Genomic DNA, 115,343 nt, shown 5'->3' with positions numbered 1-115,343 from the left:
TATGTCGCTATCCTCAGATATGACGTCCTTGTACTTCTCTGGGATAGGTATCTCAGGGGTAGTCTCTTCAGGTATCTTCCTGGCAACCATGGAGCTCAGTTTTATCAATAATGATGATATTGGAATCCTAGCTGGGCAGACACCATCGCATAGCCCACACTTATGGCAACCAGATATCTCAGCTATGGCACTGTCAGGTACGTCGATCTTTCCTGTAAGCTCGTACATCGAAATCAGACCTTTGGTGAAGTCAAACATCCCCTTTGGAGCGTATGGCCACTGAGGGATTAGCTTATACTGGGGGCACACTGTCACGCACATGGCGCAATCTATGCACTTTATGGAGTAGTCGACAAAGATGTCGAGATATTTCTTAGTAACCTTATACCCGTCCACCTCTCCTCCAGGCACTACCCTCTTGGCGAAGCCTATACCGAACCTATACCTCAGGGCATCGTTCTGCTTCCTCACTATATCTAATACCTCCAATGCCCTCTTCTTTGGCTCGAAAACCTTTCCAGGATTGACCAGTTCCTCAGGATCCAGCTCCTCCTTGTACTTCCTCATGGCCTCGTATCTGTCGACACCCATTTCCTGGAATACCTTACCCATGGTGGTAAGCCTGTTCTTAGCGTATTTGTGTACGAAGATCCCTATTGAAAGCATTGAACCTCCCAGCTTGATGTATTGCTCCATCATCAGCGTGTTCTTGGCCAGTTCGAAAAGTATTTTCTTGTCCACTGGGAGCAGAGACACCTGAGTGAAGGAATTCACAAGGAGGACTTCCCTCCTCTCCAGGTCTATGTCAAGATCGAAACCACCGTCAGGGGCCAAGTCCCCTAGTTTACCTAAGTTCTCCTGAAGTCCTTTAATGAGATCTGTTATTTTAGTATAATGTATAAGTCCGTGTTGATGAATTAAGAGCCCCTTAGTCCTCAGGGCAGCATTCACACCGTGATTGAAGGACCACCAACCTGTCCACTCCCCCTCAAAGGTCTTGGCTCCAGTGGCCTGTGCTACCCTGTAGAGCTTAGGCTCAACAATGCTGGATACGTTTGATGGGTACAGAACCACCATATTCCACTTATCAGGTGCTAAGGAAGCCTTGAAGTTCTCAGCAATGTAAGTTGAGATTGCAGGACCTCTAACCTGGACGTGCCAAGCAGGGATGGACTCCCTGTAGAACTCTCCTATTCCCCTGTAAGCCTGCTCGAAGCTATCGTAAGAAAGTACCAAAGACTCAGTGGGAGAGAAAGGTCTCAGTCTCATTCCCACCCTGTAAATCAACCCCGTTGTCCCCTCTGCACCGCAAACTAAAGCCAGGTCCTTACCCTCTAACCTGACTAACTCTCCCTTAGGGTTGACCATCTCAACGAAGGCCACGTTGTCGCAAATGAAGCCATACTGATAGGATCCGACACCCAGGGCGTCCCCCGCGACTCCTCCACCTATGGTGGAATCGTAGGAGGAAGGAAAAGTTCTAAGTTGGAGACCTCTACTTTGGGCTGCTATATCAATTAGTTTCCACGTAGCACCGGCCTCAGCGATAGCTAATTTGTTTACGTCGTCTATTTGGATCTTATCCATCTTGGATAGATCAACCAGGATCCCACCATCTGCGGGGATGGCGTTACCGTACCTGTTTGTGCCCCTTCCGTAAGGAGTAATGGGCACCTTGTGCCTGGCCGATATCTTAATGAGGTCAATTAGATCTTCAACGTTCCTAGGATACACCACGTAATCTGGGACTATATTGATTTTTATCCCGGTCCAAACTAGTTGGGGTACGAAGCCCATATCAGCTGTATGGGATAAGCGTTCAACCAATGAGTCAGAGAAGTTGTCCCCAAAACGAGCTTCTAGCTCTTCCTTAATCCCCAATCGATTCACCTTAATTAATTTCTTTCTCCATGCTACTTTTGATATATTGGCTTATAACTTTTTGCAACGAAATATAGTATGACTGTTCTTGGACTCTCCTTGGCTCAAAGTTGGAGAATACCTCTGGAATTTTTTCCCAACTAGGAATAATATGAATATGAGTGTGAAATATTACTTGACCTGAAGTGGTCCCCACATTGCTCAGTATCCTGACTCCAGTAGCGTTGAGGGCCTCCGTTATGGCCTTAGCTATGAATATGGTTTTGCTCGTCAGTTTGCAAGCTAATGTAGGGTCCGTGACTAAGATGTTCTGATAGTGCCTGTTTGGTATTACCAATGTATGTCCCGGCGCTGAAGGGTACTTATCTAGAATTGCCGAAACGTCCTCATCCCTGTAGACGAAGTACCCTTGCTCCATCCCTGAGACGATGTTACAGAAGAGACACATGTTTTAGGTTAATTTTAAGACGGTTTTATGTTTACATGAAAATACACTTTATGGGTCAACCTACAGTCGTAAGACTCATCTCTCCATATTGAGGCATGGGTTTCCAAACGGCGGATCTCCTTGAAGTTAGGAAAAGGGATCTGCCTTGTTGATGCAATACGATAAAGTCCTGTTTAAGAGGTTATGTAGGGATCGTCTCCTCCCCTTTCCTCCTCAAACAGAGCACCGTCCACGAGGGAGAGTAGCCATCTACCTCAGTAAATCCCTCGCCCTTAGGGTAGAGAAGCTCAGGTATTCATCAGACCTACGTTGTAGGATCCACAAAAGGTTAAATAAAGATTTTTCTTATGAATTTTAGTTTAAATTAAAAATCAAGTAATAAATAAATGAAAATAATTCCTTATATAACCAATTAACTTGTCAATGTACCAAGTCTTTAATATTATAATAATGAATAATAGGGAGGGATTGGGTTGGCCTACAGAGAGACCCCCAAAATGATGATCATAAGGGGACTGTTACAAGTCATTGTCATTTATCTACTTTGCAGATATGGGGATATGTACGGATACCAGCTTAAATTAAAGATAGAGGAATTACATAAAAAGAAAATACCGCACGGTGTGATGTATACCACCTTAAAAAGGATGGTCAAGAACGGGCTTCTTACCTCCTACGAGAGAGACGGAAAGACAATGTATACAGTAACAGAGGGAGGGAAAAAATTCATGAGGAACCACGTATCTATCTTGCAAAACGTCGAAGAAATAATCCACGAGATTATTAGTTATTATTCCTCTCCTCCAAAATAGTTAGAGATTCTATGGTCAGGTATTGACCTGGATCGAATGAAGCTATTTAAACCTTGGAATTAGTAATTAATTATGCAAAAACTAATAAAAGATGGTCTAGGTTCGTTGGACTATGCCAGGGTAACATCAGTTTTGGTAAACCGACTAAGGGAGTACATAGATAAAAGTGGGAAGAAAGGTGGGATAGTTGGGGTCAGCGGAGGAATAGATTCCGCTGTTACCGCGACCCTATTGAGTATGGCAACTCAGAACTTCTACTTCTTAGTCATGCCCTCCAGTTCAACCCCCCAGGACGACGTCGAGGACGCCTTAGGTCTTATTAAAAAACTTGGGGGCGAGTTAAAACATAGGGTTATTCCCATAGACGATGTTGTAGACAAGTTTTCAGACAAAATTGAGTCCAAGGACAAGGTGATAGTGGGGAACATTAAGGCCAGGACTAGAATGATCCTGCTCTATGCTATGGCTCAGAAGCTTGACTACCTTGTAATAGGCACTGGGGATAAATCAGAGCTCATGTTAGGCTACTTCACAAAATACGGTGATGGAGGGGTTGACGTATTACCCATTGGTGGCCTTTTCAAGACCCAGGTTAGGAAACTAGGGGAGTACTTGAAAGTCCCAGAAAGTATAGTTAAGAAGCCCAGTTCTCCTGCCCTTTGGGAGGGGCAGACCGCAGAGGGAGAGTTGGGAGTATCTTATGAGGTGGCAGACCCAGTTCTTTACCTCCTAGAAAAGGGAAAGAAGGAAGAAGAGATAGCTGTGGAGACACAGGTTGACCTTAGCCTAGTCTTAAGGATTAAGGAAATGGTCAAAAGGTCTCAACATAAGAGACAACCACCGGAGATCTTCGACATAGAGAACCTTTCAGCTTAAGGTAAATTAGAGCCGTTGGAATTTTCTCTTGTTGCATTCCTTAAATTTTGCGTTATTTCCTTGGGAATTAACCTTGGAGATGGGAATTAAATGTTTTCAATAAGTTTTGGACAATACGAGGTTACTATATAGCGTATAACTAAATACAAAAGAGGTTTTCATCGGATTTCATAATATTTTGAGCCCAACGCTCAACCTTAGGGCTTCACGTGGGTCAAGCGGATTCCCCGCTTTCATCCTCCTCCACCCCATTAGCGGTGTCCCCAGCCCCCTAGACGATGGGGGAACGCACATCTTGGACTGTCCATATGTCTTACCAGCCTTTAGGGGTACAGACTCACACCTGAGGCAAGACCCTTTTGCTGTATATAAAGTCCTCAGTGACCAAGATTATACATTCATAATGGTCTCACGGAAATTGTTGATTATGGCTACTCTTTATCTTGTTTATTACTTCGTTCACCTTTTCAACTTTCACGTTAGAACTGATCAAATCTCTTATCTCTCTAGCATACTTCTTGTGCTCTTTGTTATTGCTGGAGTTCATGAAATCGTTTAGGTTCTTTATAAGAGATTCCCTTATTGTAATTAAATCGTAATCGTTACTTATAATGATAAGAGTTTCACAAACCCTTCCTTTTACAGCTAAAAGGATTTCATAAAAGATTACCAGGTCACCAAGACCAACATTTTTTACTTTTCCAAACTCACGCATAAATATTGTATGCTTAAGGTATTCCTCAAAAGAATTAGTAATGGTTACTGAAGGAGGAAATGTCGAAAATTTCTTCGATATTTTCTCAGTTAAATATTCTTCCTGATCCTTTATCTTATTTTCTGTAAGTATATCGTCTCTAATTTCGGAAAGCCTTTTATCTATAAGTTGACTAGCAAGGGTAGAGAAAACCCTCTTTGCTATAGATAATCTGATACCTTTAGAAGTGTTCGGATAGAACTTTTTTCGAATGTCATCAAATAACTGGTCGAAGTCATTTCTAGTCCTATCCAAAATGTTCAGACGATCCTTTACAGAAAGGTTATCCCAGTCATTTTTCCGCATTTCTAATATAATTAAATCTCTCAATATCATAAAGGATTCAGCTATTACCTTGAGTACTTCGAATTCTACGCCATTAGGGATGTAAATACTAGATGCGGTTTTCTTTAAGGTTTTAACTAGTTCCCGGGCTTGTAAATGCTTATTTTTATCTATGTAGTCAAATAAGTAATCAAGAAGTACATTGGTGTCCAATACATAACATTCATCCAAAAATTGCCTCACCGATTAGTATACTATACTTGTCCTTTAACGCAGAAGGCTTCGCAAAGGTTACTATTAAGTACGTAAGGATCTCATAATCTACTTTTTCCCCCTGCAAATATGCAAGTATTGGATAAGAGAGAGTCAAGAGAAGAATGTTAGCTCTAGACACTAATGCTCGGAGCTTTACGTCGTCTTTTGCCTTTACTTCCCCAGCCTCGTGGTGTCTAATACTCTGTATTAGCTCGGTCAATATCCCAATGAAGACTTTATAGTAAAACTCCATTAGAGTGTTCGTTCCTTCCCTCTGTTCAACGGTCTTTAGGAACTCTCCCTCTACATTTACGAGTTTTTGAAGTACCTCATAATATTTTTTTAACCAGTATTCTTTGTATTCCTTAGCAGGAAGTCTTTCTAGTAACTTGTGGAGCCTGTTAAGCTGTTCCAACTTTTGCGAGTATTTCTCTTCCAGGAAGCTCTGTAAATTAGCTAAATCGCCAATATCATGTGACGATAAAAAGTTGAAGAGACCGGCCATGACCCTTAATATATCCTTCTCGAACTCTTCATCGTTAAGTAGTCTCTCTACGTGCTCATCTATCCTTTCAGTATGGTAGTTGTATGGAACCCCAATCAGTCTCGACTGTTTTTCAGTAGCGGTCAGCGAGTAAACTTCTCCAATAGCATCCTTAAGTTCCAGTGATAACGTCATTTTAAAATAATATCGCACTAAACATTAATAAAGTTTAGGAACCTTACTAAACATTAATAAAGTTTAGGATCTGACAAAGGAAGGACAAGCCTTGCCCTTCTGGCAAGGTAGCCTCTTTAAGCTTTTAGTGGAGGACTTTTTGGGGGGCAAAAAAGCAAGTAGTAAAAAATATGTCCCTCCTTCTCAATACATATCCCCGAGCCCCTAGGAGGGTGGAGTGAAAGCTCCTCTACCCAAGGGATAGGGGTAACCTGGCTGAGGGCCCAGCCTTTGGTCTACCGCTGGACGAGTGAAGCGTTGTGGGCGTTAAAGCCAACTAGCAATGAAGCGGTGATGAAGGCGGTAATCCATAGACCGGTGAACTGCTCTAAGGGAGCCTCGCCCTTTAGCGCGGGGAGGAGGTCAGATCTATGCCGTATTTACTCCTTAGTTTTTTTAAAAAAAAATAATGTTCCAAATACATATAAAATGGTGTTATGAACGTGGAATCTTTGTCTTACCCTTCCTTTTAGACTTGATTAGGACAATCACCCTATTCCTTTAAGCTCATCTCAATAACAAGGAAAAACGATACTACAACAGACCTTTAGACAAGGTCGTGGAATCTCGCTTTAAGTGTGAGTGCGGGGGGCGGGATTTGAACCCGCGCAGGACTACTCCAGTGGAGCCTCAGTCCACCCCCTTTGGCCTAGCTCGGGCACCCCCGCTCTGCAATAAATTCCTAGAGATCAAATAATAACGTTTTCGTATCAGACTTGAACCTCTTTAACATGACACCTAATCAACGAATTCAGATAAGCTGAACGTCTCCTCATGGTCAACAAGGACTTAAGGAGCTACCATTCCCTAATCCGCTACCTCAATTAACGTGGTTTTGTTTGACTAACCGCGTTGAAGTCAGTTTTATATATGTAGCGGAAGGAAAGTAGTATTGATCAGGGATGAGTCTTTGACAAGTACCTCTTAAGTAGACAAGAGTTGAAAGTCCTTCTCAGGGAGCTAAAAAAGTGGAGTGCTCCTGCGACTGTCCTACTTTCGCTCTACATACCTCCCAACAGGCCGGTGTCAGACGTCGTCAACATGCTGAGACAGGAGGCTTCCATATCCCAAAACATTAAGTTGAAGAGGACTAGGGACGCGGTGGAGTCAGCCATAACATCAGCCATAGACAGACTAGTTACGCTTAACAAGGTTCCAGAGAACGGTCTAGTTCTCTTTTGTGGGGAGAACTTCGACAACGGAGACTTCAGGTGTTACATGTTCACTCCACCGGAGAAGGTCAACGTATACTTTTACAGGACTGATAAACAGTTCCACACGGAGTTCCTGGAGGACATGGTCGAAGTCTCTGAGATCTACGGTTTGCTTATTGTGGAGAGAGACCAAGGAACCATTGGGGTACTGAGGGGCTCTAGAATTGAGGTACTTGAAGAGATGGAGGGTTACGTCCCAGGGAAGCATATGATGGGAGGACAGAGCCAAAGAAGAATTGATAGAATAATAGAAGAGCTCTATCACGACTTTCTCAAGTCCTTTGGAGAGAAGGTAAACAACTATCTCCTTCCGTATCTGGAAGGGGGTAAACTGAAGGGTATACTGCTGGGCGGTCCAGGCTATGCCAAGAAGGACTTCTATGATTCAGATTACATAGACTATAGGCTGAAGAAGTTGATAATGCTTCCCCTCGTGGATATAGGTTACCAAGGGGAGGCTGGGCTCAGGGAGATGGTGATGAAATCCAAGGACCAACTAAAGAATCAGAAGTACATAGAGGTGGAGGACCTAATAGAGGAACTGAAGTTCCACCTAGCTAAGGACGACGGTTTGGTCATTTATGGAAAGGAGGAAATCCTGAAGGCTTTACAAATGGGAGCTGTGGATAGACTTATCATATTTGATGACGGGAACCCTGAGAACGAGAAGCTGATGCAGGAGGCTGAAAAATACGGTACCACAGTTTACCTTGTTGGGGATGAGATCCCAGAGGCTGAGTGGGTTAGGAAGACCTTCAATGGAATGATAGGGAAGTTGAGGTACAAAGTCTAGTTATTAAAAGATTTTTCTTCTCCTCATCTCCTCTAGAATCTTCACCAGCGGGACGGGCGGATCCACCCCGTAGTCTTCCCTAAAACGCTCCTTTAGTACTTCAAGGTCCTTTGATTTTTTCTCATCGATTATTTTCCTAACCAGGTTGATCTCGTCCTCCCAATAATTCCAGGGATACATGAACCAAGCCCATTCCGTGATCTCCTGCGCGTAATAGTCCGGGACAAATTTAGAGGACGTCTTTATGTGTTGTAACGTAGCAGTTTTCATTGAGTATGGAGAGAAGTTCTCTTTAACGTAACTGCTGGTCAATATTAGACTGTCTCCCGTGTCCGTTATGTCGTCAATTATTAGAACCTTCTTGTCGTTTAGGTCTACCTTATAAGGATACTTTATCCTCGCCTCGGTTGTGTGGTTTGCTGTCGTAATCCAGTGTTCGACCTTAAGAGAGAGGACGTCAACTACACCAAGAGAGTCTGCTAACAATCTGGCAGGAACCAAACCTCCTCTAGCGACAGCAATTATAACGTCCGGAGAGTAGCTGTTCTTTATTATCTCGCTTAACTTTTCAGCTAAGACTACAATGTCCTCCCAAGTGACTACCTTCACGGGAATTTTAGGCAACTTTCAGTAAACCCCTTTTCCCTTCTTTTTGATTCCTTAATCAAGTTTACGGTCTAAGCGAAATAGGAGGAAAAGCCGTGATAAGCAGTTTCAGTGGGAGAATTAAGTTTATGTAACTCCATATTGATATCTTACACGACAGAAAAGGTCTTACCCCAGATGTGGGTATGTGTCCCGAAAGGGAGTAAGATAACTTGAGATGTGAGGGTTTCCCACTTAGGTGGTATCCCATCTAGGTGGGTTGGGGTTACCCACTAATGGGGCGGAGGAGGATAAAGGAAGACCCGCTCGACCCCCGTGACAAGGGTTGAGGGTTGATATCAAGCATGAGACCCGATGAAACCCAAACTCCTCTCTGACATGATGAACCTTACGTAGCGGTTTATGGTAGAAACTGACCTATCCTCCCATCATACTTCCCTCACCAATCTTACAACTGGAACGTTGAAGAGAAGTACTAAGTCGAGGGTCACGGTTAAAGGACGATGCGTTAAGTTATAGGATGAGGCAGGGTGATGAGTCTGACTTTCCCCAGCTCTAAAGAGGAACGCATTCGTCAATTATAAAACCCAAATATTTTTATGGGATTTTTCAAATAAACTCCGAACTTTTGCCAAAATGTATCGTATTGGAAAAATTTAGCGCACTTATCTGGGGGTATTACTTCAATTTTTCATCAAGCCATTGTTCCCATTTTGTCCCATTTTCGTCCATCCCGCTTTCCACTTCGTACCCCATCGACATCCAACCCACCATTCCTCCTATCATGTAGATTGACCTTTTCTTGTATAGATGAGGCATCCCGTAAGTAGCGTATCGGGCCCTATTGCCGTGTTCGCAAACCACAGCAACTTCCTTGTCGCTGAAGTACTCTGAGAGGACTTCCAGATAATCCATTGGTATTAGGACGGATCCTGGTATGTGGTGTTCAATATACTCTTGCGGAGTCCTTATGTCTAAAATCATGATCTTATTTCCTTTCCACAGTTTTCTAACCATAGATGGAGGGAGATCTACTATATTTTTGTAGAAAGGTGTGGAGTACTGCTCTATTATCTGCATATGTTCTTATCGTAAAGAGTGGTTTAAATATTTACTTTCAAAAGAGATCTAATACCTATTCTCTGAACAATATATGAAATTATATTAAATGTTTTTATATGAAGAATTCATATTAAAGGCAACTTTTTAAAACTGAAAATCAATGTGTTAAGTAGATGGTTAAGATTGGCTGACTTATTTGAGAGATTCAGAGAAAACCTTTCAAAGTACAAGAAAATGGGTCTTAATCCTCTCTCTCTTGCAACAGGATGCGCTGTCAAGGTCGACCTAATAGATACAGTCTACCCTGCGTTGGAGAAACTGAGGGAAAAACTTCTCGAGAACAACATAGACGTAATGCCAAGGGAGGACGCTGACATCTTCGTGACCAGAAACCGCATCGAGGTTAAACGAGTGATAAACGGAGGGGAATTCGACGCTGATAGGGCAGTGAGCCTAATACAGGTAAATCAGGAAACTGCGGGAAATCCGGAGAAGTTCGCTAACTTTCTACTTAGGATGTATACCTCAGTGAAGACCAAAAGGAGGCTGGTAGTGGGCAAGGGTCACTCAATTGTGACCACAAACCCTAAGGCTGAGGTGGCTGTTCTAGACCTATTTAAACTCGATGGAGAACCTTTGAAGTCCTACACCCTGGCCAACAACGATACCATTCAGATAGTGGATCCTCTAGATGACCCGGGGTCCCAAATGCAGGTTGACGTAGGGGTATCAAACTCCCTCAACGACCTGTTCACCAAGGGAGCCTTCAGCGATTTAAAAATGATTCCTGTGGCAGACGCCCCCGACCCAGAGTTAAAGGAGAGGTTACTCAAGAACTTCGAAAGCTTCGGGAAGAGGTACAACGTGGAGCTAATTCCCGAGGTTCAGCCAGACACCAAGACCCTCCTGATAGGTGCCACAGTTATAGGTAAGTCCGACCACGAACTCCCCACGTATTACGATAAGGTCGACGAAACTATGGAGATCCTTGTGACCAGACCCGTAGGTGAGCTTACCCCGATAAACGTACACATGTGGTTACTTACGGTCCCAGAGCTTCTGGAGACCATGGAGGAGAGGGGTATAACCCTTCAGAGGGTCGAGGAGGCCAAGAAGAGGGCCTTGGACTACATGACTAAGCCCAACTTCGCTACGGCTAAGACGATTTACCACCACCTTCCTGAGTTCGGCAAACAGTTCGACCCTCAATCTCACGTAGCAATGACAACTGACGTTACAGGACCGGGGATATTCGTAGTGAAGGAATTTGCTGAGAAGGCTTCTGCGGATGTGGAGCTCTACGACGTTCCGGTCATTGATAAGGAGATAAGCGAGTTTGCCACAGAGAACTTCATCATTCCTAACTCCACTGCAGGGACCAACGGAGCCATAGTTATTTTCGCTTCGAGGAAAGTGATAGATGACGTTGCTCAGTCGCTGAGCAGAGAGGGCCTTGAGCCGAGAGTTATTGGTAGAGTACTGAGAAGAGGTAGCGGAGTCGTTTACGTCAAAAAAGACGTTTGCAAGTTGATCCATAGAGAGAACATTCTCAAGTACTTTAAGGTAAAAGACTCTCAGGTCTAATCGGGAGTCTATGTAGTTTTTTGCTCACTGCCTTCTCTGCTGCCCTTATGAGTGCAGGGGGAGTCCCGATAGTAGCACCTTCTCCTATACCCTTTGCGGGGAGAGGAGCGTTGGACTTTCCCTCCTCTAGGTAGTCCCACCTCATGCTAAAGGCCTCAACTGCTGTGGGAATAGCGTAATCGGAGAAGTTGCCTGTGAGTAAGTTACCGAACTGAGTGTAAGACACTTCCTCTAAGATCGTCTCACCAAACCCTTGAATTATACCTCCCCTAACCTGTCCTTCAGCCAGGAGCGGGTTTACTACTAGACCTATATCGTCAATTGCATAGTAGTCCAACACCCTGGGCTTTCCATCCACTATCTCTACCATTACGACGTGGCTCCCGTAGGGATAGGTGTAGTTATCAAGTCCGAAGTAGGCTGTACCTTCCAGTCCTGGTTCCTCCCTGTATCTCCAAATTCCCCCTAGGCTGGACATAGACTTGGAGGCTATCTCCTTCAAGGTCATGAACTTCCCTGTCTTCAGATTGGTTACCTTTCCCTGCTCATACCTCAATTCCTGAACGTCGCTTCTCAGAAACTGTGAGGCTAGCTTCAGGGCCTTCTCCTTAACTTTCCTTGACGCCAGGAGGGCGGCATTTCCTGCAAGGGTAAGACTCCTGCTCCCGTAGGTCCCATAACCCTCACCTATCATGGAAGTGTCACCCCATCTGACCTCGACGTCCCTCATGTCAACGCCCAATTCCTCAGCCACTATTTGGGCCACGCCTGTAGCTGTCCCCTGGCCGTGGGGAGCCGCACCGATGATCACTGTGACCTTACCGTCGCCTCTTACTCTGACTGATGCGCTTTCCCATGGACCGAAGTTGTTCTGCTCTAGGTAAAAATCGAAGCCCACTCCCACCTGTCTTCCAGCGCTTCTTAGCTCCTCAGCCTTAGCTACCATTTCCCTATAGACCTTCTCCGCCCTCTCAAGTAGGCTGAGGTAATTTCCGGAGTCATATAGAAGACCGAACGGGTTCTTGTAGGGAACCTCCCTGATCAAGTTCTTTTTCCTAAGTTCCACAGGGTCCATCCCAAGCTCGTCAGCCAGCGAGTCCATAATCCTCTCTATTACAAACGACGCCTCCGGTCTTCCAGCCCCTCTGTACTGGTCCAGTGGGGTCTTATTGGTGTACACTCCGTAGACCATGACCTTTACATCTCTGACAGAGTACGGACCTGGTAGCATGGTTGCCGCTATGTCCGCCAAGTAGGTACCATGACTGGCAGCTCCAAGATCGATGAAGAGATCGTCCATAATTCCCATCAACGTTCCGTCCTTCTTAGCTCCAGCCTTAACTTTGTGTACCTGTCCTCTAGCGTGGTAAGTGGACCTCATATCCTCGCTCCTAGTTGATATCCACTTGATCGGTCTTCTTAGCCTCAAGGACGCATGTACCGTGATGTAGTCCTCAGGGTATGGGAAAAGTTTGGATCCAAAAGCCCCGCCCACGTCAGGTTGGACTACCCTTATGTCCTGGATTTGGTCGGAAAAGGCTTGAAGGAGGTATCTCCTCATGAAATGGGGGGACTGCGTTGGAGCATACACTGTCAAGGAGTTGGGCGAATAAACTACGAGCAGACCTCTTGTCTCCATTGCTGCTGGATATACCCTGGAAATCTCTAGGTCGAGCTCCACCACCTTATCTGATTTCTCAATGGCTTCTTCTGCGTTACCTGAGGAATAAGTCCTTGAATATACCAGGTTTTTTTGGTTTTCCACTGCGCTAATCTTCTCCTCGATCGCACTCACCGGATCTGTCACTGCAGGCAGTTCCTCATATTCCAACTGAACGCTCTCGAGTGCGTCGTAGGCAAGGTACCTATCCGTGGCAACTACTGCCGCGATTGGTTGTCCCTCGTAAAGGATCTCATCTGATGCCATGGGGAAATTCCTAGGCCTGTTCTCCACCTTGATGTTGAGACCGGAAAAGGCGTCCACTACTCCTTGAATTTTCAAGACGTCCGATAGGTCAACTCTCCTCAACTTGGCGTGGGCAACTTGACTCCTTAATATTGCAAGGTAGAGGGTTCCAGGAAGTTCAATATCATCAATGTACTGTCCTTTTCCGGAGATAAGTCTTTCATCCTCAATCCGTCTCACTCTTGAACCTACGTAGGTCATGGGTTAGTCATAGAATAAAATGGTTTTTAAAACTTAATTGCGACTATGGTAAGTTGCACAAGTTTCTTGAGTCTCTCGTTGAATTTACCCCTTAAAGGGGGAGTCGGTAGGGTCTTTTAATAAACTTTACGGTGACGTCATGGTATGTTTCACATGATAAAATCAAGAATAAAGAAGGTCATCCCGGAGACCCCATTCCCTGCTGTACTGAGTACCTTAAAGACGAGTAACGCTTCAGACCTCAGTGGAATTCTCTCAATACTGTGTGGTCAGAATTTCATATAGACATTTATTCTTAGGGACATCAAGATGGTCTATGTCCGCAGCAGGTGAGGAAGCAACTCTGAAGGTTTTCGAGTCTGATTTTTACATTAGCGAAATGACTAAGGTCTGGGACGAGGGTCAGAAGTGGTCTGAGTGGGTAAAGGAGCTGATCAAAAGGTTCAACCTAGGAAGGAGCGTATTAGACGTTCCGTGCGGCGTTGGAAGGGTAAGCTATTTCCTATCCAAGGAGGGCTTTAACGTCCTTGGAGTGGATATCTCGGACAGGATGATCTCCTTGGCTAGGAAGAACGTCCCTGACGTCAGCTTCCTGAAGGGGGATATGAGGAAGCTGGGAGATATAGTCGGGGGTCAGAAGTTTGACGTCGTTCTCAACCTCTTTAATAGCCTAGGATACTACAGCGAAGAGGAGGACCTTCAGATCTTATCCTCCCTGAGACAAGTCACAAAAGGAGTCGCAGTTATAAATCTTGATAACAGGGATTACGTTCTCTTCAATCTTCCGGATGTCAAGTATGCCTACATCCCACCATATATGGTAATTGATAACTCTAGATTTGATCCTATGACTTCTAGAGTCCAGGTGATTAGAAAATACGTGGACGGTAAGGGGAACGAAGTTGGATCCATCGAGTACAGTCAGAGGTTCTACAGCCTCCATGAAATGGTTAACATGGTCAAAAAGGCTGGATTTGAGGTCTTGGGAGTGTTCTCGGGTTATTCATGGAAAAACTTCGAAATAGTGGATCCTGAGATGACGCTTATCCTATCTCCCTCAACTTAAGGTAAGTGCGGCGGAGCTAAGTTTAACTAGCTCGACATCCCTTGGACCGAAAGCTTGTGGAAAGGTTTTTGTACTTATGAAACTAGATTATACTGGATCAAGGTAGGGAAATTGAGTATTTTGCAAGTGATTTCAGATTCGAGAGTCCCTAAAGTTACTTGCTCCCTAGTGGATAGCTCAGGGTCAGAGAGAGACATACTGACCATATCATTACAAGATAATGGCATTCACGTCCATAAAACCTTGGAGAAGGAAGACCACTACATCATACCTCCCATACCCCAGATCGGTTCCCTAATAAAGGAGGTCATAGAGGAGGTTGCTGAGGAGTTGAACGCCAAGGCAATTGTCTTCAGGTATGGGGAGGAGAGCAGGGAAGAGGTGGACGACTTAATCCTAAGCGAGGCTTGGTACGACCTCGAGAGGTTGGCCTTAGCTGCCTCTAAACACGCTGCCTTATCTGGGGATTTTGAGACAAAAGTTATACTTGGAATCGTCAAGTTTTCAGCCTCAGTTTACGCTGCCACCGCAATAAGGAAAGAGGACACTTTCCCCCTCTTTCAAATATTCATGGATTCTTCCTCTGGAGTGCCCCTCATTAAGGTATACAACGAGTTGGGTCAACTGGTGGAGGAGAGAAGGGAGAGCGTAGACGACTTTGAAACTTACGTTAAGGACATGGTCTCCTCTGAGGACGTTGCTGTGGTTTACGGTGACTCGGAGGTCGGATTTCCTTCACCCAAGGAAATTACGTTGGAGGATGGCTCGCGGTATTACGTAGGGGTAATCTTCAAGTACTTTCTAGGCTTCTTCCCGTCCTCCTCGGTCAAGGAAGTCTCCAGTAGGAGACTGTTGGTCAAGAACAAGGGTAAGCTCGTGAGGACCTTGAGGGCTCTTCTATATGTCGAGAAATTAGGAAAGGATGAGGGAGTGGAGATCGTTATGAGCAGTCACGCCATCCCGTTGAATTTACTTCCAGAAGAGTTGAACAGGTTAACGAACAGGGTTACCAGATCCCTGAAGAAGAGAGGTTTATCCTACGACTTGAAGGAGGTTCTAGAAGACCCTTACGTAGAGGAACTGCGAAACTACAGACCTGAATATGGGTCAGGCGAGGTCTACTTGGGGATAAGGGTTATACCAGTTGGTTTCGTCATAGTAACCAAGAGTAAGGAGGAGTTTGAGCAGGTGACGTCTAGGATAGCCAATGGACCGACCAACGACGGAGCGGAAATCCTTGACGAGCTCGTGAAAAAGTCAGTGTCAGGTTACTTCATAGGTTACTTGATGAGCCTGAAGGAAGCTTTAATTATATACTCTGATATTACTTCGGAGTTGATGAAGGGTGACAAATGAAGTCTTTATGCAAGTGTTGTCGATAAAATTCTTGCCTAGCTGGTGGGCTCTAAGCAAGGGGCAGAGGTCTAGGATCATCGGGATGGCCAAGGAGGTGGAAAAAGACACCGAAAAGGATGTAATATCGTTGAAGAGATACGCGTCCCTGAACAGACCCTCCTCCCTGGTTTACTGGTTATCTAGTGACCATACAACCCCTCTAGTTAAATTTAGGTCCTCCCTACTCTCCTCATTATCGGGCTACGCTGAGGAGGACGTTTTACTGCTCTCAGTGTTTAGGCCTTCCCCCTACGTTAAGGGTAGCTTCGACCCCAGGAGCGTCCTTAAGTCGCCCCCAATGAAGTATTTTGTGGCATACCCAATGAAAAAGGACGTGAGCTGGTACCTGTTACCCTTCAAGGAGAGGGAGGAAATAATGGCGGAACATATAAAGATGGCGAAGGAGCATCCAGCCAATAATGGGATAAAGTCCTACACAACCTACTCCTTTGGGGTTGCTGATTACGAGTTCGTAGTGATCTATGAGATGTCCTCACTACCAGAGTGGATAGAGGTTGTGGAGAGCCTTAGGGAAGCTAAGGCCAGGAAATGGATAACTAAGGAGGAACCTCTCATCACTGGAGAGCTCATGGATCCAGAATTCCTTTATTCATGAGATAATAGATGGCAATTAAGGTCTTTCCATCCTCTATTTCCCCCTTGTCAAGGAGATTCTTGACCTCTGTGAACTTCAAGGGTATTACTTGAATTACCTCATATTCCTCAGGCTTTGCCCCAACGTACTTCAGACCATGAGCCAAATATAGGTGCATTAGTTCAGTTGTTATCCCTGGAGATGGGTAGAACCTCAAGATCTCCCTTAGATCCTCTGCCTCGTACCCAGTCTCCTCCACGAGCTCTCTCTTAGCCGTCGATAACGGGTCTTCCTCTTCTTCCACCGATCCTGCTGGTAGCTCATATATCCATTTTCCTATTACTGGTCTGTATTGGCGTATGAGAATTAACTTGTCCTCAAGTATGGGTATGATCACTGCGGAGCCCCTATGTTTCACGTACTCCAATTCCCTCTCTTTCCCGTTTGGGAGACCCACTTTGTCCACGTGTACTTCGAACTTCTTCCCGGAGAAAACTTTCATGATACACCAGAGGTGCGAGATTTTAAGTATCTTTCTACTCTTTGGTGGAGGCTCTCCCAGTCTATCTTAAAAATAAACACTCCAAGAACGAGGAACACTACGGATGATATTATGCCGATATTCACAGGGCTTACGTTTATAACCTTGCTTATCTGGACTATTCCCTCTACCTCGATGCCGATCTCAAGTATGCTTTTCAGTATTTTAGAGATCACGGCGACCTCCAGCATCTTGAACAGGGAAGTTTTACCTGCCCCTCCCATGAGGAACACAACATCGTCTAAGGGTAGGAACGGAATTATGGACGTCACGAACAGAATGAGATAGAAGGACCTCCCTTTAGCTACTCTGTGGAAATACATGACGTTCTTGTTGTGTTTTAGCCTCGAGCCAACTCCAAAGCCCACCCCATACATTACAGACTTGGCCGTGGAAGCGCCAATGCCTGAGACTAATACCACTTCAACGAAGTTTACTATCGAAACTCCAAATTTCAGGAGAAATGTTGTCGCGATTAAGGTGTATGGTGCTCCGAAGAACGGTGTCGCGTTTGAGATGAAGGAAATGGCGAATATCAATAGGAGGTAGTACAGATCCATCGTATAACATGGAGATGTCTCCTTTAATTAGTTATCCGGAACAAGGATGTCACTAATGAAATTAATTATCCCGATGGAACGAGACATGTATGGTTTGAAACTTATTGCCATAAATGTAGACAGAGAACCTGTCATGGACTTTAGGGATGAAGTAATTGGAGATAAGGAGAAGAGACTAATGATTGAGCTCAAGGGTCCATATAAGGGGGGAGAACACACCTTAGAGCTGTTACTTGAGAAAGGAGTTTATAGGAAGTACACCTTTAAAGTCTGATCCTCTGAGTCCGTAAAATTGATTTGATCTTTTTTCTATATCCTTAAATACGTAACCTTTTATAGTTACTGAAATGTACGAGGTCGCTACCCTTGGGGGTGGATGTTTCTGGTGCACTGAGGCTGTGTTTTCCAGGCTAAAGGGAGTCATTAAGGTAGTTCCAGGGTACTCAGGTGGCTGGGTTCCAAACCCCACGTACGAGGAGGTGTGCTCGGATAATACAGGTCACGCAGAGGTTGTTCAAATAACTTATGATCCTGCCGTGATATCCTACAGGACATTATTGGAGGTATTTTTCGAGATTCATGACCCCACAACACCGAACAGGCAGGGAAACGACGTTGGGAGCCAGTACAGATCCATAATTCTCTATCATAATGAGGAGCAGAGGAAAATAGCGGAAGAGGTAATACAGGAGCTAACCCAGAGCAGAAAGTTCAGGGATCCCATCGTAACCGAGGTGGTCCCATTCAAGGCTTTCTACGAGGCAGAGGAGTACCACCATAACTTTTACGATAGGAATAGGTATTATCCCTACTGTAGGGTTATAATAAGCCCTAAGGTAAGGAAGCTGATGAGTCACTTCGCTCCCCTAGTGAAAGAGGGAGCCAGGGTAGATGCGTGACAAAACGACTAGACTTGCCCTTTATGACTGGAGGATGTGAGCTTTGTCATACCTCAATAATGGGTTTGCTATGACTATATCAATAATGATAGAAACACAACAAACAGCAATAAGTTAAATTACTTTAACACCATCTCCCTCATATGTCTTTAAAATCTAGGTCAAACAAGACTTACGGAGGTTACGAGAAGGCACCTAATAGGGCTTTTTTGAAGGCAATGGGACTAACCGACGAGGATATTTCAAAACCTTTGGTAGGTGTAGCCGTAGCCTGGAATGAGGCAGGGCCGTGCAACATCCACCTCCTAGGCATGTCCCAGGTAGTAAAGGAAGGGATCAGGGAAGCTGGAGGAACTCCCAGAACCTTCACGACACCTGTTGTGATAGACGGTATAGCCATGGGAAGCGAAGGAATGAAGTACTCCCTTGTGAGCAGGGAGGTTATAGCTAACACGGTGGAGCTAACAGTTAACGCTCACGGTTATGACGGTTTCGTTGCTCTGGGGGGATGTGACAAAACTCAGCCAGGGCTCATGATGTCAATGGCCAGGCTCAACATACCCTCAGTTTACATGTACGGGGGAACAACTCTCCCTGGGAGCTTCAGAGGGAAGGAGATCGCTATCGGGGACGTGTACGAGGCAGTAGGATCCTTCTCTGCAGGCAAGATTACCGCTGATGATTTGAGACTAATGGAGGACGAAGCGGTGCCCGGACCTGGGGCTTGCGGTGGACTTTATACAGCCAACACCATGGCGATGCTATCCGAGGCTCTGGGTATAGCCTTACCAGGCAGCTCCGCACCGCCCGCCGTGAGCTCTGATAGGGTAAAGTTCGCCAAGGAGACTGGAAAGGCATTGATGAAGGTCTTGGAGTTAGGACTGAAGCCTAGGGACGTTTTAACCTTTGAGGCCTTTGAAAACGGTATAGCTGTCCTGATGGCATCAGGTGGATCAACCAACGCTGTCCTACACCTTCTAGCCATTGCCCATGAGGCTGGTGTTTCCTTGTCCCTTGACGACTTCGATAGGATCAGCAGGAAGGTACCTGAGATAGTTAATATGAAACCTGGTGGAGACTACGTTATGGCAGACCTATACAAGGTCGGCGGTACTCCAGTAATACTTAGGAAACTCCTCAACGCCGGCTTGATCCATGGAGAAGTAATGACAGTGACCGGTAAGACAATGGCGCAAAACATCTCTGAGATGAAGTTCCCTGATGTCAAGCATGACCACGTAGTAAGGGAATTGTCTAATCCGTTCACCCCAGCTGGAGGGATCAGGATCCTAAAGGGCTCATTGGCTCCGGAGGGTGCTGTGGTGAAGATATCGGCATCAAAGATAAAGTACCACAAGGGTACGGCAGTCGTATTCAACTCTGAAGAGGAGGCCTTTAAGAGCGTCATAGAGAGGAAGATAAAGGAGGGAGACGTAGTGGTCATAAGGTATGAGGGACCTAAGGGAGGGCCGGGAATGAGGGAAATGTTGGCTGTGACAAGCGCCATAGTAGGTCAGGGACTTGGAGAGAAAGTGGCCTTAGTTACGGACGGTAGGTTCTCTGGAGCGACCAGGGGCCTCATGGTAGGTCATGTCGCACCGGAGGCCGCTGCGGGTGGACCCATAGCCCTTATCAAGGACGGAGATACAATTGTTATTGACGGGGAAAAAGGTAGAATAGACGTACTAGTCGAGGAGGAAGAGATGAAGGCTAGGGCAAAGGCTTGGACCCCTCCAGAGCCAAGGTATAAAAGCGGTTTGCTTTCCCAGTATTCCAAGCTTGTTACTTCGTCCTCAAGAGGGGCAGTTCTAGTGTAACTTCTCTAAAGTGGAGATTCCTGAGCACAAAAGCCCTTTTTATGGGAACCTGGAGAGGATCCTTTTTCCCTCTGGTTTGCAAAGGAGGTGAAGGGAGTAGCTGTGAAGATTGAAGTTTTGTCCTTTGGGAAATCCTTTTTTGTTTAGGAATTAAGAGTATGATATGGACATAGGCAGAATAAAGCTCTACTTCATTATTCTTATTGTAAATATTACGTTGCTTTTCGTAATAGCCTCACTGCCCTCATCACCCCAGGTGGGGCAACAGATAGTGAACTCCCTCAACTCTACGGTATCGCCTTCTGAGGGCCTCGTGGGGATGGGGACTTCCATAGCTGGGCATAACTTCTTTCTTTCTCTCTTCATGTCGCTCCCGTTCCTTGGGATTCCGGCTGGACTTTTCATTTTGGGCGACACTGGGTACGCATTTGCGTCCATAGGATCCTTTGAAGGAGTGCCAGGGATCTCTCTTCCAACGGTAGAGGCGTTCCTACCTTTCTTTTGGATGGAATTCGTGTCATACACAGCCATGATGACTGAGAGTTATTACATGACAAAGGCAATCCTAAACGGAAACTGGAGGAAAGAGGTTTACAATTACGCCATAGTTGTGGGACTAGTGGCTGTAACCCTCACTGTGAGCGGATTTGTGGAAGCATTTTTTATTTCTATAGGAGCTTAAAGTGTAGAGCTTATACGGTTAAAGTAAGTTTATATTCTACTATTGCATATATGGTATTGATACTTATGAGGAGAACCTTAAAGGCGGCCATATTGGGAGCCACCGGTTTGGTGGGAATAGAATATGTAAGAATGTTAGCTGACCACCCTTACATTAAACCGGCCTACCTTGCGGGTAAGGGGTCTGTGGGTAAACCTTACGGGGAGATAGTAAGGTGGCAGACGACAGGTAATATACCCAAGGATATTGCCAATCAGGAGGTGAAACCGACTGAACCGAAGATGATGGACGACGTAGACATTGTGTTCTCCCCTCTACCGCAGGGCGCTGCGGGACCTGTGGAGGAGCAGTTCGCGAAGCTCGGATTTCATGTTGTAAGCAACTCCCCAGACCATAGGTTTGACATGGACGTTCCCATGATAATCCCTGAGGTGAACCCACATACCGTGACCCTCATAGATGAGCAGAGGAAAAAGAGGGACTGGAAGGGATTCATTGTAACCACTCCCCTGTGCACAGCTCAGGGCGCTGCGATACCATTGACGCCTATCTACCAGAATTTCAAGATGAGCGGGGTAATGATAACCACCATGCAGTCGCTCTCTGGTGCAGGGTACCCTGGGATAGCCTCTCTAGACATAGTGGACAACGCTCTACCCTTAGGTGATGGATATGACGCCAAGACCGTTAAGGAAATTACAAGAATCCTTAGCGAGGTCAAGAGGAACGTTGAAGATCCGAAGGTAAGCGAGCTGACCTTGGACGCTACAACCCATAGGATAGGTACAATTCACGGTCACTATGAGGTAGCCTACGTCAGCTTCAAGGAGGACACTGACGTTCATAAGGTAATGGACGCCATGGATGAGTTCAAGGGAGAACCTCAGGCTCTTAAGTTGCCCACTGCGCCAGACAAGCCCATCATAATTACCACTCAGGACGCCAGGCCACAGGTGTACTTCGATAGGTGGGCAGGCAATCCTCCAGGGATGAGTATTGTTGTAGGTAGGCTCAAGCAGGTCAACTCCAGAACCATAAGGTTCGTATCCCTAATTCACAATACAGTCAGGGGTGCAGCTGGAGGCGGTATCCTGACTGCAGAACTTCTTGTGGAGAAGGGATACGTCGACAAGAGGTAAGACACTCTTTTTAAACTGGACCATCTCTTTTTTCATAAGACGGTAATTTGGATTTTATAGAGTTAGCTATAAAGGCAGGGATAGACAGGGAGAAGTCCATTTCAGTATACAGGAGACTTAACGGCGGTTATTACATGAGTATATACTACGCTAGGACCCCAATAATGTATAAGATCGCGGACTGGCCTCAGCAGTACTTGAGGGCTAAGAAGCACTTCCCACTATTGAGCCAAAGGCATTATAACGAGGCTGTTAACCTTCTAGTGACCCTGGACGTAGTCTCCATTTTGGGGGCTTCATCAGTGATTCTCAATAAACCTCTACAGGTCCAAATGGTGAGGGAAGAAGTAGAGAATGTGTTCAAAATAATAAAGGAAGATTCCTTGAACTCTTCGATCCACAGCTATCCAGAAAAGGAAGACATCAAGATAACCCAAGACTTCTTTCCATTTATCAGCGACCTTGTCAGAAAAAGAGAGGAAGATTCCAAGAGAGACCTCACTGACGCCCTCAACGACATGGCCTATGAGAGCGAGACTATGTTGGAGATGAAGAGAACTACCCCTTGGGCTAAGACTGTAACTAGATCTGACTCTTTGAAGGCTCTAGGACTGTCTGGAAAGATGGACAATTTCCTTATAGAGAAGGAACTGGAGATCCTAATACTGGCGGCTGAGAGAACAAAATGTTTGGACAAGGTCTTAACTGAGATGGGAATAATGGAGGGCCTAAAACTTATAAAAGAGAAAGGTCAGGGCATCGATCCTGAGCTAAGCGCAGAGATCACGAGGATAAAGGAGATTATTGCCTCAGTGTCTAACTACATTTGACCTGAGTCTTCAAGTAAGTGAAACACTTCCACAAGAAGGCTAGAGACGTCTTAGAGGACTCTGCAAAAAAAGTGAATTGTAATCCCGCATTACCTAGACTTTTTCTATGATATATTGGAAAGCCTGGAAGTAGGGTGATGGTTGGGACTGGATTAATACGACGTACTTCCCGTTTAATCCTACGTTGTAGTAAACTTGCCCAAACGTACCGTTAACTGAGATGTTGAAGTACTTGATCCCGCCAAGACTTCCATTAACCGCGAGTTTGGATGCAGTAGAGTACAGATAATTATACAAGACGGTAGAGTTATCCCCCTTAAGGACGTTTATCCCCACAGATTCTCCTCCAAGTGTGCTAGAATTCAATAGATACTCGGAGTACTGGGTGAAGTTTCCCTGAGGCGAGGTAATATTAGTTTGAACGTACTCGACAACAGGTAAGGTTGAAGAGTTCGGGTACATGAAAGAAGGAATAGTAATCTCAATACCATTGCCAGATGAGAGGACGGACTTCTCCAGGCTAAGCAAGTTAGTGAGGACCTGCGAGGATACGTTACCTGTCGAATTGACCAAGATCAGATAGTGACCCAACACTGCGTGGGGAATAGTCTGATTTCCGTTCGGAGTCCCAGAGTAGTGAACTACAGTGATGGATATTACTGAATTGTTATTATTGTTCTGTTCCAGAAACTCTTGGTAAACCGAGTCAGCGTTGGGATATAATCCGCTCACTAGGGAAGGAGAGACCACTTCTCCTAGCGACACTATTTTCCAGCCAGGTTGAGTGGACTGAACCTGCACTTCGGTCGGAAAGTATGGTCCAGCGGAGGACTGGGTTAAGGTTAAACTTGATCCACTCCCAGATCTGTAATGGATTACAAGGACTGATGCAACGACGATAACGAGGATTACAGCTATTAACGCTACTTGAAATGTTTTCATTGTAAACCTAGCTTCAACAGTTTATAAAAACTCTTTGGCAATACCAAATAAGACGTAATACTCCACGCCTTATTGGGACTTGATACTCCAGGATGGTTACCACACCTAGTACTCTTCCAATATTCAATGAGACTTCGGAGGGAAGAGACAAAGGCTTTCCAATCCTTGTCCGATTCCTGTGACCTTAGTCTCCGCTTGTGGGAAGTTGACTCAAAGTATAAGCATAAGTACAGAAGCTCAGATGATACCGTTTCAAGAGGAGTCTTCCTTTGGAGAATTTTAACTTAAGAATTCACAAAAGGTAGAGGAAGCTTCGCCCTTTAGGGTGGAGTTGTGAAAGATTTTAACCCCTTTTTCATTCGTCCATTTATGGGTAGAGGGGGTAAAAAGAGTGGGAAAGAAATAGGAGCTACGGTTTCGATGAGGGTTTCCCCATCGCCCCCTGCTCAGCCTTGTTTCAGACTGTTAAAATACACACAAGGGTACTTATGAGACACTAAGGCAAAAGTTCAATCTACCCTCCAAGTTAGCTGTAGACTGATATAGAGACGCCATAGCAGAGTACAAGTCATGTTAAACAACCCTAAACGCGGTAGGCCTAGTGTCCGCAACGTCTTTATATGACTAACCCCAGTACAGTCATACTCCGTCGACTCCAACAAGATGATCGTGAGGATAGCAAGAGTCGGTGTGTTACTAATACTAGGTTATCCAAGGAACTTTTCTGGGTACAAGGACTGGGAAGTGAGGGAGGCTAGGCTGTTGCTGAGGGATGGAAAGGTATTTCTGAAGGTCTCATTCCTCAAGGGATGGAAGGAACCAGAAGTTAAGGAAGGTCTCGCCGTAGACGTGAACATGGCTGAGGTAGTTGTAGGTAAGGACGACGAAAAGTGCTTTAGGATACCAACACGTTTGGAGGACGCCCACCACTACAAGTCACTAGCTGAGTCATTACAGAAGAAGTACGAGAAGAGGTGGAAGGAGAACGAGAGGATCCTTAGCAGGATAAGGTCGTACCACAAGAAGGCTAGAGACGTATTAGAGGACTCAGCAAGGAAGGTCGGGGAGTGGGTCGTAAAGGTCACCAACTCGCTTAACGCCTCATCCTCCTTCTTAGAGGACTTAAACAACCTCATCTAGGTGAAGGACCTACCATCTAAGCTCAGGGATAAACTCTACCTCATGCATTACCGTAGGCTTCAGTACTGGGTTGAGCGGCAAACTAAAAAACACGGACTTGAGGTAGTCTACGTTGACCCACACTACTCCTCTACTTCATGTCCTAAATGCGGTAAAGAGGTGGAGGAAGTAGCCCATAGGTACTTCCGCTGTCCGTGTGGTTATGAGGACCACCGCGACGTCATCTCAGTCATGAACTTGTATAGGAGTCCTCTTCCCTCTCGACTACCCCCACATGAGAGATATAGCCCCGAGCCGATGAGGGGAACCCCCGTCATTGCGGGGAGGAAGTCAGATTGATTTACATTACCGACCTATCCATGCAGTTTGGCGCTGGTAAAGCCCCTTAGATCTGTGTCCAAGCTAACTTTCCTCCGCAACTAAGGCAAATAGCCGATACACATCCCCTTAAGGTTTTATGTGGCGTATTCGATGAAGCGTTGATCCTATCGTTTAGGTAACCTTGACAAAATTTACAATAATCTTTTTATGCCTGGTTCATGTCGCTGATAACATGAAGATAAACTACTATGATATATTTTTGGACTTCAACTTTAAGGAGTTAACATATCAGGGGCATGAAATTATAAATATTGAAACCGACCAGGATCTAGAGCTGGACGCTGTTGACCTTAAAATTGACAATGTGACATTGGACGGGAAAAAAGTAAGGTATGAGGTAGCTAATAACAAGGTAAAGGTTAACACTGGAAGCTATCGTGGTAACCTGGAGGTGGACTTTAGGGGGAAAGTCAAGGATTCCCTAGTAGGGATCTATAGAGCACCTTACAACGGGTCATATGTCATTTCTACGCAGTTTGAATCAAGCCACGCCAGAGAGTTCATACCTTGCGTGGACCATCCTTCCTATAAGGCTAAGTTTAAGTTATCTGTAACAGTTGAAAGGGAACTTCAGGTAATATCCAACATGGACGTAGAGAGGGTGGAAGAGAAAGGAGATAAGGTAACCTACATCTTCAAGGAAACTCCACCAATGTCAACTTACCTTCTCTATCTCGGTATCGGAAACTTCGAAGAGCTGAAAATCAACAACACTCCAGAAATCATTGTGGCCACCGTACCCGGGAAGATCTCCAAAGGAAAGGTACCTGGGGAGATGGCCAAGAAGTTCATTGCTGCCTATGAAGATTACTTCGGAATAAAGTACATATTACCCAAGGTCCACCTGATAGCAGTCCCAGAGTTCGCTTTCGGAGCTATGGAGAACTGGGGAGCTATCACATTTAGGGAGACGGCTTTACTGGCGGATGAGAAGTCAGGCTTCTCAAACATTAGGAGGGTAGCAGAGGTCGTAGCCCATGAACTCGCCCACCAGTGGTTTGGGGACTTGGTTACCATGAAGTGGTGGAACGACCTTTGGTTAAATGAGAGCTTCGCGACCTTTATGAGTTACAAAATAATTGATTCCCTTTACCCGGACTGGTATATGTGGGGGGAGTTCCTGATGGACGAGACTGGAGGTGCCTTACTGAAGGACTCCATTCCCACAACCCACCCAATTCAGGTCAAGGTAAACACAACAGAGGAGATAGAGCAGATTTTCGATGACATTAGTTACGGAAAGGGGGCTTCAATCCTGAGAATGATAGAGTCCTACATAGGAAAGGAGAACTTCAGGAGTGGGATCCATAACTATTTGACTAAGTTCAGCTTCTCCAACGCTGAGGGGAACGACCTTTGGTTGAGCTTAGAGGAGGCGTCAGGAAAACCAGTGTCCAAGATAATGTCGTACTGGGTTCTTAACGAGGGGTATCCAATGGTCGAAGTGGAGGCGAGGGGTTCTAGGATCTCCTTCAGGCAAGAACGATTCGGTATTTTGAACGTAAGGGACATGACTTATCCTATTCCCTTAACGTTCGAGATCAACGGTAAGAGGCAAGAGCTTCTCCTGGAGAGCGAGAGGATTGAGCTTGAGGCTGAGGACCTGAAGTCGCTCAAGGTAAACCTGGACAAGGCCGGATTTTACAGGGTCCTATATAAGGACCTAAACCCAGTTTTATCCAGTGACCTAAATCTAGAGGAGGAATGGGGACTTGCCAACGACTACTTCGCCTTCCTGATAGCCGGTAAAGTAGACTATAGCGACTACGAAAAGGTTGTGAGGCACCTCATGAACTCGGACAATCACCTTGTCGTCCTGGAGTTATCGGATCAGCTATCATTCCTGTACTCAATAAACCCTGAAAAGTATGGAAAAATATCCCTAGACTTTCATAGGCTTCAGACCCCTAAGTGGGCCAAAAGGGAGGACCCTATAGGCGTCAGAACGTTTTCTACTTTAGCGTCAAGCCTAGCCAAGATGGACGAAGGTTACGCAAGGGAGCTGTCGCTGAAATTTAGTCAGTACAACGAACTTGACGGTGACGTGAAGAGAGCAGTGGCAATTGCCTACTCCGTATCTCAGGGAGCTAAGGCTTTGGACACTTTACTTAAGATGTACAAGGAGTCCAAATTTGACGAAGAGAAGAACAGAATACTCACTGCATTACTGTCTATGAAGTCAGCCCATACTGTGGTCAACGTCCTAAGCATGGTTTTCACTGGGGAAATGAAGAAGCAGGATATCATAAGGTCACTACAGTACTCTCTCTTCTTCCCCTCAGTTAGAGAAGCTGTGTGGGAGTGGATAAAGATTCACATAAACAAGGTCGCTGAAATTTACAGTGGGACCGGGATATTTGGTAGGGTAATGTCAGACGTAATTCCTCTCCTAGGGGTGGGCAGGGAAGTAGAAGTGAGCGAGTTCTTCCAGAAGAACAAAATAAAGGGGGCTGAGAGGGGGATCCAGCAGGGCCTGGAGTTACTTAAGGCTGTTTCGAAGCTCGCTTAGACTGAATGTGGTCTACTATTTTCATAGCGTCGTCCCTAGATATGTCTGTCACAACGTGGTAACCCTTCTCTTTTCCTGTACTCAGCGGTGTTGAGGTTATCACAGCCTCATTATCCGACACTATGACCGTGAAGCTCACCTCGAATTCAATTTCGTCAATGTGTAGATGCTTTGACAGGCTCTCCCTTACCCCTTTATACTCGTCAGCTATTCTCTGTTTGTTTTCAAACTTAACCGTTATTTCCTGAGTACAGCTGCTTCTCTTCCTAAGCGAGAAGAAGGTGATACCAAAGAGAGCGGCGAGCCCAATCAAGATTGCCAGGAGTATTTCAGCGCCCTTAACTCCTCTTATCAAAAGGATGATCCAGATCGCCCCAATTACCGTCAATGTAATCCAAGGGATCCTACCATAAAGTTCTATCCTTTCAGATAGAGCCCGGATTTCCTGGGATATCTTCTCCTCTTCATCTTTCATATAGCCAGTGGCTTTATTTTCGAGCCATCTGGCCCAGTTTAGGTCACCTGTAATTAAAGTGACGTCAACTCCGCTCCCTGCCTTTCGCAGTAGGTCTTCCGCTATGAAGTCGCTGATCTTATCTGTAAGTAAGATCAACGTTTGGGAGGACGAATTTATCATACTTCTTATTCTTTCAAAGAGCTCTTGAGTCTCCAAAAGTTCCAAAAAATCACCCTAAATTATGACTATACCGGGCATCATGGGCAAGGCAGTGGACTTCTTCTCCTTAATGTCTGGAGCACTCGGATCGTCGGACCTGTAGACCTGGATCTCGTCGACGTCCAACCTTCTCATTAGGAAGTTAACGTTATCTGTAATTGTCTTAAACTCGTCCACAGGATATGTAGTTATAAATTCCCTTATTACCTTGGGTAAGGCCTGGATTCTCTCAACTAAAGTCTTAAGGTATTCTTCCCTTTGCCCGGTCATTGCACTCAACTCTCTGAAGTTCTTCCTTTCCTTGAGTCCTCTAAGTATTGCCCTCAATATACCCAACTCGTCGGAGTTGGAGACGTAGATAATCACCTTCTCGGGTTGCTTATTCGCCAACGAGGAGACTTGTCTAACCTGTTCAATTACATGCCTGATATACTCCAATTGTAGCATGGCTTCACCGTCAACTGGTAACTCCTCCGGAGATGGGTACCTCTCCGTAGAAACGTAGCTGTTGTTGAAGATGTGCCAAATCTCCTCTGCAATGTGTGGAGCACCAGGGGCTATGAGTCTAGACCACACTTCCACAGACTTCCTCAAGACTGACTTGTTTGGCGAATTTACCATACTGAGGTAATCTCTTATTATCTCGTATACATCGTATAAGATAACGTTAAACGCCGACCTAAGGTCTAGAGAATCCATGAGGTTGTTAACTTCCTCCACCTTATAATGAAGGATTGAAAGTAACCACTTCTCCGGGAGCCCTAGGGTCTCGTTATCCTTTAGCTTGGTAAGGTTCACCGCCAGGTCGTGAATTCTTCTCAGCTGTTCCGTAACGCTCTTAACCTGTTTTGGATCGAAGTCCGTATCTTCCTTCAGCTGGGATGACACGGTCAGGGCCAGCCTCACAGGATCAACGCCATATTCTTGGACAGCCTTGTACAGAGGGTATATATTCCTGAAGCTCTTGCTCATCTTTTTGCCTCCTACCCTTACAAAACCGTTCACCACGAGCTGTTTTGGGAGGTAATCCTCCCCGAATATGGCCAAGTGGTTATATATGAGGTAGGGTAGGTGGTTCTGAATGAGGTCCCTCCCACTGTGTCTGGAATCCAAGGGGTACCAGTAGGTAAACTCCTTCCTCAGTGAAGTGAGCTCCTCGTGGCTTAAACCTGTAGCCTTTTGGACTTCAGAGGGGTCTCCTCTTCCCAGAAGCACAAAATCCCAGAAGGCATCACTGAGCTTCTCTGGTTCAACGTTGAGCTGATGGGCTATTGTATAGAAAGCTGTGTAGATCGTTGAATCACTTAGGCTGTCCACGATCTGGGAGTCATCCCAAGGTAATCTAACTCCTAACCCTCTACTCCTGGAGCAGGCCCTCTTCCTCATTGAAAATACAGCCTTTGCCAAGTCTCTCTTGGTGTCCTCCGGTATTACGTTGACTCTCTCTAGGGCTTTCATTGTCCAGGACTTCCATAGCGGGTTATCATAGGCTATGTACCATTGGTTCCTTAACACCTTCACCACTATCTCTGTTCCGCATCTACAGTAGACAGGTCCATTTGCGATCTCGAATATAGAATCGTGTTTCCCTATGTTCCTGAGCAGTTCCACTGTAGCTTTCCTAGCCTCGGGCACCCTCTTACCGGCTATCCTTTCCTTAACGAAAGGCCTCATGAAGTCTGGAACTAGGTCCACAACGTCCTCTCTCACAGCGCCTTTATAGTACTCCTCCCTATACAGGGTGTCTATGTAGTCCTTGAGCTCAGCGGGGTTCTTGGTTCCTGCAGTAGCCAAAGCTTCAGGCCCAGGGAAATCGCCGTAACCTTCAGTTGTGATGACCGGTATCACTTCCACCTCATTCATCAACTCTGACAGACCAAGATAGTGAAGAGGCTCATGGGCAGGAACCGCCATTACGCACCCTGTACCCACCCCTGAGTCCACGTACTTGCTCCCGTAAACCTTAACCTCTTTACCTGTGATCGGGTTTTTTGCCTTCTTTCCTATCAGATCGCTCCCCTTGATCTCACTCTCCACAACGAGTTCCCTCTGATAGGATATTTTTTCAAAGGTGTCCTTGGATAATACCCACTTAGATCCCTTGACCACTACGTAATTGGCCTCTGGGTTTACCAGAATTGCCGTAGCTCCGAAAACCGTCTCAGGTCTGGCTGTCGCTGTTGGAAAAACCAGGTCCTCCCCCTCAAACTCAACAACGTCTATCTCCTGAATTTCAGGCTCAACGTCTCCCTTAGTGTCATGCATCCCTACGGGGAAGTTGTCGTTTGGACAAAAACCCACAGCGTCGGTCTCCGTGACAATGAATCCCTTCTCTCTCAATTTCCTAAACTGCCACTTCACGAACTGCTCAAAGCGTGGGTCAACAGTTGTGAACTCCCTCCTCCAATCGACGCTCAGTCCTAACGCCTTGGCCATTCTTTTCATGTCCTCCCTAAAGTACTCAGCCAACCTGTACGGGTCCTCAAATTCCTTAATCTTTTCCTCACTAATGTTGTAGAGGTTTATGAAGTCTGAGATAATGTCCTTATCTCCTCTCTTTATGGACTCTGCTATGGACAGGATTGGCGTACCGGTAAATTGAAAGGCGAAAGGGAACAGCACGTTCCTTCCCTTCATTCTTTGGTACCTGGCCACTATGTCTGCCGTGACGTAAGTCCTACCGTGACCTATGTGAAGTGGGCTGTTGGTGTATGGGAAGGCGACCGTGATGAAATACTTCTCCTTGTCTGATGGATTTGCGTCAAAGAGCTTGGCCTTCTCCCACTCCCTTTGCCATCTCTCAGCTACTTCGTTAAAGAATCCGGAGGAATCCATAATCACTATAAAAGTGTCGGGCGTTAATTACTTTGTTGGTGTTTCAAGGGAGACTCAGGGTATTACTTCCGTGGAATCCTGCGTGGGATCGTACCTGAGATCGGATAGGGAAATTACCCCTTTCTTGAGTAGTTGGTCAATCTTAGGTATCAGGGACAGAACGGTTCTAAGGTATTCCTTATTTATCTCATCCGTTATCTTAAAACCTTCCTCTCCCCAATACTTCTCCTTGGAGGCATAGAGGCATCTTCCTCCGCAATACCTTTTGAATTCACAGTTCATACACTCTTTAGGTAATGGCTCGTCCATAAGAGAAAATCCAGAGTTCACGTCCCCGAGCTCAGCCCACTTCTCCCTGACAGCGATCGGGCAGGACAAGATTCTCCCATCTGTTGTGACTGAAACTGAGTTGTACCCAGCTCCGCACGGAGAACCTCTGTACCCTCCGAAGTAGTGAGCACTAATTACGCCCAGGATGGGGATTATCTTGAGCACCTTACCTCTCTCCAGGTTGGAGGCAAACAGATCAACTAGGGACCTAATACCTGGGAGATAAACGTTTTTAGACCAAGTTTCCACATCCCACCTATCGGTCCACACTATGTTCAGTTGCCAGTGAATCTTGTCGAAAACACCCGTTTCAAGAAGATGGGAGACTTCCATTAAGATATCACTGTCCATCGTAACGGTCATCCTTGCTATGGTCTCTACGCCAAGCGATTTTAAGTAGCCTGCATTCTTTATTACCCTATCGTAAATGCCCTTTCCCCTATGTTTATCAGTCACCTCCCTCCTACCATCAATGGAAAGGAGAGCCACGTTAATTCTCCTCCAGTAATTTTCTGGTAACAATTTCACTAAGGTACCGTTAGTCTGGATACCGTATCGAGTGGCTTTGATCTCATCCATAAAAGTCTCAATGAACTTGGGATTTGACAGGGGCTCTCCTCCGTAGAAGATAACTGTCGGTTTTGGGTCCCTCTCGATCAGTCCTTTGATCTTTTTGATATCATACTTAACGCTCCACGGGACTACAGTCTTCTCAAAGGATCCCCCACAGTAGTCGCAGACCAAGTTGCACTTCCCTGACGTAAATACCAGCCACAGCATTTGAGCAAAGAGACGATACTCGTTTAAAAATCGCTTTTTTAAAAACTTCTCGTTCTCACATATACGTCCTTTTCCCTTCCTCCTCTAAGTTCTGAAGGGTTTTGTTTCCTTTTATCACGGCCATCTGGAGAGGGAGTCATTGGTTTCAATGGTTTTAAGATTTCACGTGAAAATGTATTTGACCTCCTCTCCGTCCTAAAGGGCGAGGGTTGGCATTCTTTTATGACAATTAGCGGAGGTTTTTAAGACCTACAACCCTCACGAGAAACAGAGAAAAATGCCAGAGCAAGGTGCAGATAGAGACGCCTATAGGTAACAAGGCAGCTTCAATAGACTTAGGCATAAACATGTTAGCCACAATTACCTTAGGCGACGTAACTCCCGTAAAGGGGAGTAACACCTTTAATTTCCTCTCTCCTCTTCTAGGGCTTTTACGATCGCGCCCCCAACTACGCGTTTCAACCGTTACTGGGCAACTCTGTGAACGGCATCCCAGTAAGCTAGCCTCAAACTAAACTCCCGCTCCTCGTAGAGAAGAAGACAGCGTCATAGGAAAGGTCGTCGAACGGCTTGCCTCCCCTTTGTGAAGGCGGCAAGAGAAACAGAAATTATGAAGAACTATCGTTAATCAAATTTATGTCCTTTGCCTTAAAATAGACAAAAGCGCTGGGGATAACCACCCCTAACGTCACTATGACTAAGGAGAGGGTGACGCTAACGTTTTGGGCAAGATATCCGATCCCTATTAGGGAAGCGTCTGAGAGGAGGAGGGACATCACGCTCTCTATGCTAGTTATGTGGCCGAAATATTCTTTGGGGACGACTACATCAGATATCATATTTAACGCTATTATTAATGCATTCGCTATGTAGACTATTGGTAATAAAAGGGCGAAATAGACGTAGGGAGTAAACTTTAGCGTATATACTGCTATTAGATATACGAAGAAACAGATAGACGACATTAGGAGCACGAGGGATCCGTTTGACAGCGTCTTTAGACTTTTCATGAGTTCAGACGCTGTCAAAATTGCTGCAACTATCCCTACGATTCCCACTATGTTCCAAATTGAAGCAAATAGATAGTAGTCAGCCGAACTACCGAACAACGAGTAAAAGTATAGCGAAGAAGCTGATACTAATACAAAGGGAATACGTAAGAGGAATACCCCGTAAAAATAACGTTTGTTCTTCCTCAGTATCTCCCAGTACTTTGAGAGGGCTTCCTTACTTATGGAAAAACCCTTTCCCCCGTTGTTGGTTCTCTCTATGTCTATTTTCAACGCTAGAAATATGTTCACTATTAAGTAATAAACTCCGAGGAATATAAATGAGAACGTTATTACGGCTACGCCGTATAGCCCTATGAGGAAAAGGAGTAGTGACTCCACCAATGCAGAAGAGATGTACATAGCCCTCTGGATTTGAGAGAGCGCCATATATTCCTGCTCCTCCTTTAACACCCTCTTAAACACTCCAAACGCCAGAGTGCCCATGATTGAACCCGGAGCCACTGTGGTGAACAGAAGGACTAAGGCCGCAACAAGCGAAGCCAGTGAGAGCTCCTTAACTAGGAAGCCAATCAATATCAAGGAAGTCGCAGATATGGAGGAAAGTAAGACCCAGCTCGCCCTTGGGCTCCTTATGTAATCCCCTAAAAACCTAACGCTCTGAGCTATGTAGATTATGGGCTGAAGGTACGATAGAACAAGGGACTGTAAAAATAGGTCTCTGTGTATGATCCCGGTCTGAAAAAGATAGTACGAGATGACCCCAGTTACGACCTCGCTCAATATTATTGGCCTCAAAACCGTGAGCAGCATTACCTCTTTCTTCGCCAACAATTTCTTAATGCCTTTAACTGAATCAGACATCTCTTATTACTGTAAAATGGGCATCTTAAGGCGTTAATATCTTTACTACATATACCGCTTATCCACCACTTATGCTTTTCCAGATCTATTTCTAATCCTCCGTCTTCTTTCAATCTGCCAATTATTCTTAACACACTATACATATCAACAGTATTTTTGCTATAGAGCCATCTGGTTTGATAACGTAACTTCTAGGATGTGAGGCATAACGCGTATACTCTTTGTCTGTCTCAGCTATGTCGCTAGTGCCGCATATGCTCACCAAGTTTGATGTGCTCCTCTCGCTAATTGCTTACGAAAAGAAGTCCGTCTTGGTGACTATCCAGTTGGTCATGTAGCCCCCGTAGGAGCCCCCGTAAAGCCGAACTTCCTTTGAGGTTGAACTCCTCGTTGACTAGCTTTACGAAGGCCATTATCTGCTGGAAGTCCTTCCCTCCTCAGTCCCCGACTACGTCCTTTGCGAACTCCTCCCCATAACCCTGACTCCCCACTGGATTACAGTAGACGACGTTCTGACTTCCTCGCCGCCACGGCGGGGTTCCCCTTATCGGTTCGGAGTTACATCTCTCATCTGGGGGCAGTCGAGAGGGTCAGAAACTCCCTCCCATACAAGTTCATGACCGCGATAACGTCACAGTCATCCCCATAACCATAACAAGGACAACGAAAATACCTATATCACATTTCCTCCATTTCTTTCCCACACTTAGGACAGCGAGTAGAGGAGTATTGTGGGTCAACGTATACTACCTTAAGTCCGTGTTTCTTAGTATGTTACTCAACCCAGTCTGAAGCCTACGGTACTGCATAAGATAGAGTTTATCCCTAAACCGCGGTGATCGCTTCTTCACGCTCTTGATGAGGTCATTTAAGTCCTCTAAGAGTATGGCTAAGACGTTGAACGACTTAGCTATCTCTACTATCCACTTTCCGATTTTCCTAGCTGAGTCCTCTAAGACGTTCCTAGGTTTTTTATGGTACGCCCTAATCCTGCTAAGGACCCTCTCGTTTTCCTTCCACCTCCCCTCGTACTTCTTCTGTAGTGACTCAGCTAGTGACTTGTAGTGGTGTGCATCCTCTAAACGCGCTCTAAACGCGTTGGTATTCTGACGTACTACTTATAGTCTTTGCCTACAACTACATCAGCCATGTTTATGTCTACGGCGACACCGTCTTTAGCCTCTGGCTCCTCCCAGTCCTTGAGGAAAGAGACCTTCAGAAACGCCTTTCCATCTCTTAAATCTAGCCTAGCCTCCCTCATCTCCCAGCCCTTGTATTCTGGCAAGTTCCTTGGATAACCCTCTATTGGTAACTCGCCAACCCTAGCTATCCTCACTGTTATCTTGTTGAAGTCAATGGAGTATAACGGTTCTTGCGTCAACCAGACATAGGCCCTCTTTATTACTGGGTACCTACCGCGTTTAGGGTTCTTCAACCACGACTTGTACTCTACTATGGCGTCCCTATAACAGTCTATAGCTAACTTGGAGGTAGATCAAACTTTTTCCTTAGTGTCTCATAGATCCCTTTGTGTGTCTCTTTTAACAACTTGTTTGGTCTGTTCTTTCTTAACCACCCTAAAACGAAACGTAGATCTTTCTCATAGTTTGAGATATGGCTGAGCAGAGGACGGTAGGGGAAATCCTCATCGAAACCGTATCCCAATTCACCTATCGCCCAGCACATATAAACAACGATTGTAACACCAGCTATAAGTCCAAACAGAAGGGCAACTACAATAGTCTCAGTTAGCCTTTTTTACACAACATGGACTAATAATTCTTTTTGATTTTGGTTTATTAAGGTATACTCTACATTCATTTTGATGGAGAGTATTAATCTACTATCTGCTTCGGATGTTTTAATTGAGGAAGCTGATAACTTAATAGAGAAGGGAGATGTTTTACAAGCTCCAGAGAAATATTACAAGGCAGCTGAAGAGGCAATAAAACTACTAGTAAAAACACTAAACCTTAAGGACGTAATAGAAAAAGTAAAAGAAGAAGGTTATTGGAGTTTGGGAGTTTTACACGACGCTGTAATCGAGATAGCTAAAAGGCTGCGTGATGAGGAAATTATTGACCTATGGAAATCAGCTGTAGTGATTTTAACTGTAAATCTGCCTAAAGATATTCTAGCCATAGAAGCTGAAAAAGTGAAAAAACTTGTCGAGCTCTCAGATAAAACCGCTAATCTTAGAGTGGATTGAGGAAGCTGATAACTTAATAGAGAAGGGAGATGTTTTACAAGCTCCAGAGAAATATTACAAGGCAGCTGAAGAGGCAATAAAACTACTAGTAAAAACACTAAACCTTAAGGACGTAATAGAAAAAGTAAAGGCTAATAGGAGATGGACGTCTTCCTTACTATTTGAAGCTTCAGGAAGGGTTTTCTCAAGATATGTATCTAATTTTATCTTGTGATCTATTCAGAAGTAGCCAGACAGCTATAGTACAGACGGCCCCTCCGGTATTGCGCGAGAGATCGGCTCCCGCTCCTCATGTTTTAGGAGTTTACCGGATGGGAGTGCCATAGAGCAGAGTTATGTCAAGGCTTGAAAAACAAGATACCGCCTAGAAGGCGAGATTCGCCCTTCCTTTATCAACTGAGGGTCAAATCCCTTTGAGAAAAAGTTATTACTAAAATAAGAGATAGGCAACTCAGCCTTATGAAAATAATTAACGTTGAAAACTTGTGGAAAGTTTACAATAAGAGGAAAGAGGCCTTAAAGGGGATAACGTTCCACGTGGATCATGGGGAGGTGTTCTCCCTTCTAGGTCCGAACGGTGCGGGAAAGACCACTACCGTGAAGATACTGTCCTGTATGATTAAGCCTAGCCAAGGTAAGGTTGAAGTTCTTGGTTTTAACGTGCCCCAAGAGTGTAATAAGATAAGGGAAAAAATAGGAGTAGTCCCCCAGGAGTTTCAGGGCTTCTCGGATCTAACAGCTGAGGAGAACCTTAGGTACTTCGTCAAGCTCTACAACGGGGATGAGTCCCAGGTTGAAGAGCTGATGAAAACTGTGGACTTGCTTGAGTACAGGAAGACTAGATATAGGAACCTTTCAGGGGGCTACAAAAGGAGGTTAGCCATTGCGTGCTCTTTAGCCGGAGACCCCAAGTTGCTTTTCATGGATGAACCGACCGTGGGGTTAGATCCGAGATCAAGGAGGGATCTCTGGGACCTCATTACCGAGGTTAAGAGGAGGGGTGTGACCGTGCTCCTAACAACCCATTATCTGGACGAGGCCCAGAGGCTCTCCGATAGAGTAGGGGTAATTTTTGACGGGAAATTAGTAAGGCTTTCTAGCCCGAGAGAATTAATGGAAGAGTTCAGGAAACAGACTTTAGAGGAAGCGTACTTAGCCCTAATGGAACTTCTGGGTGATACTTCATGAGGAAAGCCTTAATCACTGCACTAGCAATAATAAAAGACAACCTGAGCAGTAGGACAACCCTTTTCTTTGTAATATTCTTCCCATTGTTCCTTACCTTAATCTTTGCCTTGGGCTTCGGTTCAGCTGCTCAACCTCACGTTACCGTAGTCGTTCAGGGGAACTCTTCTTTGGCTCATTTCCTCGATTCCTCATCGCTCTTTACAGGAACGACGGGAATGGGAATGAGGGAAGCCCTGCTCCATAATTACATATTTGCGCAAGTCAATGGGGATAAGGTATACCTCTACTATCCCCAGGATGACTCTTACCTGATTCCCTCACTTGAAGCCCTAGTACAGGAGTTCTTCTCTGGGAATAAGGCAGTTACTTTTCAAAACCTCCCACAAGAGGGATTCTCCTACTACGGATACGTCATCTCAGGAATGATCGGAGTAGTGTCTCTCTCAAATGGGCTCTTTGGTATTACTGGAGTAGCTGCCGGTTACTACAGAGATAGACTAGTTGACAGGCTGGCTGCGTCTCCACTTAGGAGTTACGAGTGGGTAATGGGGCTGATAATTTACGAGATAGTCATAACGTTGATCTCCATAGTGCCTATTCTCCTCTTGGGAATAGCGTTTGGGTTTTTACCCCTGATCAGTCTTTCTTTCATAGTCTTCCTTATTATCTCAACTTTGATGTTCGCTGGTCTAGGCTCGGTGATCTTCGGATTAAGCCCCAAGGACAAGCTCTTCGTAGCCCAGACAGCTGCCAATATCCTTGTATTCCCCCTTATGTTCCTCAGTAACGCGTTCTTCCAGATAGAGGCATTTCCGACAGTGCTCAGACCCCTAGTTGCATATCAGCCCTTATCCATAATAAACGACGTGATAAGGGACTTAGTGGTGTATAACACCCTGCCTTCCTTTGCCCAAGTAGTTTACATAGGAGTGGCTACTGTCGCGTTCGTTTACGCCGGAGGGAAATTGATGAAGTTAAGAGAAACTGACTGAAGTCCATGATGGAGAAGTTTTGGACAGATAAGAGCCTATTCCCTCCCTAGCCTCGTCAGTGATTACTTGGGTCGACAGCTCTTCGAAGGCCTTGTCTAAGTAAGGGATTAGGGAAAATAGGATCAATTTCCTCATCCTGACGAGAGAGGAGGGGGACATCTGCTTCATCCTCTCCAGTATCTCGACCAGTCCCTTATCGAGATCCTCTACTTCCTGATCTATCAGACCTACCCCCAAAGCCCTTTTAGTGTCAAGTTCTTCTCCTAACATTGCCAGCTTTCTCGATGCCCTATGTCCTAAGATGTAAGGACCTATTGAAACCAGAACAGGCGGGAAAACTCCCAACTTCCCACCAGGGGCAGCGAACCTAGTTCCAGACTTGGCCAACACAACGTCAAGGATTAGAAGCAACTCCATGGAGGCTCCAAAAGCAACGTTTTCCACTAGCCCTATGGTGACCTTATTTATTGACATCATCTTTACGAAAAGGTCCTTCATATGCCCAAAAAAGACCTTAGCATACTCCTTATCGGTTGAGGCCTTTAGGAGCTCCCTTATGTCTGCCCCAGAACCGAAGTTACCGTTCTCCCCTCTCACTACCAGATAGTGAACGTCACGAACCTTCTCGACCTTGTCTAAGGCATCTATCATATCTATCATAAACCTTGAGTTAAAAACGTTATACTTACCTTCCGTATTGAACGAAAGGAGAAGGTAATTCTTTCTCCTCTCTAGATTCACTACCATGTAGGGTAATTAGGAGGAAGGGTTAAATCTCTTTCACTTTGATCAATACAAGGGATGAATGAATGGTCTCTAATTGTTGTACTTCGGTTAGGGATCTAGGTGAAAGTCTTACAAGGTAAGGAAAGCCTCGCATATATGAATCCTCTAGCAACAGTTGCAAGCAATAACATAAATTTTGAACGAAATAAACAGTAGAACTGGTTCTCCTTAACAACCCTTAAATACATCGAGATCCCTTAGTTTAACAGAGAAGGGCAATGGATTATTTTCCCATTTTTCTACTGATAGCTGGTCTAATGGCAGCATTCTCAATTTATCTCATTTATCTAGTTAAAAGAGGGATAGATGGTGTTGGCTTCCTGCTGGTACTGTACCTGACAGGTAGCATGGTCGTCATGTTCGCTTCCCTATCAGTTTTCTTTTCGTCACCCAACCAGGTCACGGAGGCAGTAGCCCTAGCTTCAAATTCAGCCTATATGATTTTCGGTCTTATCCCCATTCTCTTTAACATCAACAAGAAGGTAAAAGTAAGGCGTTGGTACACCATCTTGGTTTTCGCTGGACTTATGGCTCTTTCCGAGGCGTTTATGGGTCAGACGTTCTTTACCATGGTCACGAAACAACTTGGGAACCCACTACTGGGTGTTGAGAACTACTGGTACTACGCTGTTATGATATCAGAGATGTTATTTACTCTCCTTTACTCCTTCAAGAGTTTGACCCAACCCTTGAGAAATTACCTCATTATTGCACTTCCAATCATGGGAATATCACCCGTTATCCTCCCACAAGTTACCCAATATGTGAACGACACCATATGGTTTAACGCAAGCCTAATGATCATAGCCACAATTCTCATCTATGAATCACTATATAGAGACAGACTGAAGAGAACCCAAGAGACCATGACCTCCCTTGAACTGATGTTAGTTTTTTCGTTCATGATGGCTGGAATATTTACCTACTTTTTGACAGGTTCCTGGTACCTCTTTGACGCCTCAATGCTAGGAGGAATGACGTGGTTCATATACAGAGCAATTAACGGACCAAATCACGTTAAAGGAAACTATATGAAGGACTCCAAGTGGACCTTCTCTTTCATACTAGTAACTTTTATCATGGAGTGGCTAATGGGAGGGGTTTTGGACTTCGCTTCAGGGAATTTCTCAACAGGAGTGAGGGGTTTCTTGTCCTCACTTGGTTTAGGCTTCGTGAACCCGCTCTCTTATTACGGACTAGGTTCCCTGTTCGATTTCCTCTCGATCTTCGGCTCAGTCACCGGGTCGACTTGGTTTCTAGTCATGATGGGAACGGAAATGGGGATGTTAGCGTTATTTAGGATAAGGGAGGTGAAGTTTAGGGAGAACAAGATCAGGTTAGCCCTAATGGTATCAGCCTACGCCATTTATACCATTTACCTTCCGAATTTTTCCCCCTTATCTTCCAAGATAGCTTTCATCCCCTATATGTGGAGCATGGGCTTGGGTACTCTGGGACCAGTTGCCTCCAACTATCTCATCCCAGGTATAATTGGAACTTACGTGGTGAGCGCGGTTCTATCGTTCCTATTCGGCTCCAGACAAATCTGTTCAGTAACCTGCACCGCCCCCACCATGTATCAGGGTACGTTTTATGAGTCCTTGAAGTCATATAACAGGACCTCAAGGTTGGGAAGGAAAACGTTATCAAGTAGGCTGAGACCTTGGTATAAGGTTATTGCCCTAGTTGTATGGGGATCACTCTTAGCCTTCGCCGTCCTATCGTTCTTAAACCAGGATGGGGTAATAAATGTCACCATCCTGGGAAACGACCCGACAGTGTTTCTTTACTCCTTCTACTTTAACTTCCTTTGGTACGTTGTTTTCATTTCCATCCCCTTCATGGGTTCTTATGCCTGCGTAACTCAGGGATGGTGCTCTTGGGGCACCTTCAACCAGTTCTTTGGCGGGCTGGGACTATTCAGGTTGAGGGTTAAGAACCCTGATCTCTGCGTAAAGTGCGAGACCAAAGCTTGTAGTGAAGCTTGCCCAGTAGGTAACACTGACCTCCCTGGAAAATTCATCAAGGAGGGAGAATTCAAATCCATGAGGTGTATTGGGGTCGGTGACTGTATGGAGGCGTGCCCGTACGAAAATATCAGGATCTATGACTTCAGATCTTGGATAAGGGAGAAATTAGGAAGCAATGGTACTTAATATAAGTCAAAAATTTATTTTTTGAAAAAAAGAATTCAATACATTTAATTGGGAACTATTTTTAGCTTTTATAAGATAAACGTATATATAGGTAGCCCCGTTAATGTAAGATATGGAAACTCCACTAAGCGGGTTGGTAAATTTTGTTAAAAGTGTGTTTCAACTTGACAAGGACTGGCTCTCAAGAATTACAATGGCTATGATTGTGATGAGCCTAGTGTGGGGGATCTTGGGTATCATAGACGCTCTCATGGCTAGGATTCAGGAAGTGGTGTGGGCAAGCTCCTCTAACTTCATCCTCACCTCCCAGGAGTATTATGGATCGATTACCCTGCATGGCGCTAGGGACCTTTTCGGTTTCGCAGTCCAGCTCGAGATAGCAATATTCGCGTTCCTCTCCCTTAGGATGCTTAACCTACAGCCTAGAGCTAAATGGTTCATGAACTTAGCCTTCGTAATTTTTAACATATCTTTTATGCTTCTGGAGGGACCAATAGTCCTCTACCCTACCTTCAATGACAACTACTTCTCCGCAGGATCTTGGTACTACCTCGCTCCACTGGGTCTTCCAAACGTATCTCAGTACGTTTTGAGCCCTCTGTGGTACATCGGTATGGAACTCTTGGACATAGGGACTTACATGTTTGTAATTTGGCTCATATATCACTTCTACCTCGCCTCAAAGACTACAAAGGAAAAGCTACCGATCTTCGCGGTGTTCGCCCTAGTAACAGCCCTTATGATAGCATTGGGATGGAGCGGAGAAGCTGCAGCTAACACTTGGGATCTACTGGCAATAGCTGGCGTCACTGGAATGAACGTGATAGCTAATCAGATTGCCTTTTGGATACTAGGTCACTCCATTGTGTACATAGTGTGGATGCCTGCCATAGCGTCCATGTATTACTTGATCCCTCTGTTGGCCAATAAACCCCTATATAGTGACAAGATGGCGAGGATAGCTGCCTTAATGTACCTAATATTCTCCAATAACGTCCCCATTCACCACCTCTACATGGTCGACTTCCCCGTTTCACTGAAGGTTCTTCAGGAAGTATTGACCTACGCTGTAGTTGTCCCCTCTATGCTTACCTTCTTCAATCTGTGGGCGACCGTGAAGGGAGCTTCAGTCAAGATGAACTTAATCTCAGCTTGGATAGCCATATCCTTTGCCGGATCCATAGCTGCAGGTGTCACTGGTATATCTAACGCGGACATAGCCTTCAACTCCATTATACACAACACGATGTGGGTTCCTGGCCACTTCCACGCCATGATATTCTGGTCCATAGTTCCTGCCGGTTTCGCTACTCTATATTACTTAATTCCGATGCTGACTGGCAGAATGTGGTTCTCCACTAAGTTAGGATGGATCCATATGGCCGGATATATGGTGGGTACTGCGATGGTAGTGTACGGATTTGACGCTCTAGGGCTGGCAGGATTGACCAGGAGGGCTGAGGTCTTCCCCAGAACTCCAGTATATGTCACCCCTGAGGTTATATCAGCCTTCGGAGCGCTAATTGCAGACGCAGCTACAATGCTTTGGTTAGGGAACGTGCTGCTCACCTTACTGAAAGGGAGGACTGCTAACCTAGGTTCCCTCTCAATAGGGGAAACCATTAGTACCATATCCCTTCAACTAGGTGCTCCAGAGTTAAGTTTCAGCAGTCCAAACCTGTTAAAGACCATAAGAATGGAAGAGATGAAGCTAAAACATATTTTCGATAGGATGAGAACTAGAGTTTAAAAAGAAAGTCAAGTTACCTGTTTTTTCTTACCTATTTCCATTAGGATTTCCTGGATTTCTGGGAACCTCTTGAGTTGATATCTGGACAACTTCAGCTCTCCGTCGACGTATACGTCAAAAATACCGTTTTTCCCCTGTTCCAACTCTACCTTAACGTCCTCGAAATAGGACAGGATTTCCCTCGCTGTATCCAGGGCTCTATCCAGATAACCGCACGGTCTACAATATACGATTTTAACGTTATGCATACCAGAAATCGTGTAAAGAGGTTAAATAACTTAAGTATTAGTTTAATATCCTCTTAGTCTACGTGATGATAGCGATCTTGTACTTTTGTGGAGATAGATGTCCTGAGAAAGTGACTAAAACTCTCATCTGGTAGGAAGTAAAGGACGTGACCGACACTCCCGTCCTCCATGTTCCTTTTATGCGTTGCCTTAGCGTTAAACCCAAGTTGCGAGGGACTAGGAATCTTAGGGCTGGCGTCATTCCTAACAAACGATTTATGCAAAATTTGCATTTAACGAAATATTCAAAGGAATCCCGAATCCATTAAATTTCACAATGTCTGATCTAAAGTTAGGCGAAAAGGTGAAGGTGGGTATTTTCTCCCTGGTAGGAACAACCATCGAGTACTATGATTTCTTTCTTTACGCCCTTCTCTCGGTTCTAGTTTTCCCAAAGATATTCTTCCCTCCAGGTTACAGTCAATTGAGCGCTATGCTGATATCCCTAAGCACATACTTTGTCTCCTTTTTGGCAAGACCAGTGGGAGCTATGATCTTTGGGAATATGGGAGATAAGCAAGGTAGGAGGACAGGACTATCCCTTAACATGGTATTAGTTGGTGCCTCGTACGTTTTGATTGGTTCACTTCCAGGTTATAGCGCTCTAGGCTTTGACTCAGTTCTTTTACTGGTCTTGCTTAGATTCCTATTTGGTCTAGGGATAGGAGGTGAATATGGTGGAGCTATAGCTATAGTTTTAGAGTGCAACTGGAAAAGCGAGAACAAGGGGCTGTGGTCCTGGTTCGTCCAATCTGGACCTGCCTTAGGGGAGATGTTTGCGTTACTCGGTCTCTTAGTGTTTCATCGGGATTTAACTTTGTGGTGGAGAGTGCTAGTTTTACTTGGTGGCATAATAGCTATAATAAACTTCTTCGTTAGAAAAAACATTAGCGAGAGCCCTGCATTCCTTGAAGTTTTAAGGTTAAGGAGGATGACACCTTTAGCTCGGGCTATTAAGAATTATTACAAGCAAATTTTAGTTTCCTCAGCGTTGGTGAGTTTGGGTGCGTCAGTTACCACTTTGATAGCTACTTATGCTCTTCCCATAATGAAATTGGACAACGTATCTCTGGCCGTCGGCATACAGTATCTAATGGTTGGGGACACCGTCGTGCTGATATCCCTCCTTCCATTAACGTGGCTTGGGACCACATTGAGGAGATCACTGGTAGCAATGTCATTCTTAGTCCTCTTGGGAGCGTTAGTCTCTTTACCAGGTCTATACTTCCTTTTTTCAGGCAAGGACTTACTCCTAGCTATCGTGTTACTTAAGCTTTCAACAATATCATGGGCTCAATATGGGCTCTTGAACGCCTCGAGCTTTCCTGTGGAAGTTAGATATACAGCTAGCGGGTTCTCTTATCAAATTGGGGCAATGTACGCTGGTGGTCTATCTCCTTTGATTTCCTCATTTTTCGTGGTTCACGGATCATTCCTGGATGTCTACTTCATAGTTTTAGGATATACCATGGTCTCAGGGATAGGCCTCGTACTGTACAGAATATTAAGCGTCCAGCGGTAAAGGACAGAGACGATTTTTAATCGGGAATTGCCACATAATGACACATGGAGGAACAAGAACGGAGGGAAGTTCTAACAGAACTTCAGGACGCATTAAAGGTCTTCTCCTCCAACGAGAGGTCTTACTTACTGATACCTGAAGTGAGAACAAACTTGGGATATGCTGTCAATGGCGCAAAAAATGTTTTTGATGTTGCAGCTGTGCCTGGAAGGGTATCAGTAGCATTTCAAAGGATACTTTATTGCCTGCCTCCTGCCTTCGGGGCCTCAGATCACATAGCCAGAGTGATCTTAACTGCTATGGAGTTTGACCAGCGGATGAGGAGTGCGATGAACGTCATATTTCATCCAAAATTTTTGACATTGAACCCTTACGTTTTTGATAGAGCGTCGGAGTCCACTTCAGATAAACAAGTGGAGAGGAGGACAATGAACTTCATGGTAAGAAAGGCGTTTGAGGAAACTGGGGCGATTCCGGAGCTCATAGTAGATAAGGGAGATTTTGGAAAGGAGCCAGGGACCTTTATTCTAGGTAGAAACCCAAAGGAGGTTGTGGAAAGGGCTTTTCACCTGTTATCCCTGATAGAGGAAAGATAAACCTCGCCTTTTAATGCGGGGAGGAGCTCGATCGAGCTTCCAACGTCTCCTCCAGCTTAGTTCTACACTCCATTAGGATTGCGTTGATCTTATCATACACTTCTTGATCGGCGAGCTTATCTTTGTAGTTGTAGATGACTAGGCTCATGTCAAATAGGGAAGAAATAACTCTTCTGTAACCAGAGTTTGAGGAGAATACGCTTTTGATTTCGCTCTTTCCCTTTTCCCATTTCTCTCTACCTAACTGGGTTATTTCATAGACCTTCCTTCCGTTTACCTCCTTTACTTCGACTAGACCTTCTCCTATGAGGGTCTTAAGCACAGGGTAAATTGAGCCAGGGCTAGGCTTATACACCCCATTAAATTTCTTCTCTATGGACTTCATTATTTCATAAACATGCATAGGTTTACCGACGAGGGCGTCTAGTATCAACATTTTTAGTGCCCCTCTCCTTAACCTTTCTATATTCATTTTCATATCCTAGAATTAGCTTCATATCAAAAATATCTTCTCTTTTCCCAACTACAGAGGTTTGGAAGAAACTCACCTTCCTGGATAGCCCATAATACCTGGTCCCAAATATCACACACTTCTCTAGTCTCTAGACTACAGAGAGATCAGCAACTGACCTAGGACTATCGATAGCAGACCTGACATGAATATCCCGTCAAAAGTCCCCATGCCCCCTACACTTATGAGCTGGGGTCTGGCCTCTAGAATCTTCCTTAAATTTAGGAGGTCAGCACCAATGAGAGTCCCTAAGACGCTACCTATGTATGCTGAAGTTGGAACCAGTATTGGGTCCCTGAAAAATAGTAGATAACTTACCGTGACCGAGAAAAGCGGTGCTATAAGAGGGTTCATTACAACCCCCACTCCCTTAGAGACCTTGGAAAATAACTTCGAGATAACGACTATTACCAATACATTGACGAGAATAAGGAGCTTCTCAGAAACGAGGTAAAGAAGGGTTAACGACAGGAAAGCCGGGATTATGGCTCCGCCGACGTTGAAAGCCAGAAGAGTGTAGGTAGGCATCTCAATCCTACGATAGTAAACCGGAAATCCGAACACGTAAATCACTTCATACTCTGGCTCAATAGGTGGTGTCCTCAATTCCTTGACTATCACGTTGACAGGACTAGTAGCTAAGCTGAGAAACGAAATCTCCACTGCTAGGGCATACCCAATCTCTTTTGGCAGTCCTGTCTGCACTAGAAGGTACTCAAAGTAACTTATGGAGACGAGGAGAAGGAGTAGTCCCAGCACGAGATAGATCGGAAAGAAGACTCCCCTAACTGGGGAGACAATGAGGATCCTCTTCAACTGAACCAGATTATAAATTAGAGCATAGTTTATTAGCTTTCTCCAATTCGTCTATCGTATTCACGTTAATTATATCCTTATGGAAGTGAATAGTCTCGTAGTCGTTTAAATTCAAAGAATTCCACAGACTCATTCCCACAAACCCAGATCCCGTGTACAGGGAACAAATGGAAGACCTACATCTCCTCAATAGGGTCTCAAAGGCCTCTCTCGGTATGAAGGGAAGGTCGCATGAGAGCACGAGGGCTGGCAACTTGACCTGCCTTAATGCCTCGACGACATCCTCTTCGTAACCCTTCCCTGATGTGTAAATGATCTCCTTGGACAATAAGGAGAGCTCCTCCTCTGCAGGATGCCCCCTCACAGTGGCTACAATAACCCTCTCGGAGAATTTCTCCGCTACGTCTATGATCCACTGGATCATTGGTCTTCCGCAGACCTTTAGTACAGGCTTCATGGGGGAAAGCCGCGATCCCTTGCCCCCAGCCATTATTACAGCCGTTGGTACCTTCAGGGTTATCTCATCAAATTGAGGAGAAGAGTTTTCTTCGAGCTCAGGCTTTTCCCTCAAGTTTTCTCCCCTAGAGTGAACCATGAAAACCAAAAAACAATTAGTTTGCAGCTAATATTAACTACTTGTCACAAGCCGACTTCCGCCACGCCTCGAAGGCGAGGGTTTCTCCCATCGATTTTGGGTAAACTCTAATCCAAGGGGCAGTGGGGAAGCTCAGAGAACCCCTCTCATCTAGCTCTCTGCTCAAGGAGAAGGGACAGGAGAAGGGTTTCATATGCCTTCAATTTCCGTCTCGTGGGCGAGGCTTTCCACAGGAAGGCTAGGAACATGTTGGAGGACTCAGCCAGAAAAGTCTATAGATGGGTTGTTGACGTAGCTAACTCTATTTACGTCTCAGCGATCTTCTCAGAGGACTTTAACGACATGGTCAAGGACGTGAAGAAGTTGTCAAAAGAGTTCAGGGACAATCTCTACCTCGTGCAGTACCCCATGTCCGGTACTGGGTTGAGAGGCAAGCTAGAAAGCATGGTTTGAAAGTTGTGTACGCAGGCCCCTCTTCCTCTACTCACTGCCCCAAGCGTGGGGAAAGGATAGAAGAGGTTAGTCATAGGTTCTTCGGTTGTCCCAACTACGGTTATGAAAACCACCGTGACGTAGTCACAGTCATGGACCTTTATAGGGGGTCCTCTGGGCCTCTCGACTGCTCCCACACCAGAGACGTAAACCCAAACCGGTGAGGGGAACCCTAGTCCTTTAAGGCGGGGAGGAAGTCAGTTTTTGGAAAAACAGAGTTTATCTTAAATATTCTTTCTTCAATATAAACGATGATAATATGGTTCAGAAAGTAGTTATAGTTGGAGGAGGCAACGGGGGAGCGGTTGTCGCTAATAGGCTTAGGAGCAGAGAGCTAGATGTCACGGTAGTAGACCCCTCTCCTTACCACTTGTACCAACCTGGCATAGTGGACTACGTTTTTGGAGTGGAGAGCGAAGAGTCCATAGTGAAGAGAGTAGACCAGGTAATATCTGCCAGCCTAATTCAAGGAAAAGTTACCAAAGTAGAGGTAGATAATCACACTGTTTTTGTCGGGGATAGGAAATTGGAGTACGACTACCTTGTATTGGCTCCTGGGGTGAGAAGCAAAAATCCACCTGACGTACCCTCATGGCACACCCTGGAAGAGGGGAAAAAACTCAAGGAGCAGTTGTCCTCATTCAATGGAAAGAGGATAGTGGTAGGCTATTGGGGAGTTATAAAGTGCCCCGCAGCGCCCTTTGAGTTCTCCTTCCTATTAAAGGAGAGGTTTAAGGACGCTCAGGTCACCCTATTGAACCCTGTTACAAACCCCCCAGAGATTCAGAGACCCATGGCTGAGAGATTAGGCAAGAGGGCTAAGGAGCTAGGAATAGAAATAAAGAGGGGGTTCAAAATAAGGAGCGTTAACACCAAGGAGAAGGAGGTAGAATCGGAGGACGGGGAGAAAGTAAAGTACGACCTCGCCCTTCTAGATGCCCCCGTTAAGGTCAGCGAAGAGTTCTCAGGACTAGTTGACCAGTCTGGCTTCATTCCTGTGGACAAGACTACGTTAAGGTATAGAAATTACGATAACGTATTCGTAGTGGGAGACGCTAACAACATTATCGTTCCACCTAAAACAGGCTCCAAGGCTCACTATGAGGCAAAGACAGTTGCCAACAACATTCTGGCTAAGGTGGAAGGTGGGGAAGAGAAGAAATATGACGGGAGCGCCATGTGCGCTGTGTACTCCGGTTTCACTAAGGGCCTTTTCATAACCATGAACTTTGAGAGAAGCAGGGCTTACAATGAGTCTGTAGCCTTTAACAGGATGAAGAGGATGTTTACCCACATTTACTGGACGTCACTGAAGGGATATATCCCATAAAGATAACATGAGGATAAGCCTTGCGCTTTAGGGGAGGCCATCTGCTAGCCTGAAGCTGGATAAACAAGTAGAAATCTAAAATTAGTTAAGAGAAATCTAAAATTAGTTAAGTTGCGGAACAGTCTATCTAAGTAGTCCCTTATCTTTCGCTATTTTCTCGGCCTTGGAATAAAGATCAGGGAAAAGTTGTCTCATACCTATCTCCAATGCGTCTTTCGCCATTTTGCTCATTTTGAACCCTGGCTTAGTATGAAACAGGTATTGAAGGACCATGTAACTCGGATAGCTCCATACACCTATTTTTGGATCCTTATCCAGAAAGTTTCCCATTAACTTCTCGACTTCGTCTATGCCAGAGGACGGGGTCTCCGTATTTTCCTGGGCGTCATCCCTAGGTGGGAGGTCGGGCTTTACGTTTCCGATTGTAACGACGTTTAATTCTACTTCATGTATATTTGGTCTCTCTACGCTCTCTCCACTCTGCACTCTTCCCTCCGTTCTCTTCTCTACGCTCTCTCCACTCTGCACTCTTCCCTCCGTTCTCTTCTCTACGCTCTCTCCACTCTGCACTCTTCCCTCCGTTCTCTTCTCTACGCTCTCTCCACTCTGCACTCTTCCCTCCGTTCTCTTCTCTACGCTCTCTCCACTCTGCACTCTTCCCTCCGTTCTCTTCTCTACGCTCTCTCCACTCTGCACTCTTCCCTCCGTTCTCTTCTCTACGCTCTCTCCACTCTGCACTCTTCCCTCCGTTCTCTTCTCTACGCTCTCTCCACTCTGCACTCTTCCCTCCGTTCTCTTCTCTACGCTCTCTCCACTCTTCTGTTCATCCTTCTTTTTCCGCTTAAGTAAAAAATCTAGTTCGCTCACTCCAATACCACCTTACCTAGTTCCTCGTAGAGTTTTCCTATCCTAGCCTTCTTGAATCTCACTTCCTCATATCTTGATGCAGGTACTCCAAGTCTAGAGGATTCAGAGAAGAGTTTAGACGGCGGTATGGCGACGTGCACGAACTTGACAGACTTTAGCTCAAGCTCTACAGCTTTCTTGGACATGTTTGTGAAAGCAGACGCGGATTTCCCTAGACTCTGTAGTCTAGAGTCTAAGTTCCTTACAGCCTCCATAGCCAAGGGTTGGGGAGTAACGGGGGATATGACCTTATCCGCCGCAATCATGGAGGCAACTGCCAAGGTTCCCAGGTTAGGCGGAGTATCTATTACTAACACGTCGTAATCCTTTCCTAACGCCTTTATCTCCTTGACCACATCCTCCACCTCACCGCCGAGCTCTAGCTTAAGGAGACCTAAGTGGGCTGGGAAAACCTCCACGTTAAATATATTGACGCTTTTCCCTCCGATGGGAAACTCCCTCTTATCCCTCCTAATACCAAAGGAGAACGAGGTTCCCCCTTCTGGATCCATGTCCAGAAGACCTACGTTCTTGTCTTTAGCCATAATGTATGCTAGGTTTACAGCAGTCGTAGTCTTCCCTACTCCTCCCTTCTGATTAATGACCGTTACAATCATGTCTAGAGTATTCACAGAATACTTTTAAAAAGGAGAATTCACGATAATATGGATTTCATTTACAAAAATACTTAAATTAATAATAATAACTTAAACTATCGTAATGTATATATATTAGATACTTAAAGAGTATAAACATGTATGTTCTCGAAAGGGACGTGATCCGGGCTTATTTCAACGCCAATGCGTTCTCTGAGATCGTCATGAAAAGACCATTAGGGCCTGAGGAAATAGGGGGCATGTTCATATCCATGAAAAGGGACTACCCAGTTGTTGGTAAGAATTTAGGGGTAGCATTTCTTAGGTTAGGCTTAGATGCAATAAAGTGGTTCCTCCCCTCAGGTTCGGTGGCTATGGCTAAAGCAAAACTTTTTGCACTACCCGTTCCTTACAGGAGGCAGATTTGCATAGGATGTGACTGGGGGATTGCCGTTAGGGCCTCAGAGAGTGGGGTAGATCTTCAGGATCTAAGGGAAGCCAGGGAGTGTCCTAGGATCTACGTGAGCAATGAAATAGGGAAGGAAGTTCTGGAAGTTGCGCAAGAGAACGGGTATGACCTAGAGAGGGAGAGGGAAAGGGCCAGGCTAGAGATCTTAACTGCCATGGGACAGGATATCGGCTAGATGAACGGGTTTAAGTCCCTTAAAGGCCAGGGCTATAGAACACACTGGGTTGGTTGACAAGACCAACTCAGTACCTGATTTTCTAACCTTTCTAGCTTTCTCCTCCATGACCTGGTCAGCTATTTCAGGATGGAAGATGAAATAGCCTCCGCCTGCACCGCACTCAAAGGACGGTTCGTCCATCTCTCTGACCTTTACGTTAAGTCTTTTCAACACCTCTCTGGTAACCTTGGTCAACCCCACAAGGTTAGCATGGCACGGATCGTGGACCGTTAACTCAATGTCCACCCTTTTTTCCTTAATATGCTTCAGAGCGAACTCGGAGAAGTCCTCAATCTCAAGCCCCATTTCCTTCATGTGGGCTGAACAGTTCGCTGAGAGGGAGACTACTCTCTTACCCTGAAACCTAGACCTCAGCCTCTCGATCAACAAACTGCTTCTCCCTTTCTCCCCCTCACTATAGTGAGAAAGCCCGCAGCACCCGTTGACTATCTCCACCTTGTAACCTAACGACTTAATGAAATTTAATGCGTTCTCCACGGTTTTCCTGAACGAGATTGACGTAACGCACCCGGGGAACAACAGTAGGTCTGGGGTCTCCTCTCTATACTCTAGAGGTTCGCTTGGATCAGGTAGAAAGGTCCTTATTCTGCTCAAGAGCCTGGAGTTGGTACCCCTGGCCGACCTAATTATCTTGTATGCAAGTGCTGGATTCTCCATTACGAGGTTCACGGCGAACTTAAGGGGTGTAGGCCTTCTAACGTTATGGAGGAGCTTTCCGTATTCCACTCCGCTGGGACAGGCCAGCTCGCATCTCCTGCAAAACATGCAGGTCTCTATCCCTTCAGTGGGAACACCGAGCTTTACGGCAGTTATCCTACCCCTTGGGGAATGTACCTCAGACCTGGTCACAACGTATGTAGGACAAGCCTCCAGGCAGAAACCACAGTGGACGCACTGGCTCTCTAGTCCCATTCCCACATCCACCTCGTGACTTCGTTTATTGGGGTACAACCGCCGAGTAATTTGCACGGATTTATGAGGTTCTCTGGATCAAAGGCGCTCTTTACCCTCCTTAATACCTCCAATTCCGTCTCTGTGTAAAAGAGGTCCATGAACTTGAGCTTTTCGATTCCTATCCCGTGTTCACCTGATGGTACGCCACCGTGGGATAGGGCAAGTTTCATGATTTCCGAGCTCGCCTCTAAGGCCTGCTTGAGACTTTCAGGTCTGTTTGGATCGTAAGGTATCAGGGGGTGAAGGTTCCCGTCCCCCGCATGAAATACGTTGGCTACGAACACCCTCTTCGTCTCTGAGATCCTGGATATTCCCGTAAGTACCTCTGGTAGGGCCACCCTGGGAACGTTACAGTCCAACGTTAGGTAGGCAGGGGACACCACGCCCATCGCTGGGAAGGCCCCCTTCCTGGCGTTCCATATCCTCTCACCATTTTGTGAGGGTAAAGTCTCACCCCCCAAGTTCCTTATTACGTTGAGCACTAACCTTTCCTGTTCCCTAACCGAGTCCTCGCTTCCGTCCAACTCTATGAGTAGGAGGGCCTCTACGTCTGGTAGTCCTGCCTTGTATCTACTTTTTTCCACCACTCTTATGGCGTTTTTATCCATCATCTCCAACGCTGAGGGTATTACTCCGGTCCTGAATATTCCCACCACCGCGTCTCCCGCGTCCTTTACGCTGTTGAAGGTAGCGAATACGCTTACCTTTGACTGGGGTTTTGGAAACAACCTCAAGGTAGCCCTTAGGATAGCCCCGAGGGTCCCCTCTGCTCCTATGAAAATAGGAAGGGGGGAGAGGAAAGGCCCTGCGGTCAAGTCCTCCACCGATCCGTTGGGGAGAATCACCCTTAACCCAAGGACGCTGTTGGACGTAGGACCATACTTTACGACATGGACGCCTCCAGAGTCATGGGAGACGTTACCTCCTATGGAAGACACAGTGTAACTCGATGGGTCTGGAGCGTAAAACAGGTGAGGGGGAGCGTTTCTAGTCACCATCACGTTGGCAATACCAGGGCCAACCTCGATCTCCAGTCCATCTACCCTATGGACTCTATTCAATCTGGTCATGGAAACAACGACCTCGTTGTTAATAGGTACTGTGGCCCCGCTTAGACTAGTCCCAGTCCCCCTTATGAGAAACTTCTTCCTCCTTTCTAGGAGTAACCTTATCACTTTGACTGCCTGTTCCTCATCTCCAGGGAGGACTACAAGAGAGGGCTCGGCCTCCACTGCGGTGAAACCGTCATAGGAGTATAGTCTCCTGTCCTCCCCTGAAATAACCCAATTCTCCCCGACTATGGAAGCCAACTCGTCAACAATATTCATCAATTTAAAGATTTGGATACACCAATACTAAAGCGTATGTGGATCGATGAGCTTGAGAAGATCACCAAGGTACGTGTGCTGAATAGAGAAGACTCTAGACCTAGAGCTTTAGTGGAGCCCAGTAGCGAGGAGGAAGTTTCAGAGGTCATCCACCTCCTTTCCTCCGAGGGGCTTAAGGGCCATTTTATCGGTACTGGGACTCACCACATAGGAGAGAGGGTAGAAGCTGACGTGTACTTATCTATGTCCTTCTTCACTGGGTTAAGGGAAGCATCCATGGCTGACCTCTACGTCAAAGTTGGAGCCGGTACACTATTCAAGGACCTAAACGCAGCGCTAAGGCGTGAGCAGATGTGGCTACCCTTTGCCTATCACGGGTCAGTCGGGGGCTTCGCCTCCTTGAACATCCCTGACCACTTCAGTCTTTTCTATGGATACCCGAGGGACTGGCTACTGGGGGCTAGGATAGTTACGGGCAAAGGTGAGGTAATCAACACCGGGAGCAAGAACCCAAAGTTCTCTTCTGGTTACAAGATATGGAAAGCTATGTCTGGATCTCTAGGTAAACTGGGAGGGTACCTGGAGATCACGCTTAAGACAGTGCCTCTACCTGAGGAGGTAGTGCCTGTGGAGGTTAAGTACGAACAGGTCGCGGACGTGATTTCAAGGGGTGCACATGGGATAACCCTGTTAAAAGCTGATCGAGAGACCATCGTGGCGTGGTTCGCAGGTCACTCCAGCTACGTTAGGAGGTCAATTGAGAACTTCAGGGTAGCTGAGGTAGAGGAGTGCTCAGGAGACAGGGTAAATTCAGTACTGACAGCAAGGGGTAAGGAGATAGAGGTAGCCCGGCGCTTGAAGGGCGAGTGTATAGTTTCATATTACGGCACCGGATACTCTAGAGTCTTCAATGGGGAGGAATTGGAGGAACTGAGGAGTAAGGGATATACAGCGTATGGGGAGAAGGGTTGCACGAAGGACTGTCTTCCTTCACTCGGGCAAGCTTTTCATCTCCTAAAATCGGCATTGGACCCAGAAGGTGTCCTAGTCTAACTGGTTTGCAAAATATACTCATTTAAATAAACATGTTTGTTTATCTAGCCAATCATAAGCTTTTAAACAACTATTTATCCATATGAATTATGGACGTTAGAAGGCTTCAGAAAATTAAGGGAGGGAGCTACATTATCTCCTTACCTAGTCAATGGGTAAGGAAGATGAACTTGGACGTCAAGAGCGAACTGAAGGTATACGAGGTTTTCGACGGCTTGAAAATAAGACCCCCCTTAAAGCCATCCCTGGAAAAAGAGTTACCGTTGACCAATTTGGAAACGACCAAGTATCTTATCGTCACGTACTATATGCAAGGCGTCGAAAGGATTGTGGTCAAGTCCAGTTCTGTCATTCCCTTGGAGGCTAAGAAAGAGTTAAGGGAACTCCAGCTTCAATGTTATGGTCTTGAGGTGGAATCGGAAACCTTTGACAGTATTTCGTTCAAGGTAAACGTCAAAGTAGACGGTGACCTAAACGGGTCTATGAAGTCCTTTGTGATCAAGATCAACTCCATCCTGAGCGACGTGGAGCTTCTGCTGTCAAACTTCAGCCCAGAAATGAGGGAGGACCTCCTTGCAAGGGTCTCCATCCTAAACAAGGACTACAGGTTGCTCATAAGACAAATAGCTGTTGGAGTACAGAGAGACGATGAGATTAACTTTAAGATGCAGACTAAGGACGTGATCCTTTTCGCAATCACCATGAGAGATCTGGGAAGGTTCATCACTCATCTTACCCTCTTCCTCAAGGAGTTGAGAGGTGAGGAAATACTTAGACTCACCCCCAGCTTTCAGCTTCTACGGGAGATGTTCGTAATGTCAACCAACATGTTCCTGACGGAGGACCTCTCACCCATGGCAAAGATCAGGGAGGGATTCAGGAGATTGGAGGACGATGCCCCTAAGACGGAAAGCGGGAGGGAACTAGTAAAGATGGGATCATATTGTGTGGCAATAATGGACAACGCTGTCAACAAGAGCGTTAGGCTCTTTGACGTGCCTCCTTCTGAAGGTTCTTGAGCAGTTCCTGGGTTATATCGTCCCCTAGATTCGACCCCAGTTCACGGGATTTGTCCTCGCTAAGGACGAGAATAGTTAAGTTGAAGCTCTCACCATACTTGTAAACTTCGTCCAGTACTGCATCAACGAGTTTTGACTTCTGACTACAGCTAGCGTTCATAAAACCTACGAATGTCACCTGGTCCTCCATTTTAAAGGCCCTAGCTCCCTTCACCAGCTCTTTGAACTTCATAAAACCGGCTGTTATTCCGTCCATACAATATATAGTCTATAGTAGGGTATAAAAGTATATTAACAAACATTGAGCAATATGCTCTAATATTATGAATAAAAATATCTAAGCTAAAGAGATAATTGTATAAACTTTTGCGTCGATTTAAATTTAAAAATAAAAATTGAATATTTTCTAGAGTAACCTGATATGGGATGATTTTAAAAATACTCGGAGTTTACTCTCTTTGATAATCATGAGTGTAATACTAACTTTTTTACTTATACTTATATTCAGTATTCTGGCAGGTTTCTTGGGATCCTTGACCGGGCTGGGCGGAGGAACAGTCCTAGTCCCCATCCTAACGTTGTATTTGGGTATACCAATTATTTACGCAACTGGTTCAAGTCTAATCTCTACCATAGCTACATCTAGCGGTTCTGCCTCAGCTTACGTAAAGGAGAGGATAACCAGCGTCAGGATAGGGATCTCCCTTGAAATCGCTACAACAACTGGATCAATAGTTGGGTCGCTCACGGTTGCGTACATATACTCTCTTCATCTAGAATACTTGGTGTACATCGTTTTCGGGATAGTTCTACTTTTCTCCATTTACCCTACTCTCAAGAAGATGTCAGGTGAGTTTCCCTCTCCCCGCCCTCCAGATTGGACCACTAAGCTACTGAACCTTTACGGTGAGTATTACGATCCGGCTAACAATACCACGGTAAAATATTGGGGAGTGAGGTGGTGGCTAGGACTCATAGTAATGTTCTTCGCAGGTTTTATCTCCGGGCTCTTGGGGATCGGTTCTGGAGCCCTCAAGGTATTGGGCATGGACTACGCCATGAACCTACCCATGAAGGTCACGACTACAACAAGCAACTTTATGATAGGAGTGACTGCAGCGACTGGTAGCGGGATCTATTGGGCTTTAGGTTACATCCAGCCCTTCCTAGCTGCCCCGACAGCCATAGGCGTTCTGGTTGGATCCTTGGTCGGTACGAGGGTTTTGGTTAGATTGAAGAATAAGAGAATCAGGGCGGTGTTTTTGGTGATCTTAGGCTTCCTAGGAATTCAAATGATATTGAGAGGTTTAGGGGTGTTTTGAGTGGAGATAGAGGACGTAATTAGTTACTCGCTTATTATCGGGGTAGTCCTCAGCATAGCGTTAGTTGTAGCTGGGGTCGCTTTACTCTTTGTGCATGGAGGGGGCCAAGGACTAACTATTAGTCAGATAGGGAGCGTGAAATCTCCTGTGAACACTTCCACCACGACCCCAACTAAGGTGTTCTCTGGGATTCCAAAGTTGGACGGTCTATCGTTCATATACCTAGGGCTTATGGTTCTTATTGCGACTCCAGTAATCAGGGTGGCCCTGTTGGTAGCCGACTTCATGAAAAATAAGGACGTATTATACACTGTAATATCAGCGGTTGTATTAATTAATATATTGATTGCCATTTTCATAGTCCCTATTTTAATAAGGAAATGAGGATCGAGGAAATTGCTACTATTAAGATTCGTACTCAACCGGGTCTTTGACTCCGTTGATCTGGAAAGCAGTTTTCCTCATGTAACACGGTCCGCATTTTCCACAGTGCTTATCTCCACCCTCGTAGCAGCTCCACGTTAAGTCGAGAGGCGCACCAATCTGTAACCCTAACTTAACTATCTCATGCTTCACCAGGTTCCCCACTGGCATAACGACCTCAACCCTTTTGTCAGGTCCCACAGCGTAAGGAGAGAGCCTCTGAAACATCCTCACGAATTCCATCTCGTTGTCAGGATATGCACCTGCTTCCTCCAGGTTCACACCTGATGCGATGGCACTGAAACCCTTCGCTTCTGCTATCGCCAAAGCTACGGTGAAAAATATGGCGTTCCTAGCGGGGACCCACTCATGGGCAAACTCAGCGCCTTCCTGGCCTTTCCGGTCCTTGACTATCTCTCCTCCCCCTTTGAGTAGGGTAGTGTTACCTATCATGGAGAACAAGTCCGTGTTGACCTCAATCACATCTACGTTAAGTCGAGAGGCTATCTTCCTTACTGCTTCCCTCTCCCTCTCTTCAGCCTTGTGCCTGTAGTTGAAATGGAGGAGGGTCACCTCATATCCATCCCTTATCATTTTGGTCGCTGCTACGGTGGAGTCTAGGCCCCCACTGGCTATGACTAGAGCTCTCTTTTTCAGTTCCGGTCTTAGGTTGAGCGTTCTCATCTCCTTGGAATTTGTTACCTCAACTAAGGAGTAAGGTTCGAGCTTCCTGACGTTTACCATATCGAAAGGTCCTGCCTGAAAGTAGTCGTCCAGGGAACTGAAGAACAGGGCCCCCAACCCGAAGTCGTAAGCCATGTAAAGGGGTTTAAAGTTCTGTGCTAGGAACAGTCTATCTGGTCTCTCCTTGTCTGCGATCACCAGGGCGTAACTGCCCTTGACCCTCCCCAGGACGTCCCTCAGACCTTCAATGGAGCCGTCCCATATCTTGTCTAGGAGTGGCGGTAGGACTGCACTATCTATATTGGTCACTCTTTCAAGTTCATACTTCTTCTCCAGTTCATGGTCGTTGGCTATTATCCCGTTGTGCGTAACTATGAACCTCTTCCCCACGAAGGGTTGGATGTCCTTTTCGCCCTTATACTTCACGAACTCCGTCGTCGGTTCAGCCCTGTTGTTCGCTACGATGACAGTGGTGTCTTCCTTGACGAAGCCTGACAACTTCTCCAAGTTCTGGGAAGGTCTCCCTATTGACTTCGTTACGTGGACTCTCCCATCCCTGGAGAGGGTCACCACTCCAAAGCTGTCCCTACCCCTATCCTCAGCTTTGGTAAGTATCTTTACGAACTTCCTCTCTATTTCTTCGTATTTCGAGTGGTCCAGGATTAGTACTCCAGATACGCTACACACTCTTGCTACCTAGACAATGAGGTAACCGGGGGCCAATTTAACTTTATCCTATTGACCCTACAAACTAGCATTTATGTCTAAACACGTCTGACGGAAGGTAGATGAAACTTAGGTAAAGGGCAGGACCCGTAGACCTAGGAGAGCCCCTTCTCAGTAGCTGGGTATTATGTGGGGCTGACTACCTCACGCTTTCCCCTTTAGGTGAGTCGTCTTCTACTTCATTTCCCTTAAGTACGAGGTCGATCAGCCTCATGGACTTCCTCCTTGATAAGACCCTATTGTTATTACCGCAGTATGGGTCATAGACACACTTCGGACATCCGTCCTCACAGTCGCAGTTCTTCACTATGTCCAAGGCTATGTCATACGCAGATTCCAGCCTCTGGTAAAGCAGTCGAGAGACGCCGCTCCCTCCAATGGTAGAGTCATAGATCACCACGTGTCCTGATGGGTAGCTAATTCCTGACAGGTCAGTCATAGAGGCACCGGCCACAACTCTTCCAGCAGATATGAGGACGTGCTCCGTGGCGTGATAGGCCTCCATTGAGGACATCAGGTCCCACTCTTCAACAGCAGGATGTTTTATGATCAACCCCTTTGTTTTATAGGTAAAGGATATTGGGTCCTCGTACTCGACCCTCCCTCTGGTCCTCTCCTTCCTGGAATACGCGTCGTAGATTACGTATCCGATCACTGAGATTGTCAGGGTCATCTCCCCATATTTTACGGGAAGCCCCAAGACCTTCCTCTCCTCGACCTCAGTAAATTCCCTTAAATCCACCATGTAGAGCGGTTTAGTGTAGTAACCTGGGTCGTCCTTCACCCTGACTACTCTAGCCTCTAGACTCTTCAGGTCCAGTTCCTTCACCTCGTAAGACCTCTTGGATGCTAAGTAGAGAGCCCCGGGGTGTAAGTCATATAGTGCAACTGGTAGTTCCCTCTCCCCGATCTTCTTCCCGTCAGCACTGACTTCCACAACGGGACCTGAACTCCTCAGTGATGTGGACCTTACAAAGTCCCTAGTCCTGCTTGTTGCGTAGAAGGTTCCATGATTCTCTGAGACCACCCCTTCCTGTACCAGCCCCTCCATCGCTTTTACCCATAGGTCGGGTAAATCCTCCCTCTTGAGCCTCATCTTCTCCAGGAGGTAAGAGGCAGCGTGGACCTTGAGGACCTCCATGTTCGTGTTGTCAAAGGTTATAGGGGTGAGCCTCCTCGAGAAGAACTCTTGAGGTCTCCTCAAAAAGTAGCTATCTATTGGGCTGTCCCCTAGGATCGTGAAAATGAAACCGACCCTATTCCTTCTACCGGCTCTCCCTGATCTCTGGACGTATTTGGAGTAGCTCGGAGGGTTCTCAGCCATTATTACTGAGTCAAGGGATCCAATATCTATACCGAGCTCCAGCGTCGGTGTAGCGACCACACCCTGCAAACTCCCGCTCCTCAACTTCTCCTCCACCTCCTCCCTCTCCTCCTTGAGTATTCCCGCCCTGTGAACCGCCAGGTTTGCTCCAAACCTCTCAGCTATCTTTGCCAACCTCTCGGCCATCTGTTGAGAGTCCACGAAGACGAGAGTCTTTAACCCCTCCCTGACCAGAAGACCTGCAAGGTAGGCTGAGAGGGTCCACCTGCTCATCCCGTTTGAGTTCACCAGCGAGTGGATCGCCATCCCCCTTCTCCTGGACACCCCTCTCACCACCTGTCCCTCAACTCCGAACAGCTCGTTGAGTAGGAAGGGGGAAGCCTCGATAGTCCCGCTGGCCCCCACGACGTGAATTTCCCCTTCTATTTCCCTTATCCTGTCTAGGACTCTCCTCAGGTGAGACCCCAACACTCCCTCGTAGACGTGCATTTCATCCACGACGTAGTGTTCAGCTCCCCTTATCAGATGTCTGAAGTCTGGGGACAACGATAGTCCCAAGTGGATCATGTCGGGGTTAGTGATCAGGACCTCTGGGGGGTCTTCGTATATCTTCCTTCTAGTTTCCCTATCCACGTCTCCGTCCAGGACGTTGACACTTACGTCTAGACTTCGGGTGAAGTTGTTAATCCTGCTTAGCTGGTCCCTCGCCAGGGCTTTGGTAGGGTAAATGAGGACACTCCTTTCTCCTTTCATAGCCTTCTCGAGCAAGGGGATAAGGAACGCCTCGGTCTTTCCAGTACCTGTCCCAGATATTATGGCAACGTTCTTGTCCTTGAGGATCAGGCCCATAGCTTCCCATTGGTACCTGTAAAGCCTCTCTATCCCAGAGGCGATTAGGTTTTCCTTCAGTCTCTCGTCAAGGTCAACTTCCTTCACTTCAGGTCCTACTTCAGGGTCTAGCGCAGTCTCCGTATATACGTGGGCTAGGGACGCATTGAATACCTTAAGACCCTCGTTGAGCTTCTCCAGTAAATCCATGTTTGCTTTATAACTCCTCATCTAAAACTAAAAAACATGTCAGAGATTTTGATCAATGAGAGTGAGCTGTCCTCCTATCTGGAGAGGGTGAAAGGAGAACAGAAGGTTAAGATAATAGTAGGAAAGGCCCTGATAACATCCTGTATTCCAGTCATCAAGAAGTACAACTACGCTCTGGTGGACGCAGAGGACCTCCCCAACGATTATTTCAAACTCACTTTAGAGTATAGGGGCTCTTAGGGGGATTTGAGTCTCACCGGATTCCATGTCGTTTGATATTGATCCTTAACCCTAGACACGAGGGTAAAGCGGGGGACTCGCTCTCATCCCCCAAGGGGTGACCCTGACCTACCTGGATAGTGAGAAACCCGGACACCTTGGACTGCCTATAGGGCTTATCTGCATTTCTGATTAGGGCCACATCCAAGGAAGACCCCTTTGCGGTGTATAAAGTCCTTAACAATCCTAACCATGTAAACTTAACGGTCTCACGGAAACCGTTGATCGCGGTTCAATCCGCTCTCTCGTGGAGTTCTCTTCGCTCCTCAGTTGAAATCCGACTCCATCCTTGCCTGAAGAGCGCTGTCACGCCGGAGTTAAGGGTCTAGAAACTGGGAGATCGATAATTAAGGAGAGGAGGGCGTATTTACCTTTTCAAAAAGAAGTCCGACCTCAATCCCTTAAGCCTCTCTGCTATTGGCTCAAATTTGTTCACGGTGGCCGCCTTTGACGGTGAGAAATTTATAACTCCTTCACTGAAGGAGCTATACTTTTGAAATACGGGATGGTTATGAAGCGTTAGGTTCAGTCGTTAGATCCAAAACGTGACCGGAAAGGGAAAATACCTACAGTTCTACCTCAGGAGGGACAGGGTTCTAGGTTACGTTCTTAGGTCTGCTTAGACACTATTAGGTCATACCCCTTAACCACCTTCGCCCTTAGAAGGCTGGAAAAGCAGAAGATGTTCGGGGACTCTAGCAACTCGCTCTTCAAGAAGATTTTCAGAACCTTCTGAGCGACTCTTCATGGAGAGCTTAAGTGCGGACTGTTTTACAAGGTTTCAGCGTAGTCGGGGTAAACCCTGACCTTACCACAAGGCGCAGAGCCCAACCCAAGAGGTCGGCAAGACCTTCGAGTGCCCAGGTCGTTTGTTTAGACTTCACAGACAGTTGAACGTTTACCTGGACATCTGCCTAAGTTTTGGATTCCCTGACGTACAAAGCAACCTGTTTAGTTGGGTCTGGGGTATCCCGATGATGCGGCGAAGGGTGGACGCGGATTGCTAACTCAACCCCCGTGAAGCTTAAGGGTCGAGGACTGATATGAAGACGAAATCCTGTGAAATCCAAATCCCAGGACTTTGCTTAGTAACTTAGAGCATGGCATCAATACTCTTAAGTCCGTTTTATGACGCTCAGGTATAAGTTACTAGTTCTCCAGACCTCCTCTGCTTCCTCAAAAGTTAATATTTTTCTCATTAACTGGGGGGTTAACCAAAAGGAAAACCTTCTTTCCTCATTCGCTGATTGTGCGCACACGAAATTAGTAGATAGAGACGAAAAAGGTTACTGTTACGTAAAGTTTGAGAGTGAGGAAGAACTGGATAGATTCCGATGCGCTTATCAAAGAGGCTAAAGTATGGGAAAGTCTAGAAGTAGACCTTATTATGGGATCCAATCTGCCAAACGTGAATAATACAGTTTTTTGTATCATCACTATCCTTACATCACCCATAACTTCTATTGAAAATTTTAGGATTATCATATTTATCTCTACCTAGCTTTTCCCTGGTGTATTTGAAAGGATCTGTGAGTATTGACAACAGCTTTCCTTGACTAGTCTAATGATTTTAGTATTAGAAAACTCATCTTGTAACTGTTCTTCAAGCTCTTCTGCTTTTTTACCTCCTTCATCATGAACCTTATTCTGTATTTCTCGCTAATTACAATCAGATTTTGAAATTAGATTAAAAAGCTTTTTATTCCCCACTTTATCTTTAATATTGTTACTGTCATAATATCACAGATCCAAGAGGAGTGGACTTACTTCCTCTCCCCTAAAGGATAAGACTTTCCCCAGTGGTGAAAGTCAGAATAAGGATCAAGACAATAGCAGCAATAGCAGAAGTTGAATGCTTCTCAATGAATTTTGGAGTAAATCAAGAAAATCCTTTTAACCTAAAACGTAATAAGGAAATTAGGGGTTTGGCGGGTTAGCTTCCGAGCAAATCTTCATAGCTCCGCGGTAACTCCGTTCATAATCCTTCACCAACCCCAATTCTTCTTATATAAGAACTTATTTAAAGACGTCTTGTTTTTGCTTTATTATTGTTAGTATTGTAACTGTAATAGTATTAGTATCCACATATCGAATCTGACAAAGGAAGGATAAGCCTCGCCATGGAGGAAGTCAGAATAAATATGAAGAGATACAGTGTATGTACTTAGTGAAGTGTTTATGGACAACGTTTACGACTATATCCTCGCACTCCTTAAGGTCGCTAGGGAGGAAAATGCTGAAGTAACTGCTACAAAGCTCCAGAAGATCTTCTTCCTGCTAGAGAAAGAGGAGGGAGTGGATCTAGGGCTCGGCTTTGAGCCATGGCTGTTTGGTCCTTACTCAAAGCTCTTGCAAGACCACATCAACGCGTTAATCGACCTCGGCACGGTTGACGTGGAGGAAGAAGAGGTTAAGGACGTCGTATCGGGTATGACTATAGGGATAAAGAGGAAATACGTAGTGACGGACAATGCCAAAATTGCTAATGTAAAAGAAGATGTGATACAGTTCTTTAAAGCCTGGGTAACAAAGTCTAGAGAGGAAATTCTCACTTATGTTTACAGACGCTACCCGGACTACACTTCATTCTCTGTCATACGGGACAAGCTGACTTCCTCCCCGCCATAAATGGCGAGGGTTCCCCTCATCGATTCGGAGTTACATCTCTCATTTGAGGGGCAGTCGAGAGGGTCAGAGACCCCCTCCCATATAAGTTCATAATTGCAATAACGTCCCTATCGTTCTCATAACCACAACTTGTGCAACGGTAGTATCTATACCCTACTTCCTCCATCTTACTCCCGCACTTTGGGCATTTAGTAGAGGAATAATGAGGGTCAACATACACTACCTTTAACCCATGTTTCTTAGCTTGCCATTCAATCCAATATTGAAGCCTACGGTACTGCACGAGATAAAGTCTATCTCTGAACTCAGAGGGTAACTTCTTCACATTCTTTATGAGGTTGTTCAAGTCCTCTAAGAAGATGGCTGAGACGTTGAAAGACTCAGCTACCTCTGCAATCCATTTACCCACCTTTTTTGCGGAGTCCTCCAAGACGTCCCTAGCCTTCCTGTGATAAGACCTAACCCTGTTGAGGATCCTGTCGTTCTCTTTCCACCTCTTTTCATACTTCTTCTGAAGGGACTCAGCTAATGACTTGTAGTGGTGGGCGTCATCTAATCTTGTGGGTATCCTAACGTACTTTTCATCGTCTTTGCCTACAACGAGTTCAGCCATGTTGATGTCGACTGCGACACCGTCCTTAGCCCCTGGTTCCTTCCAGTCCTTCAGGAATGAGACCTTTAGGTATGCTTTCCCATCCTTTAGCACTAACCTAGCTTCCTTTACTTCCCAGTCCTTGTACTCAGACAAGTTCCTTGGATAGCCTAGTATTGGTAACTCACCGACTCCTGTTATCCTCACGACCATTTTATCGAAATCAATAGAGTAGGACAGCTTTGGTGTTAACCAGACAGAGACTTTGCGTATAGTAGGATACTTACCACGCTTAGGGTTCTTCAACCACGACTTATAGATTGCTATAGCATCCCTATAACAGTCCTGGGCGACTTTAGAGGGTAGGTTGAACTTCTGCCTTAGAGTCTCGTATGTACCGTCGTGTGTCTCTTTCAACAACTTTTTTGGTCTGTTCTCTCTTAGCCATCCTAAAACGAAACGAAGACCTCTCTCATAACTAGATATGAGGTTGAGCAGAGGGGCGGTGGGGGAAACCTTCATAGAGACTGTAGCTCTGATTTCGTTCCCACCCTTTTTAGCCCTCCTGCCCATAAATACAGGTATGAAAAGGAGGTTTATATACCCTCATCCCAGTCCTGAAGGGCGAGGCTTTCCTCAACTTTGTAATTAGGGGAAAGTTAATTGGGGAAGCGTAAGAAGAGGTCAACCTTTTACAACTTTGTTAATGATGGTGAAGGTTTCTTTGAAGAGGCCCAAGCTGCATACGATAGACTGCAAAACAAGGCCAAAGAGGTAAAGAATATCCGAGCTCTAGAAGAGAAAAAGATTTTTTCGATGTCAAGGGCTTATGAGGCTTACTCAAAGGCTTTGTTATCTACTTATGGTGCTATTATACTTATGCCCGTTGCAATCCTTTCTATAGGAGGAAAATCTAGTATAAGGTTTCCTAGACAAATCCAGGAAATAGAAAGCACTTTTAGAGAATTGATTAAACAGGCGACTTCACCCAATATCGTAAGGAAAAAGTTAAGTCATGATCCAATAGGAGGATCTAAAATAGTTGAGCTGCTCAGAGCCTCTAGCGAGTTGTTGAGAAAGCTGGGTCAACCCGAGCTAAAGAACCTCTTTGACGAGGTGAACACATTTATAAAGAAGCCCACTAAAGACAGAAGGTACGAAGATCTCTCTAACTTAAAAAAGAGAATTACAAGTTCGTTTAGACTCAGAGATTTAAACGACAATATAATTAATTTATTGAGAAGTTGCTTATTGCCTAACCCTAATGAAACTACTGGTTACTGTAAAGGGCTGAGCGATAGGGAAAAAGAAATAATTAAAATATTGTTGGATAAACCTTACTTATTGGATGAAATTTTAAGCATAATGGATCTGGGCCTTTACGCGCTCACGGACACGCTCCTATATACAGCTTACCTAGCCCACGCCGCTAAAGGGGTAGCCGCTTATTCCGAAGGCAGAGACGAAAATGATGAGAAGTACTTAGAAGAAACCAGGGATCACCAAAAAGAGATGCTCGAAAACCTAGCTCAAGTGAGTAATGCCCTACATGAGATATCATATAACGATGAGTTCGACGACTTCTTAGCTGATATCAACGAAAAGGCTAGATCTCTGTTAGGGACTGACCAAGATGACTGACAGAGGAAGGGCAATCCTCGCCCCCTAGGGCGGGGATGTGGAAAGTATGTAAATCCCTTTCCTCTACCCCTTATTGTGGGCACAGGGCTTAGAGACAAGGGTAAGAACCAAATCAGAGCCACAGTTGCAATGAAGATTTCCCCCACCGCCCTCTGCTCTCTCTTGTATCTAGTTATAGACGAGGTCTGCATTTCGTTTTAGAGTGGTTGAGGGATAACAGACCAAAGAAGCTCTAGACGGAAACGCCCAACGGTACTTATTAGATCTTAAGGCAAAAGTACGGTCTACCGTCAAAGGTACCCATAGACTGCTACATGGACGCCTTAGCGATCTATAAGTCGCGGCTAAAAACCCTAAGCATGGTAGGTACCCAGTAATAAGGAGGCTCTTTGTCTGGTTAACACCAGGACAATCGTACTCCATTGACTTCGATAGGATGGTTGTGAGAATAGCAGGAGTTGGCGAAACATCAATAGAGGGCTACCCTAGGGACCTAACTTTCTGCAAGGACTGAGAGTCGAGAAGGCTAGGCTGGTATTGAGGGATGGCAGGGCGTACCCAAAGGTCACTCTTCTGAAGAAGGGTGGAAAGAGCCTGAAGTCAAAGACAGCGTTGACGTGGACATTAACAGGGCTGAAGTAGTTGTAGGCAAAGATGACGGACACTACGTTAGGATACCTACTAGGTTGGATGACGCCCACCAAGACAAGAGCTTAGCCCAGCAACTTCAGAAGAAGCATGAGAAGAGGTGGAAAGAGAACGACAGGGTCCTAAATAGGATAAGATCATACCATAGGAAGGTTAAAACGTCTTGGAGGACTCCCTAAGAAGTTGGGAAATGGATTGCAGATGTAGCTAAGTCGTTCAACGTCTCAGCCATCTTCTTGGAGGACTTAAAAAGCTCATAAAGAGCATGAAGAAGCTACCGGCACAGTTCAGGGACAAGCTGTACTTAATGCAGTACCGTAGGTTTCAATACTGGATTGAGTGGCAGGCTAAGAGAAAATGGCAAAGGTAATATATGTTTACCCAGACTACTCCTTCACTCATTGTCCCAAGTGCAATAAAGAAATGGAAGAGGTAAGACTTAGGATTATCGTTGTTTTAGTTGTGGTTGTGAGAACGATAGCGATGTTATTGTGGTTATGAGCCTCTATGGGAGGGGTCTCTGACCCTCTCGATTTCCCTCAGATGAGATATGTAGCCATGAACTAATGAGGGTAGTCCCGCAATTTATATGGGCTAGAAGTCAGTTTTGCATATTGACGGATGTTCTGTTCATGTTTTATGGTTCCTAATAAATTAGGTTGAATAATATTTCATTCAAAGAAAGAAAAGGCAAAGGCTTTTGAGACCTGTGCTTTTCCTTAGGTTCTCATCCAGCCTTCTTTCGACACCATAATGAACAACTTCCGTGAGGCTATTAATGTCTATATAATCTGGATAGTTGAAGACGTTTCACCGCTAAGGGTCTCGCCCATGTATGGGCCTGTACCTAGGAAGGTAGATAAGGGTATGCACGGCCCAAGGCGTGCTGGTTCCCTCACCCATCAGGTAGGTCGGGTTCATCCCTTGGATCGATAGGGGGTGAGACCGAGTTCCTTGCTCTACTACCGTGAAGCCCAAGGGTTGATGGTTGATATTAAGTTATATGAGATCCGATGAAACCCAATCCCATGAGGATCCATCACCTCGTATTTTATGTTCGAGGTAATCCAGGAGCATGTCATCGTTTACGTTTCTTATATCACTACAAATTATAAAGAGACTATTTAATCTTCACATTCATTCTACATAGTGTGGCAGGCATCATCTATTCGGCCATATCGCGGACCAGGAGGGGAGAGACGCCAAAGCAAGTCATTAGAGTCTTCAAAACGGAGGACGCAATGACCGACGGAAAGCCGAGGTACGAGTACTTTAGGGGAGAGAGCGGGGAGACCGTACTAGACCTAACTGACCTCAGGGGAGTAGAGGACCTGGGGGACAGGATTAGGGTGAAAGCTGGGACCCCTTGGTCTGACCTAGTCAACTTTAGTTTAGAGGTGTTTGGTCCCCTTGAGGCTAGCGTAGGTGGTTCAGTCTACTACGAGGACGGTTTCTTCGGCTTTAACGAGTTTGGTTCGCTGAGGAGAAGGGTTGAAGTAGAGGCAGTGGCTGAGGGTAAAGTCTACGTCGGGCAATATAGGGGAGGTACAATAACTTCAGTGACCATTAGAAAGGATCTAAGGCCTTTGGTGTACAAGAAGTTGGAGAGGAGCTTAAGCTTCCTCCTAAATAGGGTTAAGTACTGGTACTCCACAGGGCTTCCTGCGTTCAGGGACGTGACGATCATTAAGAGGGGCGATTCCTCTGCCCTCTACGTTTCTTACCCTCAGGCTAGGGAGGAGCTCTTAAAGGACAAATTGGATGACATGGTTCCCGACAGGCCCTATTTCTTTGAGACTGGAAACTACAGGTACAAGTATTTTGGATATATCAATACTCAAGAGCTCAGCGACACTCTCTTCAGCGGTGCTGACCAGGTCATAATCTTCCTTAGAAAGGACGTGTCTAAGTTCATAGTTTCCTCCAACTTACCTCTTAACCTACCACAGCAGTACCTTTTACCTTATTCTGACGACAACTCTCCAGACCTCTTCTCCGGATGTATCCTGTGTGGTAAATGCGTTTACGTCTGTCCACACGTAGACCAGAGGGGGGATAAGGATTACTCTCCCCTTGGGTTCTTCATCGCAAAGGCTCAGGGCATGGAGAGCCAGTTCGCCACTTGTAACTTCTGCGGTAAGTGCGAGGAGGTCTGCCCTGCAAAGCTTGAGATCGTGAAAGACCTGAAGGTCAGCTCAAGGCCCAAGGATAAGACCTCGTCCGTCTCCGTCTCCCTTCCCAGCAAGAAAGCCTTGGTAATAACGCCAATATCAGACGGTCTTCTTGAGCAGGCTTTAACTGCGATTAGATACTTCCTCTCAAAGGACGTAAGACTGGGAATAATTACCGTAGACACTACTTTAGAGAAACTAGTTAAAGGTGAGGAAATAAAGGTACCAGAGGGAGTTGAGGAGATCTATACCCTTACCCCTGAGGAGAGAGTTTACTTGCTCCGGGCAAAACCTAGGAATGTGGTGGACGTCATTTTCTTGTTCGATGCTCTACCTAAGGAAGTCAAGGAGAGGCTGAACTCTCTCACCGTTCATAAGACGTGTATGTACAGGGGGGACGTTAAGGGAGATGAAAGCTGCAGTTTCGCGTTTATGGAGATGGTCAACGGTGAGCCGTCCAGGGACTCGAAAGTTACCTCGTCCAAGGTAAGTCTTTGCCCATTAGCTTCCAAGAAGTTGAAGATCTTAAGCTATTTGGACTTGCTTGAGGTCGAGAAGGGGAGTGATCTCACTCAGATACAGAGCGAACTTGTCAACCTCCTAAGCAAGAACCAAGACGTTATCCAGGACCTCTCGTGGTACGAGGGGATAGACGAGGGTATACTGGACTCTTTTATGAACGAGCTCATAGGCTCTTATCTAAAGGGGAAGAATCCAGCTGACTTGGTGTACATTTACGTCAAGATGAACGAGCTTGAGCCCATTAAGGGTTCTAAAGTGAAGGAAATCCTTGAGAAAAAGATTAGGGAGGTATGGACGACCTAACCTCACTACTGCCCTAAAGGACGAGGCTTACTGTCCTTTTTGCAGCTCATTTTGAACGTGCCAGAAACACTAGGTGAGGGGCTTCTGGAATCACTAGCTTTTCCATACCAAGCTTCACAGCGTCTGGGGACCCTGGGAGCATGTATACCACTTTCCCCTTGATTATCCCAGCGCTCGCCTTGCTTAAATACGCTGCAGCCTCGACCGCAGGCTCCCTTAAACTTAGGGATCTAAATACGTCTCCGAAGCCCTCTATCTCCCTGTCCAGAACGCCCCTAACAGTTTCCACTGTGACGTCAGACTGGGTGTAACCAGTACCTCCAGTGGTCACTATTACATCCACCTTTTCCATAAGCACAGCGTCTACCACAGCCTTCAATATCATCAGCTTATCATCGGGCACTAAGGAGTACCCTACTAGTTCATGTCCGTTTTTTATGACAGCCTCCTTAATCCTGTCCCCAGACTCATCAACCACTGGTTCCCTCTTCTCAAACTTCTGGTACCTTGAGGTGCTCACGGTTATCACGTAAAAGCCTAGCTTCTTCGGGGCCATTTCCCTGTGGCTCTGATGAGAGTGACTCATTGGAATCAAGTTATATACTCTTAGTTCATAAAAACACTTATGAGAGGTACAGGATCTACTTTGATAGGGATGGTTCATGCGGTGTCAGGGCTCTTGGCTCTGCTGAGCCTTCCCATAAGCCTTTTGGGGGGTAAGCCTACTCTTGCTAGCGTTTCCTCTCTAGTTGGTCTATTTCTAGCAATTTACTTCATTACTGGTGTAGCTTTAGTGTATGAGACCATTGCGGTCGTAGAGGACAGCAGACGACAGTACAGCTCATTAGTTGAGCGTTTGAAAACCCTCATCGAGACTCAGCCCGTGAACTCCCCCATTTACCTCTACGGTTACCAAAACTTGAAAATTTTGAATTATACAAGGGAAAGTTCACTGAAAACTTTCCTTGTCTTACTCGTGTTTTCGGTGATAAACCAAATACCTCTACTTAACGTTATTCCTCTAGTATATTATCTAGGAGGACAAATCTCCAAGTTCAGGAACTTGATAATCCTAATGGGGCAGGTAGGTCTAGGGGGGAGGTACGTCCCGGATGCCATGGGTCTAGAGATAGCTACCATTTTGACCAACGGTTTTACCTTTGGGCTGTTGGTCAGGAGGCTGGATCAGCTCCGCCAAGTTGCACAATCCTCACTTCCTCAGCAAGATCAAGGTCTAAATCAAGGAAGTCTCTATGGAGGAGGAGGCCTTTCACCCTGAGTTTTGTACCTGGAGGTAACTCCGTGAACCTAGTCCTGAAACTTGTTATGGTCACTCCTACATCCGTGTAGTATTTAACTGGGAGGGAGTAAGGTTTTGTCACTCTGATGATCTTCACAGTATCCTTGAAGTTCTCTACCTTAGTCACTTCTCCAAAACTCTCGCACTCGACAATCTTAAAGGTATAGGGTACCCCCATGAAGATCCCCTCTGTTATCCTCCTTCTCTTCAGTTGTTGAAAGTCCTCCTTCGGGAGCGATTCCAACTCAGTCTCATTGACCTCCTCAAGGGGGGATGTAACCCCTTTCCTTCTAAGTTCCTTGAGAATCTCGACGTTGCCCACATCGGTGCTGACCAAGTCCATGTCATGTCCCTTCCCTAGGTAGAGATAACTTCCTGTCACACCGGTGTTCTTAAACAGGGACTTGAATTTATTCACTGTTCCCTCAAGGGACACGAGGAAAGGGTTCAAAACGACACTTTCCTTGAGGGGGACCAACGGGACTTGAAAACCTATCTCCTTAACTAACTTGAGGTATTCTGGAAACCTAGACCTGACGAACTCTAGACCCTCCTTAAGGGTCTTAATTTTCCTACCGTCAACATATCTAGGCATAGCTACGGCGAAACCCTCAGGGTGATAGCACCCCTTCACTGACCATGTAACTCCCTTGTGGACTACCATGAACCCCTCGAATATCTCCATAATTTTAAATCCCTGTCCAAGAACAAAAAGTCGTTGAAGTTCGCAATAGTGGGAAGGGGTATCCTAGGGAGTTCGTTATACTTTATGCTCACCAAAGCTGGGCACGAGGTTAAGGTCATAGAGTCAAGGAAGAGAAGGGTTTTCCCCAGCTTGATTCACTCCCTTCTCCTCAAGGGAAAGGACGTTCAACTGGCCATGGAGAGCCTGAAGTTCTACAGGGAGTTCAACGTCCCCATGAGAGAGTTCCCTTCATTGACCATTGGAAAGGTGAGTATGGATGTTATAACCCAATGGCAAGAGGTAGGCGTCCAGATAAGGGAGGAGTACGTGGGTTGGATCTCATCTGACGCAATAGTTGCTCTAGGGGGGGACAGGTTAGTTTACGTGTCCAAGCTGATCTACGCCGTCCCCTATATCGAGGGGAGCGCTGAGATCGATCTAAGTAAGGGGGTCGTATCGGTTGGGGGGAAACAGGTGAAGGCTGACAAGATAATTGTCACAGCTGGACCTTGGAACCCGTGTTTAGTTGGGGTTAAGAGTAAGAGCTACTACTGTTGGGCTACGTTGATATACAGTAAGATAAGGGAACTGGGAAGTCACTTCGTTTACGATTACGAGAAGGGATTTTACTCTAGACCGGTAATAGGGTTAGCAACTGGGATGGCCATAGTTGGAGACGGGAAGGCAGTGGAATCCCCTCCTGGGAACAGGGTGAGCCTAGACAAGGAAGAGGTCATGGCCAAGGTGAGGGATAGAGTTGGACATTTCGTCCCTCTATATACCGCAGGAGAGTTCTGTGAGGGAACTCCGGATATGAAACCGTCCTATGGAAAGATAGGAGAGAACGTTTATTACGCTGGGGGACTGGACGGATATGGAGCTGAAGTAGGACCAGGATTAGCTAAGCTTTTGCTAGACTTAATAATGAAGGGAGAAGTTGAGAGGGAGTACTACGCAGAGAGATTCTCTGAAGTCGGGGACTTTACGATAGGGCGAGAACCCCACGAGATATAGGGTAAAGAGCATGGATCTATCAGGGTAAAGTAATCTGGGGAAACCGGTAAATGTACGACTCCCTCAACTTACAAAGTTGAGGAAAGCCTCGTCCCTCAGGGCTAGAGGGAAGTCGATTCGACCAACCCCTTACTAGAATAGATTTTTAATCGCGAACTATGGCGAAAGATCAATGATCCTTTCTATCAAGGACTTACTCGTCGGGGTCATCTATGTAGTCTGGGTGGCAGTGGTCACTTTGAAGATTTCAAAGGTAGTCGCGAAAAGGACCAACAACTACGTAGCTAGAAAGTTCATACACATGGCTGGAGGGGGAGTTGTAGCTTGCACTGCACCGTTCCTTCTCTCCTCCCCCCTGGTTGTAATTGTAGCGTCCTACTTAATGATGGCTTATCTCCTGGCGAGGCATTACAGTAAACCTTTGTCTTGGTTCCAGGAGTCCGACAACCTTGGAGAAGTGTATTTTTCATTCTCCTTCGGTACGATACTCCTCATCTCCTGGATACTTAACCATAATTTCTGGGAACTCGGGAACAGATACCTTTACGTAGCTTTACTCCCTCTCCTCTTCATGTCATTTGGAGACGGAATCACTGGGATAGTGAGGAATTACGTCTATGGGAGGAGATTCAAGGGCTTCTGGGGCTCAGTGGGTATGCTAGCCTTCTCAGTACCCTTGGGGTTCCTACTTCTCTCGATACCTGGCTCCCTCTCAGCTGTGATAGCTACTGCCGTGGAGATCCTACCTTTCATTGACGATAATTTGAGCGTGTCCTTCATCTCCTTCTTCTTCCTGTATGCCGCCGTAAGATTCGGGTGAGGGACCTCACGTCCTGAAGGTCTAAATGGTACACCTGTACTCTGGAGAGATCCACCATCATAATACCATCCAGCTTCGCTCTGGTTAATCCCTTGACGTCTATCTCCGGAGAGCCGTTGAACTTCCTGATCAGTCTCACTAGGTTTTTCAAACGGTCAGTATCCCTGTCCTCAGGGCTCTTGAGCAACTCCCCTGGAATCATGGGCAACAGATACGACGATATGGCGATGTAAAACCTGTCCACAAGTGGACCGTACCTGGCAATCTTAGTGGAGAACCTGGCCATCAAATACTCCTCTGGGGCATGGGAAAACTCAGCCGGTACGTATCCAGTCTCTACCTCCACCCCCATAACGTCGCCTGGCTCTGGCGAGTAAATGTCCAGTATCTTTCCATCTAGCTCCTCCTCAACGAACACGGACCTGCCCTCACTTAGAAGGTAGTTCGCTACCACTATCTCCATCATGGCGTGATGAGAGTTCATAGTCCTCAAGGAAGCGACTCGCCTATAGATATCCCTCAGCCTAGGGTCTTCGCCTTCAAATCTACCCATGAAATTTCTCAATTCTTCCTCGAAACTCCTTTTCATATCCCTCTCCTCAGGAATGGGAAACGTTCCTCACAGTTCAGGAAACCGTCACGTCATCACTAACTAAAACTTATGTACTACCCGTTAAAACGATTTCCTATGATTTCGTGGCTAATAGGAGGGGAGTCCCCCAGTTGGGATTACCTTAGGGACCTGTTTCAGGACGTGGAGAACGCAGCGGTGTACGTTAACTCCAGTAACGTAGTCGAGGTGGTGAAGGTCTCAGACTTGTCCCCATTTCACTCTCAAGTCACTGTCCTCATTCACCCGATGAACGTGAAGTTTCTGAGGCCTATCTTCATAAAGTTAAAGGGCTACGTCACGTTCCCCCTGGCTCGGCTGAGGGACGTTAGGGAACTAGTTGAAAGGAGGAACTGGAGAGCCATTGAATATTATCATGACTGGGAGTTCATGGGTAGCTGGATCCTCTACGACTGTGAAGACTGCGAGGAGGCGCAGAGAGCCCATCTGAGCGTTGATTTCAACGACGAGAAGGCTAAAGAGATGCACTTGGAGATATGGAAATCAAAGAACCAGGTTTAGCCCTCCTTAGGATTTTTTGGGTCCAGGAGCTCTAAAAGGTGCGAAGTGGTCTCCGTGAAGGTATTCAGGTACACCCTTAAGGACGACTTGCTTTATCCAGATGAGCATGGAGAGGTTCTAGTCTTCACAGACGGTTGGCAGGTAACGGCTAGGATAGGAGATAGGGAAATAACCCCCAGGTTTCATCTCTCCAGCGGGGAGAGGTTACTCCTAGACAGACTAAAACTGCTGTCCAAGATGACCGGAGTTGAGGTGGACCCCTTACCTGCGCTCGCCTACCCTGGAAAGTCCAGGGTACTAATGCTCTCCAAATTGATGGGGGCTGCGTTCGAGGAGTATGTATATCTAGTCCTGTCATCTCGCTTCTCAGTCTCAAGGAGACCTGAGATTTACACCTCACTCCCTAAACTCTCGGGGAGAAGCAGTCACAACACTCCAGACCTAATTGTGGAGGGAAGGGTTCCGGTGGAAGCGAAAGTCAGCTTTTATAATTATCAACAAATTCTGGAATATTCTATAAAGTACCCAGTGGGTGCGCTGACCTTGCCCTTCTCCGAACAGTGCAGGGTTCCTCCTGGTTGGAGGTGTTTCACCAACCTAACCAAGGATCGTGCACCTCTTCTAAGTTGGCTGGATGAGGTTTTACTTGGTTAAGTAAAATTCCACTAGGAAAGCATAAGATTTTTTAACTTAACTAAGTAATCCACGCATGGAAATCGGCACACCCCTTGTAGGAAACTCCAAGAAGATACTTCTCCTAGGTAGCGGAGAGTTGGGCAAGGAGATGGTCATTGAGGCCCAGAGAATGGGAGTAGAAACTGTGGCTGTGGACAGGTACGATATGGCCCCTGCCATGCAGGTTGCACACAGAAAGTACGTGGTAGATATGTTGAACGGTAACGCCATAAGGGCCATCATAAGGAGGGAGAGCCCAGATGCGGTCATTGCCGAGATAGAGGCAATAGACACCGACGCACTCGTGGACCTGGAGGATCAAGGTTTCAGAATTATTCCTAACGCCAATGCGGTTAGGACGTGTATGAACAGGGTATCTTTGAGAAGGCTGGCAGCTGAGAAAGTTGGAGTCCCCACGACCATGTACAGCTTCGCCAGCACGCCCGAAGAAGCTCGAAAGGCTTGTAAAGAGGTAGGTTTTCCTTGTCTCCTTAAGCCAGAGATGAGCTCCAGCGGGCACGGTCACGTGTTGGTGAGGTCAGAGGGTGAAGTTGAGAAGGCGTTTTATGAGTCGGTCTCCCACGCTAGAGGTAAAGGTAGGACAGTGATAGTGGAGGAGTACGTTAAGGTTGACACCGAGCTTACGGTTCTGACTTACAGACATATGGGTGGAGCCTCGGTGGAGACAGTAACCCTAGAGCCAATAGAGCATCAAAGACCTAGTTACTATTACGTGGAGTCGTGGCAACCCTCTTCTGTTGACGAAGAGGTCAAGACGAGGGCAAGGGAGTACGCCGTGAGGGTAGTCAATGAGTTGGGGGGACTCGGTATTTTCGGAGTTGAGATAATAGTTTCGGGAAACAGGGTTCTGTTTAGCGAGGTCTCGCCCAGGCCCCACGATACGGGGCTAGTTACGTTAGCTAGCCAGGATATTAGTGAGTTCCAGATACACGTGAGGGCAGCTTTGGGCCTTCCTATTCCTCAGGTGAGAGTCCTAACTCCTGCATCTTCCCACGTTATACTAGCGGAGCACGAAGTCTGGGCCCCGTCATTCCTGAACGTAGACAAGGCCCTGTCCATTCCAGGCGTTCAAGTGAGGCTGTTTGGGAAGCCTTCAAGCTATGAGAAGAGGAGAATGGGAGTTGTGATTGCAAACGGTACCACAGTGGACGAGGCCAGGGAGAAGGCAAGGAAGGCGTCCTCCTTGATCTTAATGAAATGAATGAGAGGAAGAAAATTAACGCGTCGATTTATTTGGTTGACCTCGTCGCATTCACACTTTAATAAAAATACGGCAGACTGGCCCTCTAAGGTAGGGAGGTGGTCAGGTAACCTAGCTCACGTAAGGGACAATCCTCAAAGCTTGAAGCTTTTGTTCAGTAGACGACCTCAAGGGATACCGTGTACTTCCTTCACTCTCTTAACTACTTCCTTCACCCTCTCCATAACGAAGGGGGATGAGCTAGTCAGGCAGCAGTCGTGAAGGGATTCCACCTCTTGCTCCTCAATCCCTGCCAGTTCAGCCACAGACACGACCCACGTTCTGGCCGTAGCATCGTAGTTATATCCTCCTCCCCCTAACAGGAGGATCTTCCCGTTTCCCTGGCTGTGGGAAAACTCATGAAGTTTCCTTATCAGTGAGAGATATCCCCTGGTACTAAGCTTGAGCTCTACGAGGGGGTCGTCAAAGTGGGAGTCCCCTCCTTCCTGAATTATAATGAGATTAGGCCTAAATCTCTGCAGCAGGGGTAACACGACGTTTTCGAAAGTATACAGGTAGGCGTCGTCCCCAGTGCCAGGGGGAAGAGGCACGTTGACGGTGTACCCTTTCCCTTCACCTTCCCCTGTTTCGTTAACGTCCCCCGACCCCGGGAAGAACCCCCTGTGGTACATATGGAGAGATATTTTGAGTACATCTGGATCGTCATATAGTAAAGCCTGCGTACCATCCCCGTGGTGTCCGTCCACATCCACAATGGCGACCTTGTTGAAATACTTCTTACCTTCCAGGGCGGCTATTGCGACGTCATTAAACACACAGAAACCAGAGGCTGACCTCCTTTGGGCGTGATGTAGACCCCCTCCAACGTTAACGGCATGATCGAACCCTCTGCTCAACAGTCTCACGCCCGTCACGCTCCCCATTACCCTGATCAGGGCGCTTTCATACACCCCTTTAAAGGCGGGTGTATCCCCGTAGTCCAGTAGGCCTTCCCCCAATACGCTCATAGACTTCACGAAATCAACGTAATCCGCAGAGTGGACAGAGAGAAGTAAACTCTCATCGGGCTCATCCGGTTTCACCATCTCCACTACGTGGAAGAACCCCCTCTCCTCCATATACTTCTTAGCCCTGCTCTCCCTGATCGACTTGAAGGGATGATCCCCAGGGAAGGAGTAGTTTAGATACTTATCATCCCAAACGAACGCTGTTCTGTGCATCCTAGTAGATTTTATAATTCAGTAAATTAAAAGATTACACGATACTGTATGAGCGCCACAGAACTCATGATTTCACCCTCTCTGGTGGCTAAATCGGATGATAAGTTGAAAGACATTCTAAACAAGATGAAGGAGGTGAACCAGTGGGTAGTCCCTGTAGTTTACAATAAGAGACTCGTCGGTATCCTAAGCTTCAAGGAGTTGATAAAGAGACGGGTCAACCTGGAGACAAGGGTGGCCAACGTGACCTCACCGGTGATCTCCCTATCCAAAAACGACGATTTCGCGAAGGTAGTTGTTAAGTTCTATTCCACTAAGGCTCGCGCCATACCAGTGACTGATAACTCCAGGAACTTGGTTGGGATGATTACCAGGGAGCAGGTACTATCTTACTTGATAAGCAACGGTCACTTGGACTCTGGGACCGCGAGGGGTTACATGTCCTCTCCTCCTGTGATCCTTGGACCGGAGGACTCGATCGCCAAGGCGAGGTGGACCATGGTCAGGGATAACATTACAAGGATACCTATACTTTCTGATAAGAAGCTTGTGGGGATTGTGACTACGAGGGACATAGTCAACGCTTTGTATACCCCCCTAAGTGAGAGGAAGAGGGCATCCATACTGTCAGAGGAGGAGAGGATAATGGCTAGCCCCGTAAAGGATATAATGGTCACTAACGTCATAACGGTGAACGGTAAAGACGGTCTGAGGACTGTAGCTGAGAAGTTGTTGAAGAATAAGATATCTGGAGCCCCCGTGATGGAGGGGGAGGTAGTCGTGGGAGTAATTAGCGGGGTGGACTTAATTAGATCCTTGGAGTCCAAGTTCCACCTATCCATGCCAATCGAGGCTAAGCTCACCACAGGTCTGAGGAATAAGGAACTTAAGGCGCAGCTGGACGGTGTCTTGGAGAGGTACCTCTCTAAGCTGGAGAAGTTCGTAGACGTTGACAACTTTAAGGTCTCGTTCAAGGAAGAGGCTTCCAGTCAAGGGAGACCTCTCTACAAGGTATCGGTAAACGTCGCGACCAAGATAGGGAACTTCATCGCCAACGAGAGCGATAGGGATCCTGTTGCAGCAGTGAAGAGGGCTGTGGATACGTTAGAGCAAAGGCTGATCAAAAAGTTAAAGAGAATCCAGGAGAAGAAGGGTGATAAGGAAGAGGTAATTTGAAAATAGGAATAGTTCAGCCTACTAGCAAGGATTCGGCAATTAGGAACGCTGAGAAGGCACTTCAGGGAGGCTCTCAGGTTGTCCTCTTACCTGAAAAATGGGTAAAATCCATCGATGAGCTACCACTTACTGACCTACAGAGGCTTGCAGTCAGGTACACCGCCTTCATTATACCTGGGGCTGTTGAGGACGAGGTTTCCGTAATCTCTCCCGTTATTTCCCCCAGGGGCCAAATCTTAGGTCTGGCGAAAAAAATACACCTTTTCGGGAGGGAAAAGGGCAGGCTTCTCCCAGGGACCAGCGCTACGTACTTTTCCGCAAATGGGGTCAAGATAGGGGTGGTCATCTGTTACGACTTGGACTTTCCTGAAGTGGCGAGGTCACTTTTGCTCAAGGGGGTGGAAATAATTTTAGTCCCTTCCAAGATAAGGAGGGATGGTATGGACAGGTGGAGGGATTACGTCAGGATGAGGTCTCTTGAGAACAGGATAGCTGTAGTTAACGCCAACGCCGTCGAAATACCTAACTTTGCAGGAGGTAGCATAGCTGTAGTCCCCTACAAGAGAGGAGACATAGTGGATCTTAAGGTAGTGGCTGAGATGGGTGAGGAAGATGGCTACACCATAGCTGATATAGACCCAATATCCTATCTCCAAATAAGGTTGGAAAGGATGAAGGAGATTGTCCAGTTTTCGGTGGAAGAACTAGACTCAAAAAATTAAATCGTGCAGAAGATTATTGGGACTTTATAAAAAATGCTTTAACTTTAGAGACGAGACGAATATCAACTACTCTCGTTCTCGTTATCCTGATCCTTACCTTGATTACCGTTATCATGATTACCGTTATCATGGTCATGGTCGTGGTGATCGTGGGCTATTCCAGGATGTATTATAAGTAAGGGCTCGTTGTTAACGTTTAGATCCCCCTTAGGATTATTGGAAACCTTGTAGAATATGGTAACGTATACGTGATAGGTACCGTTCTGCAGGTACAAAACGTGGTAAGGTTTATCAAGACTTACGTTAAACGTCTCATTACCTAGACTAATCATTACCTTAAACTCCGAGAACGCTTTTCTTAGTTTCTCCACGTGAAGCAACATCACCGTATAATTATCCGATTTACTCAAGGTTATTGTGGCATTTACAGTAACATTTCCTTTCATTCCTGGCGTTAAATTACCTAAATTTATGTTAGCTGGAATAATAGTTATATTGGCATTTTGTTCCTGTGCTGTTATTATATGATATGATATATATGCTAGGGGACCGAACCCAGCTACCGAGGACGCTGCAATACCTGACCCTAGAGCGACTAGAGCGATTAGGGCTAATATGGAGCTCTTCATTTTTGCTCTATGACGTAGTAGGGTATTCCTCTATAAAAGCCAGAGCGAAAGCCTTCTTCGTTCTTCCCCATTTCGATTGAGAAATATCTGGGAAAAGATGTTTTAAACCCGTTCCACTGAGTGATATTTCAATAAATAACTGAAAAATGTCAAAGTTGGCGACAAATATTTATTTTCAGTGAGGAGTTTCTCCCATGGAGCCTAAATCAATTCAGGCATTTCTGAGCAACACCCTATCAAGGCGTATGGCCGAGATAGCTTCAACGCTCTCATCCGAAATGAATTTAGTTCCTATTGTTTCTTTTTATCTCGAAGACGATTTACTTAAAGAGCTTATTAAATCTCTAGAAAATCCTCTAGGCTATTTATATAAGTTATATGAAAATAATAGAGATCTTTTTATTAAAGCTGTAATGGAAAAATTAAATGAAATCCGTAAGGACATCATTGAATTTCCCTACTATGCCTTGCCGGAATCCCAGATATCGGTCACCTTCGTGGAGAACAACCAAGTCCCTCCAAAGGTAATAGTGAACCAGGGAAGGCTTAGGCTCTCTTTTTTGCCCTACGACTCCTATGAGAGCCTAGATAGAGCGATAAGTTCTAGGGAGGAGGACGACATTGTAGTGGAGTTCAGTGGAGGGAAGGTAGTAAAGATGGAGAAGAAGAGAAACATATTCATAGAGAACAAGTCAGTTGACTCCCTAACTAGTGGGAGAGTTGTCCTGAACTTCTATCTTACAAACTACACTATCTTCAGCTCTGTCTTGGCAATGAACCTTAAGTTATGGGATAATGAAGTAAAAGTTAAGAGAGAAGGAGAGGAGATTTTCTTTGAGATAGTGAAGGGAAAGGCAGACAGTAAGGACGTTCTAAAGGGAGGTACACTAAGTGCTAGATCTAAAGCATCTTTATATTATGACTATAAAAAGAAAAATATTTTGGGGAGGGAGATAGTAGAGGCCTTTGTCAGCAAGATTTGAACGTCTCCTTAAGTGGGTTTTAGACTTCACAGTTCCGTAATTTACGTGGCTAGTCATTTGAAAGCAGGGACCACCGAATCCTCACTCGTGCAACGCGAGGAGGGCTTGGGCCCATTATGGAGCGTTAAACAGTCCTCATTAAGGAAGGTACTGGCTATCTTCTTCCTAGTGTTAAGTCATAATGGGTATAAGAAGGGGACGCATCCGTGTAGATTGTCCATAACTTTACTTACACCATATGTCTTAACTAGTCCCTGGAAAAAGTTACAAGTCCATATAGGTCAATGGGTCTTAACGGACGTTAACACAGGGATAGATTTAGTTCAAGGTCGATCGAAAATATAACTTGTTTTCATAAACGGTATATCAAAAAACTTATTCCAGCTGGATTGGAACCCTAGTTATTCTCCTCTTTATGAGGTCTTCCACAGCGGACGTAACGGCAGCTGCTGCGACTCCAACTGGAATTTCCCCTATTCCTTTGGCTCCCATCGGTGTGTAAGGTGACGGATAAGGAACCAAATTCACCTCAATATCAGGAATTTCCACCGCAGTGGGCATATTGTAATCCGATAAGCTAGCAACTAAGGGTCTTCCATCCTGATATCTATAGCTCTCGTATAGCGCTATGGAAATACCTATGTATGTCCCTCCAGTCACTTGTTCCTTCACCAGGTCCTCGTCTATGGGGGTCCCCGGATCAATGTAGACCACGTGCTTGACTGGTCTTATCATCCCCGTCTCCTGGTCCATTTTTACCACTGCTAGATCTACGGCGAAGGGATAGGCGTTAAACCTAGACTTGCCATGAAGAGAGAAGGTGTAACTAGCGTTCTCGTTGATCTGGGTAAGGGGTATCTCCTTTCTCTCCTTCTCCAGTAAGAACACACCGTTGCGGTAGGACACTGAGTCTCCTGTCTCTCTTTCTAGTCTGACCCTAATTCTCCTTACTAGCTCCTCAGTTGCACCTCTAATAGCCCCAGCCATGAAGACTGCCATCCTGCTACCCCCTGGGCCAAAACTGGAGCTCATGGTGGATGAGTCCAGGGTCTCAACCGATACAACATCCGTAGGAACTCCCAAGAGTTCTGAAGTTAGCTTAATCGCGGTGTGCTCGTTACCCTGTCCCTCAGGTCCGTATCCAATACCCACCACAACCTTTCCCTCCTTAACCGACAGTCTAACCTCCTCCTGCCCAGATGGAGTACTGGGGTCTGTAGAGCAGGCTATCCCTACTCCGTACCCCTTCTCCCTTAGGGAGAAGATGTCACTTCTAGACAAAGCCATCCTCATTAATTCCCCTGGGTTTCCAGAGTCGTAGAGGGCATAGGGCGCCTCATATGGGAAGGACTTGATCAGGTTTCTCTGTCTAACTTCTTCCCTACGCATCTTCAGCTCGTCAGCGACAGCGTCCATGACCCTTTCCAGGGCCCAGGTGTGGGGAGGTGTCCCGGCACCCCTAAAGGCTCCTGGAGGGTTCTTATTCGTAGCTACTAAGTTGACCTCGTACCTTATGTTCCTCACGGAGTAAGGTCCAGCCAAGATACCGGTGGGCTTAAAGGCCTGACCACCTGAGGTAGAGGCTCCTAGGTCCTCCCACACCTTTACGTCAAGCCCAGTTACAGTCCCATCTGATAAGAACGTTGCCCTTACCTTAAACTTCCTCTCTGGTCCTGAGCTCCCTGAAGCCACAAGGTGCTCCGATCTAGTCTCAATCCACTTGACTGGTACTTTAAATTTCCACGAAGCGAATGTAACTATGGTGGCGTAGTTTAGAAGGGAGAACTTAGCTCCGAAACTACCTCCTTGTCTTATGGGTTCTGCAATAACCTTGAGGTTAAGCGCTTTTGAAATCTCCTTGGCGAGAAAGTTAGGTGCTTGCATGTTGGCTATAAGTCTGACCCCCCACTTCTCAGGGAATGCCACTACACCAAAGTTCTCCATGGGGTTCCCTGAAGATCTAGACCAGTATAGTTCAAGGTCAACTTCTTTGTCCCTCGGGATGCTACCGAACTCGAAAACCTTATTCCCCACCAAGTTAGTTCCAAGCTCTTCAAATACTAGGGACTCACCTCCAAGAGCCTCGTCAATGTCGTTGACTGGTTGGATCTCCTCATAATCCACCTGAACGGTCTCAGCTAGGTCCATAGCCTCGTAAAGGTCCTTGGCCATCACGAAGATCACGGGCTCACCCACGTACCTGACCTTCTTGATGGCAAGTGGAGTTGAGCTTAGGGCTGATCCCTCCCTATCCTCCTCCCCTCCCTTTGACACCAACATGTCCCTCCCGGTTAGAACAAGGGCCCCTCTCTTTGTAGCATCGCTGTAGTCTATCCTCTTCACGTATGCGTGGGGGTATGGACTTCTTACGAAAACCCCATAGTAACCCTTGAAGTTCACGTCGTCTACAAACGTTCCTCTTCCTGTCAATAACTCGTGGACGTCGAGTCGTCTCATACCAAAAGATTGTGTCTGTCAATTAAATTTCTTAGTTCATTAAGTAACGATTTCAAGTGTTTGACTCTAAATTCAAACTCCTCCGGGTTCTGCGGTCTCGGGTGAAACTCTCCGTGGAGCCTCTCGGCGTTAACGAAGCTGATAATGAGGGAGTTGTTCCCAGTCTTATACGCTAGGTACTCCACAAGGGAGTAATGGTCTTGATAACTTGAGACGTCTAGGCCCACCTTAAGTCCAACGGCCCTCATTAGGTAAGAGAGGGACCTCCAGAAAGCTTCCCCTGAATTTATGAGGTCTCCTTCCTTTCTAAGTCTCTCGCCCTCTTCCTCCATCTCCACGCTTAACTCTTGGAGAAACGAAAACTTTTCCTCCTCTCCCAAGAGACCTAGGACTAAGTCTGCCACCAATTCTGATATACTTTTCCTAGTCTGAAGGGACAACGCTTCAAGCTTTAAGTAAACCGCGTCCTGAACGCTAACTTCCTTCATTTCTAGTAATCATCTGCCCCCCGATATAAGTGGGTTTTGTTGTGCCACTACAGGACAGATCAGTCCAAGCTTATGAGATCCTCGTCCGAGTCCCTTCCCCGCACATCACCCTTTATTTATCATGATAGTACTAGTTTTTTCATTAGATTTGTTCAGAAATTTAAATGAAAGGGAACGTACTTATAATCATTCGCAGATTCACTTTAATACCCATCAAAGCATATTATCATTAGAGAATTATGAGGATAACTTGGGAAATTGGAGGAGCCCAGGGGACAGGTGTAGATACATCAGCTAACATTTTCGGAGCGGCCCTGGCGTCAGCCGGGTACTACATATATGGAAACAGGGAATACTACTCTAACATAAAGGGGAGGCACAGCTACTTCAACCTAACAATAAGCGATAGAAGGGCGAGGAGCATCTCCAGTACAGTGGACATATTGGCTACCTTTGACGCTGAGACTGTGTTTCAACACTTCGCTGAAGTAAAAGGAGTCATAATCTACAACAGGGGAGTAAGGGACACCAAAATAGATAGGGTTCAAAGCATGGAGCCCGAAATCCAGGAGAGGATAAAGGAGTTCCTTAAGTCTAAAGGGCTAGGGGACACGGTTGGAGACGCACTCAAGTATGCCGAGAGCCAGGGGGTGAAGGTCATCGAGCTGGATTACGACGACATAGTAAAGAAGACCGCTGAGTCCTTGGGGATACCCATGTCAGTAGCTGAGAGGGCAAAGAACACTGCAGCTATAGCAGCATCCTTTGCCCTAACTGGGTTGAGGAAAGACTTCCTCATTGATGCCTTGAAGAGAACTTTCAAACAGGAGACCTTTGTGAAGATCAATAGTTTGGCGGCGGAGAACGTGATGTCTGGAATAAAACCCATGTACGACTTCAAGGAGTTACCCAAGTCCGGTAGGAGGATACAGGTGGACGGTAACACTGCGGTAGCCATGGGCAAAATCCTCGGAGGTCTGAGTTTTCAAAGCTATTATCCCATAACTCCTGCTTCCGACGAGAGCGTGTACATAGAGGCTCACCAGGAGGTCATGAGCATAGACCCTGATACTGGGGACAAGAGGAAGAGGCCCATTGTTGTAGTCCAGTCTGAGGACGAACTTGCTGCCATTAACATGGCCTCTGCAGCCGCACTGACCGGGGTCAGGGCAGCTACAGCTACTTCTGGACCAGGATTTTCCTTAATGGCTGAGGGAATAGGATGGGCAGGAATGAACGAAGTTCCGGTTGTCATTACTTACTACATAAGGGGAGGACCATCCACGGGACAACCGACCAGGACCTCGCAAGCTGACCTCCTCTTTGCAATGCACGTGGGACACGGGGAGTTCCCCAGGATAGTTATAGCTTCAGGAGATCACGTGGAGGCATTCCAGGACGCTATCTGGGCATTTAACCTAGCGGAGAAGTACCAGACACCAGTTATCCATCTTGTGGAGAAGGCAATAGCCAACGCCTACTCCATCTTTGACGTAAGCGAACTAGAGATGGACAAACTAAGGGCAGAGAGGGGTAAGCTCGTTCAAACCCCAGACGGAGAGTTCATGAGGTTTAAGTTTACGGACGACGGTGTATCTCCCAGGGCTGTCCTGGGAAAGGCGTACATGTTCTACACAGGAGATGAACACAACGAGCTGGGGCACATAACGGAGGACTCGGAGAACAGGATCAAGATGTACGAGAAGAGGCTCAAGAAACTTAGGACAGCGGACGCAGAGATACCCGAGGAGAGCAGAGTGAAGGTTTTTGGGGATCAGGACTCCAAGATAGCCATAATGACTTGGGGGTCCCCTAAGGGGGCAGTTATAGACGCGGTGGAACAGTTGGAGAAAGAGGGAGTTAAGGTAGAGGTGATACAGATCAGGATGTTCAATCCGTATCCTAAGAACTTGATGAAGAAGCTCTTGTCAGGAAAGGAGTTCATAATAGACGTGGAGGGCAACTACGAGGGCCAGACCGGGGTGGTTAACAAGCTGAGCACAGGGATTGAGCCGACCAATTACATACTTAAGTGGAACGGGAGACCCATGACGTGGGACGAGGTGTACAACGGGATAAAACTTGCACTGAAAGGAGAGAGGAGGGTGGTGTTAGATGGCGGTGCCTAAGGTCTGGGTTCCTGAGTGGAACGATTGGTGCCCGGGGTGCGGTAACTTCGGGATAATAAACGCTGAGCAACAGGCTATATCAGAGTTAGGACTTACCCCAGAGGACACGGTAATAGTCTCCGGAATAGGGTGCTCAGGTAAGACCCCTCACTTCTTCAGACTTCCCATCTCGGGAGTCCACACCCTTCACGGTAGGGCTTTGACTTTCGCCATAGGGATAAAGCTCTCAAACCCTGAGCTCACTGTTATTGTCAACGGGGGAGATGGTGACCAGCTTGGTATCGGAGCTGGCCACTTCGTAAACGCTGGAAGGAGGAACGTAGACATAACTGTCATACTGCACGACAACGGAGTTTACGGCTTGACCAAGGGGCAAGCGTCCCCAACGTTGAGGAGAGGGGAAAAGACCAAGTCCCTTCCAAGACCTAACATAAACGATAACGTTAACCCAATAGCCCTTGCCATATCCTCGGGTTACACCTTCGTAGCGAGATCCTACGCCTACGACGTAAAGCATCTGAAGGAGACCATCAAAGCTGCAGTTAAGCACAGGGGACTGAGCCTAATTGACGTGTTGCAACCGTGCCCTACCTACAACGACATTCACACAAAGGAGTACTTTGATAAGAGGGTCTACAAACTTGACACCGACCCGTCATGGGACCCAGTGGTTAAGAAGCCTGAAGAGGAGGGAGATAAGATGGCCAAGGCGTTGGTCAAGTCCTTGGAGTGGGGCGAGAGAATACCCATAGGCATATTTTACAAGAACGAACTAGTCCCGACGTATGAGGAGAGGCTGGTCTCAAGCGCTCCCTCATATAAGGAAAGGAACCCATCAAAGGTTAAGATAGAAGTAGACGGTAAACTAACTACCATCATTGACGACATCCTGAAGGAAAAGGAAGTATAAGGGGATCATTTTTTATTTCTCTCTAGACTAAACTCCCCAATGTCAGAGGAATATTTTCTCAATTACCTGAACGACAAGGTGTTCACTATTCTGCTGGGCGGTTCAGGGAACAAACTCTACCTTTACTACCCAAAGGGGGATGCTGTCTTCGTCCTACACGACGATAAGATTGAACTGATGGAGATAGATGAGGTTATAGGTAGGGCACCTGCTGGGTTCAAGTTGTCACCCTCGAGGGTCTCTTGGGAGGAAGTGAAGGGCAGAAAGGTTCGCTGGTTCATCTTGAACCACGAGGTCGAGGCTGACAACGTCTACCTTGTTATGAACTCAGATTCCGACTTCAGACGAGTTGAGGAGACGTCCTCCCCAAACAGGCTAAAGTACTTTGTCCTGAAAGACGCAAATCCAGAGGAGTATAAGGACTGGTGCTGCGTCCTGATAGCGTCTGTAAAAGACAGGGACGTACCATCAACTTTCAAGAAGGTATACCTCAAGGAGTTAGATAAGAGTAATTCTTAAATACAAGTTATTCCAATATTAACCCATGGAGCAATTAGTGAGGAGTAACTTTAAGTCTGAGATCTTCGGCAAGGAGCTCTACTCTGCCCTAGCTGAGACGGAAAAAGACGAAAAGGTAAGGGAAGTTCTAGAGGAGTTGGCAGAGGGGGAGGGAAATCACGCTGATTTCTGGAGGAAGTTGGCAGAGGCCAGGGGGATAGAGCTTGAAGGTCTTGGGTTATGGGAAAGGTTCAAGCTTTGGTTGCTCACCAGGTTGAGGAGAGTTTTGGGGTTGGCTTTAACGTTAAAGATTGCTGAGTCCGGGGAAAGCAATGACGCTGAAAAGTATCACGAGCTCTCCCAGTCAGGCGAGTTTTCAGACTCCGAGAGGCAGGGATTTAGGGATATCATGATGCAGGAACTAATGCACGAGGATCTCCTAATTCAGTCTCAGGTCAACGTAGACTCCGTCCGAGAGTCGATATATGCAGTCAGCGATGGATTGATAGAGGTTTTGGCTTCAGTCTCAGGTTTAGCCGGGATCTTCTCGGTTCCCCTTTACGTTGCCTTAGGTGGGCTCATAGTTGGAGTATCTGGTATGATTTCCATGAGCATAGGGGCATACTTGTCCTCCAAGTCTGAGGAGGACATAAAGAACAACGCTAAGAGAAAGGCGTTGCTAAAGGGGGAAGAAGTGGAGGACGAGAAGTCCCGCGCTGGTGAGAGCGTTAAGACCACAGCGATATCCTACATCCTTGGGGCGATAGTCCCTGTTATACCTTTCCTCCTTGGTCTTCAGGGGCTTTTGGGGTTGTTTATGTCCTACGCTATAACAGGAGGTGTTACATTCCTGGTCGGAAGCCTTATAGGTCTGTTGAGCGATGTCTCGCCTTGGCGGAAAGGAGCACTGATGACTGGTCTAGCTTTGGGGGCTGCCCTTGTAACCCACTTGCTAGGCATACTAGCACATATGGCCGGCGTTGGATAACAGACCCCAAAGGGCGAGGTTTGTCGCTCTTTTATCATTAAAGGCCCTGTAACCTAAGGGTCATCAGACCCAAAAAGCTACCCTGCCCACGAGATAGTCTCTAGTTGAGTGGGTTTTTGTTGCTCTTGAGAAGTAACGATACTGGTATGGGCTTGCCTACTTCTCATCCTGGAGGACAAGGCATCATTCCCCTTGACTCGAAGGACTCTCTACAATTATTAAGGACCAGATACAAACCTGATCCTTTAGGACTGGGAGGGTATCAGAAGCTAGTCCAAAGGAGTTATGGCTAGAGGATGTAGGTAGGGTTCTCGGTGAAGAGAGTTTAAGTGAGTCTCCACGTTCAAAACTAAACTACATGGTGAAAAAATTTAAAGCGTCACGGCAACTCAGCTATAAACTTGTTTTATGTACCGTCTTTAGTTTCACCAATGAACAGGTTGAAGTTAAGCAGAACAACATGAAGGTATTCTAGATTGATGAAAAAAGGGCAAACCTAGCTCTTAGGGCTGGGGGAGGTCGAACCAGTCCTCTAACCCATCACTGAGAACGCTTTTGGGGAAGAGCAGACAGTACAAGTATTCACCAATTCGCGAAAGATGAAAGAAGCCTCGCCCTTCAGTGCGGGGAGGCAGTTGTAACTACGAAAGACCCCACAAACTGTTGCGAACTTGGAGTTCTCATAAACAACTGGGAATCCTCTTCTGGGACGGAAATTACGTTCCTATTTGGCACATTCTTTTATACTTTATTAGTTCATACACGATTAAATGAAGACCATCGATGTGATCAATGTTACGAAGACCTATGGCGAAAAGTTGGCTCTCAATGACGTGTCCATGTCCGTTACGGGCGGAGAGATAACAGCAATACTTGGTCCAAACGGTGCCGGAAAGACAACCTTACTGAGAATCGTAACTACTCTCATCTACCCAGACAGGGGAGAGATAAGGATAATGGGGCAAGATCCCTTTAAGAGCAAGGAAGTATTCAAGAAGGTAGGCTACGTCCAGGAGTTACCTAACTTACCCCCATTTATGACGGGTAGAGAACTCCTGGAATTTTCAGCCAAGCTTAAGGGGGCTAATAGGGAGGAGATTCACAGGGTCTTGGACTTAGTAGATATGAAGGAGAACGCCAACAAGAAAATAGCTAAGTACAGTAAAGGTATGATACAGAGGATTGCCCTCGCCGAGGCATTCCTTGGAGACCCAGAGATCCTGATCATGGATGAACCAAACGTGGGTACAGATCCCGTTCTGAACCTAAAAGTGAGGGAAGTCCTCATGGAAATGAGGAGAGGAGGGGTCACTGTCCTCATGACCTCCCACGAACTAGAGGAGGTCAAAAGACTGGCAGATAAGGTCTTCTTCATTTATAGGGGGAAAGTCTTCTTCGAGGGAACGACTGAAGAGTTGGTCATGCGGTTCTTGGGGGTTAGGGTTATTCTCGAGACTAGGGATAGGGAGTCCTTGATCTCAGCGTTGAAAGGGTTGGAGTACGTAAAGGGACTGGAGGAAAGTAACGGTAAGTTCGTGATAGAGCTCCAGAAGGACGAGAGGGAGGAGCTCCTTAGGGAATTAGTCCTAAGGGGAGTGAGGATTAAGGCATTCTACCTCGACCAAGACTTGGAGGAGGCTTACGAGAGGGCTATCAGGGAGGCAGGAGCGAGATGATGGGAAACCTAATATTATACGAGTTGAGGAGATCAATAGCCAGGAAGAAGGTCATATCACTCATAGCAATTACTGTCTTCTTTGAGGTTGGGGTTTACGTAGCTCTCTCCGAGGTCAGAAGTCCTAGAATTGAACAACTGATATCTCCAATTCAGCCAATCCTTTGGTTGGCTGGTGTCCTCTTACCCCAGAGTCTTCTACTCCACTTCATTGCTATCTCAATTGCCTCTGGATCTCTCTCTGAGGAGTACGAACAGGGAACCGTCGACTTCTTTTTAACGAAGCCAATAACAAGAGCGAAGTTTGGACTAGGTAAGTTAATAGGTGGTTACATTCTCGTGATCAGTATCTATATGCTCATGGTCACGCTGGCACTAGCTCTTTCCGAAATTCTCTTTGGGTACCAGGTGGAGCTTCAGTACCTCCCAGGGCTAGTTGCGACCGTAATATTCTCGTCACTAACCTTTTACGCGATATCGTTTATGTCTGGGGAACTGCTGAGGAGAAGTAGTCTGGCCTTTCTGATTTCCAGCTCTATCCTCATAGGTTCCGTGCTGATAGGGGCCGTTTTAGTTTTCGTGGCCAGACTTACAGGAGACCAAGTGTTTAACAGTGTAGCCATCTCCTTACCGTCATGGGGAGCGACGGAGCTTCCTTTCCTTTATGCCGGTAGTATTCCCGGTGCCTCAGTAATAGTACAGGCGTTGGAGATATTCCCTGCAATCCCTGGGACCCAAGTTGACGCGGTAGTTCTAACGTTGGGGTACTCCATCGTGTCCTTCATCTTCGCATTTATGAGTCTCCTTAGTAGGGATATTCCTAAGCGCGTCAGTTAAACGCATTAACTTGATGAAAGTTGTTCCCTTGGAGGAAGGTTAGGATACTAATTTTAGTTTCAATTGCCCTCTCCACCCTAAAGGAGCTTAATGGAGGTTTACCTATAGTCAAGAAAAACTTCCCAAAAAAGGAGGGTCACAAAAGCTAAAGCAAGCCTCGCCCTTCAGGGTGTGGTCAGGTCTTCAAGCACTTTTCACGTCCTACTTGGGGTAGGAGGGTAAAAAGAGTGAGAACGAAATCAGAGCTACAGTCTCTAGAAAGTTTCCCCCACAGTCCCTCTGGTCTGGTCGAAAGGTATGGAAAAGGTCCACGTTTTGTCCTCTCCGGTTGAGAGAGGACAGACCGAGGAGTTCCTGAAAGAGATGCACAAGGGTACTTACGAAGTCCTGAGGCAAGAGTTTAACCCTCCAAGTTAGCCATAGACTGCTATAGGCACGCCATCGCAAAGTACAGGCCGCGGTTGAACAGCCCATGTGGTTGGTACCCACTGTACGCAGCGTGTCCGTCTGGCTAACGCTAGAACAGTCGTACACTATTGATTAACAAGATAGGCGTGAGGATAGCTGGTGTTGGTGAGTTGGCAATACTAGGCTCCTATGGGAACTTGTCAGAATACAAGGATCGAGAGTTGAGGGAGGCTAGGTTGATGTAGGACAGTAACGCGTACCTAAAGGTCTCTCCTCAAGGGATAAAAAGAAACAGAAGCTAAGGACGGTCTCGCCGTAGACGTGAACGTGGCTAAGCTCTTTGTAGGTAAAGGAGATAAGCACGTTAGGATCTCAACCAGACTAGATGACGCCCACACTACAGGTCACTAGCTGAGAACCTGCAGAAGTACGATAGAAGGTGGAAGGAGAACAGGGTCCTACGCAGGATAAGGTCGTACCACAGGAAAACTGAAAACTTGAAGGACTCAGCTAGGAAGGTCGGGAAGTAGGTTGTAGAGGTAGCCAACTCGCTTAACGCCTCGGCCACCTTCCTAGAGGACTTAAACAACCCCATCAAGAGGGTGAAGGAGCTACTGTCGCAGTTCAGAGATAGTCCGTACTTGACGCAGTACCGTAGACTTCAGTCCTGGGCTGAGTAACAAGCCAAGAAGCACGGGCTAAAGGCGGTTTCTTGCCACTAGTGTGCCCTAGGATCATGTCTTCTCTGCAGTAGGGCCATACTTAGCTAAAGGGATTCGCCGCCAGAGGGGCTTTGGTGGAGCAAAGTTGAAGGCGTGAGCGTTTCAGCCCAAAACCAAGGTTTTTAAATAGTTTCCCCTCTTTCTTCTTATGCTAGACTGCAAAGCGGTAGGAGTGGCATTCTCAAAGGCTAAAGTGCTGTTAAAGGACATAAAGGAAGACCTAAGCTACTTGGAGGACACAAAGCTGGCTTTTATCAATTTCTACCTTGAGTTGAAAAACAAAGGTAAGTACGATGAGGATCTATTTGAACAGTTATCTAAGCTATTCGAGGTGTGGGTATATGATTATGAAGGTAATAAGCCAATCGAGGACGTGTGTAAAGAGTTTAATTCGCTCGGCTCAAACAGTTCTTCATCACGATGAAGTTCTTAAATAGTAGTTTACTTTAATTTATTATTAAGTTTATTTACTATTTATTATCTATTTGATAACCATGACAGACCCTGTCTGCGGAATGGAGGTAGACGAAGAGTCGCAGTACAAGACAATGTACAAAGGAGGGTGTACTACTTCTGTAGTAACTACTGCATAAAGGCTTTCGAGAAGGACGCTAGTACTTAAGGGAAGAGCCCAAAGGGAATGCCAGAGCAGTGATCAATGGGATTAGAAAGCTTAGGTATGGCGAGGAGGAAGTCAGCCATCCCAATAGTCTTATTCACTATCTTAGTACCAAACAGGCTGCAGCCTAGGGCTGCGGTCTTTAAGTTATCAAGAGAAGACCTCGCGTTGGCCTTTACCTCAGCGCTCCCCTACCTTGGGCTATTCTCCCTGAAGTATAGCATGGTAAAGAAAAGGGGTAAGGTACAGTCCTTCGCCTCAAAGCATGGTAAGAAGGGGGAAGGACTGTTGAGGAAGTACTCCCACCGCGAGAGGAATAGGGTTATGGACTTAGTGCATAAGTTCGTAAACGCTCTACTTGAGCTATACCCATTGACAACCTTCGGAGTCGAGAGACTGGACAAGCAGAACATGTTTAAGAGCGCTAGCGGTAAGCTGTCTAGGAAGGTCTCGAGGACTGTGTGGAGGAGTATACACAAGGTACTCAAGTACAAGGCTATTCTACGCTGTTCTCGCGTCTTCGAGGTCAACCCATACCTTACCTCAAGGTCTTGCCCCAGATGTAGGTTTATATCCCGAAAGGTTGGTAAGACCTTCGTCTGTCAGAGGTGTGGGTTTAAGTTAGACAGGCAGTTGAACGCTTCCCTGAACATCTACCTGAGAATGTGCGGGTTTCCCCGCCTAGACGGTACCCCGTCTAAGTGGGTCGGGGTTATCCCGCTAATGGGGCGGAGAAGGATGAAGGAAAACCTGCTCGACTCCCGTGAAGCCCAAGGGTTAAGGATTGATATCAAGTATGAGATCCTATGAAACCCAGACCCCTCGAGATGAGCTTAGTCAGAGTGTCTATCTCTTGTTCCTTATCAAAGGGATCTTCAACAGGTTTCCCGAAGACAAAATGCATGGGTACCCCTATTGCATGGGTACCCATACAAAGTTCTTAAGTTAACGGCTGTTAGTAATATCGCTATGCCTAACCCTAAAAATTGCGTCTAAAGGTACTTATGTACTGATGAGTCTAGATGAAAATGTTTAACTTATAAATTGGTAAGAGTCGTCTGGCCTCTTCCCGGCATAAAGGGCGAGATTTGCTGTTCTTTTTATCAGATAGAAGAGGTTGACCAGAATCGACGAGAGGAACCCTCGCTATGGCTGGGAGGAAATCAGTACACTAGTTTACCTCTCAGATAGAAGGACTCTCAGAATATCTTCAACTTCTCCTTTGAAAAGGTGACTTTCGTTCTCCCTGTCGTCTGTGGAACCGAACCCCCTCACAGAGGGAAATTTGGAAAGATAGGAGGCTAGGGTCCTCTCCTCTACGTTTAACACCAACGCACCAAGAGGTTCACACATTCTGGATAAGTAGTCAACGTGCCAATGCAGCTTCTCCTTATCTGGATCCAAGTGTCTTGATACCCTCTTTCCGCAAGAGATACCGCAGGATCCGACGTAAGCGTATAGTCCTTCCTCTATCTTGAAGCTCTTCCTACCACCAGTTTCCACAACTCCGTTGTGGCATTTAAAGAATACGACATACCCTTTCAAATTCTCCCCTGATCTTTAAATCGTCAGTCGTTAAGCCCTAAATCTCTTTCTATTTCATGGAGGTAGCATGAGGGGTCTCTCTCCCAAAGGTCACCATATAGGGCTAGGGCTCTCCCCCTCAGCCCACCATTGCATACGTCAAAGAATTTACAAGAGGAGCACTTAACGTGAAGTTTCCTATTCCTAAGTTCCTTAACCAAATGGTTGGGCTCATCCCATATCTGCTTTAAATTCTCAATCCTCCCTAACGGTATAGGCGTGAACTGGTCTGGGTAAACTAGACCCTCAGGGGTTACGTCGGCTATCCTCTCACCCGACTTGTTTCCTCCATTTCTCTTGAGAAGTTCCAAGACCGCTTGGCTCCCAGTTAACCTATATATGAGGATCCCGTCCACCGGGTTGTCAGCGGTAAGGACTTCCCACTCCCCGCTTCTAGAGTACTCTACGATCTTTCTAATTACGCCCAACCTTGTTGAGTTGTCAATGTCCATCTCCCTGTCTGCCCTTCCGGCGTAAGCTAGGTGGTAGAAGCATACTCTGTCTATCCCTTCCTTCTTCATCAGCTCGAAGACGAAGTCCACGTAATGGTAGTTCTCCTTGGTTATCGTGAACCTGAGACCCGTCTTGATCCCCATCTCTCTTGACAGGTGTATCCCCCTCATAGCTCTCTTAAAGGCTCCATCCACACCTCTGAACTTGTCGTGAACCACCTCGGGTCCATCGACGCTTATTCCTACGTAATCAATGTAACCCTTTAGCTCCTCCAGCCTCTCCCTAGTGACCATAGTTCCGTTAGTGGAGAGCTCCACCCTAATTCCGTGGTCGTGCGCCTCCTTGGCAATAATGTGGATGTCTCTCCTAGCCAGGGGTTCCCCTCCGGACAGCAATATGTGTTTTACTCCCATTTCGGACGCTTGTTTTACCGCGTTTAACCACGATGAGAGAGGTAGGTCCGTGAACAGTTGCGTCCCTGAGTTCGAATAGCAATGTCTACACCGTAAGTTACAATTTCTGGTCACATTGAATACTAACACAGAGGGGTATCTATCCTTGAGACCGGCATATCTTATCCTGTCGGCCTCCTCAGGTCTCTTGGTAATTAGTCTGGATACGCTTATCAAGCTCTCAACCTCATAACGCTTGGGACGTAGGTGCAGAAGGGATCCTCCGCCATGACGTCCTCAGTTATGCTAAAAGCCCTCGCTCTGCACCCTCCGCAAACTGTCTTGTACTCGCATAGCCCACACTTGCCCTGAAGTTTAGATGGGTCCCTCAAACTCTTGAAAAGCAAGGAGTTCTCATATATCTCGCTGAACTTCTTGTACCTTATGTTCCCCACTGGCGTTGGGAGGAACCCGCATGGGTAAACAGTACCGTCATAGGCAACGAAGGCGTAACCATTCCCTGCCATACATCCCCTAGCCCCTTGTACGCTCCTTCTTCCGTAGTTTCTGTCTGGAGCGACAGGTCTCACCCCCATCTCGTTCACTACTCTCACAAGATATGGGGCGCACGTCATCCTCACGTTAATTCCCTGAGTCCTCCAACGCGCTACAGTCCTCATAACTCTCTCTCCTTCCTCGGGGGAAACCATCATCTCTTTCGTGGCTCTTCCTGTAGGGATCAACATGAATATATCCCAATAAACAGGTTCCATCCCTAGGACGGTTTCCTTTAACAGCTCAAGCTCGTTGACGTTGTACTTGCTGATTGTAGAGTTTATCTGAACCGGTATACCAGCGCTCTTGAGCGCTTTCACTGCGTCCTTTGCCATTTTGAATGCCCCTCTGACCCCTCTGAATTCATCGTGGATGTGTTCTGGTCCGTCTATGCTAATGGACACCATGGACACTCCACTCTCCATTATCTTCTTCGCCACTCCAAGGTCTATCCTGCTCCCACTGGGTGAAAGGGCAGTGGTAATCCTCTTAGAGGAGTAACGGAGGATCTCAAACAAGTCATCCCTCTTTAAAGCGTCTCCCCCACTTATTACGAAAAGTTTCACCCCAGATTCAGAGAGGTCATCAACTAGACGTTTAACCTCCTCTGTGGACAGCTCACCTGGCAACCTGTTAGGTATGGCTTTTGCCCTACAATGTTTGCAAGCTAAATCACACGCCTTAGTGCTCTCCAAAACCACTACGTAAGGGGCTACCACTTCTGTATCACCTCACCGTGGAAAGGGACAATGACCTTAGCGGGAATTGAAGAGAGCTTCCTAAACGAAGCCAAGGAGAGTTCGTAGTCCCATGAGAAGAACTCCAGTGGAGGGGTGGGCTCTCCCCCTATCCCCCTCATTGCGTCTCCCACAACTAGGTCTTCCCCATTGTATAACGCTATGTGCCCTGGGGTATGCCCGGGGACATGTATGACTTTAAAGCCAGCTAAGTCCTCCCCTCCCCTTAAAGTAACGTCCACTATTACTGGATCGTACTTTAGGTCGTTTATCCTCCTCATGGTTCTCTTGAAGTCCTCCTCTGGAACTTTCAACCTTTCCGTAACCTCAGCATACGATATCTGATATGTGGGGGGATCTAGTAGGTAAGATGTCTCCAGATAATGAGCGTAAACCTTAGCTCCAGATAGCTTCCTGATTTCGGACGCATTCCCAGCGTGATCGTGATGCCAATGGGTTACAACGACATCGGACACGTCCTCGATGGAGAACCCCCATGACTTAAGGTACTCTTCGATGGTCTCCAGGTAACCTGGGAGTCCCGTGTCAATCAACATGAGACCTCCTGAGGGCCCTCTTTCCACGACCGCTAGGTTGTGGTTTAGGACACCCCCGAAAAAGTCAGGTTCCAACAATTCCATGATCCTAATGTTATTGATCCTTACCATTGTCCCCAAACCTCGGTATGAGGTCTATTGGCACCTCAACCCTATTCAACCTCAAACTGTTCAGTTCTATCCCGTTCACGTTTATTACCTGTCTGGCTACGGCATCGCAGTACCTACATTCGGAGCAACTCCTCTCCTCACACTCGTTGTACTTGAAGAACGATAGCCAGTTCTCAGGGAATTTCAGGTTGTCCACGTACACCTCCTTCAACAGCTCATAGTCCTTGGGTCCGTTTACCTTCTCCATTACTTTAGGTACAGCTCTTCCCTGGGGGTAGCTCACTATGTCAAGGAGATTTCCTACATACTTCCTGGAAGCGTAAGCCTTCACTGCCCTGACTATCCACTCTGTCCTCTTGTTCCTTCCAGCGATCTTGAACCTGTCTATACCAAGGTCCTCATAAACCCTCAGGTCCTCCGGTCTTATCCACCTCATCCTCACAATGTTCGCGAGGTCATTCCTCACGTCAGTGGCGCAGAACAGAATGGGGTACTCAAACCAGGCAATTATCCCGTTCTCTGCGCTGCTCTGGGACGAGACTATGTCGTGAGTTCTCCTATAGGCGCATCCCCAAAGACAGGAGTTGTTGGTAATTACTTCAAAGTCGACCTTACCTTTGAACCGTTCCAGCGACTTGAGAAGCCTAAAGTTCCTGTTGTCATCCTCATGTAAGATCACAGTATCAGCACCAAGATCCACAAAATTCTCGACCTCCCTCAAGTTGTAAATCCTAGCATAGGAGGAGATGGATACCTCCAGATCAGGGTGCTCCCTCTTTATTAACTTTATCAGCAGTGGTAACGCCACGACAAATCCGTCTACTCCCATGTTAACTAGTCTCTCGATTTCATTCCTTAGACGAGTCAAGTACTTCTCTGAGTACTCCCCACCGTTAAGGGTCGCAGTGTTCATAGTGTAGAGGAACTTAATCTTGGAACCGTGTACTACCTCAAGGTGGGCTCTAAACCTTTCGTCGTCAATCGTGGGCAACACGAAAGACGCCCTACCGTGACCAGTCAACGTCTTGGTATGGCTTCCGAACATATGGGTAACTGGATACTCCCTTATTTTCTCCACTAACGTATCGTCGAAGTTCGTTCCTACAACGAGCCTCATGAGAATTTCCTTCATTTTTATTGTATTTAAACTTGTTATACGATTAACTACCTTTAACGTGTTTTATGAAGGAATGATCTTAGGAATAGAAAAAGGGAACCCACAATCTTCTCACCTAATGCAGGCAACTAAAAAACTGCTCCGGATCGAAAGAAGAGCCGGGAGATGCGGATACTCCCCAAGTTGGGGAGAGTGAGGTGAAAACTCCCATGGCTCTTTCCAAGTTCAACGTTTTTATTGACAACGTTTTGTTTAATACGCTCACAGGGTACGCGATTGAACTGGACCAGAAGGAGTTAGAACTCCTCAAGAGGGGTGAAGTCCCTGGTCACCTTAAGGGGATCATCGAGGAGGGATTCTCATCAGGGTTCAGGGACCTTGAGAATACCGTTGAGAACTTTCTCAAGAAACCGATCCTCGAGCCTACCCTCCTACTTACCTACAACTGCAACTTTGACTGCTCCTATTGCTTCCAGAAGGGCTTCAGGAAGGACTTGTCTGTGTCTGATAGGGTGATCAGAGGGTTCATCAACTACATCCTCAAGAACCACAACGGAAGGAAGGTAAGGGTCACGTATTTTGGCGGGGAGCCTCTGCTTGAGCTGAGGAGGATCGAGGAGATATCTAAATCCTTACCAGGAGTTGATTATTCCTTTAGCCTAGTAACGAACGGCTCCATGTTGACCAAGGGAGTGGTAGATAGGCTAACCCCCCTGGGACTCTCCCACGTCCAAATAACCCTAGACGGACCTAGGGAGGTGCATGATAGGAGAAGGTATTACATAGATGGAAGGGGATCATTCGACGTGATAGTTAAAAACCTTAGGGAACTCCAGGATAGAGTAAAAGTGGTACTTAGGGTTAACATAGATGTCCACAACTTCCATGAGGTGGACAAGCTCCTTGATGAGTTGAAGAGTGAGGGCATTTCAAACGTTAGGTTAGACCCGCACCTCGTCCACACCAACCTCTTCAGGAACGAGTGGTGGGAGAATGTAATTCCAAGGGAGACGGAGTCAGATGTGCTCCTAACCTTCTGGCAGAAAGCCCACGAGAGAGGCTTTAAGATACCTCAGGACATCTTCAGGCTTGGGCTATGCGTAGCTTACGTGGACGAGGACATAGTTGTGGACCCGGAAGGTAAGATCTACCCTTGTTGGGCCTTCACTGGGAACCATCTTTACGTTAAGGGTAGACTGGAGGAAGACGGAACCTTGACCTTGAACGAGAAGCTCTTGGGTAGAAAAACCCTGAGAATTAGGGAAGAGTGCAAGGAGTGCCCCTTCCTACCCCTGTGTTTTGGCGGTTGTAGGTTTCTTTCCGTCCTGGAGGGAAAGGGCTACAATGGTTTAGACTGCAGGAGGGAAGCATATGAAAAAATTGTTAAGCTCGTTAAAAATATTATGCGGTAAACCCCGTTAAACTAAGTTTACCCAATTTAATGAGAAAAAGTGATTTTATATTTTAATATCTTTTATTATCATGAGTACAATGTGCGACTATAGGATTTTCAGTACGGATAGACCGGTTAAAAAAATCGAGAAGGTAGTCATGTTGTCCAGAGAGAACTTCAACAAACTTGGGACTGAAAACTATCAGAAGGTCCTCTCCTCAGATAGAAGGGAGACCCTGGGCTTGAGCAAGAGCTATTACTACTATATCCTGGAGGACCTCAAGAGAATGGGGCTGGTGGAAGACAACGCCATATCCTTTAAGGCGGTCATCCCGTTCATACCAAGGGAGTCATCCCTAGACCTGGACAACGGTGTTCTCTACTCTTCTAAAAACCACTTAATTTTCATTGACATGGGATCAAGCAAATACGAATGCAAGACCTGTCCAGTCTTCGCAGAGTGCATCTACGGGATAAGGAGAATTGTAAGCGAGATGAAGATAAGGCCTGGCCCAATAGACGAGGAGACGGCTAGGGATCTCAGGATACCTTCAACCCTGTGGAATAAACTAGTTAAGGGAATATTTGGCAAGTCTGTGGTGAGATTAGATGCCATAATGCTGGGCTAACCATCCTTTTGTGTTTAACTGAGTTAACATTGATGGTACTTCTGAATACTAACTCATTTCCTTATTCCTGTGAATGCAATTGTAATTCATGATAGAAATTTCTCTAGTTGGAAGGGGCGGACAGGGGGTAGTCACTGCAGGGGAGATCTTGGCCAAAGCTTCAATACAGGAGGGGAAGTACGCTCAATCCATCCCGTTCTTTGGAGGGGAGAGGAGAGGAGCCCCAGTTAGGAGTGAGGTAAGGATATCTGAGGAGCCAATTCTCCTGCATAGGAGAGTCTACAATCCAGACGTTGTCGTAGTCTTTGACACCACGTTGATAGACGTAATTAATCCGCTGGAGGGAATAAAAGATAACGGTATTCTGATCCTCAATTCAGGCAACCCCAAGAAACTTTGGAAAAGAACGTATTACGTTGACGCCACGAGGATAGCCATATCCCTAGGGCTGGTAATGGCTGGGTGGAGCGTCGTCAACACAGCTATGTTGGGGGCTCTGGACAGAGTTCTGGGGGTTGCTAAACTGGAAACTCTTGAGACTGTCGTCGAAGAGGAGTTTAAAGGAAGGATTGGTGAACTCAACGCCAAGGCAATGGCACTCGGAAAGAGGGAGGTGAGGGAACTTGATTAAAGTACAGCCTGGAATTCCCATAGCTAGACCAACCATAGGTTCCGCGGGTTTAACCGGAACGTGGAGGGTCTTGAGACCGGTAATTCACTACGACAGGTGCACTAGGTGTAGACTATGCTTCTTTTACTGCGTAGAAAATAGTATAGACCTTGAAAAGAACCTGTACCCTTCCATAGATTACAATTACTGTAAAGGTTGTGGCGTATGTGCCCAGGTCTGCCCAACTGCTGCAATTGAGATGATCAAGGAGGTGAAGTGAAATGCAGACAACGTATAAGAGGAGCATTGTAACAGGTATGGTTGGAAACCACGCGGTAGCTTACGCTGTGAGGCAGGCTAAACCGCAGGTGCTGGCTGTTTATCCCATTACACCGCAGACTACCATGTTGGAGAAATTATCTGAGTACATAGACAAAGGCCAGCTTAAGGCTAGGCTCATCAGGGTTGAGAGCGAACACTCGGCCTTGGCCTCAGTGTACGGGGCAGCTTTGAGTGGAGCCAGAGTCTTCACAGCGACCGCGTCCCAGGGACTTCTTTACATGACTGAGATGATTTACTGGGCTGGAGGACAAAGGGTTCCCATGGTGGCTGCAGTAGCTACTAGGGCAATTGCGTCCCCTTGGTCCATCTTAGATGACCACCAGGACATTATGGGGAAAAGGGACTCCATTTGGGTACAAATGAGCGCTGAGAATGTTCAGGAGGCCTATGATTTGACGTTAATGGCGTTCAGGATATCCGAGCATGAAAACGTCACACTTCCAGTGATGATGGGCTTCGACGGGTTCATACTCACCCACACCATGGAGAGGGTCGAGGTGCTCCCTGACGAGGTGGTGGATCAATTCCTCCCAGAAAGGAGATTCAACCTGGTTGATTTCGACGATCCGGTAGGGGTGGGTTCAGTAGCCACACCTGAGGACTACATGTTCTACAGATACGAGGCACAGAGGAGCATGGAGAGAGCAAAGAGGGTTATAGAGGATATAGGAAAGGACTACGAAAATATCACAGGGAGGGAATACGGTTTAGTGGAGTGTTACATGTGCGAGGACGCAGACTACTTGGTTATCTCCATGGGGGCTTGGTCTGGGGACGCAAGGGTGGCAGCCCAGAGGGAGAGAGACAAGGGATTAAGGGCAGGTCTTTTAAAGATAAGGGTTTTCCGTCCCTTTCCCAAGGAGAAGGTGAGGGAGTATGTTAGGAGGGTAAGGGGGGTGGTAGTTATGGACAGGGCAGTTTCCTTCGGCTCAGGCGGAGTGTTAGGAATAGAGGTGAAGTCGTCATCCTACGGTCTTGATGTTCCAATACATAACGTCATAGGCGGTCTAGGAGGAAAGGACGTTAGACCCATGCACATACAGAAAGTGTTGGAGGACCTGAGTCAGGGAAAGTTGGAAGAAGAGAGGTGGTTGTTATGATGCTCATGAGAGGAAACGCAGCGTGTCCCGGATGCCCAATACCTAGGGAATTGGACGCTCTCCTGGAGGTTACCGGAAAGAATACCGTCCTCGTAGTCCCAGCATCGTGTACCACAGTAATCATGGGGGACTCCAAGGGAATGCCTTCGAAGGTTCCAGTGATCCACAGTGCCTTTGCTGCTTCGGCAGCTATAGCTTCAGGTGTGAAGAGCGCTTTAGATGCAAGAGGAGAAAAGGCCACAGTTGTAGTTTGGGCCGGAGATGGAGGAACAGGGGATATAGGCTTCGCCTCGCTCAGCGGTGCAGCTGAGAGAAACGAGGATATCATTTACGTTTGTTACGATAACGAAGCGTACATGAATACTGGGGTTCAAAGGTCCGGGTTAACCCCCTATGGGGCATGGACCACGACTACCCCCTCCGGAAAGAGGGAGAGAAAGAAACCTCTGCCGCAACTAGTGGCTCAGCACGGTGTACCTTATGTGGCTACAGCGTCCATTGCTTACCTTTTTGACTATCAAGCTAAGATAAGGAAGGCAAAGGACATCACAGGTTTCAGGTACATCCACCTGTTGTCTCCATGCCCGCCTGGATGGAAGTTCGACTCCAGTTTAACGGTTCAAGTAGCGAAACTTGCAGTGGAGACTGGAATATGGCCGTTATACGAAATAGAGGACGGAAAGTTAAGGTTAACGAGCGTTAGCAAGACCCTACTGGACAAAGCTAATAGAAAACCAGTGGTGGAATATCTGAAGTTGCAAGGGAGATTTGCTAACCTCAGCGATGAAGACGTGAAAAGGATACAGAACGATGTGGATGAGATGTGGGAGGAACTATCGAAGATCGTAAGCTGAAAAATTGTAGTGTTTTCTTTATACTCTATAAAGACTATCACTTTTCTATCTCGAGGACTAAGGAGATGAGGACTAGATAGATGGATTTCAAGTCCTTGATGCATCCTATGCAGATAGAATAACCTCCTGACCTCATAGGAACCTTGCCCTAGAGGATTGGGAAAGGTCTGAGACCAAATTTTAGACCCTTGATATGGGACAAAAAGAACAACAAGTCTCGCCCTTTGGGTGGTCAGTTCAGGGCAATCCGAACCAAAGTTCAGCTAAAAGTATGGTCACCAAAAATAATAGCTCTATGAATTCATAAATGGAATAATATTGAAAGAACTCCTTACTGAATGTGAGCCTTCCGTTGAAAATGTAGAATGCGCCACCTACCGCATGAGTGATAAGAAAGAGGTAAGTTGGTATCATCAACGCTAGGTTTCCTAAACTGAGAGTGAGGAGAGAGTAATACAAGATTTCAGCAACTGCTAGAGGTACACCCATCTTCCTGTCAACTGTTTTGTATTTAGTCAACGATCTATAACCTATTGCAAAGTGTTCTAATACCATGAAGATTGTATAAGGAACCAGTAGCATAAGTCAAGAAGCAGGCTTCATAATAAATTGGTAGACCCTAAATATTTAGCGCTTTAAAGGACAAATTAACCCTCGATAAAGCTAACTCAAGCTCAGCAGTCCGAGATGCAAAAGTTGGCGTATCTAGTCCGATGTGTCTCCCCACCTTCCGCCTTGACGTTTAACTATAACTTAACTTGGTTAATCAAGTTTTTCAAATACGTTTTACTTATTCCAATGAAAGGTTTTTTTCCTTTAAATAACATTTTAGAGTATTGAGATCATGTGTTACTTTAATATTTCTAAAATTGAGCGTCCTATTATAGAAAGAAATGTAGTTTTATTACGTAAAGAAAACTTTGAAAAAATAAGGAGCGACAAGTTTATCAGGGTTCTCTCAACCCACGAACGTGTAGAAATGAGTAAGAGCTACTTCTACCTTATGCTGGATAGGATAAGGGATATGGGGCTGGTAATAGATAACGGGATTGCATTTAAGGCAGCCTTATCTTTTTCCCCTAGTGGAGAAAAACTTGAACTAGAGAATAAAATATTATATGTTACTGATAATAGAGAGCTAATTGTCATGGACCTAGAGAGTGACGACTTCACCTGTAAGTCATGCCCAATAAGGATGACTTGTGTAAACTATCTTAAAACAGTGGCTAAGGAGCTTAATTTTAAACTGTATAAGGACAACCCCAGGGAAGCGTGGAAGGACATTATGTCGTCCCTTAGAAAAGTCCTAGTGGAAAGGACGCCTTACCTTAAAGTAAGTAAGCTCCCATTAGACAGTGGGAGAAGGAAGGATAGAGACGATGAAGCTAACGACGTCATATATTCCTGCATCTCTTGTCAAAAATAGTAATTAACAAGGTAGATTAACTAGATCATTTTTACGCTACAAAGTGAAGAAAGCCTTGCCCTTTAGGGCGGGGTGGAGGTCAGCATTGATGTCAACATAAAATCCAATGGAACCTTAACCTAAGTTCTTCCAGCTACAAGCTGAATTTAGTTCCGAATTTCTCTTTTTATATACCTTAGTCCTTGTAGCGGAAACGAGAATTTCGGGATTCTGGTTATTAAACAGATTTAGAAATGTCGCTCCGGTAACATTAAACTTGTCACTTTTTAAATAAAAATCCTTTTCAGAAGTTAAATCTCGACTTTCCGCTTTTTAGAGGTGTCAAAATGAAACATCTAAGGTCATACTTACGAGTTCTTAAAATCATAAAATAGATTGAAAATTAGTCCAACTTTTTAACCTTTTATTTTCCTGTAGTCTATATCTCTCTTGTGATAAGGAGTTGGCTCAAAGATTAAAGGATAAGAGACTACTTGTAATTCTGGGAATTGGACTACTTATCGCCTCCATTATAATGGGTTTTGTGGACGTTCCTATGGCTCAGACTACCCCCCAAATAGTGGCGTACAAGGTAGTAGGCTCAGCTGACCTGAATGCGCCAGGAACGGAAAGCTTCTGGCAAAAAATTCCCTGGGACAACATCTCCCTTACCGCCAATATACCTCAAGCACCTACCTCTGGTATAACCCACTACGTACTGGTCAAGACAGCGTGGAACGGCTCTGATCTCATGGTATTGATGAGCTGGTATGCTCCCGACCCTGCGTTCGGGGCTTGGTCTGCGGCAGCTGGAGCTATTTATCCGCCAGCGAGTGGACCAGGTCTATTTAGGCAAATAATGCTCACTCCAGGTACGACATACTACATAAATAATACAGCAAAAAGTTATTACGCTATCGTAAACGGGAAACAAGAGCAAGGTAGACTTGTCCTGAATTACTCAGGAATAACGTTACCTACACCCAACGGAACACAGATCGAGGTCTTATCAAATGGAACCATAATATTGTACCACTCCCTCAGACCCATGGAGGACCTACTCTATAACAACGGAATGTTCTACGGTTATTACACTAACACTACGTGGTACTATCCAGATAGGGCCGCCATAATGTGGTACATGGGTACCGTGATCCCTCCCACAAGTGACTGTATGAATATAGGTGGTAAAGTACCAGGTCAGGAGTTCGATGGATTCACACTTAAGGACGCTGGAGGATCCTTACAACAGCAGGGAGGTGCTGCAAACATATGGATGTGGGTCTCTGGAGCTACGTGGAACAATAAAACGTATGACCCAGCCTTCGCAGCTAACCTGTGGAACAACGAGTCGCTCACAGGTCTAAGCTATACTGATCCGGGAAACTCAGGGTTTGCAGTGCCTCTATACACTAACAACACCAATATGTACGAAGTCGACACTTCTGGGATATGGTACGCGCCCGTAGCATCCGCAGGCCTCAACGGATCTCTATTCTTTGTGAAGACAGGAGCTACCTATTCCAACGGTTATTGGACAGTGGAATACGTAAGACCAATGGCGGTACCGCAATCCTACTCCAACTATATGCCAAACTTCACAGTCGGAAATACCTATTACGTAGCCTTTGCGGTCTGGCAAGGGAAACTTGGCGAGACTCTATTTGACAAGTCTATAACTTCTGGGTTCCTGCAGTTCACAATATCTAACTCAGCTCCTTCAACTACAACAACTACAACTACTACAACCACGACCACAACTACAACCACGAGCAACACTACCAGTACCACTACCTCCAGCGTTGGAAACGTTACTCTAGACGTGACTGTTGTGGGAGCAATAGTTGCAATAATAGCCCTGATTGCTCTGTACGTGGTGTTTAGGAGATGAGCGAATTAAGGGATGAGGCAATCAAGCTATCTTTAATTTTTTTAGGCATAGGTTCTATTTTCCAGTTTATTCTGCAATTTATTTTCTCAATTTCGTACTTACCCGTACACGTTCCTTTCCAAGGTTCGCTGACCAGAGTAGGTCAAATTGGACTATATATGAGTTACCTCTCCTTGAGTGCGTTCTTGGTCTTGTCTTGGGATAAAGCAAAAGCGCTGTTACCGTTGGGTATACTTTTATTAATATCACCTTCTTTCACGTTTATCAATAATTACTTTACGTCCCCATGGTGGATCTCATTTGAGGTAGCTATCGCTATTATAGGCATTTCTGGCATTATAGAAAGTCTACTCAAGAGCTCCATCCTTTCAGTGCTAAACGTTCCAACTATTTTCATGGTAGTGTTGTTACTCTTTGCTGGGCTGGCAGTCGACATTGTACACGTGGAACTTTTCATTAATTACCTCATTCTTTTTGAAGCGTCCTTAGCAGGGCTCCTTGCGTTTACTGTGGTGTGGAGCCTAAGAATGACGAGTGCTAGAAGGGCTCTCATTTCCTACGTGGCAGCTGTGCCAGCCTTGTTCTCCTTTCTTCCCATCTATTTTCTAGTTTCCAGTAATAGGTTCATGGAGATAATCATGAACATGGTGATGCCATCCGTTTTCGGAATAGTGTTGTCGAGTCCATACTCACTTCCATTGTTTATAGTGTCCCTGGCGATCTCAATGTACCTAGTTGCAACACTAGCCCTAAGCAGGAACCCTTACGCAGCTCTAGGTTATTTCATGGTGGTGACCACTACCTTCCTTGGGGTTAATGGGTATCACCTAATCCTCTACCTAGTTTATCCAATTGCTGGAGTTATTCTAATTAATATAGGTGCTAAGAAAGGGAACCTTAGACGGATCATGGATCTAATCAAACCAAGACAGAACAATGTCTGAGTGCAGCTTCCTTCTTCATCGTTTCTTCAAATTTCCAGTATTTGAGTCCCTAGTTTGCATGAAAGGACGCGATTCTCAACCTGTTATAACCTAGGGAAGAGATAAAGTCCTTGGGATCTGGATTAACTGCAGACTTTCATTATTTTGGTATGAACTCTAGCGGAATGTTTAGTGCTCCAGGTTACCCGTTTTACACATGTTTTTTAACATGTTAACTAAGACAAATCCATTGAAGGGTAATAAAAATCAGGTCTTTCATCAAGGGTCTAATATTGAGTCCGGATTTTGTTCCGCATCTTGAGACCATGAGTCTAACGACTAAATCTTAATTTGTTTGTAAGGTTAATATAACGATGTGAGAAGTAATGCCCCTTAAAATTAGACTAGGTAATGGGGAGAAGGGTATCCTAAAAACTTCCGATGTCTACTTTATACAGAAGCTATTAAAGACCATGAGAAACCCTAGGACCAGGTTCGATGGAAGGGAATTTGTTGAGAAGGGAGAGGACTACTTGTTCAATTATGTCGGTAAGAACGTTGGAGGAGTGGACGAGGGGAGGAGGAACTTTCTCAAGGGTTTGGTCATAGGCGTAGCAGCTGCCACAGTGGTGGGTATAGTTCCAGGTTTGAGGGTCTTAGTCCCACCTGTCCAACAGGCTTCAGGATTCCCTAAGTCCCTACTTCTAGACTCTTCTGGAAATCCCTTGAAGGCATCTAGCATACCCGTAAATAGTCCAATAATCACCTTATATGAGTACCCTCTCACTGGAGAGCCCAACTTCCTTTTGAACCTCGGGGACAAAAATGGGAATCCAGTTTCGGTACCTGGAGTTGAGGTCGTAGTCCCACAAACTGGTAAAAGCTACAAGTTTCCAGGAGGAGTAGGGCCAAACAATTCTATCGTGTCCTACTCTGCCATCTGTCAACATCTGGGATGCACACCACCGTACATTCACTTCTACCCTCCCAACTATGTGGGACCGTCTCAATTAACTGCCCCAGAGCCAGACACTTTGACTGCCCAGGCTCTGCTAGCTGCCAAACAGGCGAATATCCCTGCTCTAATTCACTGTGACTGCCACGGTTCAACCTACGACCCATACAAGGGAGGAGCTGTGCTAACTGGACCCACCGTAAGACCTCTACCAACTGTGCTCTTGGAGTATGACAGTTCGACGGATTATCTATACGCAATAGGTGCATTAGGCGTGGCGACGTACCCTGAGGGTTCAGACGGAGTCCCTTCGCAGAACCCATCGGCTGATTTAGACACTTCCCAGTACGGTAGTGTTGTAGGAGATAAGACTCAGGTCCAGGCAAACACCAACCCGTTCTCAGGTTCATGAGTCCAATGTATCATGTTTAATTCCCAAGAGGAGAGTGAAAAAATATGAGTCTCTATAAGAGGGTTTCGGACTGGTTTTCGGAGAGGTTGGGCCTAAATGATCTACCGTTCTTTAAAACACCCGACTATATGTACCATGTAAACGAGTGGCTCGGTGCATTGGTGGCAGCTTCCTTCATATATACGGTAATCTCAGGACTTATTCTACTCTTGTATTACAATGCGGCAGCTGGTTATCAATCTACGGAGACAATCATTAACCAAGTACCCTATGGTTCCGTGGTACTATATAGCCACCTTTACGGTTCGTACGCAATGATCATATTGGCCTATGTCCACATGTTTAGGAATTATTTCGCAGGAGCCTACAAGAAACCGAGGGAACTTTTGTGGATTTTGGGAGTGCTCATGCTAGTCCTGACGTTGGGTGCCTCGTTCCTGGGCTATAGCCTTATAGGTGACGCCCTAGCAGTTAGCGCAGTGGATGTGGGTGCTGGGATCATAACTTCCATTCCACAGCTCTCCTTTCTAATACCGATCATATTCGGGAACTATGACACTGGGGACTACACCAGGGTCCTGGCGTTACACATAATACTAGTTGCCCTAATAGGTTTGCTTTTCGTATTTCACTTCTTCCTGGCAGAGTCCTACGGCATGATGCCCTCTAGAAAGGTCAAACCCAAGGCCCCCGCTGTCTACACCAAGGAAGAGTGGTCTAAATTTAATCCCTGGTGGCCCAGAAATTTCGTCTACATGAGCTCCCTCATATTCATGACGTGGGGGTTCATTCTGGCCATCCCAAACGCACTGGCTTACCTCAATGGGTTACCCCAGTATTTCAACCCATTTATGAATCCGAAACCTGCACCCCCACCCAACAGCCCTGCAGCAGCCCACATTACTACATATCCTCCGTGGTTCTTCCTATTCCTTTACAAAATAGCCGACTTCACTAGCGACGTGGTGGTGTTCCTCTTGATCGGTGTGATTATTCCGCTAGTCTACCTCATCATATTGCCGTTCCTTGATAGGAGTGAAGAGCTCCACCCACTGAGGAGAAAGGTCTTCACTGGAATAGGAATATTAATGATGACCTACCTGATACAGACCAGCTTATGGGGGGACCTAGCCCCAGGCGTTGAGGTGAGCGTCAAGGAGCAGGTCGTAGCCTACTTGATACCAGCGATAATCGTAGCCTTGGGTCTCACCTTCATAAAGCCTAGTCCTGACGTGAGGAACGTTAGGGGTGCTTCTCCACTAACTTCAATAATATTCGTTGTGATAGCCATGTTGTTTGCTGGGTCAGTAGTTGAGGCGATCCAGTACACCAGTTTCTTTACCCTAGGTATAGCAATATTTTTCGGATCTCTATTCTTTTTAGGGGCAAAAGCTATGAGTAAAGTGGTGTTGGGGGTTCCAAGCAAAGTTCCGAATAACGCAGTCCCAGAAGTGAAAACGACTGAAACACCGACCTCTAACGAGACCAAAAAGAAGTTAGCTGAGGTGTTAATGAGCGTAATTTTCATCCTAGTTGTCGTCATAGTGGCTCAAATGTGGACTATCCCTCCTACCGGGTACGCATCTAATCTATTCGGCGTAGACCTAGGTCTAGTATTTCTCATGTTGGGAGAAGCCATATCCCTGTACCACTACGTGGTATACAAAAAACCTCAAGAAAAGGAAGAGTAAGTTTTTTTAATATGTACGTGAGGGTAGTTTAAATGATCAACGTCGGGTTTTATTACAGGGTTAAGAAAGGTCACGAAAAGGAATTTGAGGACACCTTCTCAGGGGTCTTAGACCATCTCAAACGGAACTACAAGGGTTTCAAAGACGCCAAGCTTTACAGGAGTGTGACAGACCCCCAAGAGTATCTCATATATAGTGAATGGGAGGACATGGACTCGTTCAGGAAGTTCATAGTTAGCCAAGCGTATAGAGACACCACTTCCTACGGGAAGACCATTATAGAGGGCAGGCCTACTCACAGGGTGTTCCAGGTAGTCAATGAATAGATTTGCAGTCAAGCTTTCTCGTTCAAGTCCTAGATATTTTTGTGCGCTTTTTTAAAGCTGAGTAAGCGCGTGTATCCCAAGACGTACAAGGCTAATCATGTTTAAACCTTTTTTAGAACCCGTCTCCAATTCCGTAATTACTAATTTATTTACCTTGAGACCTATCTTATCCCATGAGGCAAATAGACGCCCTTAAATCACCTAGGTTCGCCCAGATTTCAACTTACGCCAGACTACCCATGTGTAACGATGAGAGGGAGGAGGCGACATTCATGGGGATACCCTTTGACGATGCTACCACCTACAGACCCGGTGCTAGGTTCGGCCCCATGGGGATAAGGGATGGCTCCAGGCTCCTGAGACCTTACAACCCGTTTCAAGAAGTCTACCCCTTCGAGGAGCTGAACGCGTGTGATGGGGGAGACGTTGACGTTGTACCAGGACACATAGAGGACACCATGAGTAGGATAGAAGAAGTGCTGTCAAAAAAGATGGAGAAATCCACCCTCTTCCTAGCAGGAGGAGACCACTCAGTAACGTTGCCCATATTGAGGGCAGTCAACAGAGTCCACGGAAAGGTTAACCTAATCCACTTCGATTCGCACTATGACTTTTGGGACTCTCACTGGGGCAAGAAATACGACCACGGAACTTGGCTGAGGAGGGCCCTGGAGGAGGGCCTCCTTAAGAACGTGATTCAAGTTGGGATAAGAGGTTCACTGTTCTCCCACGAGGACGTGGAGGACTCTAAAAGGCTAGGGGTATCTTCCTTTAACGTAAGGGACGTAAAGCTAAGTAGGGAAAGGGTTCTACAAGCCATTCAAGGGCTTCAGGGCCCCACCTACATCTCCTTTGACATCGACGTGGTTGATCCAGCTTATGCCCCAGGAACTGGGACTCCGGAGGTAGGTGGATTGACATCCTTTGAAGCGCTGGAAATTATCAGGAGCTTGGAGGTTAACCTTGTGGGATTTGATGTGGTTGAAGTCTCTCCACCCTATGATGTAAGCGAGATCACGTCAATGTTGGCATCAAATCTCATATATGAAGCAATGAGCTTAAAGGCTAGGATGAACCGTGTCGGAAAGGGACAGAAAGCAAAAAATTAGGGAGACCGTATGGAGGCTGCTCGAGGAAAAGGGAGTCGCCTCTTTCCCATTACCAGTATGGGGTAGGATCCCTAACTTTAAGGGGAGCTCCACGGCAGCCGAGCTCTTGATCAATACTCCAGAGTTTAAGGGGGCAAAGGTGATAAAGTCTAACCCAGACTCGCCCCAAGCACCGGTAAGGGAAAGGGTTCTAAGGCGGAGGAAGCTTCTCCTAGTCCCCACACCAAGGTTGAAAGGGGAGTTCTTCCTATTCTCCGAAAGGGCATGGGAAAATCCAAGGGAAGCCTCCAGGATATCCAACTTTTCTAGGTTTGGGGACAGGATACCCCTGAGAGAAATACCAGACGTTGACCTAATAATAGTAGGATCAGTAGCTGTCTCCGGGGACGGAAACAGGGTGGGGAAAGGAGAGGGGTACAGCGAGTTAGAGTACGCAATCCTAAGAGAACAAGGGAAGGTGAGCGAAAAGGTCCCAGTGGTCACAACTGTTCATTCACTTCAGGTTCTAGATCAAATTCCATGGGAGCCCTTTGACGTCCCTTTGGACGTGATAGTGACTGAGAGAGAGGTGATGAGAGTTAAAGGTGTAAGGCAGAAGCCAAAAGGTCTCCTTTTGGAATATTTAACTAAGGAGAAGGTTTTAGACACTCCATACTTGCTAAGTTACTTGAGGGACACAGGAAGACTGGAAGAAATATTAACTAGAGAAAAGGCTTAACCGACGCTGAGGTATAGGACTTCTTTCCCTCCCCTGAGTATTTAATCTCCAACGAACAACTTATTTTCATGTCACAAATGCTGGAAGATGCGCGACAAGTGGAAAGGAAAGTAATAGAGCTCAGGAGGCAAATCCACAGAAATCCAGAACTTTCCTATCAGGAATATGAAACTGCTAAACTAGTGGCCCAATACCTTAGGGACTTGGGAGTGGAAGTTTATGAAGGGGTGGGTTTACCTACTGCAGTCCTGGGAGTAATTAGGGGAAAGAGGAGTGGCAAGACCGTAGCGTTGAGGGCAGATATGGACGCTCTTCCAGTGAACGAAGAGACCGGCTTACCCTTTTCCTCCTCTAAGCCCGGTGTAATGCATGCGTGTGGGCATGACGCTCACACTGCCATGTTGCTTGGGGCCGCTACCGTCCTGATGAGACATCTGGATCAGATAGGTGAGGTGAGGCTAATCTTCCAACCTGCCGAGGAGGATGGAGGTAGAGGAGGCGCTCTACCCATGATAGAGCACGGAGTGATGAAAGGTGTGGATTACGTCTTTGGCCTTCACGTCATGTCCAGGTATCCCACAGGAACGTTAGCCACTAGAGGAGGTCCACTTATGGCATCACCCGATTCGTTCAGGGTGGACGTAGTGGGGAGAGGAGGTCACGGGTCTGCCCCACATGAGACGGTCGATCCGGTCTACATCTCAGCTTTGATAGTAAATTCCTTGCAATCCATCAGGTCTAGGCTAATTGACCCACTGGAACCCTTTGTCCTCTCGGTAACAAGCATACACTCGGGTACTAAGGATAACATTATACCAGACAGGGCAGTTATGGAAGGTACCATTAGAACCCTTAACGAGGAGGTGAGGAGGAAGGCCTTAGACTCTTTTAAGACCTTGGTCAAGGCTATATGTGAGGCGTACAACGCAGAATGTATAGTCTCCTTCAAAGAGAACGCCTATCCCGTTACAGTCAACGACCATGAAACCACTAAAAGGGCTATGGAGATCCTCAGGGAATTACCTGGAGTAGATGTGAAGGAGACTCAACCTGTGATGGGTGGAGAGGACTTCTCTAGGTTCCTTCAACTGGCTAAGGGCAGTTTCATCTTCCTAGGCACTAAAAATGAGAGCAAGGGCATAGTTTACCCAAACCACAGTTCAAAATTCACTGTGGACGAGGACGCTCTGAAGATAGGAGTTGCCTCTTTAGCTTTACTGGCAATGAAGTTCAGTACTGAGGTGGACTAGAGTCTAACGAGGCGTAGCCGTAGTAAGCAGTTTCAGTGAGAGTATGAAGTTTATATAACTCCATCTAATGTTTTTGCATAATACCGGATGTGGGTATGTATCCCGAAAGGCATGTTCATGGATAGCCCAAGATGTGCGGGTTCCCCCACTTTGACGGTACCCCATCTAGATGGGTCGGGGTTACCCCTTGGGGCGGAGGAGGTTGAAGGAAGACCCGCCCGACTCCCGTGAAGCCTAAGGGTTGAGGATTGATATCAAGTATGAGATCCGATGAAACCCAAAACCCTCTCTGGGCATACTCCGTTAATTAATGTGCGAAGGTCAAGGGCCCCTGAGACTGCACCTCAGGGAATTCCATTTAGCCCTTTAGCTAACTCACC

113 protein-coding genes, 1 tRNA gene and 3 pseudogenes (2 of these 117 only partly in view) are annotated in these 115,343 nt (G+C 46.3%); 69 read left to right on the top strand and 48 right to left on the bottom strand.

What is annotated here, in order from left to right:
* Together GWK48_RS08410 and GWK48_RS08405 are read right to left on the bottom strand one after the other, a co-directional pair.
* On the bottom strand, positions 1-1,881 hold the 5' portion of the coding sequence (locus GWK48_RS08410) for an FAD-binding and (Fe-S)-binding domain-containing protein (protein WP_174631337.1). It extends 1,089 nt beyond the left edge of the window; the window shows 1,881 of its 2,970 coding nt (coding positions 1-1,881); it begins with the start codon at positions 1,879-1,881; the stop codon falls past the left edge of the window.
* A gap of 10 nt (positions 1,882-1,891) precedes the next feature.
* Positions 1,892-2,329, bottom strand: a complete 438-nt coding sequence (locus tag GWK48_RS08405) for an HIT family protein (RefSeq protein ID WP_174631335.1) — start codon at positions 2,327-2,329, stop codon at positions 1,892-1,894.
* Between the two features lie 497 nt (positions 2,330-2,826).
* Between GWK48_RS08405 and GWK48_RS08400 the strand changes: the two genes are divergently transcribed.
* Together GWK48_RS08400 and GWK48_RS08395 are read left to right on the top strand one after the other, a co-directional pair.
* A complete protein-coding gene (locus tag GWK48_RS08400) occupies positions 2,827-3,141 on the top strand; it encodes a PadR family transcriptional regulator (protein ID WP_246263785.1) in 315 nt (104 codons plus the stop codon).
* 72 nt (positions 3,142-3,213) lie between these two features.
* Complete coding sequence (locus GWK48_RS08395) at positions 3,214-4,017, top strand: NAD+ synthase (RefSeq protein ID WP_174631331.1); 804 nt, start codon at positions 3,214-3,216, stop codon at positions 4,015-4,017.
* Positions 4,018-4,426: 409 nt separating this feature from the next.
* Here GWK48_RS08395 and GWK48_RS08390 read toward each other — a convergent pair whose 3' ends face one another.
* The 3 genes from GWK48_RS08390 to GWK48_RS08380 form a co-directional block, all read right to left on the bottom strand.
* Positions 4,427-5,299 carry a hypothetical protein gene (locus GWK48_RS08390; protein ID WP_246263784.1) on the bottom strand — a complete coding sequence of 291 codons (873 nt, stop codon included), beginning with the start codon at positions 5,297-5,299 and terminating at the stop codon, positions 4,427-4,429.
* Positions 5,280-5,990: a hypothetical protein gene (locus GWK48_RS08385; protein ID WP_174631329.1), complete on the bottom strand. Its 711-nt coding sequence runs from the start codon at positions 5,988-5,990 to the stop codon at positions 5,280-5,282. The genes GWK48_RS08390 and GWK48_RS08385 overlap by 20 nt, the downstream gene beginning before the upstream one ends.
* A 622-nt stretch (positions 5,991-6,612) precedes the next feature.
* Positions 6,613-6,697, bottom strand: a tRNA-Leu gene (locus GWK48_RS08380).
* Between the two features lie 271 nt (positions 6,698-6,968).
* Here GWK48_RS08380 and prf1 point away from each other — a divergent pair.
* Entirely contained in the window at positions 6,969-8,036 is a 1,068-nt protein-coding gene (prf1, locus tag GWK48_RS08375; RefSeq protein ID WP_174631327.1) for a peptide chain release factor aRF-1, read from the top strand.
* 3 nt (positions 8,037-8,039) lie between these two features.
* Here the strand turns inward: prf1 and GWK48_RS08370 are convergent, their stop codons facing one another.
* Together GWK48_RS08370 and GWK48_RS08365 are read right to left on the bottom strand one after the other, a co-directional pair.
* Entirely contained in the window at positions 8,040-8,660 is a 621-nt protein-coding gene (locus GWK48_RS08370; protein ID WP_174631325.1) for a phosphoribosyltransferase, read from the bottom strand.
* A 660-nt stretch (positions 8,661-9,320) separates the two neighbouring features.
* Positions 9,321-9,722 (bottom strand): rhodanese-like domain-containing protein, encoded by a 402-nt coding sequence (locus tag GWK48_RS08365; protein WP_174631323.1) that lies wholly within the window; start codon positions 9,720-9,722, stop codon positions 9,321-9,323.
* Positions 9,723-9,938: 216 nt separating this feature from the next.
* Here GWK48_RS08365 and GWK48_RS08360 point away from each other — a divergent pair, with 216 nt between their 5' ends.
* Entirely contained in the window at positions 9,939-11,288 is a 1,350-nt protein-coding gene (locus GWK48_RS08360; RefSeq protein ID WP_246263941.1) for a SelD-related putative sulfur metabolism protein, read from the top strand.
* Here the strand turns inward: GWK48_RS08360 and cutA are convergent.
* The gene (cutA, locus tag GWK48_RS08355) at positions 11,263-13,455 is read right to left on the bottom strand and encodes a glyceraldehyde dehydrogenase subunit alpha (RefSeq protein WP_174631319.1); all 2,193 of its coding nucleotides are present in this window, start codon (positions 13,453-13,455) and stop codon (positions 11,263-11,265) included. The genes GWK48_RS08360 and cutA overlap by 26 nt on opposite strands.
* A 316-nt stretch (positions 13,456-13,771) precedes the next feature.
* On the opposite strand from cutA, the gene GWK48_RS08350 reads away from it, so the two are divergent.
* The 3 genes from GWK48_RS08350 (at position 13,772) to GWK48_RS08340 (ending at position 16,532) form a co-directional block, all read left to right on the top strand.
* Positions 13,772-14,521, top strand: coding sequence for a class I SAM-dependent methyltransferase (locus tag GWK48_RS08350; protein WP_174631317.1), 750 nt, complete (start codon positions 13,772-13,774; stop codon positions 14,519-14,521).
* 111 nt (positions 14,522-14,632) lie between these two features.
* Positions 14,633-15,877 carry a hypothetical protein gene (locus GWK48_RS08345; protein WP_246263783.1) on the top strand — a complete coding sequence of 415 codons (1,245 nt, stop codon included), beginning with the start codon at positions 14,633-14,635 and terminating at the stop codon, positions 15,875-15,877.
* 7 nt (positions 15,878-15,884) lie between these two features.
* Positions 15,885-16,532: a chlorite dismutase family protein gene (locus tag GWK48_RS08340; RefSeq protein WP_425487502.1), complete on the top strand. Its 648-nt coding sequence runs from the start codon at positions 15,885-15,887 to the stop codon at positions 16,530-16,532.
* Here GWK48_RS08340 and GWK48_RS08335 read toward each other — a convergent pair.
* Positions 16,504-17,013, bottom strand: coding sequence for an NUDIX hydrolase (locus GWK48_RS08335; protein WP_174631314.1), 510 nt, complete (start codon positions 17,011-17,013; stop codon positions 16,504-16,506). The two genes, GWK48_RS08340 and GWK48_RS08335, sit on opposite strands and share 29 nt — an antisense overlap.
* Complete coding sequence (locus tag GWK48_RS08330) at positions 17,010-17,612, bottom strand: hypothetical protein (RefSeq protein ID WP_174631312.1); 603 nt, start codon at positions 17,610-17,612, stop codon at positions 17,010-17,012. Before GWK48_RS08330 ends, GWK48_RS08335 begins: the two co-directional genes overlap by 4 nt.
* Before the next feature lie 55 nt (positions 17,613-17,667).
* Here GWK48_RS08330 and GWK48_RS08325 point away from each other — a divergent pair, with 55 nt between their 5' ends.
* The 6 genes from GWK48_RS08325 (at position 17,668) to GWK48_RS08300 (ending at position 22,979) form a co-directional block, all read left to right on the top strand.
* Positions 17,668-17,886: a hypothetical protein gene (locus GWK48_RS08325; protein WP_174631310.1), complete on the top strand. Its 219-nt coding sequence runs from the start codon at positions 17,668-17,670 to the stop codon at positions 17,884-17,886.
* A gap of 73 nt (positions 17,887-17,959) precedes the next feature.
* Positions 17,960-18,511 (top strand): peptide-methionine (S)-S-oxide reductase MsrA, encoded by a 552-nt coding sequence (msrA, locus tag GWK48_RS08320; RefSeq protein ID WP_174631308.1) that lies wholly within the window; start codon positions 17,960-17,962, stop codon positions 18,509-18,511.
* A 143-nt stretch (positions 18,512-18,654) separates the two neighbouring features.
* Positions 18,655-20,328, top strand: a complete 1,674-nt coding sequence (gene ilvD, locus GWK48_RS08315) for a dihydroxy-acid dehydratase (RefSeq protein ID WP_174631306.1) — start codon at positions 18,655-18,657, stop codon at positions 20,326-20,328.
* 163 nt (positions 20,329-20,491) lie between these two features.
* A complete protein-coding gene (locus tag GWK48_RS08310; protein WP_174631304.1) occupies positions 20,492-21,010 on the top strand; it encodes a hypothetical protein in 519 nt (172 codons plus the stop codon).
* Positions 21,011-21,075: 65 nt separating this feature from the next.
* Positions 21,076-22,149, top strand: a complete 1,074-nt coding sequence (gene asd / locus GWK48_RS08305; RefSeq protein ID WP_174631302.1) for an aspartate-semialdehyde dehydrogenase — start codon at positions 21,076-21,078, stop codon at positions 22,147-22,149.
* A 47-nt stretch (positions 22,150-22,196) separates the two neighbouring features.
* Complete coding sequence (locus tag GWK48_RS08300) at positions 22,197-22,979, top strand: hypothetical protein (protein ID WP_174631301.1); 783 nt, start codon at positions 22,197-22,199, stop codon at positions 22,977-22,979.
* 93 nt (positions 22,980-23,072) lie between these two features.
* On the opposite strand, the gene GWK48_RS08295 is transcribed toward GWK48_RS08300, so the two are convergent.
* Positions 23,073-23,921, bottom strand: coding sequence for a hypothetical protein (locus GWK48_RS08295; RefSeq protein WP_174631299.1), 849 nt, complete (start codon positions 23,919-23,921; stop codon positions 23,073-23,075).
* Positions 23,922-24,590: 669 nt separating this feature from the next.
* Between GWK48_RS08295 and GWK48_RS08290 the strand changes: the two genes are divergently transcribed.
* The 3 genes from GWK48_RS08290 (at position 24,591) to GWK48_RS08280 (ending at position 27,951) form a co-directional block, all read left to right on the top strand.
* Positions 24,591-25,061 carry a hypothetical protein gene (locus GWK48_RS08290; RefSeq protein WP_174631297.1) on the top strand — a complete coding sequence of 157 codons (471 nt, stop codon included), beginning with the start codon at positions 24,591-24,593 and terminating at the stop codon, positions 25,059-25,061.
* Positions 25,062-25,400, top strand: coding sequence for a zinc ribbon domain-containing protein (locus tag GWK48_RS08285; protein WP_217451746.1), 339 nt, complete (start codon positions 25,062-25,064; stop codon positions 25,398-25,400). It begins immediately after the preceding gene.
* Between the two features lie 214 nt (positions 25,401-25,614).
* Entirely contained in the window at positions 25,615-27,951 is a 2,337-nt protein-coding gene (locus GWK48_RS08280) for a M1 family metallopeptidase (RefSeq protein WP_174631295.1), read from the top strand.
* Here GWK48_RS08280 and GWK48_RS08275 read toward each other — a convergent pair.
* From GWK48_RS08275 to GWK48_RS11770, 8 genes and pseudogenes are all read right to left on the bottom strand, one after another.
* Complete coding sequence (locus tag GWK48_RS08275; RefSeq protein ID WP_174631293.1) at positions 27,926-28,633, bottom strand: hypothetical protein; 708 nt, start codon at positions 28,631-28,633, stop codon at positions 27,926-27,928. The two genes, GWK48_RS08280 and GWK48_RS08275, sit on opposite strands and share 26 nt — an antisense overlap.
* Before the next feature lie 9 nt (positions 28,634-28,642).
* Positions 28,643-31,462: a leucine--tRNA ligase gene (leuS, locus tag GWK48_RS08270; RefSeq protein WP_174631291.1), complete on the bottom strand. Its 2,820-nt coding sequence runs from the start codon at positions 31,460-31,462 to the stop codon at positions 28,643-28,645.
* A gap of 54 nt (positions 31,463-31,516) precedes the next feature.
* Positions 31,517-32,572: a radical SAM/SPASM domain-containing protein gene (locus GWK48_RS08265; protein WP_174631289.1), complete on the bottom strand. Its 1,056-nt coding sequence runs from the start codon at positions 32,570-32,572 to the stop codon at positions 31,517-31,519.
* A gap of 608 nt (positions 32,573-33,180) precedes the next feature.
* The gene (locus GWK48_RS08260; RefSeq protein ID WP_174631287.1) at positions 33,181-34,446 is read right to left on the bottom strand and encodes a hypothetical protein; all 1,266 of its coding nucleotides are present in this window, start codon (positions 34,444-34,446) and stop codon (positions 33,181-33,183) included.
* 295 nt (positions 34,447-34,741) lie between these two features.
* Positions 34,742-34,958: pseudogene (locus tag GWK48_RS11785) on the bottom strand (prolyl oligopeptidase family serine peptidase); the annotation flags it as partial.
* A 166-nt stretch (positions 34,959-35,124) separates the two neighbouring features.
* Positions 35,125-35,181, bottom strand: a pseudogene (locus GWK48_RS11780) (transposase); the annotation flags it as partial.
* Between the two features lie 11 nt (positions 35,182-35,192).
* Positions 35,193-35,360 carry a hypothetical protein gene (locus tag GWK48_RS11775; RefSeq protein ID WP_343044010.1) on the bottom strand — a complete coding sequence of 56 codons (168 nt, stop codon included), beginning with the start codon at positions 35,358-35,360 and terminating at the stop codon, positions 35,193-35,195.
* A 200-nt stretch (positions 35,361-35,560) separates the two neighbouring features.
* Positions 35,561-35,881: a hypothetical protein gene (locus GWK48_RS11770; RefSeq protein WP_343043978.1), complete on the bottom strand. Its 321-nt coding sequence runs from the start codon at positions 35,879-35,881 to the stop codon at positions 35,561-35,563.
* Between the two features lie 390 nt (positions 35,882-36,271).
* Here GWK48_RS11770 and GWK48_RS08245 point away from each other — a divergent pair, with 390 nt between their 5' ends.
* The 4 genes from GWK48_RS08245 (at position 36,272) to GWK48_RS08230 (ending at position 38,835) form a co-directional block, all read left to right on the top strand.
* Positions 36,272-36,655, top strand: a complete 384-nt coding sequence (locus GWK48_RS08245; protein WP_174631285.1) for a PaREP1 family protein — start codon at positions 36,272-36,274, stop codon at positions 36,653-36,655.
* Positions 36,612-36,869, top strand: a complete 258-nt coding sequence (locus tag GWK48_RS08240; RefSeq protein ID WP_174631283.1) for a PaREP1 family protein — start codon at positions 36,612-36,614, stop codon at positions 36,867-36,869. The genes GWK48_RS08245 and GWK48_RS08240 overlap by 44 nt, the downstream gene beginning before the upstream one ends.
* 245 nt (positions 36,870-37,114) lie before the next feature.
* Complete coding sequence (locus tag GWK48_RS08235) at positions 37,115-37,843, top strand: ABC transporter ATP-binding protein (protein ID WP_174631281.1); 729 nt, start codon at positions 37,115-37,117, stop codon at positions 37,841-37,843.
* Positions 37,840-38,835 (top strand): ABC transporter permease, encoded by a 996-nt coding sequence (locus GWK48_RS08230; RefSeq protein ID WP_174631279.1) that lies wholly within the window; start codon positions 37,840-37,842, stop codon positions 38,833-38,835. The genes GWK48_RS08235 and GWK48_RS08230 overlap by 4 nt, the downstream gene beginning before the upstream one ends.
* Here GWK48_RS08230 and GWK48_RS08225 read toward each other — a convergent pair.
* Positions 38,818-39,582 (bottom strand): enoyl-CoA hydratase/isomerase family protein, encoded by a 765-nt coding sequence (locus GWK48_RS08225; RefSeq protein ID WP_174631277.1) that lies wholly within the window; start codon positions 39,580-39,582, stop codon positions 38,818-38,820. The genes GWK48_RS08230 and GWK48_RS08225 overlap by 18 nt on opposite strands.
* A 257-nt stretch (positions 39,583-39,839) precedes the next feature.
* Between GWK48_RS08225 and GWK48_RS08220 the strand changes: the two genes are divergently transcribed.
* Positions 39,840-41,777, top strand: a complete 1,938-nt coding sequence (locus GWK48_RS08220; protein WP_174631275.1) for a 4Fe-4S binding protein — start codon at positions 39,840-39,842, stop codon at positions 41,775-41,777.
* A 112-nt stretch (positions 41,778-41,889) separates the two neighbouring features.
* Positions 41,890-43,527: a cbb3-type cytochrome c oxidase subunit I gene (locus tag GWK48_RS08215; protein ID WP_174631273.1), complete on the top strand. Its 1,638-nt coding sequence runs from the start codon at positions 41,890-41,892 to the stop codon at positions 43,525-43,527.
* A gap of 8 nt (positions 43,528-43,535) precedes the next feature.
* Here the strand turns inward: GWK48_RS08215 and GWK48_RS08210 are convergent, their stop codons facing one another.
* Positions 43,536-43,775 carry an Rdx family protein gene (locus GWK48_RS08210; protein WP_174631271.1) on the bottom strand — a complete coding sequence of 80 codons (240 nt, stop codon included), beginning with the start codon at positions 43,773-43,775 and terminating at the stop codon, positions 43,536-43,538.
* Between the two features lie 316 nt (positions 43,776-44,091).
* On the opposite strand from GWK48_RS08210, the gene GWK48_RS08205 reads away from it, so the two are divergent.
* A complete protein-coding gene (locus GWK48_RS08205) occupies positions 44,092-45,336 on the top strand; it encodes an MFS transporter (RefSeq protein ID WP_174631269.1) in 1,245 nt (414 codons plus the stop codon).
* 44 nt (positions 45,337-45,380) lie between these two features.
* Positions 45,381-45,932, top strand: a complete 552-nt coding sequence (locus GWK48_RS08200) for a thiamine-phosphate synthase family protein (protein WP_174631267.1) — start codon at positions 45,381-45,383, stop codon at positions 45,930-45,932.
* 10 nt (positions 45,933-45,942) lie between these two features.
* Here the strand turns inward: GWK48_RS08200 and GWK48_RS08195 are convergent, their stop codons facing one another.
* From GWK48_RS08195 to GWK48_RS08185, 3 genes are all read right to left on the bottom strand, one after another.
* Positions 45,943-46,410: a PadR family transcriptional regulator gene (locus tag GWK48_RS08195; protein ID WP_174631265.1), complete on the bottom strand. Its 468-nt coding sequence runs from the start codon at positions 46,408-46,410 to the stop codon at positions 45,943-45,945.
* Positions 46,411-46,539: 129 nt separating this feature from the next.
* On the bottom strand, positions 46,540-47,259 hold the full coding sequence (locus GWK48_RS08190) for a DUF1614 domain-containing protein (protein WP_174631263.1): 720 nt from the start codon (positions 47,257-47,259) through the stop codon (positions 46,540-46,542).
* A gap of 10 nt (positions 47,260-47,269) precedes the next feature.
* Entirely contained in the window at positions 47,270-47,830 is a 561-nt protein-coding gene (locus tag GWK48_RS08185; protein ID WP_246263781.1) for an NTP transferase domain-containing protein, read from the bottom strand.
* Between the two features lie 237 nt (positions 47,831-48,067).
* Here GWK48_RS08185 and GWK48_RS08180 point away from each other — a divergent pair, with 237 nt between their 5' ends.
* The 3 genes from GWK48_RS08180 to GWK48_RS08170 all read left to right on the top strand — a co-directional run bounded on the left by GWK48_RS08180 (position 48,068) and on the right by GWK48_RS08170 (position 49,676).
* Positions 48,068-48,307 carry a hypothetical protein gene (locus tag GWK48_RS08180; RefSeq protein ID WP_174631261.1) on the top strand — a complete coding sequence of 80 codons (240 nt, stop codon included), beginning with the start codon at positions 48,068-48,070 and terminating at the stop codon, positions 48,305-48,307.
* Between the two features lie 5 nt (positions 48,308-48,312).
* Positions 48,313-48,510 carry a hypothetical protein gene (locus GWK48_RS11840; protein WP_425487501.1) on the top strand — a complete coding sequence of 66 codons (198 nt, stop codon included), beginning with the start codon at positions 48,313-48,315 and terminating at the stop codon, positions 48,508-48,510.
* A gap of 95 nt (positions 48,511-48,605) precedes the next feature.
* Positions 48,606-49,676, top strand: coding sequence for an NAD(P)/FAD-dependent oxidoreductase (locus tag GWK48_RS08170; RefSeq protein WP_174631258.1), 1,071 nt, complete (start codon positions 48,606-48,608; stop codon positions 49,674-49,676).
* A gap of 123 nt (positions 49,677-49,799) precedes the next feature.
* Here the strand turns inward: GWK48_RS08170 and GWK48_RS08165 are convergent, their stop codons facing one another.
* Together GWK48_RS08165 and GWK48_RS08160 are read right to left on the bottom strand one after the other, a co-directional pair.
* Positions 49,800-50,543, bottom strand: coding sequence for a hypothetical protein (locus GWK48_RS08165; RefSeq protein ID WP_174631256.1), 744 nt, complete (start codon positions 50,541-50,543; stop codon positions 49,800-49,802).
* Positions 50,540-51,199 carry a ParA family protein gene (locus tag GWK48_RS08160; RefSeq protein ID WP_174631254.1) on the bottom strand — a complete coding sequence of 220 codons (660 nt, stop codon included), beginning with the start codon at positions 51,197-51,199 and terminating at the stop codon, positions 50,540-50,542. The genes GWK48_RS08165 and GWK48_RS08160 overlap by 4 nt, the downstream gene beginning before the upstream one ends.
* Before the next feature lie 137 nt (positions 51,200-51,336).
* Here GWK48_RS08160 and segC point away from each other — a divergent pair, with 137 nt between their 5' ends.
* On the top strand, positions 51,337-51,822 hold the full coding sequence (segC, locus tag GWK48_RS08155; RefSeq protein WP_174631252.1) for a SegC family DNA-binding protein: 486 nt from the start codon (positions 51,337-51,339) through the stop codon (positions 51,820-51,822).
* On the opposite strand, the gene GWK48_RS08150 is transcribed toward segC, so the two are convergent.
* Together GWK48_RS08150 and GWK48_RS08145 are read right to left on the bottom strand one after the other, a co-directional pair.
* Positions 51,793-52,797, bottom strand: a complete 1,005-nt coding sequence (locus GWK48_RS08150) for a (Fe-S)-binding protein (protein ID WP_174631250.1) — start codon at positions 52,795-52,797, stop codon at positions 51,793-51,795. The two genes, segC and GWK48_RS08150, sit on opposite strands and share 30 nt — an antisense overlap.
* The gene (locus tag GWK48_RS08145) at positions 52,788-54,161 is read right to left on the bottom strand and encodes an FAD-binding oxidoreductase (protein ID WP_425487500.1); all 1,374 of its coding nucleotides are present in this window, start codon (positions 54,159-54,161) and stop codon (positions 52,788-52,790) included. Before GWK48_RS08145 ends, GWK48_RS08150 begins: the two co-directional genes overlap by 10 nt.
* Positions 54,162-54,203: 42 nt before the next feature.
* Here GWK48_RS08145 and GWK48_RS08140 point away from each other — a divergent pair, with 42 nt between their 5' ends.
* Both GWK48_RS08140 and GWK48_RS08135 read left to right on the top strand, forming a co-directional pair.
* A complete protein-coding gene (locus GWK48_RS08140) occupies positions 54,204-55,220 on the top strand; it encodes an FAD-binding oxidoreductase (RefSeq protein ID WP_174631246.1) in 1,017 nt (338 codons plus the stop codon).
* 89 nt (positions 55,221-55,309) lie between these two features.
* Positions 55,310-56,239, top strand: a complete 930-nt coding sequence (locus tag GWK48_RS08135) for an AbrB/MazE/SpoVT family DNA-binding domain-containing protein (RefSeq protein WP_174631244.1) — start codon at positions 55,310-55,312, stop codon at positions 56,237-56,239.
* Here GWK48_RS08135 and GWK48_RS08130 read toward each other — a convergent pair.
* Positions 56,202-56,495, bottom strand: a complete 294-nt coding sequence (locus GWK48_RS08130) for a hypothetical protein (RefSeq protein WP_174631242.1) — start codon at positions 56,493-56,495, stop codon at positions 56,202-56,204. The genes GWK48_RS08135 and GWK48_RS08130 overlap by 38 nt on opposite strands.
* Before the next feature lie 211 nt (positions 56,496-56,706).
* Here GWK48_RS08130 and GWK48_RS08125 point away from each other — a divergent pair, with 211 nt between their 5' ends.
* A complete protein-coding gene (locus GWK48_RS08125) occupies positions 56,707-57,561 on the top strand; it encodes a sulfite exporter TauE/SafE family protein (RefSeq protein ID WP_425487475.1) in 855 nt (284 codons plus the stop codon).
* The gene (locus GWK48_RS08120) at positions 57,562-57,945 is read left to right on the top strand and encodes a DUF1634 domain-containing protein (RefSeq protein WP_174631240.1); all 384 of its coding nucleotides are present in this window, start codon (positions 57,562-57,564) and stop codon (positions 57,943-57,945) included.
* Between the two features lie 21 nt (positions 57,946-57,966).
* On the opposite strand, the gene queC is transcribed toward GWK48_RS08120, so the two are convergent.
* Both queC and GWK48_RS08110 read right to left on the bottom strand, forming a co-directional pair.
* The gene (gene queC, locus GWK48_RS08115) at positions 57,967-59,355 is read right to left on the bottom strand and encodes a 7-cyano-7-deazaguanine synthase QueC (protein WP_174631238.1); all 1,389 of its coding nucleotides are present in this window, start codon (positions 59,353-59,355) and stop codon (positions 57,967-57,969) included.
* Positions 59,356-59,533: 178 nt separating this feature from the next.
* A complete protein-coding gene (locus tag GWK48_RS08110) occupies positions 59,534-61,756 on the bottom strand; it encodes a DEAD/DEAH box helicase (protein WP_174632689.1) in 2,223 nt (740 codons plus the stop codon).
* A gap of 36 nt (positions 61,757-61,792) precedes the next feature.
* Here GWK48_RS08110 and GWK48_RS08105 point away from each other — a divergent pair, with 36 nt between their 5' ends.
* Complete coding sequence (locus GWK48_RS08105; RefSeq protein WP_174631231.1) at positions 61,793-61,996, top strand: hypothetical protein; 204 nt, start codon at positions 61,793-61,795, stop codon at positions 61,994-61,996.
* 1,302 nt (positions 61,997-63,298) lie between these two features.
* Here the strand turns inward: GWK48_RS08105 and GWK48_RS11765 are convergent.
* Positions 63,299-63,520, bottom strand: a complete 222-nt coding sequence (locus GWK48_RS11765) for a hypothetical protein (protein ID WP_343043977.1) — start codon at positions 63,518-63,520, stop codon at positions 63,299-63,301.
* Positions 63,521-64,213: 693 nt separating this feature from the next.
* Between GWK48_RS11765 and GWK48_RS08095 the strand changes: the two genes are divergently transcribed.
* Positions 64,214-64,663 carry a conjugal transfer protein gene (locus GWK48_RS08095; RefSeq protein ID WP_174632687.1) on the top strand — a complete coding sequence of 150 codons (450 nt, stop codon included), beginning with the start codon at positions 64,214-64,216 and terminating at the stop codon, positions 64,661-64,663.
* Positions 64,664-64,679: 16 nt separating this feature from the next.
* Here the strand turns inward: GWK48_RS08095 and GWK48_RS08090 are convergent, their stop codons facing one another.
* Positions 64,680-65,828 (bottom strand): RNA-guided endonuclease TnpB family protein, encoded by a 1,149-nt coding sequence (locus tag GWK48_RS08090; RefSeq protein ID WP_174631229.1) that lies wholly within the window; start codon positions 65,826-65,828, stop codon positions 64,680-64,682.
* Positions 65,829-65,918: 90 nt separating this feature from the next.
* On the opposite strand from GWK48_RS08090, the gene GWK48_RS08085 reads away from it, so the two are divergent.
* From GWK48_RS08085 to GWK48_RS08075, 3 genes are all read left to right on the top strand, one after another.
* A complete protein-coding gene (locus GWK48_RS08085; protein WP_174631227.1) occupies positions 65,919-66,896 on the top strand; it encodes a conjugal transfer protein in 978 nt (325 codons plus the stop codon).
* 617 nt (positions 66,897-67,513) lie between these two features.
* On the top strand, positions 67,514-67,723 hold the full coding sequence (locus GWK48_RS11760) for a hypothetical protein (protein ID WP_343043976.1): 210 nt from the start codon (positions 67,514-67,516) through the stop codon (positions 67,721-67,723).
* 972 nt (positions 67,724-68,695) lie between these two features.
* Positions 68,696-70,540: a 4Fe-4S dicluster domain-containing protein gene (locus tag GWK48_RS08075; protein ID WP_174631225.1), complete on the top strand. Its 1,845-nt coding sequence runs from the start codon at positions 68,696-68,698 to the stop codon at positions 70,538-70,540.
* 46 nt (positions 70,541-70,586) lie between these two features.
* Here the strand turns inward: GWK48_RS08075 and GWK48_RS08070 are convergent, their stop codons facing one another.
* Positions 70,587-71,126, bottom strand: coding sequence for a MogA/MoaB family molybdenum cofactor biosynthesis protein (locus GWK48_RS08070; RefSeq protein ID WP_174631224.1), 540 nt, complete (start codon positions 71,124-71,126; stop codon positions 70,587-70,589).
* Between the two features lie 39 nt (positions 71,127-71,165).
* Here GWK48_RS08070 and GWK48_RS08065 point away from each other — a divergent pair, with 39 nt between their 5' ends.
* Positions 71,166-71,819, top strand: coding sequence for a hypothetical protein (locus GWK48_RS08065; RefSeq protein ID WP_174631222.1), 654 nt, complete (start codon positions 71,166-71,168; stop codon positions 71,817-71,819).
* On the opposite strand, the gene GWK48_RS08060 is transcribed toward GWK48_RS08065, so the two are convergent.
* A complete protein-coding gene (locus GWK48_RS08060) occupies positions 71,713-72,525 on the bottom strand; it encodes a hypothetical protein (protein WP_425487474.1) in 813 nt (270 codons plus the stop codon). The two genes, GWK48_RS08065 and GWK48_RS08060, sit on opposite strands and share 107 nt — an antisense overlap.
* Before the next feature lie 33 nt (positions 72,526-72,558).
* Between GWK48_RS08060 and GWK48_RS08055 the strand changes: the two genes are divergently transcribed.
* Both GWK48_RS08055 and GWK48_RS08050 read left to right on the top strand, forming a co-directional pair.
* A complete protein-coding gene (locus tag GWK48_RS08055; protein WP_174631220.1) occupies positions 72,559-73,539 on the top strand; it encodes an FAD-dependent oxidoreductase in 981 nt (326 codons plus the stop codon).
* 172 nt (positions 73,540-73,711) lie between these two features.
* The gene (locus tag GWK48_RS08050) at positions 73,712-74,359 is read left to right on the top strand and encodes a phosphatidate cytidylyltransferase (protein WP_174631218.1); all 648 of its coding nucleotides are present in this window, start codon (positions 73,712-73,714) and stop codon (positions 74,357-74,359) included.
* Here the strand turns inward: GWK48_RS08050 and GWK48_RS08045 are convergent.
* Positions 74,316-74,948, bottom strand: a complete 633-nt coding sequence (locus tag GWK48_RS08045) for a hypothetical protein (protein WP_174631216.1) — start codon at positions 74,946-74,948, stop codon at positions 74,316-74,318. The genes GWK48_RS08050 and GWK48_RS08045 overlap by 44 nt on opposite strands.
* Positions 74,949-75,047: 99 nt before the next feature.
* Between GWK48_RS08045 and GWK48_RS08040 the strand changes: the two genes are divergently transcribed.
* The 3 genes from GWK48_RS08040 to purT are packed head-to-tail and all read left to right on the top strand — an operon-like array spanning position 75,048 to position 77,388.
* Positions 75,048-75,491, top strand: a complete 444-nt coding sequence (locus GWK48_RS08040; protein ID WP_174631214.1) for a hypothetical protein — start codon at positions 75,048-75,050, stop codon at positions 75,489-75,491.
* Between the two features lie 54 nt (positions 75,492-75,545).
* A complete protein-coding gene (locus tag GWK48_RS08035; protein WP_174631212.1) occupies positions 75,546-76,145 on the top strand; it encodes a hypothetical protein in 600 nt (199 codons plus the stop codon).
* A 55-nt stretch (positions 76,146-76,200) separates the two neighbouring features.
* Positions 76,201-77,388, top strand: a complete 1,188-nt coding sequence (gene purT / locus GWK48_RS08030) for a formate-dependent phosphoribosylglycinamide formyltransferase (protein WP_174631210.1) — start codon at positions 76,201-76,203, stop codon at positions 77,386-77,388.
* A gap of 167 nt (positions 77,389-77,555) precedes the next feature.
* Here the strand turns inward: purT and GWK48_RS08025 are convergent, their stop codons facing one another.
* Positions 77,556-78,608, bottom strand: a complete 1,053-nt coding sequence (locus GWK48_RS08025) for an acetoin utilization protein AcuC (RefSeq protein WP_174631208.1) — start codon at positions 78,606-78,608, stop codon at positions 77,556-77,558.
* A gap of 48 nt (positions 78,609-78,656) precedes the next feature.
* Here GWK48_RS08025 and GWK48_RS08020 point away from each other — a divergent pair, with 48 nt between their 5' ends.
* Positions 78,657-79,784 (top strand): CBS domain-containing protein, encoded by a 1,128-nt coding sequence (locus tag GWK48_RS08020; RefSeq protein WP_174631207.1) that lies wholly within the window; start codon positions 78,657-78,659, stop codon positions 79,782-79,784.
* Positions 79,781-80,506, top strand: a complete 726-nt coding sequence (locus GWK48_RS08015) for a carbon-nitrogen hydrolase family protein (protein WP_174631205.1) — start codon at positions 79,781-79,783, stop codon at positions 80,504-80,506. Before GWK48_RS08020 ends, GWK48_RS08015 begins: the two co-directional genes overlap by 4 nt.
* 62 nt (positions 80,507-80,568) lie before the next feature.
* Here GWK48_RS08015 and GWK48_RS08010 read toward each other — a convergent pair whose 3' ends face one another.
* Entirely contained in the window at positions 80,569-81,135 is a 567-nt protein-coding gene (locus tag GWK48_RS08010) for a hypothetical protein (protein ID WP_174631203.1), read from the bottom strand.
* 194 nt (positions 81,136-81,329) lie between these two features.
* Here GWK48_RS08010 and GWK48_RS08005 point away from each other — a divergent pair, with 194 nt between their 5' ends.
* Entirely contained in the window at positions 81,330-82,118 is a 789-nt protein-coding gene (locus GWK48_RS08005) for a hypothetical protein (RefSeq protein ID WP_174631201.1), read from the top strand.
* Between the two features lie 375 nt (positions 82,119-82,493).
* Here the strand turns inward: GWK48_RS08005 and GWK48_RS08000 are convergent, their stop codons facing one another.
* Both GWK48_RS08000 and GWK48_RS07995 read right to left on the bottom strand, forming a co-directional pair.
* The gene (locus tag GWK48_RS08000) at positions 82,494-84,575 is read right to left on the bottom strand and encodes a xanthine dehydrogenase family protein molybdopterin-binding subunit (RefSeq protein ID WP_174631199.1); all 2,082 of its coding nucleotides are present in this window, start codon (positions 84,573-84,575) and stop codon (positions 82,494-82,496) included.
* Complete coding sequence (locus tag GWK48_RS07995) at positions 84,572-85,063, bottom strand: PaREP1 family protein (protein ID WP_174631197.1); 492 nt, start codon at positions 85,061-85,063, stop codon at positions 84,572-84,574. The genes GWK48_RS08000 and GWK48_RS07995 overlap by 4 nt, the downstream gene beginning before the upstream one ends.
* 239 nt (positions 85,064-85,302) lie before the next feature.
* Here GWK48_RS07995 and GWK48_RS07990 point away from each other — a divergent pair, with 239 nt between their 5' ends.
* From GWK48_RS07990 to GWK48_RS07965, 6 genes are all read left to right on the top strand, one after another.
* Positions 85,303-87,192, top strand: coding sequence for a 2-oxoacid:ferredoxin oxidoreductase subunit alpha (locus GWK48_RS07990; protein ID WP_174631195.1), 1,890 nt, complete (start codon positions 85,303-85,305; stop codon positions 87,190-87,192).
* Positions 87,179-88,102 (top strand): 2-oxoacid:ferredoxin oxidoreductase subunit beta, encoded by a 924-nt coding sequence (locus GWK48_RS07985; RefSeq protein WP_174631193.1) that lies wholly within the window; start codon positions 87,179-87,181, stop codon positions 88,100-88,102. The genes GWK48_RS07990 and GWK48_RS07985 overlap by 14 nt, the downstream gene beginning before the upstream one ends.
* Before the next feature lie 39 nt (positions 88,103-88,141).
* Positions 88,142-88,621, top strand: a complete 480-nt coding sequence (locus GWK48_RS07980; RefSeq protein ID WP_174631191.1) for a hypothetical protein — start codon at positions 88,142-88,144, stop codon at positions 88,619-88,621.
* 25 nt (positions 88,622-88,646) lie between these two features.
* Positions 88,647-89,588, top strand: a complete 942-nt coding sequence (locus GWK48_RS07975; RefSeq protein WP_174631189.1) for a VIT1/CCC1 transporter family protein — start codon at positions 88,647-88,649, stop codon at positions 89,586-89,588.
* Between the two features lie 770 nt (positions 89,589-90,358).
* Positions 90,359-91,264 carry an ABC transporter ATP-binding protein gene (locus GWK48_RS07970; protein ID WP_174631187.1) on the top strand — a complete coding sequence of 302 codons (906 nt, stop codon included), beginning with the start codon at positions 90,359-90,361 and terminating at the stop codon, positions 91,262-91,264.
* The gene (locus tag GWK48_RS07965; RefSeq protein ID WP_343043975.1) at positions 91,264-92,100 is read left to right on the top strand and encodes an ABC transporter permease; all 837 of its coding nucleotides are present in this window, start codon (positions 91,264-91,266) and stop codon (positions 92,098-92,100) included. The genes GWK48_RS07970 and GWK48_RS07965 overlap by 1 nt, the downstream gene beginning before the upstream one ends.
* Before the next feature lie 805 nt (positions 92,101-92,905).
* On the opposite strand, the gene GWK48_RS07960 is transcribed toward GWK48_RS07965, so the two are convergent.
* Complete coding sequence (locus tag GWK48_RS07960; RefSeq protein WP_174631183.1) at positions 92,906-93,103, bottom strand: hypothetical protein; 198 nt, start codon at positions 93,101-93,103, stop codon at positions 92,906-92,908.
* Positions 93,104-93,378: 275 nt separating this feature from the next.
* Between GWK48_RS07960 and GWK48_RS07955 the strand changes: the two genes are divergently transcribed.
* Positions 93,379-93,654, top strand: a complete 276-nt coding sequence (locus tag GWK48_RS07955; RefSeq protein WP_174631181.1) for a hypothetical protein — start codon at positions 93,379-93,381, stop codon at positions 93,652-93,654.
* 396 nt (positions 93,655-94,050) lie between these two features.
* Positions 94,051-94,659: pseudogene (locus tag GWK48_RS07950) on the top strand (zinc ribbon domain-containing protein); the annotation flags it as partial.
* 366 nt (positions 94,660-95,025) lie between these two features.
* Here GWK48_RS07950 and GWK48_RS07945 read toward each other — a convergent pair.
* From GWK48_RS07945 to GWK48_RS07925, 5 genes are read right to left on the bottom strand one after another with little or no spacing between them, the layout of a single operon-like run.
* A complete protein-coding gene (locus GWK48_RS07945) occupies positions 95,026-95,394 on the bottom strand; it encodes a GIY-YIG nuclease family protein (protein ID WP_174631179.1) in 369 nt (122 codons plus the stop codon).
* A 23-nt stretch (positions 95,395-95,417) separates the two neighbouring features.
* Positions 95,418-96,515 carry a radical SAM/SPASM domain-containing protein gene (locus GWK48_RS07940; protein WP_174631177.1) on the bottom strand — a complete coding sequence of 366 codons (1,098 nt, stop codon included), beginning with the start codon at positions 96,513-96,515 and terminating at the stop codon, positions 95,418-95,420.
* The gene (locus tag GWK48_RS07935) at positions 96,512-97,552 is read right to left on the bottom strand and encodes a radical SAM/SPASM domain-containing protein (RefSeq protein WP_174631175.1); all 1,041 of its coding nucleotides are present in this window, start codon (positions 97,550-97,552) and stop codon (positions 96,512-96,514) included. The genes GWK48_RS07940 and GWK48_RS07935 overlap by 4 nt, the downstream gene beginning before the upstream one ends.
* Positions 97,546-98,238 (bottom strand): MBL fold metallo-hydrolase, encoded by a 693-nt coding sequence (locus tag GWK48_RS07930; protein WP_174631173.1) that lies wholly within the window; start codon positions 98,236-98,238, stop codon positions 97,546-97,548. Before GWK48_RS07930 ends, GWK48_RS07935 begins: the two co-directional genes overlap by 7 nt.
* Positions 98,222-99,355, bottom strand: coding sequence for a peptidase U32 family protein (locus GWK48_RS07925; RefSeq protein WP_174631171.1), 1,134 nt, complete (start codon positions 99,353-99,355; stop codon positions 98,222-98,224). The genes GWK48_RS07930 and GWK48_RS07925 overlap by 17 nt, the downstream gene beginning before the upstream one ends.
* Positions 99,356-99,564: 209 nt before the next feature.
* Between GWK48_RS07925 and GWK48_RS07920 the strand changes: the two genes are divergently transcribed.
* From GWK48_RS07920 to GWK48_RS07895, 6 genes are all read left to right on the top strand, one after another.
* Positions 99,565-100,767 carry a radical SAM/SPASM domain-containing protein gene (locus GWK48_RS07920; protein ID WP_174631169.1) on the top strand — a complete coding sequence of 401 codons (1,203 nt, stop codon included), beginning with the start codon at positions 99,565-99,567 and terminating at the stop codon, positions 100,765-100,767.
* Positions 100,768-100,837: 70 nt separating this feature from the next.
* A complete protein-coding gene (locus GWK48_RS07915; protein ID WP_246263780.1) occupies positions 100,838-101,377 on the top strand; it encodes a hypothetical protein in 540 nt (179 codons plus the stop codon).
* An 88-nt stretch (positions 101,378-101,465) separates the two neighbouring features.
* A complete protein-coding gene (locus tag GWK48_RS07910) occupies positions 101,466-102,008 on the top strand; it encodes a 2-oxoacid:acceptor oxidoreductase family protein (protein ID WP_174631167.1) in 543 nt (180 codons plus the stop codon).
* Positions 102,001-102,267, top strand: coding sequence for a 4Fe-4S binding protein (locus tag GWK48_RS07905; protein WP_174631165.1), 267 nt, complete (start codon positions 102,001-102,003; stop codon positions 102,265-102,267). The genes GWK48_RS07910 and GWK48_RS07905 overlap by 8 nt, the downstream gene beginning before the upstream one ends.
* 1 nt (position 102,268) lies before the next feature.
* On the top strand, positions 102,269-103,429 hold the full coding sequence (locus GWK48_RS07900; RefSeq protein ID WP_174631163.1) for a transketolase C-terminal domain-containing protein: 1,161 nt from the start codon (positions 102,269-102,271) through the stop codon (positions 103,427-103,429).
* The gene (locus GWK48_RS07895; RefSeq protein ID WP_174631161.1) at positions 103,426-104,283 is read left to right on the top strand and encodes a 3-methyl-2-oxobutanoate dehydrogenase subunit beta; all 858 of its coding nucleotides are present in this window, start codon (positions 103,426-103,428) and stop codon (positions 104,281-104,283) included. The genes GWK48_RS07900 and GWK48_RS07895 overlap by 4 nt, the downstream gene beginning before the upstream one ends.
* Before the next feature lie 237 nt (positions 104,284-104,520).
* Here GWK48_RS07895 and GWK48_RS07890 read toward each other — a convergent pair whose 3' ends face one another.
* Entirely contained in the window at positions 104,521-104,865 is a 345-nt protein-coding gene (locus tag GWK48_RS07890; protein WP_174631159.1) for a hypothetical protein, read from the bottom strand.
* A gap of 397 nt (positions 104,866-105,262) precedes the next feature.
* On the opposite strand from GWK48_RS07890, the gene GWK48_RS07885 reads away from it, so the two are divergent.
* The 9 genes from GWK48_RS07885 (at position 105,263) to cpsA (ending at position 114,963) form a co-directional block, all read left to right on the top strand.
* Positions 105,263-105,709: a hypothetical protein gene (locus tag GWK48_RS07885; protein ID WP_174631157.1), complete on the top strand. Its 447-nt coding sequence runs from the start codon at positions 105,263-105,265 to the stop codon at positions 105,707-105,709.
* Between the two features lie 442 nt (positions 105,710-106,151).
* Positions 106,152-107,579, top strand: a complete 1,428-nt coding sequence (gene cbsA / locus GWK48_RS07880; RefSeq protein WP_174631155.1) for a cytochrome b558/566 subunit A — start codon at positions 106,152-106,154, stop codon at positions 107,577-107,579.
* Complete coding sequence (gene cbsB / locus GWK48_RS07875; RefSeq protein WP_174631153.1) at positions 107,576-108,523, top strand: cytochrome b558/566 subunit B; 948 nt, start codon at positions 107,576-107,578, stop codon at positions 108,521-108,523. The genes cbsA and cbsB overlap by 4 nt, the downstream gene beginning before the upstream one ends.
* A 365-nt stretch (positions 108,524-108,888) precedes the next feature.
* The gene (gene soxL2, locus GWK48_RS07870; protein ID WP_174631151.1) at positions 108,889-109,869 is read left to right on the top strand and encodes a Rieske iron-sulfur protein SoxL2; all 981 of its coding nucleotides are present in this window, start codon (positions 108,889-108,891) and stop codon (positions 109,867-109,869) included.
* A 44-nt stretch (positions 109,870-109,913) separates the two neighbouring features.
* Positions 109,914-111,560: a proton pump complex cytochrome B SoxC gene (soxC, locus tag GWK48_RS07865; protein WP_174631150.1), complete on the top strand. Its 1,647-nt coding sequence runs from the start codon at positions 109,914-109,916 to the stop codon at positions 111,558-111,560.
* Between the two features lie 32 nt (positions 111,561-111,592).
* A complete protein-coding gene (locus GWK48_RS07860) occupies positions 111,593-111,886 on the top strand; it encodes an antibiotic biosynthesis monooxygenase family protein (RefSeq protein ID WP_174631148.1) in 294 nt (97 codons plus the stop codon).
* Positions 111,887-112,059: 173 nt separating this feature from the next.
* Positions 112,060-112,995 (top strand): agmatinase, encoded by a 936-nt coding sequence (gene speB / locus GWK48_RS07855; RefSeq protein ID WP_174631146.1) that lies wholly within the window; start codon positions 112,060-112,062, stop codon positions 112,993-112,995.
* Entirely contained in the window at positions 112,964-113,713 is a 750-nt protein-coding gene (locus tag GWK48_RS07850) for a 5-formyltetrahydrofolate cyclo-ligase (RefSeq protein WP_174631144.1), read from the top strand. The genes speB and GWK48_RS07850 overlap by 32 nt, the downstream gene beginning before the upstream one ends.
* Before the next feature lie 68 nt (positions 113,714-113,781).
* Positions 113,782-114,963, top strand: coding sequence for a carboxypeptidase CpsA (gene cpsA, locus GWK48_RS07845; protein ID WP_174631142.1), 1,182 nt, complete (start codon positions 113,782-113,784; stop codon positions 114,961-114,963).
* 375 nt (positions 114,964-115,338) lie between these two features.
* Here the strand turns inward: cpsA and GWK48_RS07840 are convergent, their stop codons facing one another.
* Positions 115,339-115,343 carry the end of an MFS transporter gene (locus GWK48_RS07840; RefSeq protein WP_174631141.1) on the bottom strand. It continues 1,435 nt past the right edge of the window, so 5 of the gene's 1,440 nt are visible here — the last part of the coding sequence; its start codon lies beyond the right edge, outside the window; it ends in the stop codon at positions 115,339-115,341.

This window comes from Metallosphaera tengchongensis, assembly GCF_013343295.1.
Classification (GTDB): domain Archaea; phylum Thermoproteota; class Thermoprotei_A; order Sulfolobales; family Sulfolobaceae; genus Metallosphaera; species Metallosphaera tengchongensis.
Note: the sequence above shows the minus strand (reverse complement) of the source record. Positions and strands in the feature narration are given on the sequence as shown.

Coding starts and splice junctions, on each gene's coding strand:
- GWK48_RS08340 (WP_425487502.1), top strand. CDS start 15,885: ATGCAAGTGTTGTCGATAAAATTCTTGCCTAGCTGGTGGGCTCTAAGC.
- GWK48_RS08220 (WP_174631275.1), top strand. CDS start 39,840: ATGGATTATTTTCCCATTTTTCTACTGATAGCTGGTCTAATGGCAGCA.
- GWK48_RS08045 (WP_174631216.1), bottom strand. CDS start 74,948: ATGAAAAGGAGTTTCGAGGAAGAATTGAGAAATTTCATGGGTAGATTT.
- GWK48_RS07890 (WP_174631159.1), bottom strand. CDS start 104,865: ATGCTACTGGTTCCTTATACAATCTTCATGGTATTAGAACACTTTGCA.
- cutA (WP_174631319.1), bottom strand. CDS start 13,455: ATGACCTACGTAGGTTCAAGAGTGAGACGGATTGAGGATGAAAGACTT.
- GWK48_RS08010 (WP_174631203.1), bottom strand. CDS start 81,135: ATGAAGAGCTCCATATTAGCCCTAATCGCTCTAGTCGCTCTAGGGTCA.
- soxL2 (WP_174631151.1), top strand. CDS start 108,889: ATGCCCCTTAAAATTAGACTAGGTAATGGGGAGAAGGGTATCCTAAAA.
- GWK48_RS07985 (WP_174631193.1), top strand. CDS start 87,179: ATGGCGGTGCCTAAGGTCTGGGTTCCTGAGTGGAACGATTGGTGCCCG.
- GWK48_RS08050 (WP_174631218.1), top strand. CDS start 73,712: ATGATCCTTTCTATCAAGGACTTACTCGTCGGGGTCATCTATGTAGTC.
- GWK48_RS08335 (WP_174631314.1), bottom strand. CDS start 17,013: ATGAAAGTTTTCTCCGGGAAGAAGTTCGAAGTACACGTGGACAAAGTG.
- cpsA (WP_174631142.1), top strand. CDS start 113,782: ATGTCACAAATGCTGGAAGATGCGCGACAAGTGGAAAGGAAAGTAATA.
- GWK48_RS08215 (WP_174631273.1), top strand. CDS start 41,890: ATGGAAACTCCACTAAGCGGGTTGGTAAATTTTGTTAAAAGTGTGTTT.
- GWK48_RS08310 (WP_174631304.1), top strand. CDS start 20,492: ATGGACATAGGCAGAATAAAGCTCTACTTCATTATTCTTATTGTAAAT.
- GWK48_RS08140 (WP_174631246.1), top strand. CDS start 54,204: ATGTGGATCGATGAGCTTGAGAAGATCACCAAGGTACGTGTGCTGAAT.
- GWK48_RS08205 (WP_174631269.1), top strand. CDS start 44,092: ATGTCTGATCTAAAGTTAGGCGAAAAGGTGAAGGTGGGTATTTTCTCC.
- GWK48_RS08350 (WP_174631317.1), top strand. CDS start 13,772: ATGTCCGCAGCAGGTGAGGAAGCAACTCTGAAGGTTTTCGAGTCTGAT.
- GWK48_RS08295 (WP_174631299.1), bottom strand. CDS start 23,921: ATGAAAACATTTCAAGTAGCGTTAATAGCTGTAATCCTCGTTATCGTC.
- GWK48_RS07965 (WP_343043975.1), top strand. CDS start 91,264: ATGGGAAACCTAATATTATACGAGTTGAGGAGATCAATAGCCAGGAAG.
- GWK48_RS07895 (WP_174631161.1), top strand. CDS start 103,426: ATGATGCTCATGAGAGGAAACGCAGCGTGTCCCGGATGCCCAATACCT.
- GWK48_RS08400 (WP_246263785.1), top strand. CDS start 2,827: ATGATGATCATAAGGGGACTGTTACAAGTCATTGTCATTTATCTACTT.
- GWK48_RS08065 (WP_174631222.1), top strand. CDS start 71,166: ATGAGAGGTACAGGATCTACTTTGATAGGGATGGTTCATGCGGTGTCA.
- GWK48_RS08095 (WP_174632687.1), top strand. CDS start 64,214: ATGGACAACGTTTACGACTATATCCTCGCACTCCTTAAGGTCGCTAGG.
- GWK48_RS08105 (WP_174631231.1), top strand. CDS start 61,793: ATGTCAGAGATTTTGATCAATGAGAGTGAGCTGTCCTCCTATCTGGAG.
- GWK48_RS08245 (WP_174631285.1), top strand. CDS start 36,272: ATGGAGAGTATTAATCTACTATCTGCTTCGGATGTTTTAATTGAGGAA.
- GWK48_RS08070 (WP_174631224.1), bottom strand. CDS start 71,126: ATGAGTCACTCTCATCAGAGCCACAGGGAAATGGCCCCGAAGAAGCTA.
- GWK48_RS08330 (WP_174631312.1), bottom strand. CDS start 17,612: ATGGATCTGTACTACCTCCTATTGATATTCGCCATTTCCTTCATCTCA.
- GWK48_RS08360 (WP_246263941.1), top strand. CDS start 9,939: ATGGGTCTTAATCCTCTCTCTCTTGCAACAGGATGCGCTGTCAAGGTC.
- GWK48_RS08325 (WP_174631310.1), top strand. CDS start 17,668: ATGAAATTAATTATCCCGATGGAACGAGACATGTATGGTTTGAAACTT.
- leuS (WP_174631291.1), bottom strand. CDS start 31,462: ATGGATTCCTCCGGATTCTTTAACGAAGTAGCTGAGAGATGGCAAAGG.
- GWK48_RS08160 (WP_174631254.1), bottom strand. CDS start 51,199: ATGATTGTAACGGTCATTAATCAGAAGGGAGGAGTAGGGAAGACTACG.
- GWK48_RS07930 (WP_174631173.1), bottom strand. CDS start 98,238: ATGGTAAGGATCAATAACATTAGGATCATGGAATTGTTGGAACCTGAC.
- segC (WP_174631252.1), top strand. CDS start 51,337: ATGTATGTTCTCGAAAGGGACGTGATCCGGGCTTATTTCAACGCCAAT.
- GWK48_RS07980 (WP_174631191.1), top strand. CDS start 88,142: ATGTCAGAGGAATATTTTCTCAATTACCTGAACGACAAGGTGTTCACT.
- GWK48_RS08130 (WP_174631242.1), bottom strand. CDS start 56,495: ATGGACGGAATAACAGCCGGTTTTATGAAGTTCAAAGAGCTGGTGAAG.
- purT (WP_174631210.1), top strand. CDS start 76,201: ATGGAAATCGGCACACCCCTTGTAGGAAACTCCAAGAAGATACTTCTC.
- GWK48_RS11765 (WP_343043977.1), bottom strand. CDS start 63,520: ATGATAATCCTAAAATTTTCAATAGAAGTTATGGGTGATGTAAGGATA.
- GWK48_RS08385 (WP_174631329.1), bottom strand. CDS start 5,990: ATGACGTTATCACTGGAACTTAAGGATGCTATTGGAGAAGTTTACTCG.
- GWK48_RS08260 (WP_174631287.1), bottom strand. CDS start 34,446: ATGTCTGATTCAGTTAAAGGCATTAAGAAATTGTTGGCGAAGAAAGAG.
- GWK48_RS08170 (WP_174631258.1), top strand. CDS start 48,606: ATGGTTCAGAAAGTAGTTATAGTTGGAGGAGGCAACGGGGGAGCGGTT.
- GWK48_RS08020 (WP_174631207.1), top strand. CDS start 78,657: ATGAGCGCCACAGAACTCATGATTTCACCCTCTCTGGTGGCTAAATCG.
- GWK48_RS08005 (WP_174631201.1), top strand. CDS start 81,330: ATGGAGCCTAAATCAATTCAGGCATTTCTGAGCAACACCCTATCAAGG.
- GWK48_RS08090 (WP_174631229.1), bottom strand. CDS start 65,828: ATGGGCAGGAGGGCTAAAAAGGGTGGGAACGAAATCAGAGCTACAGTC.
- GWK48_RS07860 (WP_174631148.1), top strand. CDS start 111,593: ATGATCAACGTCGGGTTTTATTACAGGGTTAAGAAAGGTCACGAAAAG.
- GWK48_RS07915 (WP_246263780.1), top strand. CDS start 100,838: ATGAGTACAATGTGCGACTATAGGATTTTCAGTACGGATAGACCGGTT.
- GWK48_RS08150 (WP_174631250.1), bottom strand. CDS start 52,797: ATGGGACTAGAGAGCCAGTGCGTCCACTGTGGTTTCTGCCTGGAGGCT.
- GWK48_RS07920 (WP_174631169.1), top strand. CDS start 99,565: ATGGCTCTTTCCAAGTTCAACGTTTTTATTGACAACGTTTTGTTTAAT.
- GWK48_RS07995 (WP_174631197.1), bottom strand. CDS start 85,063: ATGAAGGAAGTTAGCGTTCAGGACGCGGTTTACTTAAAGCTTGAAGCG.
- msrA (WP_174631308.1), top strand. CDS start 17,960: ATGTACGAGGTCGCTACCCTTGGGGGTGGATGTTTCTGGTGCACTGAG.
- GWK48_RS08265 (WP_174631289.1), bottom strand. CDS start 32,572: ATGCTGTGGCTGGTATTTACGTCAGGGAAGTGCAACTTGGTCTGCGAC.
- GWK48_RS08235 (WP_174631281.1), top strand. CDS start 37,115: ATGAAAATAATTAACGTTGAAAACTTGTGGAAAGTTTACAATAAGAGG.
- GWK48_RS08200 (WP_174631267.1), top strand. CDS start 45,381: ATGGAGGAACAAGAACGGAGGGAAGTTCTAACAGAACTTCAGGACGCA.
- GWK48_RS07925 (WP_174631171.1), bottom strand. CDS start 99,355: ATGAGGCTCGTTGTAGGAACGAACTTCGACGATACGTTAGTGGAGAAA.
- GWK48_RS07885 (WP_174631157.1), top strand. CDS start 105,263: ATGAGTAAGAGCTACTTCTACCTTATGCTGGATAGGATAAGGGATATG.
- GWK48_RS08060 (WP_425487474.1), bottom strand. CDS start 72,525: ATGGAGATATTCGAGGGGTTCATGGTAGTCCACAAGGGAGTTACATGG.
- GWK48_RS08225 (WP_174631277.1), bottom strand. CDS start 39,582: ATGGTAGTGAATCTAGAGAGGAGAAAGAATTACCTTCTCCTTTCGTTC.
- GWK48_RS07955 (WP_174631181.1), top strand. CDS start 93,379: ATGCTAGACTGCAAAGCGGTAGGAGTGGCATTCTCAAAGGCTAAAGTG.
- GWK48_RS08000 (WP_174631199.1), bottom strand. CDS start 84,575: ATGAGACGACTCGACGTCCACGAGTTATTGACAGGAAGAGGAACGTTT.
- GWK48_RS07960 (WP_174631183.1), bottom strand. CDS start 93,103: ATGGGGTTGTTTAAGTCCTCTAGGAAGGTGGCCGAGGCGTTAAGCGAG.
- GWK48_RS07910 (WP_174631167.1), top strand. CDS start 101,466: ATGATAGAAATTTCTCTAGTTGGAAGGGGCGGACAGGGGGTAGTCACT.
- GWK48_RS08365 (WP_174631323.1), bottom strand. CDS start 9,722: ATGCAGATAATAGAGCAGTACTCCACACCTTTCTACAAAAATATAGTA.
- asd (WP_174631302.1), top strand. CDS start 21,076: ATGAGGAGAACCTTAAAGGCGGCCATATTGGGAGCCACCGGTTTGGTG.
- soxC (WP_174631150.1), top strand. CDS start 109,914: ATGAGTCTCTATAAGAGGGTTTCGGACTGGTTTTCGGAGAGGTTGGGC.
- speB (WP_174631146.1), top strand. CDS start 112,060: ATGAGGCAAATAGACGCCCTTAAATCACCTAGGTTCGCCCAGATTTCA.
- GWK48_RS08395 (WP_174631331.1), top strand. CDS start 3,214: ATGCAAAAACTAATAAAAGATGGTCTAGGTTCGTTGGACTATGCCAGG.
- GWK48_RS08195 (WP_174631265.1), bottom strand. CDS start 46,410: ATGAAAATGAATATAGAAAGGTTAAGGAGAGGGGCACTAAAAATGTTG.
- GWK48_RS08040 (WP_174631214.1), top strand. CDS start 75,048: ATGATTTCGTGGCTAATAGGAGGGGAGTCCCCCAGTTGGGATTACCTT.
- GWK48_RS07990 (WP_174631195.1), top strand. CDS start 85,303: ATGAGGATAACTTGGGAAATTGGAGGAGCCCAGGGGACAGGTGTAGAT.
- GWK48_RS08405 (WP_174631335.1), bottom strand. CDS start 2,329: ATGTGTCTCTTCTGTAACATCGTCTCAGGGATGGAGCAAGGGTACTTC.
- GWK48_RS07970 (WP_174631187.1), top strand. CDS start 90,359: ATGAAGACCATCGATGTGATCAATGTTACGAAGACCTATGGCGAAAAG.
- GWK48_RS08135 (WP_174631244.1), top strand. CDS start 55,310: ATGGACGTTAGAAGGCTTCAGAAAATTAAGGGAGGGAGCTACATTATC.
- GWK48_RS07975 (WP_174631189.1), top strand. CDS start 88,647: ATGGAGCAATTAGTGAGGAGTAACTTTAAGTCTGAGATCTTCGGCAAG.
- GWK48_RS08230 (WP_174631279.1), top strand. CDS start 37,840: ATGAGGAAAGCCTTAATCACTGCACTAGCAATAATAAAAGACAACCTG.
- GWK48_RS08210 (WP_174631271.1), bottom strand. CDS start 43,775: ATGCATAACGTTAAAATCGTATATTGTAGACCGTGCGGTTATCTGGAT.
- GWK48_RS08125 (WP_425487475.1), top strand. CDS start 56,707: ATGAGTGTAATACTAACTTTTTTACTTATACTTATATTCAGTATTCTG.
- ilvD (WP_174631306.1), top strand. CDS start 18,655: ATGTCTTTAAAATCTAGGTCAAACAAGACTTACGGAGGTTACGAGAAG.
- GWK48_RS08280 (WP_174631295.1), top strand. CDS start 25,615: ATGAAGATAAACTACTATGATATATTTTTGGACTTCAACTTTAAGGAG.
- GWK48_RS07900 (WP_174631163.1), top strand. CDS start 102,269: ATGCAGACAACGTATAAGAGGAGCATTGTAACAGGTATGGTTGGAAAC.
- cbsB (WP_174631153.1), top strand. CDS start 107,576: ATGAGCGAATTAAGGGATGAGGCAATCAAGCTATCTTTAATTTTTTTA.
- GWK48_RS08110 (WP_174632689.1), bottom strand. CDS start 61,756: ATGGATTTACTGGAGAAGCTCAACGAGGGTCTTAAGGTATTCAATGCG.
- GWK48_RS08025 (WP_174631208.1), bottom strand. CDS start 78,608: ATGCACAGAACAGCGTTCGTTTGGGATGATAAGTATCTAAACTACTCC.